General features: G+C 61.4%; 99 protein-coding genes and 1 pseudogene (1 of these 100 only partly in view). 53 read left to right on the forward strand and 47 right to left on the reverse strand.

What is annotated here, in order from left to right; genetic code table 11:
* Nucleotides 1–73: 73 nt before the first annotated feature.
* The 11 genes and pseudogenes from V3388_RS16380 to V3388_RS02945 form a co-directional block, all read left to right on the forward strand.
* Nucleotides 74–715 (forward strand): annotated as a pseudogene (locus V3388_RS16380) (Ig-like domain-containing protein); the annotation flags it as partial.
* A 6-nt stretch (nt 716–721) separates the two neighbouring features.
* Entirely contained in the window at nt 722–12,085 is an 11,364-nt protein-coding gene (locus tag V3388_RS02900; protein WP_336366013.1) for a fibronectin type III domain-containing protein, read from the forward strand.
* Nucleotides 12,042–16,937, forward strand: coding sequence for a polymorphic toxin-type HINT domain-containing protein (locus tag V3388_RS02905; protein WP_336366014.1), 4,896 nt, complete (start codon nt 12,042–12,044; stop codon nt 16,935–16,937). Before V3388_RS02900 ends, V3388_RS02905 begins: the two co-directional genes overlap by 44 nt.
* Before the next feature lies 1 nt (nt 16,938).
* On the forward strand, nt 16,939–17,472 hold the full coding sequence (locus tag V3388_RS02910) for a hypothetical protein (protein ID WP_336366015.1): 534 nt from the start codon (nt 16,939–16,941) through the stop codon (nt 17,470–17,472).
* Nucleotides 17,473–17,647: 175 nt separating this feature from the next.
* Nucleotides 17,648–24,400, forward strand: coding sequence for a putative Ig domain-containing protein (locus V3388_RS02915; protein WP_336366016.1), 6,753 nt, complete (start codon nt 17,648–17,650; stop codon nt 24,398–24,400).
* Nucleotides 24,401–24,516: 116 nt separating this feature from the next.
* On the forward strand, nt 24,517–25,488 hold the full coding sequence (locus V3388_RS02920; RefSeq protein WP_336366017.1) for a DnaJ C-terminal domain-containing protein: 972 nt from the start codon (nt 24,517–24,519) through the stop codon (nt 25,486–25,488).
* Nucleotides 25,489–25,501: 13 nt separating this feature from the next.
* Nucleotides 25,502–25,846 (forward strand): chaperone modulator CbpM, encoded by a 345-nt coding sequence (locus tag V3388_RS02925; RefSeq protein WP_336366018.1) that lies wholly within the window; start codon nt 25,502–25,504, stop codon nt 25,844–25,846.
* A 151-nt stretch (nt 25,847–25,997) separates the two neighbouring features.
* Complete coding sequence (locus V3388_RS02930; protein WP_336366019.1) at nt 25,998–27,938, forward strand: methyl-accepting chemotaxis protein; 1,941 nt, start codon at nt 25,998–26,000, stop codon at nt 27,936–27,938.
* Nucleotides 27,939–28,010: 72 nt separating this feature from the next.
* On the forward strand, nt 28,011–28,745 hold the full coding sequence (locus tag V3388_RS02935; protein ID WP_336366020.1) for a DsbA family protein: 735 nt from the start codon (nt 28,011–28,013) through the stop codon (nt 28,743–28,745).
* Between the two features lie 316 nt (nt 28,746–29,061).
* Nucleotides 29,062–30,075: an oxygen-dependent tRNA uridine(34) hydroxylase TrhO gene (gene trhO / locus V3388_RS02940; protein ID WP_336366021.1), complete on the forward strand. Its 1,014-nt coding sequence runs from the start codon at nt 29,062–29,064 to the stop codon at nt 30,073–30,075.
* A 25-nt stretch (nt 30,076–30,100) separates the two neighbouring features.
* Nucleotides 30,101–30,838 (forward strand): DUF481 domain-containing protein, encoded by a 738-nt coding sequence (locus tag V3388_RS02945; protein ID WP_336366022.1) that lies wholly within the window; start codon nt 30,101–30,103, stop codon nt 30,836–30,838.
* 1 nt (nt 30,839) lies between these two features.
* Here the strand turns inward: V3388_RS02945 and V3388_RS02950 are convergent, their stop codons facing one another.
* The 5 genes from V3388_RS02950 to V3388_RS02970 form a co-directional block, all read right to left on the reverse strand.
* Nucleotides 30,840–31,811, reverse strand: coding sequence for a YbgA family protein (locus tag V3388_RS02950; RefSeq protein ID WP_336366023.1), 972 nt, complete (start codon nt 31,809–31,811; stop codon nt 30,840–30,842).
* A gap of 78 nt (nt 31,812–31,889) precedes the next feature.
* Nucleotides 31,890–34,124 (reverse strand): glycosyltransferase, encoded by a 2,235-nt coding sequence (locus V3388_RS02955; RefSeq protein WP_336366024.1) that lies wholly within the window; start codon nt 34,122–34,124, stop codon nt 31,890–31,892.
* Nucleotides 34,121–35,194, reverse strand: coding sequence for a lysylphosphatidylglycerol synthase transmembrane domain-containing protein (locus V3388_RS02960; RefSeq protein WP_336366025.1), 1,074 nt, complete (start codon nt 35,192–35,194; stop codon nt 34,121–34,123). Before V3388_RS02960 ends, V3388_RS02955 begins: the two co-directional genes overlap by 4 nt.
* Nucleotides 35,195–35,259: 65 nt before the next feature.
* Nucleotides 35,260–36,294, reverse strand: a complete 1,035-nt coding sequence (locus V3388_RS02965) for a DUF6160 family protein (RefSeq protein ID WP_336366026.1) — start codon at nt 36,292–36,294, stop codon at nt 35,260–35,262.
* A 208-nt stretch (nt 36,295–36,502) separates the two neighbouring features.
* Nucleotides 36,503–37,156, reverse strand: a complete 654-nt coding sequence (locus V3388_RS02970; protein ID WP_336366027.1) for a GntR family transcriptional regulator — start codon at nt 37,154–37,156, stop codon at nt 36,503–36,505.
* A gap of 105 nt (nt 37,157–37,261) precedes the next feature.
* Between V3388_RS02970 and gloA the strand changes: the two genes are divergently transcribed.
* The gene (gloA, locus tag V3388_RS02975) at nt 37,262–37,810 is read left to right on the forward strand and encodes a lactoylglutathione lyase (RefSeq protein ID WP_336366028.1); all 549 of its coding nucleotides are present in this window, start codon (nt 37,262–37,264) and stop codon (nt 37,808–37,810) included.
* Nucleotides 37,811–37,878: 68 nt separating this feature from the next.
* On the opposite strand, the gene V3388_RS02980 is transcribed toward gloA, so the two are convergent.
* The 4 genes from V3388_RS02980 to V3388_RS02995 all read right to left on the reverse strand — a co-directional run bounded on the left by V3388_RS02980 (nt 37,879) and on the right by V3388_RS02995 (nt 42,933).
* Nucleotides 37,879–38,616 (reverse strand): DUF4340 domain-containing protein, encoded by a 738-nt coding sequence (locus V3388_RS02980; protein ID WP_336366029.1) that lies wholly within the window; start codon nt 38,614–38,616, stop codon nt 37,879–37,881.
* On the reverse strand, nt 38,616–41,513 hold the full coding sequence (locus V3388_RS02985) for a Gldg family protein (protein WP_336366030.1): 2,898 nt from the start codon (nt 41,511–41,513) through the stop codon (nt 38,616–38,618). Before V3388_RS02985 ends, V3388_RS02980 begins: the two co-directional genes overlap by 1 nt.
* Nucleotides 41,506–42,468 carry an ABC transporter ATP-binding protein gene (locus V3388_RS02990; RefSeq protein WP_336366031.1) on the reverse strand — a complete coding sequence of 321 codons (963 nt, stop codon included), beginning with the start codon at nt 42,466–42,468 and terminating at the stop codon, nt 41,506–41,508. Before V3388_RS02990 ends, V3388_RS02985 begins: the two co-directional genes overlap by 8 nt.
* 195 nt (nt 42,469–42,663) lie before the next feature.
* Nucleotides 42,664–42,933, reverse strand: a complete 270-nt coding sequence (locus tag V3388_RS02995) for a ComEA family DNA-binding protein (protein ID WP_336366032.1) — start codon at nt 42,931–42,933, stop codon at nt 42,664–42,666.
* 152 nt (nt 42,934–43,085) lie between these two features.
* On the opposite strand from V3388_RS02995, the gene V3388_RS03000 reads away from it, so the two are divergent.
* Nucleotides 43,086–43,223 carry a hypothetical protein gene (locus V3388_RS03000; protein WP_336366033.1) on the forward strand — a complete coding sequence of 46 codons (138 nt, stop codon included), beginning with the start codon at nt 43,086–43,088 and terminating at the stop codon, nt 43,221–43,223.
* Between the two features lie 162 nt (nt 43,224–43,385).
* Here the strand turns inward: V3388_RS03000 and V3388_RS03005 are convergent, their stop codons facing one another.
* The 3 genes from V3388_RS03005 to atzF all read right to left on the reverse strand — a co-directional run bounded on the left by V3388_RS03005 (nt 43,386) and on the right by atzF (nt 49,798).
* Nucleotides 43,386–44,069 carry a GntR family transcriptional regulator gene (locus tag V3388_RS03005; protein WP_336366034.1) on the reverse strand — a complete coding sequence of 228 codons (684 nt, stop codon included), beginning with the start codon at nt 44,067–44,069 and terminating at the stop codon, nt 43,386–43,388.
* 194 nt (nt 44,070–44,263) lie between these two features.
* The gene (gene uca / locus V3388_RS03010) at nt 44,264–47,896 is read right to left on the reverse strand and encodes an urea carboxylase (protein ID WP_336366035.1); all 3,633 of its coding nucleotides are present in this window, start codon (nt 47,894–47,896) and stop codon (nt 44,264–44,266) included.
* Between the two features lie 66 nt (nt 47,897–47,962).
* Complete coding sequence (gene atzF / locus V3388_RS03015) at nt 47,963–49,798, reverse strand: allophanate hydrolase (protein ID WP_336366036.1); 1,836 nt, start codon at nt 49,796–49,798, stop codon at nt 47,963–47,965.
* 361 nt (nt 49,799–50,159) lie between these two features.
* Between atzF and urtA the strand changes: the two genes are divergently transcribed.
* The 5 genes from urtA to urtE all read left to right on the forward strand — a co-directional run bounded on the left by urtA (nt 50,160) and on the right by urtE (nt 55,842).
* Nucleotides 50,160–51,464, forward strand: coding sequence for an urea ABC transporter substrate-binding protein (gene urtA / locus V3388_RS03020; protein WP_336366037.1), 1,305 nt, complete (start codon nt 50,160–50,162; stop codon nt 51,462–51,464).
* A gap of 78 nt (nt 51,465–51,542) precedes the next feature.
* Nucleotides 51,543–53,165, forward strand: coding sequence for an urea ABC transporter permease subunit UrtB (gene urtB / locus V3388_RS03025; RefSeq protein ID WP_336366038.1), 1,623 nt, complete (start codon nt 51,543–51,545; stop codon nt 53,163–53,165).
* Nucleotides 53,166–53,168: 3 nt separating this feature from the next.
* Nucleotides 53,169–54,323, forward strand: coding sequence for an urea ABC transporter permease subunit UrtC (urtC, locus tag V3388_RS03030; protein ID WP_336366039.1), 1,155 nt, complete (start codon nt 53,169–53,171; stop codon nt 54,321–54,323).
* Entirely contained in the window at nt 54,320–55,144 is an 825-nt protein-coding gene (urtD, locus tag V3388_RS03035) for an urea ABC transporter ATP-binding protein UrtD (protein ID WP_336366040.1), read from the forward strand. The genes urtC and urtD overlap by 4 nt, the downstream gene beginning before the upstream one ends.
* Nucleotides 55,144–55,842, forward strand: a complete 699-nt coding sequence (gene urtE, locus V3388_RS03040; RefSeq protein ID WP_336366041.1) for an urea ABC transporter ATP-binding subunit UrtE — start codon at nt 55,144–55,146, stop codon at nt 55,840–55,842. Before urtD ends, urtE begins: the two co-directional genes overlap by 1 nt.
* A gap of 144 nt (nt 55,843–55,986) precedes the next feature.
* On the opposite strand, the gene V3388_RS03045 is transcribed toward urtE, so the two are convergent.
* Both V3388_RS03045 and V3388_RS03050 read right to left on the reverse strand, forming a co-directional pair.
* A complete protein-coding gene (locus tag V3388_RS03045) occupies nt 55,987–56,484 on the reverse strand; it encodes a hypothetical protein (protein WP_336366042.1) in 498 nt (165 codons plus the stop codon).
* 1 nt (nt 56,485) lies between these two features.
* The gene (locus V3388_RS03050) at nt 56,486–56,806 is read right to left on the reverse strand and encodes a hypothetical protein (RefSeq protein WP_336366043.1); all 321 of its coding nucleotides are present in this window, start codon (nt 56,804–56,806) and stop codon (nt 56,486–56,488) included.
* A gap of 237 nt (nt 56,807–57,043) precedes the next feature.
* Here V3388_RS03050 and V3388_RS03055 point away from each other — a divergent pair, with 237 nt between their 5' ends.
* Entirely contained in the window at nt 57,044–57,397 is a 354-nt protein-coding gene (locus V3388_RS03055) for a DUF4174 domain-containing protein (RefSeq protein WP_336366044.1), read from the forward strand.
* 49 nt (nt 57,398–57,446) lie between these two features.
* On the opposite strand, the gene V3388_RS03060 is transcribed toward V3388_RS03055, so the two are convergent.
* Entirely contained in the window at nt 57,447–58,193 is a 747-nt protein-coding gene (locus V3388_RS03060) for an NYN domain-containing protein (RefSeq protein ID WP_336366045.1), read from the reverse strand.
* 115 nt (nt 58,194–58,308) lie between these two features.
* Here V3388_RS03060 and V3388_RS03065 point away from each other — a divergent pair, with 115 nt between their 5' ends.
* Nucleotides 58,309–59,115, forward strand: a complete 807-nt coding sequence (locus tag V3388_RS03065) for an HNH endonuclease (RefSeq protein WP_336366046.1) — start codon at nt 58,309–58,311, stop codon at nt 59,113–59,115.
* 125 nt (nt 59,116–59,240) lie between these two features.
* Nucleotides 59,241–59,696, forward strand: coding sequence for a metallophosphoesterase family protein (locus tag V3388_RS03070; RefSeq protein ID WP_336366047.1), 456 nt, complete (start codon nt 59,241–59,243; stop codon nt 59,694–59,696).
* A gap of 11 nt (nt 59,697–59,707) precedes the next feature.
* Here the strand turns inward: V3388_RS03070 and V3388_RS03075 are convergent, their stop codons facing one another.
* From V3388_RS03075 to V3388_RS03085, 3 genes are read right to left on the reverse strand one after another with little or no spacing between them, the layout of a single operon-like run.
* Nucleotides 59,708–60,337: a hypothetical protein gene (locus V3388_RS03075; RefSeq protein ID WP_336366048.1), complete on the reverse strand. Its 630-nt coding sequence runs from the start codon at nt 60,335–60,337 to the stop codon at nt 59,708–59,710.
* Nucleotides 60,338–60,361: 24 nt separating this feature from the next.
* A complete protein-coding gene (locus V3388_RS03080; protein WP_336366049.1) occupies nt 60,362–60,802 on the reverse strand; it encodes a DUF3010 family protein in 441 nt (146 codons plus the stop codon).
* 28 nt (nt 60,803–60,830) lie between these two features.
* Nucleotides 60,831–61,175 (reverse strand): PBPRA1643 family SWIM/SEC-C metal-binding motif protein, encoded by a 345-nt coding sequence (locus tag V3388_RS03085; RefSeq protein ID WP_336366050.1) that lies wholly within the window; start codon nt 61,173–61,175, stop codon nt 60,831–60,833.
* Nucleotides 61,176–61,327: 152 nt separating this feature from the next.
* Between V3388_RS03085 and V3388_RS03090 the strand changes: the two genes are divergently transcribed.
* A complete protein-coding gene (locus V3388_RS03090) occupies nt 61,328–61,969 on the forward strand; it encodes a cold shock and DUF1294 domain-containing protein (protein WP_336366051.1) in 642 nt (213 codons plus the stop codon).
* Here the strand turns inward: V3388_RS03090 and V3388_RS03095 are convergent.
* Nucleotides 61,959–62,471 carry an MOSC domain-containing protein gene (locus V3388_RS03095; protein ID WP_336366052.1) on the reverse strand — a complete coding sequence of 171 codons (513 nt, stop codon included), beginning with the start codon at nt 62,469–62,471 and terminating at the stop codon, nt 61,959–61,961. The genes V3388_RS03090 and V3388_RS03095 overlap by 11 nt on opposite strands.
* Before the next feature lie 170 nt (nt 62,472–62,641).
* On the opposite strand from V3388_RS03095, the gene V3388_RS03100 reads away from it, so the two are divergent.
* Together V3388_RS03100 and V3388_RS03105 are read left to right on the forward strand one after the other, a co-directional pair.
* Nucleotides 62,642–63,211 carry a DJ-1/PfpI family protein gene (locus V3388_RS03100; RefSeq protein ID WP_336366053.1) on the forward strand — a complete coding sequence of 190 codons (570 nt, stop codon included), beginning with the start codon at nt 62,642–62,644 and terminating at the stop codon, nt 63,209–63,211.
* A gap of 57 nt (nt 63,212–63,268) precedes the next feature.
* On the forward strand, nt 63,269–63,649 hold the full coding sequence (locus V3388_RS03105) for a ribbon-helix-helix domain-containing protein (RefSeq protein ID WP_336366054.1): 381 nt from the start codon (nt 63,269–63,271) through the stop codon (nt 63,647–63,649).
* A 34-nt stretch (nt 63,650–63,683) separates the two neighbouring features.
* On the opposite strand, the gene V3388_RS03110 is transcribed toward V3388_RS03105, so the two are convergent.
* Entirely contained in the window at nt 63,684–65,696 is a 2,013-nt protein-coding gene (locus V3388_RS03110) for an alkyl/aryl-sulfatase (protein WP_336366055.1), read from the reverse strand.
* Nucleotides 65,697–65,927: 231 nt separating this feature from the next.
* Between V3388_RS03110 and V3388_RS03115 the strand changes: the two genes are divergently transcribed.
* Nucleotides 65,928–66,497 (forward strand): GNAT family N-acetyltransferase, encoded by a 570-nt coding sequence (locus tag V3388_RS03115; protein ID WP_336366456.1) that lies wholly within the window; start codon nt 65,928–65,930, stop codon nt 66,495–66,497.
* Nucleotides 66,487–67,593 carry a histone deacetylase family protein gene (locus V3388_RS03120; protein WP_336366056.1) on the forward strand — a complete coding sequence of 369 codons (1,107 nt, stop codon included), beginning with the start codon at nt 66,487–66,489 and terminating at the stop codon, nt 67,591–67,593. The genes V3388_RS03115 and V3388_RS03120 overlap by 11 nt, the downstream gene beginning before the upstream one ends.
* Before the next feature lie 16 nt (nt 67,594–67,609).
* On the opposite strand, the gene V3388_RS03125 is transcribed toward V3388_RS03120, so the two are convergent.
* Complete coding sequence (locus V3388_RS03125) at nt 67,610–67,888, reverse strand: YebG family protein (RefSeq protein WP_336366057.1); 279 nt, start codon at nt 67,886–67,888, stop codon at nt 67,610–67,612.
* A gap of 322 nt (nt 67,889–68,210) precedes the next feature.
* On the opposite strand from V3388_RS03125, the gene V3388_RS03130 reads away from it, so the two are divergent.
* From V3388_RS03130 to V3388_RS03155, 6 genes are all read left to right on the forward strand, one after another.
* Complete coding sequence (locus V3388_RS03130) at nt 68,211–69,893, forward strand: AMP-binding protein (RefSeq protein WP_336366058.1); 1,683 nt, start codon at nt 68,211–68,213, stop codon at nt 69,891–69,893.
* 94 nt (nt 69,894–69,987) lie between these two features.
* Nucleotides 69,988–71,757, forward strand: coding sequence for a DEAD/DEAH box helicase (locus V3388_RS03135; RefSeq protein WP_336366059.1), 1,770 nt, complete (start codon nt 69,988–69,990; stop codon nt 71,755–71,757).
* A gap of 145 nt (nt 71,758–71,902) precedes the next feature.
* Entirely contained in the window at nt 71,903–72,790 is an 888-nt protein-coding gene (locus V3388_RS03140; RefSeq protein ID WP_336366060.1) for a fatty acid desaturase family protein, read from the forward strand.
* A 78-nt stretch (nt 72,791–72,868) separates the two neighbouring features.
* Entirely contained in the window at nt 72,869–73,528 is a 660-nt protein-coding gene (locus V3388_RS03145) for a nucleotidyltransferase domain-containing protein (RefSeq protein ID WP_336366061.1), read from the forward strand.
* Between the two features lie 52 nt (nt 73,529–73,580).
* Nucleotides 73,581–73,880 carry a hypothetical protein gene (locus tag V3388_RS03150; protein ID WP_336366062.1) on the forward strand — a complete coding sequence of 100 codons (300 nt, stop codon included), beginning with the start codon at nt 73,581–73,583 and terminating at the stop codon, nt 73,878–73,880.
* Nucleotides 73,881–74,019: 139 nt separating this feature from the next.
* Nucleotides 74,020–74,499 (forward strand): FKBP-type peptidyl-prolyl cis-trans isomerase, encoded by a 480-nt coding sequence (locus V3388_RS03155; protein WP_336366063.1) that lies wholly within the window; start codon nt 74,020–74,022, stop codon nt 74,497–74,499.
* A 9-nt stretch (nt 74,500–74,508) separates the two neighbouring features.
* On the opposite strand, the gene V3388_RS03160 is transcribed toward V3388_RS03155, so the two are convergent.
* Nucleotides 74,509–75,501, reverse strand: a complete 993-nt coding sequence (locus tag V3388_RS03160; RefSeq protein ID WP_336366064.1) for an MBL fold metallo-hydrolase — start codon at nt 75,499–75,501, stop codon at nt 74,509–74,511.
* Nucleotides 75,502–75,685: 184 nt separating this feature from the next.
* Here V3388_RS03160 and trxC point away from each other — a divergent pair, with 184 nt between their 5' ends.
* Entirely contained in the window at nt 75,686–76,126 is a 441-nt protein-coding gene (gene trxC / locus V3388_RS03165; RefSeq protein WP_336366065.1) for a thioredoxin TrxC, read from the forward strand.
* 12 nt (nt 76,127–76,138) lie between these two features.
* Here trxC and V3388_RS03170 read toward each other — a convergent pair whose 3' ends face one another.
* Nucleotides 76,139–76,885, reverse strand: a complete 747-nt coding sequence (locus V3388_RS03170) for a class I SAM-dependent DNA methyltransferase (protein WP_336366066.1) — start codon at nt 76,883–76,885, stop codon at nt 76,139–76,141.
* Nucleotides 76,886–77,029: 144 nt separating this feature from the next.
* Here V3388_RS03170 and V3388_RS03175 point away from each other — a divergent pair, with 144 nt between their 5' ends.
* From V3388_RS03175 to V3388_RS03185, 3 genes are all read left to right on the forward strand, one after another.
* Nucleotides 77,030–78,220, forward strand: coding sequence for an AMP-binding protein (locus V3388_RS03175; protein WP_336366067.1), 1,191 nt, complete (start codon nt 77,030–77,032; stop codon nt 78,218–78,220).
* 107 nt (nt 78,221–78,327) lie between these two features.
* Entirely contained in the window at nt 78,328–78,735 is a 408-nt protein-coding gene (pyp, locus tag V3388_RS03180; RefSeq protein ID WP_336366068.1) for a photoactive yellow protein, read from the forward strand.
* 132 nt (nt 78,736–78,867) lie between these two features.
* Entirely contained in the window at nt 78,868–79,026 is a 159-nt protein-coding gene (locus tag V3388_RS03185) for a hypothetical protein (protein ID WP_336366069.1), read from the forward strand.
* A gap of 135 nt (nt 79,027–79,161) precedes the next feature.
* Here the strand turns inward: V3388_RS03185 and V3388_RS03190 are convergent, their stop codons facing one another.
* A complete protein-coding gene (locus tag V3388_RS03190) occupies nt 79,162–79,368 on the reverse strand; it encodes a cold-shock protein (protein WP_048496035.1) in 207 nt (68 codons plus the stop codon).
* 291 nt (nt 79,369–79,659) lie between these two features.
* On the reverse strand, nt 79,660–79,836 hold the full coding sequence (locus V3388_RS03195) for a DUF1328 domain-containing protein (protein WP_336366070.1): 177 nt from the start codon (nt 79,834–79,836) through the stop codon (nt 79,660–79,662).
* 286 nt (nt 79,837–80,122) lie between these two features.
* Here V3388_RS03195 and V3388_RS03200 point away from each other — a divergent pair, with 286 nt between their 5' ends.
* From V3388_RS03200 to V3388_RS03210, 3 genes are all read left to right on the forward strand, one after another.
* The gene (locus V3388_RS03200; RefSeq protein WP_336366071.1) at nt 80,123–80,503 is read left to right on the forward strand and encodes a nuclear transport factor 2 family protein; all 381 of its coding nucleotides are present in this window, start codon (nt 80,123–80,125) and stop codon (nt 80,501–80,503) included.
* Between the two features lie 21 nt (nt 80,504–80,524).
* Nucleotides 80,525–81,667 (forward strand): iron-containing alcohol dehydrogenase, encoded by a 1,143-nt coding sequence (locus V3388_RS03205; protein ID WP_336366072.1) that lies wholly within the window; start codon nt 80,525–80,527, stop codon nt 81,665–81,667.
* A gap of 72 nt (nt 81,668–81,739) precedes the next feature.
* Nucleotides 81,740–82,969: a hypothetical protein gene (locus V3388_RS03210; protein ID WP_336366073.1), complete on the forward strand. Its 1,230-nt coding sequence runs from the start codon at nt 81,740–81,742 to the stop codon at nt 82,967–82,969.
* Here V3388_RS03210 and V3388_RS03215 read toward each other — a convergent pair.
* The gene (locus tag V3388_RS03215) at nt 82,935–83,891 is read right to left on the reverse strand and encodes a LysR substrate-binding domain-containing protein (protein ID WP_336366074.1); all 957 of its coding nucleotides are present in this window, start codon (nt 83,889–83,891) and stop codon (nt 82,935–82,937) included. The genes V3388_RS03210 and V3388_RS03215 overlap by 35 nt on opposite strands.
* Nucleotides 83,892–84,029: 138 nt before the next feature.
* Here V3388_RS03215 and ycaC point away from each other — a divergent pair, with 138 nt between their 5' ends.
* Nucleotides 84,030–84,650, forward strand: a complete 621-nt coding sequence (ycaC, locus tag V3388_RS03220) for an isochorismate family cysteine hydrolase YcaC (RefSeq protein WP_336366075.1) — start codon at nt 84,030–84,032, stop codon at nt 84,648–84,650.
* Nucleotides 84,651–84,668: 18 nt separating this feature from the next.
* Complete coding sequence (locus tag V3388_RS03225; protein ID WP_336366076.1) at nt 84,669–85,241, forward strand: NADPH-dependent FMN reductase; 573 nt, start codon at nt 84,669–84,671, stop codon at nt 85,239–85,241.
* A gap of 69 nt (nt 85,242–85,310) precedes the next feature.
* Here V3388_RS03225 and V3388_RS03230 read toward each other — a convergent pair whose 3' ends face one another.
* The gene (locus V3388_RS03230) at nt 85,311–86,435 is read right to left on the reverse strand and encodes a sterol desaturase family protein (protein WP_336366077.1); all 1,125 of its coding nucleotides are present in this window, start codon (nt 86,433–86,435) and stop codon (nt 85,311–85,313) included.
* A 69-nt stretch (nt 86,436–86,504) separates the two neighbouring features.
* On the reverse strand, nt 86,505–87,095 hold the full coding sequence (locus V3388_RS03235) for a DUF2845 domain-containing protein (protein WP_336366078.1): 591 nt from the start codon (nt 87,093–87,095) through the stop codon (nt 86,505–86,507).
* 124 nt (nt 87,096–87,219) lie between these two features.
* Between V3388_RS03235 and V3388_RS03240 the strand changes: the two genes are divergently transcribed.
* Both V3388_RS03240 and V3388_RS03245 read left to right on the forward strand, forming a co-directional pair.
* Nucleotides 87,220–87,675, forward strand: coding sequence for a GatB/YqeY domain-containing protein (locus V3388_RS03240; RefSeq protein ID WP_336366079.1), 456 nt, complete (start codon nt 87,220–87,222; stop codon nt 87,673–87,675).
* 54 nt (nt 87,676–87,729) lie between these two features.
* Nucleotides 87,730–88,104, forward strand: coding sequence for a DUF2750 domain-containing protein (locus V3388_RS03245; RefSeq protein ID WP_336366080.1), 375 nt, complete (start codon nt 87,730–87,732; stop codon nt 88,102–88,104).
* Here the strand turns inward: V3388_RS03245 and V3388_RS03250 are convergent.
* The 3 genes from V3388_RS03250 to V3388_RS03260 are packed head-to-tail and all read right to left on the reverse strand — an operon-like array spanning nt 88,058 to nt 90,580.
* On the reverse strand, nt 88,058–89,080 hold the full coding sequence (locus V3388_RS03250) for a ribonuclease Z (protein WP_336366081.1): 1,023 nt from the start codon (nt 89,078–89,080) through the stop codon (nt 88,058–88,060). The genes V3388_RS03245 and V3388_RS03250 overlap by 47 nt on opposite strands.
* Before the next feature lie 49 nt (nt 89,081–89,129).
* A complete protein-coding gene (locus tag V3388_RS03255; protein WP_336366082.1) occupies nt 89,130–89,789 on the reverse strand; it encodes a TetR family transcriptional regulator in 660 nt (219 codons plus the stop codon).
* A 29-nt stretch (nt 89,790–89,818) separates the two neighbouring features.
* Nucleotides 89,819–90,580: an SDR family NAD(P)-dependent oxidoreductase gene (locus tag V3388_RS03260; RefSeq protein ID WP_336366083.1), complete on the reverse strand. Its 762-nt coding sequence runs from the start codon at nt 90,578–90,580 to the stop codon at nt 89,819–89,821.
* A 148-nt stretch (nt 90,581–90,728) separates the two neighbouring features.
* Between V3388_RS03260 and V3388_RS03265 the strand changes: the two genes are divergently transcribed.
* Genes V3388_RS03265 through V3388_RS03275 form a run of 3 tightly spaced genes read left to right on the forward strand, consistent with a single transcriptional unit; the run spans nt 90,729 to nt 92,208 of the window.
* Nucleotides 90,729–91,055, forward strand: a complete 327-nt coding sequence (locus V3388_RS03265) for an antibiotic biosynthesis monooxygenase family protein (RefSeq protein WP_336366084.1) — start codon at nt 90,729–90,731, stop codon at nt 91,053–91,055.
* Nucleotides 91,052–91,699 (forward strand): DsbA family oxidoreductase, encoded by a 648-nt coding sequence (locus V3388_RS03270; protein ID WP_336366085.1) that lies wholly within the window; start codon nt 91,052–91,054, stop codon nt 91,697–91,699. The genes V3388_RS03265 and V3388_RS03270 overlap by 4 nt, the downstream gene beginning before the upstream one ends.
* 2 nt (nt 91,700–91,701) lie before the next feature.
* Entirely contained in the window at nt 91,702–92,208 is a 507-nt protein-coding gene (locus V3388_RS03275; protein ID WP_336366086.1) for a DUF4112 domain-containing protein, read from the forward strand.
* Here V3388_RS03275 and V3388_RS03280 read toward each other — a convergent pair.
* The 7 genes from V3388_RS03280 to V3388_RS03310 all read right to left on the reverse strand — a co-directional run bounded on the left by V3388_RS03280 (nt 92,198) and on the right by V3388_RS03310 (nt 97,090).
* Nucleotides 92,198–93,205 carry a zinc-dependent alcohol dehydrogenase family protein gene (locus V3388_RS03280; protein ID WP_336366087.1) on the reverse strand — a complete coding sequence of 336 codons (1,008 nt, stop codon included), beginning with the start codon at nt 93,203–93,205 and terminating at the stop codon, nt 92,198–92,200. The genes V3388_RS03275 and V3388_RS03280 overlap by 11 nt on opposite strands.
* Before the next feature lie 125 nt (nt 93,206–93,330).
* Nucleotides 93,331–93,744, reverse strand: coding sequence for an alternative ribosome rescue aminoacyl-tRNA hydrolase ArfB (gene arfB / locus V3388_RS03285; RefSeq protein ID WP_336366088.1), 414 nt, complete (start codon nt 93,742–93,744; stop codon nt 93,331–93,333).
* A complete protein-coding gene (locus V3388_RS03290; RefSeq protein ID WP_336366089.1) occupies nt 93,738–94,403 on the reverse strand; it encodes an alpha/beta hydrolase in 666 nt (221 codons plus the stop codon). The genes arfB and V3388_RS03290 overlap by 7 nt, the downstream gene beginning before the upstream one ends.
* A 57-nt stretch (nt 94,404–94,460) precedes the next feature.
* Nucleotides 94,461–95,228: a ParA family protein gene (locus tag V3388_RS03295; RefSeq protein WP_336366090.1), complete on the reverse strand. Its 768-nt coding sequence runs from the start codon at nt 95,226–95,228 to the stop codon at nt 94,461–94,463.
* Between the two features lie 112 nt (nt 95,229–95,340).
* Nucleotides 95,341–95,886: an RNA 2',3'-cyclic phosphodiesterase gene (gene thpR / locus V3388_RS03300; protein ID WP_336366091.1), complete on the reverse strand. Its 546-nt coding sequence runs from the start codon at nt 95,884–95,886 to the stop codon at nt 95,341–95,343.
* A 21-nt stretch (nt 95,887–95,907) separates the two neighbouring features.
* A complete protein-coding gene (locus tag V3388_RS03305) occupies nt 95,908–96,207 on the reverse strand; it encodes a SelT/SelW/SelH family protein (protein ID WP_336366092.1) in 300 nt (99 codons plus the stop codon).
* Nucleotides 96,208–96,325: 118 nt separating this feature from the next.
* Nucleotides 96,326–97,090: a GntR family transcriptional regulator gene (locus V3388_RS03310; RefSeq protein ID WP_336366093.1), complete on the reverse strand. Its 765-nt coding sequence runs from the start codon at nt 97,088–97,090 to the stop codon at nt 96,326–96,328.
* Nucleotides 97,091–97,342: 252 nt separating this feature from the next.
* On the opposite strand from V3388_RS03310, the gene V3388_RS03315 reads away from it, so the two are divergent.
* From V3388_RS03315 to nei, 4 genes are all read left to right on the forward strand, one after another.
* Nucleotides 97,343–98,182, forward strand: a complete 840-nt coding sequence (locus tag V3388_RS03315; RefSeq protein ID WP_336366094.1) for a (Fe-S)-binding protein — start codon at nt 97,343–97,345, stop codon at nt 98,180–98,182.
* Nucleotides 98,179–99,624 carry a LutB/LldF family L-lactate oxidation iron-sulfur protein gene (locus V3388_RS03320; RefSeq protein WP_336366095.1) on the forward strand — a complete coding sequence of 482 codons (1,446 nt, stop codon included), beginning with the start codon at nt 98,179–98,181 and terminating at the stop codon, nt 99,622–99,624. The genes V3388_RS03315 and V3388_RS03320 overlap by 4 nt, the downstream gene beginning before the upstream one ends.
* A complete protein-coding gene (locus tag V3388_RS03325) occupies nt 99,621–100,292 on the forward strand; it encodes a LutC/YkgG family protein (protein ID WP_336366096.1) in 672 nt (223 codons plus the stop codon). Before V3388_RS03320 ends, V3388_RS03325 begins: the two co-directional genes overlap by 4 nt.
* A gap of 73 nt (nt 100,293–100,365) precedes the next feature.
* Nucleotides 100,366–101,208: an endonuclease VIII gene (gene nei / locus V3388_RS03330; protein ID WP_336366097.1), complete on the forward strand. Its 843-nt coding sequence runs from the start codon at nt 100,366–100,368 to the stop codon at nt 101,206–101,208.
* A 6-nt stretch (nt 101,209–101,214) separates the two neighbouring features.
* On the opposite strand, the gene V3388_RS03335 is transcribed toward nei, so the two are convergent.
* Both V3388_RS03335 and pdxR read right to left on the reverse strand, forming a co-directional pair.
* A complete protein-coding gene (locus V3388_RS03335) occupies nt 101,215–101,547 on the reverse strand; it encodes a 4a-hydroxytetrahydrobiopterin dehydratase (RefSeq protein ID WP_336366098.1) in 333 nt (110 codons plus the stop codon).
* A 191-nt stretch (nt 101,548–101,738) separates the two neighbouring features.
* On the reverse strand, nt 101,739–103,238 hold the full coding sequence (gene pdxR, locus V3388_RS03340) for a MocR-like pyridoxine biosynthesis transcription factor PdxR (RefSeq protein WP_336366099.1): 1,500 nt from the start codon (nt 103,236–103,238) through the stop codon (nt 101,739–101,741).
* A 129-nt stretch (nt 103,239–103,367) separates the two neighbouring features.
* On the opposite strand from pdxR, the gene V3388_RS03345 reads away from it, so the two are divergent.
* A complete protein-coding gene (locus tag V3388_RS03345) occupies nt 103,368–103,958 on the forward strand; it encodes a pyridoxamine 5'-phosphate oxidase family protein (RefSeq protein ID WP_336366100.1) in 591 nt (196 codons plus the stop codon).
* Here V3388_RS03345 and V3388_RS03350 read toward each other — a convergent pair.
* Together V3388_RS03350 and V3388_RS03355 are read right to left on the reverse strand one after the other, a co-directional pair.
* Nucleotides 103,879–104,592 carry a hypothetical protein gene (locus V3388_RS03350; protein WP_336366101.1) on the reverse strand — a complete coding sequence of 238 codons (714 nt, stop codon included), beginning with the start codon at nt 104,590–104,592 and terminating at the stop codon, nt 103,879–103,881. The two genes, V3388_RS03345 and V3388_RS03350, sit on opposite strands and share 80 nt — an antisense overlap.
* A gap of 396 nt (nt 104,593–104,988) precedes the next feature.
* Nucleotides 104,989–105,873, reverse strand: coding sequence for a LysR family transcriptional regulator (locus V3388_RS03355; RefSeq protein ID WP_336366102.1), 885 nt, complete (start codon nt 105,871–105,873; stop codon nt 104,989–104,991).
* Nucleotides 105,874–105,973: 100 nt separating this feature from the next.
* Between V3388_RS03355 and V3388_RS03360 the strand changes: the two genes are divergently transcribed.
* Entirely contained in the window at nt 105,974–107,146 is a 1,173-nt protein-coding gene (locus V3388_RS03360) for an MFS transporter (RefSeq protein WP_336366103.1), read from the forward strand.
* A gap of 261 nt (nt 107,147–107,407) precedes the next feature.
* Here the strand turns inward: V3388_RS03360 and V3388_RS03365 are convergent, their stop codons facing one another.
* The 4 genes from V3388_RS03365 to V3388_RS03380 form a co-directional block, all read right to left on the reverse strand.
* A complete protein-coding gene (locus V3388_RS03365) occupies nt 107,408–107,719 on the reverse strand; it encodes a hypothetical protein (protein WP_336366104.1) in 312 nt (103 codons plus the stop codon).
* Nucleotides 107,720–107,822: 103 nt separating this feature from the next.
* Nucleotides 107,823–108,242, reverse strand: a complete 420-nt coding sequence (locus V3388_RS03370; RefSeq protein ID WP_336366105.1) for a hypothetical protein — start codon at nt 108,240–108,242, stop codon at nt 107,823–107,825.
* 110 nt (nt 108,243–108,352) lie between these two features.
* On the reverse strand, nt 108,353–109,642 hold the full coding sequence (locus V3388_RS03375) for a hypothetical protein (protein WP_336366106.1): 1,290 nt from the start codon (nt 109,640–109,642) through the stop codon (nt 108,353–108,355).
* Between the two features lie 455 nt (nt 109,643–110,097).
* Entirely contained in the window at nt 110,098–113,949 is a 3,852-nt protein-coding gene (locus tag V3388_RS03380) for a hypothetical protein (RefSeq protein WP_336366107.1), read from the reverse strand.
* A gap of 295 nt (nt 113,950–114,244) precedes the next feature.
* Here V3388_RS03380 and V3388_RS03385 point away from each other — a divergent pair, with 295 nt between their 5' ends.
* Nucleotides 114,245–114,979, forward strand: a complete 735-nt coding sequence (locus tag V3388_RS03385; RefSeq protein WP_336366108.1) for an SDR family oxidoreductase — start codon at nt 114,245–114,247, stop codon at nt 114,977–114,979.
* 24 nt (nt 114,980–115,003) lie between these two features.
* On the opposite strand, the gene V3388_RS03390 is transcribed toward V3388_RS03385, so the two are convergent.
* Nucleotides 115,004–115,343 carry the 3' end of a DUF72 domain-containing protein gene (locus V3388_RS03390; protein WP_336366109.1) on the reverse strand. It continues 551 nt past the right edge of the window, so 340 of the gene's 891 nt are visible here — the last part of the coding sequence; its start codon lies beyond the right edge, outside the window — the gene reads right to left on this strand; it ends in the stop codon at nt 115,004–115,006.

The raw sequence follows: 115,343 nt of genomic DNA on the forward strand, positions 1-115,343 counted from the left end.
CAGTTACGGCGGCCGTGGCGGAGCGTACGGAAATGCCTCTAGCGCAGAAGAGTTTGGCAGTTACACGGCGCCGGTGGATTACGGTCTCGGTGCGGACACTTTGCGGGGTGGCGGTGCCGTTCGGTTAACGGCCGATGAGCTGGTCCTTGACGGGAGCATCCAAGCTGACGGCTCTACTAATGGTAGCCACGGAGGTGGCGGAAGTGGGGGCTCAATCTGGCTTCGTATTGGCACGTTATCCGGCGCTGGTGAGATCCGCGCGAATGGGGGTAACGCACGATCGGGCTACAGCGGCAGCGGCGGTGGCGGAGGCCGCGTTGCGATTCAGTATCTTGATCGAAGCGGCTTTGATTCTACTAAGGTAACAGCGAACGGTGGCTTGGGAGGCGGTAGTTCGAGCTCAAACCCTGGCGCTGAAGGTAGTCTCTACTGGGGACAATCCCAGCTACCGACAAAAGTCATCGCGTCATCACCGGCTGCGGGCGACACGATCCGGTCCGAAGTCAGTGCCATCCAGATAGCGTTCCTAACAGCCATCGATCCTTCGAGTTTTTCACCACCGGATGTTCAGCTCGTCGGGCCGGCGGGCACCATTGCAGTCGACGGGATTCAGTCGTCCGATAACCGAATCTTTACCATCGCTCTGGCTGCACCCATTTCCCAAGAGGGAGCATATACCCTGACAGTAGGGCCTTCGGTGAAAGGCTCAACCGGCTTGCCGATGGATCAGAATGAAAATGGGGTTGGCGGAGAAAGCCTCGCCGATCAGTTTACGGTCGGCTTCCGGGTAGCCGTTGCTGATGTGATCGTAAAAGACGATCTCCTGATTTCCGAAGACGACCCCAGCTTTGAAGGCAAATTCATCGTTGTCGAATCAGGTACCGTCACTGTAGACGGGAGCTACGACTTTAAAGGTCTTCAGTTGAACTCGGGTGCCACGCTTACAGGAACCCGACCTGACGCTCCCTCGCACGCACCTATGCTTTGGACATTTGACTCTTTGGTGATTGAGGAGGGCGCTGTTCTTGATGTTTCAGGGCTCGGGCTGCCCCCCAGTGAGTTGGTTGGCCTTGAATCCGGTGGGTCCCACGGTGGTCTCGGAGCAAGCCCCACTGGCGGCAACGTGAACCCGGTTTTTGGCGACAGATTCGAGCCTGTCGAATATGGCGTCGGCGGCCGTGGAACCAACGATGATCTGATTTCTTACGGTGGCGGTGCGCTGAAGTTGGAGGCCCAGGAACTGGTGGTTAAGGGCACCATTCAGGCAAATGGCGGTTTCGCGAGGTTTGGCCGAAGTGGCGCGAGCGGCGGGTCACTGTGGATAGAAACAGACGCCCTCTCGGGCCAAGGGATGATCGTCGCAGATGGCAGTACGGGCGACATTGCCGGCGCCAATGGCGGCGGTGGCCGCATTTCGCTGACCTACCGACATATTGACGGTTTTGACCCTGGTCGCCAGTTACGTGCAAGAGGTGATGGGGCAGCGGGCGCGGGTTCGGTATACGTTCACCGCAGCCACTACACAACTCGGGTGAGAAATATTCATCTGAGCACAATTCATCCGGACCCGAGCGGCACGCTGACCATCGAATTCAGTGAACCCGTAGACATGTCGTCTTTTCAGGCGTCTGACGTGTATCTGTATCGCGATGGCGGTGTGATCGTTCCCGTTACCGATATTGTCCAGGTCAGTGATCATGTATACGAAATCAGGACTCAGGACGAACTGGCAAACGGTCAGTATCACCTGACCGTGGCCCCGAATATTGCGTCAACGAGCGGGTTTGGTATGGATCAGGATCAGGATGATCTGATCGGAGAGCCCGAAGACGACGCGTTTGTGTTTGATTTTGAGATATTCGCGGCGGACAAAGTCGTCAACCAAGATCTTACGATAGCTGCAAACGATCCGGATTTTACTGGCAAGCGAATCCTCGTGGACGGCGGAACCCTCAGGCTGCAAGGTACCTATAATCTTGAGAGTCTGAGAGTGTCCCACGGTGGCGAAGTGGTTGCTGCCGATGGTGGCAAAGATTCACCGACGCCGCTCAGCCTCATTCTGAGTAACGAACTGGTCGTGGATAAGGGTGCACGGATAGCGGCGAGCGGACTCGGATACGGACCCAGTGACAGCCAGCCGGATTTTGTCGGAGGCAGTCATGGCGGCGCCGGTGGTCCTTACAGCGGTGTCTTAGCTGGCGCAACTTATGGTGATCTCCTGCGCCCCCAAACGGCCGGGCGAGGTGGCAAATACTCCAGCGAAGCCAGATGGAGCCGCGGTGGCGGGGCGTTGCGGATTGCCGCCGCCAACATGCATATCAACGGCCGAATTGAGTCGAACGGTAGTCAGGGTAGTCACAGCTATTCGCCAGGTGGCGCTGGTGGCTCGGTCTGGCTGACCTCGACAAATCTGGTCATTGGCGACTCCGCACAGGTTACCGCGAATGGCGGTGACAGCACGTCTCGTGGCTCGGGCGGTGGCGGGCGAGTCGCCCTGTATTTTTCAACGTACCAAGGGCAGTCCCTGGCAACTGCCCTGAAAGCGCGAAGCGGCTCCGGTCCGGCTACCTCTGAGGGCAGTGCAGGCACGGTATTCTGGCAGGATGAGACGTCCGGGCACAGCGTTTTGCAGCTCGACAACGGCGGTGACCGGTCAGGTGCCTGGCTGGAGTTGACCCAGCTCCCAGAAGGTCTGGACGAACTCTATCTGATTGGCGGGCGAATGAAGCTGTCGGTTGCGTCCGTGCCGGATGTGTTGGTTGTGGACAACGCCGAGGTAGAGCTGACCGTTCCTCAAATTCCGTCGTTGGTCGTTCGAAACAGCAGCGCCATGGTTCTTGCCGCGGATCAGGTGACGGATCTCCGCGTGGAAGGAAGCTCAGTCAGCCAGGCATCGGCCATGGAAGTCAGTGAGCTTCGCCTGAGCGATAACAGCACCTGGCAGCAAGCCGGGTATGACCTGGCGGTGACCGGGCTGTATGACTTCCAGCAAAGCGACTTTGTTCAGGACGGGGTCTGGAGTCGGCCGGAAGGCAACGACTCGCTGACGGTCTCAGGCTATGAACTCACATTGTTCGGGGCGCATACGTTTGATCGACTGGAGATTGGCAACGGTGGTGCGATCACTACCCTTGGCTATAACGAGCAGATACCCGCGTCTGGCACTCTCCAGCTCACGGTAAACGAGCTGATTGTCGGCGAAGGCTCCCGGCTTTCTGCTACTGAGTCGGGTTACGGTCCGGTGGACGGGCAGCCAACTTATGTTGGTGGTAGTCACGGCGGCCTTGGCGGCGCCTACGGGAGTTCTGAACCGCTTCCGACCTATGGCGATGAGCGATCTCCGGTAACGCTGGGGCAGGGTGGCCGGTACTCGAGTGAGGTGTATTGGTCGAAAGGCGGCGGTGCGCTGAACATCCAGGCGGGCTCGGCGACAATTGCCGGCAACATTGAAGCAAACGGTGGGCGAGGCCAATCCGTGAACTCGCCGGGCGGAGCCGGTGGCTCCGTCTGGCTGCGCGCTCAAAGTCTGACTATCGGTGAATCTGGGCAGATCACGGCAAACGGTGGTTACAGCTCGAATCGTCCCAGTGGCGGCGGCGGACGTATTGCCGTTTATTATGAAAGCCTCTCTGGAAAAGCACTTGAGTCTGCGCTCAGTGCCCGGGATGGAAGCGGTTCAAGCATATACTCGGGTAGCGCCGGCACTGTCTTTTGGGAAGACACCGTTTCGGGCAACAGCGTGCTGTTGCTCGACAACGGCGGTGACCGGTCAGGTGCCTGGCTGGAGTTGACCCAGCTCCCAGAAGGTCTGGACGAACTCTATCTGATTGGCGGGCGAATGAAGCTGTCGGTTGCGTCCGTGCCGGATGTGTTGGTTGTGGACAACGCCGAGGTAGAGCTGACCGTTCCTCAAATTCCGTCGTTGGTCGTTCGAAACAGCAGCGCCATGGTTCTTGCCGCGGATCAGGTGACGGATCTCCGCGTGGAAGGAAGCTCAGTCAGCCAGGTATCGGCCATGGAAGTCAGTGAGCTTCGCCTGAGCGATAACAGCACTTGGCAGCAAGCCGGGTATGACCTGGCGGTGACCGGGCTGTATGACTTCCAGCAAAGCGACTTTGTTCAGGACGGGGTCTGGAGTCGGCCGGAAGGCAACGACTCGCTGACGGTCTCAGGCTATGAACTCACATTGTTCGGGGCGCATACGTTTGATCGACTGGAGATTGGCAACGGTGGTGCGATCACCACCCTTGGCTATAACGAGCAGATACCCGCGTCTGGCACTCTCCAGCTCACGGTAAACGAGCTGATTGTCGGCGAAGGCTCCCGGCTTTCTGCTACTGAGTCGGGTTACGGTCCGGTGGACGGGCAGCCAACTTATGCTGGTGGTAGCCACGGCGGCCTTGGCGGCGCCTACGGGAGTTCTGAACCGCTTCCGACCTATGGCGATGAGCGGTCTCCGGTAACGCTGGGGCAGGGTGGCCGGTACTCGAGTGAGGTGTATTGGTCGAAAGGCGGCGGTGCGCTGAACATCCAGGCCGGCTCGGCGACGATTGACGGCACCGTTGAGGCAAACGGCGGACGCGGTTCAAACGCGTATTCGCCGGGTGGCGCGGGGGGCTCGGTCTGGCTCCATGCTCAAAGCCTGAATGTTGGCGCAGGTGCTCAGATTTCTGCAAACGGAGGATACAGCCGTTACGCAGGAACCGGCGGTGGAGGACGAGTCGCGATTTTCTACGCCACCGCGCTCTCGGATTCGTTTGACTTGATGGTCAATGCCGCTGCGGGAACGGGCAGTTCACGCCGGGGCGAAGCGGGTAGCGTTGTCATCGAGCAACAGCAAACCCCGACAGCCGTTCGGAATGTGTCACTGAACACAATCAACAACCTCCAGGTCAGTAGCTTCGACGTCTGGTTCACCAACGCCATCGCGGCAGACTCTCTTTCCATAGAAGACATCACTCTCCAGGGTTCCAGCGGTGCTGTCGTCATCGCAAACGTCTCGGCCATTGACGCCGTTCAGTTCCATATTGAGCTGACCGCTCCACTGGCAGACGGAAACTATGCGCTGACGGTCGGGCCGAACGTCCAATCGCTTGACGGTTTCGGCATGGATCAAAATGGTAACGGCGTTGTTGATGAACCAGACGATGCTTTCAGTTTTAGCTTCGTCGTTGACACCTCTGCGCCAGAGCCGGTCATGCTGACATCACATCTGGCGGGCGGCGCGTACGACCTCGCTGAACGTCGGGTGTCTTTCTCAGGGGCCCGCACGGACACCGCTGCCATCTGGATCAATGGTAAGAGCTACGTGCCATCAGGTACCGGGCCATGGCAAGTGGACGATTTCCAGCTATCAGAAGGTGACAATACGGTTGTTTTCATCGCGATTGACGAAGCCGGCAACCACTCTGAGGTAAACACAGTCACCTTCAACGTTGACAGCATTGCCCCGGTAAAGACAGGGCAGTTCCCTACCTCCTATATCAACGCACCTCCGGGGCAAATTCGAGTAACGGGCAACGATGAAGGCAGCGGCTTGGCTCTGGAGGGGTCTCAGCTGTCAGTGCAGCGAGACGGCGTAAACATCGCGGGCACTGTAACCCTCAATGGCAACGACCTGGTTTTCTCCCCCGCAGGTTCTTTGCTCGAGGGGCACTACAATGTTCTTGGCCGCCTTGCCGACCAGCGCGGAAATGTCAGTGGGACTTACACCCAATCATTCACACTGGACGTGACCAAGCCGCTTCCGCCGGCGCTGGGCGAATACCCAGAAACAACCAGCCAGAGCAGCGTCCTCCTTGACGGCGGGAAGGAAGTTGGTGCCTCGTTGTTGCTTAACGGCGAAACAATTTCGAGCAACGAGGCCAGCGCCTCCTGGACGTTTGCCGCTGAGCTGCACTCGGGTGAGAACGTTCTCACGTTTACTCAAAGAGATCACGCAGGCAACGTGAGCGACCCTGCAGTCGCAACGATTAACTTTGATGACAGTGCCCCGGGGCCGGTCATCCCCCTCATCAATGCGGACGGTGACGGTAAAACCATTCGGCTCAACTGGTCTGCCTACGACGAAGTGGCCAATGGCAACGACATCCGCCACTACCGGGTGTATGTACAAGCACTGCCATTCAATGCCATCTCAGGTATCGCGCCCTATGCGTATCTGCCTGCTGGCCAGCAAAGCCTGACCGTGACAGAGCTCCAGCGGAATACCCCGGTTTACGTCGCCATAGTGGCTGAAGATAAAACCGGGCTGATGCTGGTAACAGTGCCGAGCGTTGAGGTGACGCCCGTTGACACCCAGCCACCGGAGGACCCGGCCAGCCTGTCCGTAACACCCTCTTCAACCTCTCTCCGTCTGGCATGGACGCCATCGACGAACACCGACGATGATCTGGCCGGCTACCGGGTCACGGTGGACAAAGGCAGCGACGGCGTTGAGCAATTCGACGTGAAAGAAGAGTCAGCGGAGGTGGTGGGTAACACCATTGTGTATACCGTGGACGCGCTGAGCCCGGCATCAACCTATCCGCTCACTGTGCAAGCCTATGATCAGGATGCGAACGTGTCCTCGGGTGTCAGTAATCCGGGCGTCACATTGCTTGCGAACCCGAGCAACCTTTCCTCAGAGGCATTCAGCGGCAAAGTTACGTTGAACTGGAGCCCAAGTAAGCCGGCTGCACTTGTTGCCGGATACAACGTTTACGTCAGTAACGCGATGTTCACAACAATCACCGGTATGCAGCCGAGGATCAGGGCAGATAAGGCCGCGGCGGCCGCAAGTGTTGCGGGACTTGAAAATGGCACCACCTACTACATGGCAGTGACGGCAGTGAACCTGTCAGGCGGTGAGGAACCGCAGGTTATTGCTATCCCAGTAGAGCCGGTTGAAGACGAGGACGGGCCAGAGATCACCCGCATCACGTACGTCGACGGTACCGGCGAAACGGACGTGACCGATGGCATGGCTATTCGGCACAACGGTCAGATTCGCGTGTATGCGAAAGACCCTTCTGGCCTTGCCCGGTTGGAATTGAAAACCAACGGTCAGACGCTGGGTAATGACTACAGCGCGAGTCCTGCCTTCGAAGTGCCCTGGAACCTGATTGGTATGGATGACGGGAGTTACCTGTTAACGGGTCATGTCTATGACACGCTGGATAACAGTACACCGTTCTCGGTGACGTTGGATGTCAATCTTGATCCGCCAGGCTCGCCCACTATCGCCTCGCCGGCATCAGGAACAACAACCAACCAGCCGGAGATTGAAGTCACCGGCCAGTCCGGCGTAAGCACAGTGGCGCGTCTCTCAGTAAATGGTGTGCCGCAAGCCGGTACCGTAACGGCAAGCGCGCTAGGTCGCTTCAAGGCGACCGTTCCGTTGACGGAAGGGGACAACCAGATTGTTGTCGACTCACGGTATGTCAACCGAACGGAATTCGGTGCGCCGAGTTCACCGATCACCGTAACGTTGGATCTCACCGCACCCGACGCGCCGGCTGGTCTGTCTGCAACCAGTAAACCTCTGGGGCAAATTGCTTTGAACTGGTCCGCAGTGGAAAACGCTGCGGGCTATTACGTTTTTCGTGCCCAGGCCCCGTTCGTTGATACCTCAGACGCATTGCGGCTGACCGGACAGCCCTTAGCTGCGACGTCGTATCAGGATCTTCCTGAAAACGATGGTACCTACTACTACCGGGTTGTTGCCGTAAATGACCTTGGCACGCCCAGCCCCGCATCCCCCCAAGCGTCCGCCGTGGCCGACAGTGAGGCCCCCTATGCAAAAGCGATTTACCTGACGCCCAAGGGGAGTCAGGACCCGACCACAGGACGAACCGGGCCAGGGCAGGTAGACGTTGAGATCGTCTTTAACGAACCCCTGAAAACAGAGCCTTACCTCGCTTATACCGTTAGCGGTGGGCTGCCGATGGTGGCAGAGCTTACTCGGGATTACAGTGATGAAACCCGATATCGTGGCAGCTTTTTGATAAAGGAAAGTTCCGTGTCGGGCACAGCCCTGGCGGTTCTTTCTGCACATGACAAAGTTGGTAATCGCGGAACAGAAGTAGAAGTCGGCGATACATTCCTGGTTGATACGAAGGGCCCGGAGGTTGCGAAGCTCCAGATTAATCCGGGCTCGCCGATCAAGAATGACCCGGACGAATCGGGCCAAGGGCGCGAAGTCGAGGTCATCATGACATTGGCCGACGACGTAAAACCCGGTGAACTGCCGGTTCTCATTCCCTTCATCGGCGACTCCGAGCGCAATGATGTCGTTCCTGGCCTTGAGGCGGGTATCGGCTTGTCGCTTGACGGTTCCTCGGTGCCGGGAATGCCTGTTTATGCCGGTCGTTTCCGGCTGCCCCTGTCTGCAGGGCAGGACGATACCGGCCAACCTACCTCTGAGCAGCTTGGCTTCCAGTATTCTGCCGCAGACGATCTCGGCAACGAGGTCAGGCAAATCGCCGGCGACCCGCGTTTTCAAGTCTACCAAGGCGACTTGCCTCCGGCAGAAGCGCCCTCAGGCCTTGTAGCTCGCGCGTTACCCGGCGGGAGAGTGGAACTTCGCTGGAACCCGGTCGATGACGCATCGGGATACGTCGTCTACCGGCAGGCGCCAGCAGAGGCCGAACTCAAAGAGCTCAAGAGCCTGACGCTACCCGAGACACCGAAATATGTGGATGGTGACAGCACCGCCCTGGCGGATGGTCATTATCAGTACGCGATCGCCAGCGTGCGCACCCAGAATGGCCAGACGGCAGAGAGCGGCCTCAGTAACGTGGTGTCTGTAAACGCCGACGGTACACCTCCGGATTCACCGCAAAACCTGTCTCTGGAACTTGGTGGTAGTGGTGTCATTGCACGCTGGCAACCACCAGCCTCTGAAGCACAGGACGGCCTTCTGCGGTACAACCTGTATCGAATCGATCTGGCGGAGGGAGCGAGTCTTACAACCGTCGAAGGTTACACGCCCATTCAGAACGCCATTCCGGACATCATAGCGCTGGACAGTCGTCCTTCCGCGACGGATCACCTTTACGTTGTCACGGCTGTTGATCCTGCGGGCAATGAGTCTGCTCCGTCAGCGTCCCAGTACCTGAACGTCGAGCTGCTTCCCGTGAGTGATCTGCACATCAGTCTTGCGGAAGATGGCCGGCCGGCACTCACCTGGGATCACGCCAAGGCATCATCGGTAGGTTTCGATGTGTTCGACATCACCTCCGGCCAACCCCGACAGCTGAACGCCGAACGATTGACCAGCGCAAGCTATGAAGACCTGGATTACAACGCCGGCAATGTGGCGAGCGGTGCACCCGCTGACAGGCTTTACCGGGTGGTGGCGGTGGATAGCAACGACGTGGCCAGCGTAGGTCACGACCTCCTGTTGCCAGCACTGAGCGTATCACTTGTCGATGATGGGACCGACGCCCAACTGAACCGAGGCATCATGAACCGAGTGATGTTCCGGGTTGCCAATTCGGGCCAGTCGACCGTCGTTCAGGCTCGCCTAAAGGTGAGCATTATGGACGACGGCGATGTTCGCGAACACGTCTCCGAGCGCTTTACCGTGGCGCCCGGCGGATACACGGACGTGCCCGTGGTCATTGGCGGCTACGACTCACTGCCTTCGCTCACGTCGATGGATGTCCAGATTGTTCTGGCGCCAAAGCCTGGTCAGCAGGTGGTCATAGCGCAGCAACAGGATATTCAGGTTGGGCAGTCCGGCCTTGTTGCATCGATCGAGACGGACGCCTTTGTCCGCGGGGGAACCGGCAACGCCCGGATCCTGCTTGAAAACCCGTCGGATGTGGAAACTGAAATTCTGACGGCGACGGGAAAGGGGCAGGACAGTTCAACCGAGGTCCGGCTGGTGCTCAAGGACCTGGATGGCAATGTCCTGAGCAGTCAGCCCGTTCAGCAGGTTACGGGTGACGTCGTCTCGCTGGGCAACGGCGAAACCGTCGCCCGCATTCCCCCGCACGGCACCTATCGCTCGCAGCCCTTCAGTGTCCCGGTCCCATCAACCGCACCGGATGATGTCCGGGTTCATCTCGAGATCGATCGTTTCCGGTACCAAAGCGGTCGAGATACGTTCGTTGCGATTGACGGCACGCAAGCCAGTGCGCCGGTGAACCTTGAGGAAACGCCGTACTATGGCGAAATCACGTCAATTAGCCCGGAAACCGGCTTTACTGGCGACCCCATCATCATCCGCGGGCGGGCGATTGATCGGCAGGCCAATTCCCCGCTGGCCAACGTCCCGTTGACGCTGGTGCTTTCCTCTCGTGGCTTTGAACGCACGTTCCCGGTCTTCAGTGGCGTTGATGGCAGTGTGGAATACCGGTTTACGCCGGGTGCTGCGGAGTCCGGAACGTATCGCGTATCCCTTCTGCACCCAAATATGGTAGAGCGGCCGGAGCAGGGTAGCTTTACCATTGAGGGCGCGGGTGTATCGCCTACCAGGGCCAGGCTCACCATTCCCCGGAACTACGGTTACGAGCTGAATATCAAAGTGTCGGCGGGTTACGCGACAGAGCTGAAGAACGTCCGTCTGGTTTACGCCGCGCCGGCAGATGCGCAGGGCCAACCGTTGCCCTCTCCTGAGGGGCTCACGTTTGACTTGGGCGCACCGACTAATGTGGCTGCCAATAAAACGGCGTATCTGAACCTGACACTGACAGGAGACGCCAGTGCCGCAGACCACGGTACGCTTCGCTTTGATGTGTGTGCAGACAACCGGGACGCGCCGCTGGACACGGTGTCCGTGGAGTATTTCCTGACGGAGGCCCGGCCGGTGCTGCTGCCGCAACCGTCGCTGATCAATACCGGCGTCGGGCTGGACCAATCCCAGCAGGAGAGTGTCCAGCTCGAGAATACCGGCCTTGAAGCTGCAAAAGACCTCAGGTTGACGCTTGTGGACGAGCAGGGGCAGCCTGCGCCCAGCTGGTTCACGCTGATGACCCCCGCGGCTTTGGGCGATCTTGATGTTGGGGCGACGGCCGATATCCAGGTCGCCGTGTCGCCGGACAGCGCTGTTTCGCCCGGCGACTATTACTTCAACGTTCAGGTCGATGGCGGTAACACCACGCCCCTGAAAATCCCGGTGTTGGTTGCCGTAACGAACTCGGGCACCGGAAGTGTGTTTATCCACAGCACCGATATCTACACGGCAACGCTGGATGAGAACATGCAGCCGATTCCCGGCCTCGGCAACGTCAAGGTTAAGCTGCAGAACACGGATGTCCTTTCCGAAGTGTTCAACCTGACCACCGATGCCAATGGTTACGGCGAACTCAGCGATATTCCGGCGGGCCAGTACAGCTATCGGGCGTCCGCGTTCGATCACGAGCCAGTATCCGGCACCCTCTGGGTGAAGCCTGGCGTTACCACCAATCAGCAGCTGTTCCTGATGAACAACCTGATTAATGTGGAGTTCTCTGTCACCGAGATCACGCTGGAAGACCGCTACGACGTCGTCCTGAATGCCACCTACGAAACCAACGTACCTGCGCCTGTCGTGCTGTTCGAACCGATGTCGGTCAACCTGCCGATGCTGGAAAAAGGTGAGGTCTATCAGGGCGAGTTCACGATCACCAACTATGGCCTGATTGAAGCGTTTGATGTGGCCGCAAACCTGCCAACCGGAGACGACTATGCCCGGTTTGACTACCTGACCGACATTCCCGACGTCATCAAGCCCGGCCAGGTCGTTCGTGTGCCTTACCGGATTGTTGCGCTCCAGGATTTCATGCCATCGGCCGAAGGTGAGGCGACGGGTGGCGGATGCGTCCGGCGCAATTACCGGGCCATATGCACGTACTCCGCCGAGTGTGCCGTCGGCAGCATCATCGATAACGCGGCCACCATGGTCTGGAACGCCATTGCTGGTTCGTCCTGCGGTGCCGGCGCTGGCTCCGTTGGCGGGAGCTTCTTTGGCGGCGGCTATTTCGGTAGCGGCGGTGGCGGTGGCACCAACTATTCTCCGGCGCCTCCCACGGCAATTGGCACCGCGGAGTCTTTCTGCCCGGGTGAGGACGGCAGCGATGAGAGTTGCGGCGGCCAGAGCGGTACAGAAGGTGGGGGTTAACGTGGAGACCTTCAGCCGCTGGCTCAAAGCACCGACGCGAATGAAACGTTTGGCTCCCGAGAGTGAGACGCCCAAAAAGGACAGAAAGAACAAGGACCACACAATGTTACTCGCCAGACCGGTTTTACGGGCGCTTCTCCTTTTATCGCTGATGGCTGTCTCGATGGCGGCATCCTCAACGCCGGGTGTCGTCCTGCTTGAGCAGCAGCCTTATCACACGGGCAAGTTTGTGCTCAGAGAGCTGGATCTGTGGGTTCAGGCCAAAGGCCTGCCGGTCCGCGTAACGCGTACCTACACGTCCGGCAAGGGGTGGCAATGGAACCGGCGATGGGAGAGCCTCCAACTCAAAAAGAATCAGACATTCTTGTCATCAGCCGGTGGTCAATCCGGCGGCACTGTTCAGTCCGGCACGGGAGACGCGCCTCCGCCCGCGCATTATGAACAGTGGGATTACCTCAAACGCGGTGATATCAAGTTTGAGCGAGTGCCCGACCAGCCGCGTTTCGGTTTTTTTGGCAGCCACATAGAGCCAACCCCTGAGGGGTTCACCTGGAAGGACCGCGAGGGTAACTGGATTCGTTACGACCAGAGCGGCCTCACCCTGAGTTATGGCGATTCCGAGGGGAATGAATACCGCCTAATCCGGGATGCAAAGGCTCGAATCAGTGCGGTTAAGGACAAGTACGAGCGGACACTGCTGACACTAACCTACGCCGGTTCTGATGCAACACAACCGGAAGCCGTTGTCGATTACTCCGGCCGTTCCGTGCACTACCACTACGATTCTGACGGACGCCTGAGCGGCGTGACGGATGTTCTGGGTAATCGCTGGGTCTATGAGTACGACGATCAGGAGCTGGTTCGCCGAATCGATCCAGAGAATCGTGCAACGACTTATAACTGGGAAGACGGGCGTGTTGACGAGATTGTAAAAGCCGATGGCTCCAGCATTGCCTATGCCTTTGATTACGACAAAAGCGGAGGCGGAGCCGGGTACTACCGGTTCACCATCAAGGGAGACGATGGCACCGTCTCCGAGCAGAAAATCTGGAACGCGGACGCCAAGCGTCTGATGATAAGGGCCAGCTACCCTGCCGCGGCGAACATCGAGAGCATAGCCAGCTTTACCTCTACGAGTGCGGACGAGAAAGAAGTGTTCTCTCACACCGTCAATGGTGAGCAGGTCACTAAAGTTGTCTACAACTGGAAAGACAAAATTCGTAAGACAACGGACCAACTGGGCCAGGTAACCGCCGTCGAGGAAGATCAGTGGGGCAATCCCCTTAAGACAACGTATCCGGACGGCTCCGTTGAAACCCAGACCTACGACGATCAGTACAACTACCCGACTAGCGTTACCAATAAGGCAGGCACGGAGTTTCGATACGCATACGACGCCGCCGGGCGCCTTACTAAAGTGTCTGAGGCCGTCAACACTCCCGCCGCACGGACTGTCAGCTTCAGCCATACCGAGTTTTCCACCATCGCCACGTTCAGTGGGCCCGGGGGAAACAGCTTCAGCCAATCGTCTTATTTTGACGACCGAGGCAATCTCGAACGCTGGATGGATGGTGAAGGCTACGAGACGACCTACGCCTACGACGTCATGGGCAACCTCACCTCACTCACAACGCCCAGGGGCACCACCTACACCTACACCTATGACGCGGCGGGCAACCTGCTGACAGAAACTGACCCGCTGGGCCGGACCATCAGCTACGCCTACGACAAAGTCGGCAACCTCGTTACTGAAACGGCCCCCAATCTGAGCAAAACCAAGTATGGCTACGATGCGCTGAACCAGTGGAACGAAGTCACCAACCAGCTCGGACAGAAAGCCAAGCGCACCTACGACGTGCAGTCCCGCACCATGAGCGCGATGTCCGCAGACACCACCCGGGTTACCGAGCGTTATAACGCGTACGGTCAACCGCTGGAGGTCTCGGATGCGCTGGGCAATGACATCCATTACACCTATGAAAACTTTCTGTTGAAGGAAGTCCAGTTCCCGACCTTCAAAAAGGTCTACGAGTACAACAATCAGCAGCTGGTCAGCTCCATTGCCACCCAGTTTGATGGCCAAAGCACGACACAGCAGTTCGAGTACGACGTTCTCGGCCAGTTGGTCAGAACCTTGAACGACGACAACCACGCGGCCCAGTACGAGTACGACGAACTGGGGCGCGTTACCCGGGTCGTCGATGCAGATATGGGCGTCACACGCCTGTACTGGGACCATCGCAACAACCTGGTTCGCGTTATTGACCCGGAAGATCGCGAGGTAAGGCTCGAATACGACACCAACGGTTACCTGACCGCTGAGGTCTTCCGGTCAGAGGGCAGCGACCGCCGCCGCGAATACCGCTATGACGGCAATGGCAACCTGACCCGGGTGATTTCTCCGGGCGGCGAGACGCTCGTTTACACATACGACAGCGCCGATCAAATGATCCGGCTGGATGTTTATGCGGGCCAGTCTGATGCAACCCCTGCCAAGACGGTCGACTACACCTACAATGATCTGGGGCTGCTCGCCTCCTACAACGACGGCCAGACAAGCGCTGCCTATACCTATACCGAGCTTGGCCAGCTCGACACGGTGACCACCGATTACGGGCCGTTCAGTAAATCCTTCCGCTACCAGTACAACGAAGACGGCGTGCTGAGCGCATACACCACCCCGGAAGGTGACACTTACCAGTACGGCTACAACGAGGCGGGGCGACCAAGCTCTGTGGTTATCCCTGGCATCGGCACCATTGGTATCAGTGATTACCAGTGGACCCAGCCCCGAACCATCACGCTGCCCGGCGGCTCACGCATTGAGCGAACCTTTAATGGCGTGATGCATATGACGGGAAACCGCCTGCTGGACCCCGCCCAGAACGCCGTCATGCAGGTGCTGTACGGGTACGACAACGTTGGCAACGTCGTGTCCCAATCCACTGAGCACGGTGATTACCAGTACGGTTATGACCAGCTATACCGGCTGATTAGCGCGGATTATCCCGATAAGCGCGAAGAATCCTTCAGTTATGATGGCGTCGGCAATCGAACTCAGCATTTTGAAGTCGCCGACAGCGGTACTTCCGAAGCGTTGAGCCTGGACTACAACGACGGTAACCAACTGGTTCGCCGCGGTGACACCTATTTTCACTACGATGCCAACGGAAACCTGTTGAGCAAGGGGCCCAATGCGGATGGCACCAACGCCGACCGGCGGTATGTCTACGATGCCGAGCAGCGACTTGCCCGGGTAGAGGACAGTAACGGTACCGTGATTGCCCGATACGGCTACAACCCGCTTGGGCATCGCCTCTGGAAAGAAGTGAACGGCGTTATCACTTACTTCCTGTACACCTCCAGCGGTCTGACGGCGGAATACGACGCCAGCGGCAACCTGCTCAAGGAGTATCAGTACCTGCCCAGCAGCCCCTGGATGACCAACCCGCTGATCATGCGCCAGGGCGGCGAAACCTTCTACTACCAGGTGGATCACTTCGGCCGTCCACTCACGCTGATTCGTGACAGCGGTGAGGTGGTGTGGGAAGGCCGCTACGAGGCGTTTGGTGCCGCCAGTGTGGTGGTCTCCAAAGTCGAAAACAATTTACGCCTAGCCGGCCAGTATTTCGATGCCGAAACGGGACTGCACCACAACTTCATGCGGGACTATGACCCCGCCCTGGGGCGTTACATTCAGGCGGACCCGGTAGGCTTCGCCGGCGGAGTGAATCGCTATGCCTATGCCCGGCTAAGTCCCTTGATGGCGATCGATCCTTATGGGATGGCTTGGTATGAATACATCGATTGGGTGTTCGATCTGATCGCGCCGAAAGATGAATATGGCATGCCCATCCCGATTCCGCAGGATATTGTTGATGGCGTAACGGGTTTTGGTGACGGGATGTCAGGTGGGTTCTCGAGGTGGACTCGAGAGCAGTTGGGTATTGGTGGTGGAGTTAACTACTGCTCTAGTGCCTACCGTTTCTCAAATCTGACTGGTCAATTTGCCACCCCTGGCGGCGGTTCGCTGCTGGCATTGAAGTCGCTGAAGCGAGTGACCGCGCTCGCGAAGGGACGAAAGTCGGCGGCCGCGACACGAAAATCGCTCGGAAACCCCTGCAAATGCTTCGTGGCGGGCACTCTGGTACAGACGGAATCCGGCCTGGTCCCGATCGAAAACATTCAGGTTGGCGACCGGGTGTGGGCAAAACAGGATGTGACCGGGGAGGTCAAACTGAAGCCGGTTCTGGCGCTTTACCAATCGGAGGCCAAACCGGTTGTAAAAGTGACGCTCAAAGACCGGGACGGAAACCTTGAGGAAATTGGAGCAACACCAGAGCATCCCTTCTGGCTGAGCGGGAAATCCTGGACGCGCTCCGAGAAGTTGAACCCCGGCGATCTTGTGACCTCACGAGGTGGTGAGACGTTGGCGGTGGTTTCAGTTGAGCATCAAGAGACGATGCAGCCAACGTTCAACTTTGAGGTGGCGGATTTCCATAGTTACTTCGTTGGGGTGGATGAGGTTTGGGTCCATAATGTTTGTAAGTTACCACCTAACTCGCGAGCAAAATCAAGAGCTAAACGTAAGGCAGCTCGAGAAGCTCAGCGGCAATTCGGAACGCCTACGTCAAGGCCAGGAAAAAATCATCAAAACTGGGAGCCCGGTAGCCCGAGGCATCAAACCAAGGAAGGGGCAGATGGAGCGCTCGATGGAATCGTTGACGGTAGTGGCGATAGGGTGGAGGGACATGGGCCCCATATGGAAGTTGGCAAGCTAAAATCACGTGAACCATTTACTAAACGAAATCAACCGAGATTAAGGTCTGGAAAAAGCAAGGTGGATTTTTGAAATGGCAAACAAAGAAATTTGTGTTAGGTCTTTAAGGAAAGAATTTTTGATATTCGAGCGCAAAAGAAAGTCGAGTCATCAAGCATTGCGTGAAGGGTTGGTGCAGATATGTGGGAGTCATGGTTTCCATTTTATTGACATGCCCACTATGCAAGCACTCAATGCACGAATCATCGAGTATGGTGTTGGTGGAGAAGCCCATTATAACTATAAAAAAATATGTGAGTTCGAGCTAGCGTTCGAAGGTAATGAAAGAGGTGTCGATATTGCTCGTTATCTTGAAGAAAAACGTTTTGGTTTTTTGTATGTTGTGCCATTTTCTTGGGTATATTTTGGTGGCTTTTTGATTGATGGGGGCATGTTTTTTTCCAATTTATATGAAATTTCGGGTTTTTTTGATGATGACTTCACTGTTTATGATGTGGGTTTTAATAACTCAGCATCATTTAGCTGTGTTACGCGGGAAAGTGGCCTGTTGGTGTTTGAAGTTAAATGTAGGGGTGCGGTTTTTGATTTTTTAAGGCGTTTTCAGTGAGGTATATAGCAAGTTAGTTGGCTTATTTTTTAATACTGATTTTTGCGTTTGAGTGCTTGAAGTCTAGCGGCAGGCAAAGTCGGGCAAGCAAGTAAGGCAAGGACAATGAATCATGAATTGGATGCGAGTAATAGGATATTGGTGTTTCGCATGGATAGCGTTATTCGCAGCCCACGTGAATGCCCAGGAATCGCTCTGTGCGGTCGTAAAAATAGAAATTTCCCAGGAACTTACCCTGGAGCGCCAAGCCTTCGAAGCCAACATGCGCATCACCAACAGTCTGGATTCCATGGCGTTGGAACAGGTGAAGATCGACATCCAGTTTGAGGACGCCGACGGCAATCCGGTGCTAGCGTCCTCGGATCCGAACAGCGAATCGGCCCGTTTTTTTATCAGCCTGGACGATCACACGGGGATTAACTCGTTGCAAACCGGCGCGAACGGCGCGCTGCGAGATGGAAAGATTGATCCGGCGGACGTCGCGGAATTGCGGTGGCTGATTGTGCCGACGGCCGGAGCCGGAGGTGACGACAGCGCTGGCCGGCTCTACTACGTGGGCGCCAAGCTGTCCTTCACCTATGGTGGCGAAACACAGGAGATGGATGCAGCGCCGGACACCATCGTGGTGAAACCCCAGCCCAGCCTGACTCTGGACTATTTCCTGCCGAACGAAGTGAACGGAGATAATCCGTTTACGTCGGAAATTGAAGCCATTGAGCCCTATAGCCTGGGTGTGCGCTTGTCTAACAATGGCAATGGCCCGGCCCGATCGGTAAAGATTGCGTCCGCACAGCCCAAGATCGTTGAGAACAAACACGGACTGCTGGTGGATTTTCGCATTACCGGCAGCTTTATCGACAATCAGCCTGCCAACAAGACCCTGCTGCTGGATTTTGGGGATATCGCGGCCCGCTCGGACCGAACCGGGCGCTGGGTCATGGAAACGTCCCTGACAGGCCGGTTTACCGAGTTTGATGCGACCTTCTCCCACACAGACGAGTATGGCGGGGCGCTGACGTCGCTGGTTGAGGCGGTGAACACCCACTTTCTTTTGCGGGATGTGATTGTCGCCCTACCAGGCCGGGATTCGGTTCGGGATTTTCTCGCGCAGGATGGCACAACGGTGAGGGTGTATGAATCCGAGCACACCGGCCTGGACCTGGCGGATTGTTCAGACTGCCTGCCAGTGGCGTCCATCAGCGGTGTGCTGGGCAGTGCTTCGTCCAGCGGCTCGGCAACCACCAGAACCCTCACGGTACCGGCCCAGGCGGGACCGGTGCACATTAAACTGACGGACCCCTACCAGGGCGGTGAAGCGCTGACGGACGTGGTTCGAAGCGATGGCTCAATGCTCAGCCCGGCCAATTACTGGCTTTCCAAAACCATTCAGGAAGACAAGATCCACTATGACTACTTCCTGAATGTGTTCGATACGCAGAGTGCCGGCCAGTACAACGTGACTTTTGGCGGCACCCCCACGGTGAACGAGGCGCCAACGATTCAATACATTGCCAACTACACCACCTACGAGACTGGCCAGGTGGGTTTTTTGGTGCAGGCCAGTGATCCGAACAAAACCATTCCGACCCTGGAAGCCAGTGGCCTGCCGGTTGGCGCAACGTTTGAGGACAAGGGCAACGGACAAGGTGTTTTCAGCTGGTTGCCGCAGGTTGGCCAGGCCGGCACCTATACTCCCCAGTTTACGGCGTCCGACGGGGAGCTTTCAGCGGTAAGGTCCGCCATGGTCGTGGTGTTCCCGGCCAGTGACCGGGACGGCGACGGGATGGACGACGACTGGGAGCGCGAATATTTCGGCGACCTGAGCCGGGACGGCACCGGTGATCTGGACGGCGACGGAATTCTGGACAAGGACGAGTTCGAACGCGACAGCGACCCGACCGTGGCCGAGGTTGCACCCGATGCGCCGCAGTTGGCCGTGCCGGCCTATGGCGAAGAGGTCGCAACACGAACGCCGACGCTGACCATCCGCAATGGCATTCACGATAACATTGGCGCCGTGACCTACACCTTCGAAGTGTACGAGAACGAAGGTATGACTCGCCAGGTAGGCCGCATTGAGGGCGTGCCCGAAGGTGAGAGTACAACCCAGGTAACCCTCAACAGTTCGGCGCTGTCCGCTGGTGCCTTGAACGACAACACCCGGTATTACTGGCGAGTGAACGCGCGTACCGCCGCCGGAGCCAGCGAGTGGGTGAACGGACGGTTTTTTGTGAACACGGCGAACGATGCGCCTGCACCGTTTGCGCCCAGCAAGCCGGCCGATCAGACGCTGGTCGATACGCTCACGCCAACGCTGATCACCAACAACAGTGGCGATCTTGATGGCGACACGCTCACCTATCAGTTTCAGGTTTTTGCCGAGGACGACGTCAATTTCTCGAACCCGGTGGCGCAAGTCAGCGGCCTGAGCCAGGGGCCGCAGGGCCAGACCGCCTGGCGCGTGCCGGTGTCTTTGACCAACGGGCAGCTGTATTTCTGGATTGCGGCCGCCACCGATGAGCATGGTGCGACCACGGTGTCGGAGCCGGCGAGTTTTATTGTGTCGACATCAAACCTGGCGCCTGAGGTGCCGGCCCTTGCGGCGCCCGCGATGGATGAAGTTGTTATGGGGGAAGGGGCAACCCTGATGGTGAATAACGCCTTTGATCCCGAGCGCCAGCCCTTGACGTACCACTTCGAGCTGGACGCGGTGAACACCTTTGACAGTCCGGCGCTGCAGAGGTCCGAGCCGGTCGCGGAAGGTATGGCAACGACATCCTGGGTAGCCGATGGTTTGTTGCCCGGGCAGACGTATTACTGGCGTGCGAAAGCGGACGACGGGCAGGCTCAAAGCCCTTGGATGACCGCCAGTTTCCGGATGTTCACGGACGCGCAGCCGCCGGAACCTGTCACCCTGAATAACCCGGCACCGAACGCCTGGGTAGAGGTTCTGGTTCCTACCCTATCGGTGCACCCGGCCACAGATCCAAACGGCGACGCGGTTCGCTACGAGTATGAACTCTACTCCGATGAGTGGATGGAAAGCCTGGTAGCGTCAACCACGACCGACAGCCTGGAGTGGCCGCTGAATACGCCTTTGGAGAACCATCATTATTACTTCTGGCGGGTCCGCGCGTTGGACCAAGGAGGCCTGGCGAGCAGCTGGTCTGAGAGTCAGCGTTTCTTTACCAACAAGGATGGTATCGACGACGCCCCAAGCCTGAATTTCGTTTTGCCGGATCAAGCGATTGAAACCTATGGCGGGAACGTGCCGATCCAGTGGGTCGACGCCGACCCCGACAGTAATGCCACCGTCAGCCTTTACTACAACGGTAACCATCTGATTGTTGCAGATCTGCCGGAAGATCCGGATGGTGAGTCGGACCACTACCTCTGGAATCTGGATGGGCTGCCTGCGGGAGAGTATCGGCTTTCGGCCCGGATTTCTGATGGTACGACCGATGTCTTGGCGGAGGCGTGTTGCGTGGTCCGGAAAGTGGATCGTCAGATCGCCGCGCAGGTGACTCCGTTGACAGAGCTGGCCACGGACGAGAGTGGTGTGTCTGTGGCGGAATTCAGTGTTGTTCTTGATGGCGCCCCGCGCGCGGGCACGACCGTGTTGCTGAACTTCGAGTTGTCGACGACAACCGAGGCAGAGATTTTCGGCGATACACATTATCTGGAGTTCACACCTGACAACTGGTCGCAACCACAGATTATTCGTGTGCGGGGCAAGGATGACTGTGTGGCTGATGGCGATCAGGCCTATCGGCTGCAGTTTTTGCCGGCGGTCAGCACGGATCCGAGCTTTGATGGCACGGTGACGCCGGCCGTTACACTGGTAAACCGGGATAACGAGGTGGCGGATGCGTTGCTGACAGTGTGTGGCTTCACACTGGTGGGACAACAGACCGTGGGCGACACCACCCAGTACGATTATTCCGCGCGACTGAACAATAGCGGCCTGGGTATCAGCGGCGCGACAGCGCACGCGACCTCGCTGGATCCGGATCTGATTGTCGTAGGTGCTGCCGATATCGGCTTTCCACCGGTAGCCGCCGGCGGGCAGGCGTTGAGTCCGGACATCCTCCGCGTGGCGTCTCCGAACGACCGGGCGCCGAACCTCGGCGCACTGGCCTGGAACATTGAAGCTCGTCGGCCAGTAATCGAGTCTACTGCACCGCCGACTGCGGAAGCGGGCAGCGCCTACACTTACAGTGTTGTCGCATCCGGGCAGGGTGATGAGGCGTTGACCTTCCAGGTTGTTGACGGTCCGGACGGGCTGACGATCGACGCATCGACCGGCATCGTAAACTGGACGCCAACCGCCACTCAGGAAGGCTTGCAAACGGTTGTCATTGAAGTGCGTGACGCGCTGGGCGGCGTGACCCGCCAGTCGTTCACGATTGACGTGGCGCCTGACCTCACCATGCCGCGTATTGTCACCGTTGATACCAATCCGGAGGCCGGAGCGGATTACACCAGCCTGGCGGCGGCGATTGCGAGCCTGAGCGGTCCGTTGGAGCGCCCCGTGGTTATCCATGCCCGGGCATCAGCAGACCAGCCAGACATCGGGCGAGTTGTGATACAGGGAGTGGTACCGTCCCAGGAAAAACCGTTGACCATCGTTCTCACCAAAGGCTACGTGCTGGATATTACGGCTTCAGAGAACGGCGCCCGGGCCGTGTCGATTCTTTCGCCATATGTGACGCTGCGCGGAGAAGGCGGCGGAGTGCAAATCCGCAATAATGGATTTGACGGTGTTGCCGGGATCGTGATCGATCAGCAGCCGGATGATTCCACGGTCATTGTGGAGGGCCTATCTGTTCTGGGCGACATCACGGGTACTCCGGGTGAGAGCGCAGGTATCGTCGCGCTTGATGATACCGCCGACCAAGTGATCCGAAATAATGAGGTGAGCGGTTTTACCGGCAGCGGCGAGGCGCAAGGCATCTTTGCCCAAGGCCAGTCGTACCTCTATAACAACACGGTCGTCGGAAACCGTTACGGTATTCGCGGGTCTGCCAACTCCATCGTCGCCTTCAATAACCTGGCCACTGGCAACGAGTGGGACTACTCCCCCGCCGCGGGGAATTGGGGAAGCTCTGGAAACAACATCAGTTCCGATGAATCGAGTCCGAATGTCTCATTCCGCACCCGCGATGTGGCGTTTGTGGATGCCGATTCAGGCAACTACGCACTGGCGCCCTGGGATGATGCCGCCGTGGGCCAGGGCCGTGACCTGAGCAACGCCGTTGCCTTTAGCTTCCACAATGACATTCGACAGAAAGAGCGAACGGCTCCGTGGGACATCGGCGCGAATACGGTTGGTGCCGTGAGCAACTGGCCGCCGTTCGTGGATTCAGAGCCTAAGGTTACCGCTGAGGAAAACGTTGCCTATAAATACGATGTTCAGGCCAGCGATAACGATGATGATCCGCTGACCTACCGCTTGACGATGGCGCCACAAGGCATGTCCATTGATGCCCAGACTGGCGTGGTTCAGTGGATGCCGTCGTCAGAACAGGTGGGTGATTTTGGGGTAGAGATCGAAGTCACCGACGGGCGTGGCGGTGTCGCTGTTCAAGCGTTTCGATTGGTGGTTTCGCCAGCAGGAAGTAACGGTGCCCGGTTGATTGTGGTCGATACCGACCCTCAATCGGGTGCGGATTATTCCACGCTTGCGGCCGCGATAGCCGGCGAGTCAGGCCAGGAACTGACCCAGCCATTGTTGATTCGGGCGAGAGCCACCACCGGCCTGCCGGACACACAGCCCGTCGTCATTGACGGCCTGGGCTCTACGGCAAAGACGCCCGTGACCGTTATCCTCGAACAGGGCTACAGCCTGATGATCGACGCTCTGATTGACGGGACAACGGCCGTCATGATTCGCGAGGGTGACGTTCGGCTGTTGAGTGAGGGGGGGGAGATTCTCGTTCGAAACAACGGCTACAATGACGTAACCGGCGTGCTCATACAACCTAAGGCTCCGGGTTCGGTCGTGACGGTCGATGGGGTGCGGGTCCGGGGTCTGATGACGGGCGAGCCGGATCGATCTGCGGGCATTTTAGCCCGCCAGCCGGACGCGACCTATGTTCTCCGCAACAACCTGGTCACCGGATTTGCCGGAACGTACACCAACAGCGGGCTGGATGTGCGGGGTCCGGCGTTTATCTACAACAACACGTTGGTTGGTAACCGCTTTGGGCTGCGCCTTGAGGCGGCACAGAGCGTTGTGCTCAACAACCTTTCCGTGGGCAATCTGGAAGATTATGTGTCCTGGGCCCAGGCCTGGGCCGTGACTGGCCACAATGTCAGCACCGACGATAGCAGCCCCGACGCCGACTTCCGACATCGCAGTGTTGGGTTTGTTGACGCACAAGCGGGCAACTATGGCCTGAAACCCTGGGACCAGGGCGCACGTGGCCAAGGGCTGGATCTGTCCACAACGGAGTTTTATCCCTTCACGACAGACGCGAATCAGAAAAGGCGCCAGACGCCCTGGGATGTTGGAGCCTTTGGTGTTGGTGAGGTAAGTAACTGGCCACCAGAGATCGTCTCCGAACCCGTTCTGGATGCCACTGAAGGCGAGGCCTATCGCTACACCGTAGGCGCCTCAGACCCTGATGGTGACCCGTTGGTATTTGAGTTGATCAATGGCCCCGACGGCATGCTGATGGATGCGAGCAGCGGCGAACTGAGCTGGACGCCGACGGCAAGCCAGGTGGGTGAGCATGAGGTTCGTGTTTCTGCGAGCGATAGGGGCGGAGAGAGCGCTTACCAGACCTATACCCTCACCGTTGCTGCGGCGCCCGATGAAGCGCCAACGGATCCGGTTCAGGACATTATTGACGCTATCACCGATTGGCTTAAAGATCTGATAGGTGGATGGAACCTTGGCAGCTGGCTGGGTTTGAAATGGTTCTGATCGGTAGTGAATTCCTGGCCACCGTCAAGTACAGCTAACTAATAGTGGCGTATCCTGAGAGTGCGCGTCGATAGGATCAGCCTCGGCGCGTCTCACCGGATCTGAAGAGGGCTGCTATGGACTTCAAGGACTACTACGCCGTCCTCGGCGTGAGCGAATCCGCGACCCCCGAGGACATCAAAAAGGCCTACCGCAAGCTGGCCCGAAAGTACCATCCGGACGTCTCCAAAGAGGAGAACGCGGACGAGCAGTTCAAGGAAGTGGGCGAAGCCTACGAGGTGCTCAAGGATCCGGAAAAGCGCGCCGAGTATGACCAGCTGCGCCGGTACGGCGCCCGGCCGGACGGGTCGTTTGAGCCGCCGCCCGGCTGGCAGAGCGCATCCGGGTTTGGCGGTGGCGGATACACCCAGGCGGACGCCCGGCAGTTCAGCGAGTTCTTCGAGGAAATCTTCGGCGGTGGCCAGCGGGGCGGTGGCTTCTCTGGCGGCTTCGGTGGCGGGTATCGCCAGACCGTGCGCCAGCGCGGGGAAGACATCCACGCCCGCCTCGCCCTGTTCCTTGAAGAAGCCTATCAGGGGTGTGAAAAGTCCCTGTCCATCACCGTGCACGAGCCGGACGATCACGGCCGGCTGCGAGCCCGGCAGAAGACCCTGAAGGTGAAAATTCCCGCGGGCATGCGCGAAGGCCAGCACATCCGTCTGAAAGGGCAGGGCTCGCCCGGCCTGGGCGGCGGCGACCCCGGCGACCTGTTTATCGAAGTGGAGCTGGCCCCGCACCCCCACTACACCGTGGAAGGTCACGACCTGCTGATTACCGTGCCGATTGCCCCCTGGGAGGCCGCCCTCGGCGCCACGGTAACCGTGCCCACGTTGAGCGGTAAGGTGAACGTCAAGGTGCCCAAGGGGGCGACCGCCGGCCAGAAGCTGCGCCTGAAAGGCAAGGGCTTGCCGGGCAAGCACCCCGGAGACCAGATAGTGGTGCTGCAGATTGCCGTGCCCGGCGAGCATTCTGCTGAGGCCCAGGCGCTTTACGAGCAGTTGGCCAAGGTGGAAAAACACTTCAACCCGCGCAGCAAACTGCACGTGTGAGGGAGGACGAACAATGAGCAATGGCGATCAGGTTCTGACGGTGGACGTTATGGAAAACGGCCGCCACACCTTCAGCCTGCGGGAGATCTGCGAGCGGGGGGAATGCCACGCGGAGTTTGTCATTACCCTGGTGGATTACGGCATCCTGGCCCCGCTGGACGAGGCCCAGGAGGCCCGTCGCTGGCAGTTCGACGTGTTGGCCTTGAGTCGCCTGCGCACGGCGCAGCGCTTGCAGCGGGATCTGGACCTGAACCTGCCGGGGCTGGCCATGTCCCTGGATCTGCTGGACGAAGTGCAGAGCCTGCGCCGGGAAGTTGCCCGGCTCAATCAGCGCCTGCGGCACCAACTGGGGGAATAGGGCCCCCGTCATCACTGGCCCGAATGTCGGCAGCGACAGCGCCGAGATCCCGAATTGGCCTGGGCTTTGCTATAACTGAGAGTAACCGTTCGGCAGGGGACGCTGGATGCCAACGGGCAGGACGCCGGATCACTCAGTTATCGGAGTCGTTATGGCGGTTCGTTTTCTCAAGCAACTGGTGGGCAGCCGCCTGCTGCGGCCTGTGTTCATAATCCTGATCGCGGTGGGCGTGGTGCAGGTGCTGCTCAGCCAGTGGCTCATCACCCATCAGGTGCAGGGGCTGGTTGCCACCGCAGGGAATGCACTGGAAGAGAGCGCCCGACGGGTGAGCGGCTCGTTTGAGGACACCCGGGCCGACGTCAAAAGCCGCCTGCAGGCCATGCGCGAACAGACGACGCAGGAACTGGCCGCCGAACTGACCCGCCAGCAGGAAGCCCAGCAGAAGCAGATGTCGGACAACGTCCGTAAAGCCGTGATGGCCGAAGCCCAGGGCCTGGCCAACGTGCTGGCGGCGGTGGCTGCGCCGATGATCTGGGATCGTAACATTCCCCGCCTGACCGAGCTGGTGGAGCTGGCGGACGCCCGGGATTCGGTGCTTTTTGCGGTCTATTACGACCAGTACGGCAAACGCATGACCCGCTACGTCGACCGAACCGACGAACGGGTCCGTGCCCTGATGGACAAGGGCGAAGGGCGGGGCGCCGCCAACAAAGTACTGGACGCCGCCAGCCGGGACCCGAACGTGGTCATCATCAGCGCGGACATCCAGCCCCAGGGCTCCAAGATCGGCGAGCTGAAAATCGGCCTGTCCCTGGAAGGCGTCAACCGGGATCTGGCCACGCTCCAGAGCGCCTTCAGCCAGACCATCAACAACAGCGTGAAGGCTCTGAAGACCACCCTGGAATCGGAAACGGACCAGGTAAACCAGCGCCTGCAGGGGCAACTGGCCAACGTGGACAAGGTCACCCGGGAGCGCATCACCCAGACCGTGGACGCCCTCAACGACGAAGCCGGCAGCATGGCCAGCAACCTCAGTTGGCTGGCCGTGGTCGCCGCCGTCATCCTGCTTGTTGCCGTGGCCGTCGTGCTCGGTGGCGGGCTCCTGCCCAAGGTGCTGCGCCTGAACTCGGCGATCTGGGGCATCGCTGACGGCGAGGCCGACCTGACCCAGCGGGTTACCCTCAAGGGCCGCGACGAACTCACCGACATGGCCCGGGGCATGAACCAGTTCATCGCCCGCATCCAGGCACTGGTGTCCGACGTCAAAGGCTCCGCCGAAAACGCGGTGGCCCAGGCGCGGGAACAGGGCGACATCAGCCGAGACGCCGTGGCGGCGGTCAACCGGCAGCAGCAGGCAGTGTCTGACGTCTCCGATACCATGGCCACCATGTCCCGCAGCATCGCGGACGTGGCCCGCCAGATTCAGGAAGTGGCCGGCTCCGTCCAGACCATCAGCGGGGAAAGCGAAGCCACCGCCGGCATCTCCCGGGACGTGCGCCACCGGCTCGATCGGGTGGTGCAGGACGTGGATGAAGCGGTCACCGCCGTCAACGACATGGACCGCCAGAGTACGCAGATTGCCACCGTGCTTTCGGTGATCGGCGAGATCGCCGAACAGACCAACCTTCTTGCCCTGAACGCCGCCATCGAAGCCGCCCGGGCCGGCGAATCCGGCCGGGGCTTCGCCGTCGTTGCCGACGAAGTGCGCACCCTGGCCAGCCGCACCCAGGAATCCACCACGGAAATCCGGGGCATCATCGAACGCCTGCAAGCCGGCAGCCAGCAGGCCGTCGCCAGAATCGGCAACGTGTCGGGCGGTGTGGCGGCGTCTTCCCAGGCGTTCCGGGAAGCCGACGAACACTTCGACAGCATCAACCGCCTGCTCGGCCAACTGCAGGAGCAGGCGCTGGCGATTGCCTCGGTGGCCGAAGCCGAAGGCCAGCATGCTGGCAGCGTCAGCGTCAGCGTGGACGACATCGCCGGCTCCGCCCGGGAAACCGTCGACGCCATCGAACGGTCCGACCAGGCCAGCCAGCGCATCGGCGAACGGCTTTCCGCCCTGCAGGCAAAGGCCTCCCAGTTCCAGGTGTAGCGGGGTGGTTTGAGCGGCGGGCAATATCCGGTATAACAGGCGAGCACCCACACCACACAAGGAGAAGCCTGGATGGGCGAAGCCAAACGTCGTCAGCAAACCGGAGCCCCCGCCCCCCGCCCGAACGCCAAGCGCGGCGGCGGCAGAGCCTGGATCATTGTCGGCATCACGGTTGTCATCCTCGGCATCGGCCTGGCGCTGCTCACGGCCCCGCCGTCGCCGACCTCGGACGAGCTCCCCGTTGCCAGCGAAGACACCCCGCCGTTCCCGGCCCAACTGGATGAATTCGGTATTTCCACCGGCCCTGCCGACGCCACCGTGGTGGTCCGCGAGTTCGCGGATTATCAATGCCCCGCCTGCGGCCGCTTCGCCGACGCCACCGAACGCCTGCGCAAGGAGTACGTCGACACCGGCAAAGTCCGCTTCGTGTACTTCGACCTGCCCCTGCAACAACACGCCAACGCCGTCCCCGCCGCCATGGCCGCCCGCTGCGCCGGCGACCAGGACGCTTACTGGCCCATGCACGAACGCCTGTTCGCCGAGCAATCCCAGTGGAGCGAAGCCGAGGAACCTCTGCCGCTGTTCACCGGCTACGCGAACGACCTCTCGCTCAACGCCCGGCGCTTCAACACCTGCATGACCACCGACCTGCACCAGGAAGCCATCGGCCAGAGCCGCCAGGCCGCTGTGAGCCTTCGGGTGACCAGCACGCCCACGGTGTATGTCAACAACATCCGTTTGACCAACGCCAGCTGGGCCCAGCTGTCTGCGGTGGTTGAGAGGGAACTGAAAGCGGCTTCTAACTAACGCCGGCCAGTTAATCGGCGAACAATCAACCGACGAACGAAAGAGTCAGCGGGCAAACCACCAAATCAGCCTTTGGGCGGGATGGCCCCGCCAGAATCGTGCGGAGCCAGGGATGGCGGAGCCGAGCCTACAGGGACGTATTCACGGCGTATTCTGGCGGGGCCATCCCGCCCGAAGGCGTCTTAACGGCACCGCCTGCGGCCACCCCCAACTTGCGCCAAAACCTCAGTTGGTTAAACTCTGTCCCGCACGCCCAACGCCGCGTGCCCCAAACAACCATGCTCCGGATTTACGATCCGGCCCGCAGGAGACCCCTATGAGCGACACCATCGTTGTCTGCGCGCTGTACAAATTCGCCGTCCTGAACGACTACAAAGCCCTCCGCCAACCCCTGCTCGACCTCATGCTCGAACGGGACGTCCACGGCACCCTGCTGCTCGCCCGCGAAGGCATCAACGGCACTATCGCTGGCCGCCGCGAAGGCATCGACGCCGTCAAAGCCTGGCTCGCCAGCGACGACCGCTTCGACGGCATCGACTACAAAGAATCCTACGTCGACATCCAGCCGTTCAAACGCACCAAAGTGAAACTCAAGAAAGAGATCGTCACCATGGGCGTCGACGGCATCGACCCGAAACGGATCGTCGGCACCTACGTGGACCCCAAGGCCTGGAACGACCTGATCTCCGATCCCGACGTGCTGCTGATCGACACCCGCAACCAGTACGAGGTGGAGATTGGCACCTTCCGCAACGCCGTCAACCCGGCCACGGACACCTTCCGGGAATTTCCCGAGTACGTGAAACAGAACCTCGACCCGGCGAAACACAAAAAAGTCGCCATGTTCTGTACCGGCGGCATCCGCTGCGAAAAGTCCACCGCCTATCTCAAGGAGCAGGGGTTCGACGAGGTGTACCACCTCAAAGGCGGCATCCTGAAGTACCTGGAAGAGGTTCCACAGGAGCAAAGCCTATGGCAGGGTGAATGCTTCGTATTCGATGACCGGGTCACCGTGAACCACCGCCTCGAGCGGGGCGAGTACGACCAGTGTCACGCCTGCCGCCGCCCGATTACCGAAGCCGACAAACAGCGGCCCGAGTACGAACAGGGCGTGAGCTGCCACCAGTGCATCGACTCGCTGAGTGAGGAACAGAAAGCGCGGTTCCAGGAACGGGAGCGGCAGATGCGCCTTGCCAAGGCCCGGGGCGAAGCCCACGTTGGCGGCGAGGCGGCTCGGGTGATCGCCGAGCGCAAAGCCCGAAAACAAGCCGAACGGGCACGGCAAGCGAAGAAAAGTCTGGAGGGAGAGACCAACCGTACAACCGGATAAGTCCCAGCAACCACAAGGAGTTTTCATGGGTTTCAGAACCACCGCCATCGTTTCGCTGTCGGCCATGGCCGTCGTCCCCCTCGCCCACGCGGCTGATGACGGCCCGTTCAAGGGCGAAGCCGAGCTGGGGGTGTTGATGACCTCCGGCAATACCGACGAAACCAACGTGAACGGCCGCCTGGCCCTGACCCATGAAGTGGAACGCTGGCGCAACAACGCCGAGCTGAGCACCAACTACTCCCAAACCGACAACACCACCACCGCCGAGCAGTACCAGGCGGCCCTGCAGACCGACTACAAGTTTGCCGAGCGCCAGTTCTGGTTCGTGCGGGGTGCCTGGGAGAAGGACCGGTTCTCCGGCTACGATTTTGAATCGTCCCTGACCACCGGTTACGGCAACCGGGTCTGGGAGCAGGGCGACCGAAGCTTCCTGGACCTCTCGGCCGGTGCCGGTTACCGGTACAACAAACTGGAAGAACCGGATGAGAACGGTGACGACACGGAGAAGGAAGCCATCGCCCGTCTGGCCGGCCAGTTTGATTACGCGCTGTCCGAGAACGCCCTCTTCCGACAGAAGTTGAGCACGGAGGTAGGCCTGGATGAGAACAACACCATCAGCAAGTCAGAAACCTCGCTTCAGGCCAACGTCGTGGGCAACCTGTCCATGAAAGTCGCCTATCGCGTGAAGCACGTCTCCGATCCCCCCGCGGGCTCCACCAGCACCGATACCGAAACCTCCCTGTCCCTGCTGTACGGGTTCTGAGTCAGACCCGGTTGCGCAGGCCCAGCTCGTCCGGATAGGGCGCGAGATACTGCTGGACGCGAAGATAGTCCACCGGTTCCCGCCGCTGGGCCATGCGCAGCAACGTCATCGGCACCACCAGCGGCACCTCGCCCCGGCGATAGGCTTCGATTTGCTCCAGCAGCACGGTTTTGTCCGCCTCCGGCATGGTGCCCTTCAGGTAGCCCAGCAGGTGCAGCATCGCGTTCATGTGGGCGCCCCGGCTGACCTGCCGGGCCATGGCCGCCATGAAGCCTTCCAGGTATCGCCCGGCGATGTCCGCCAGCGGGGCCGCCTTGAGATCGCTCAGCAGCGGCCCAAGCTGGCGGTAGTGCTTTTCCGAGTGGGCCAGCAACTGAAATTTGTGGCGAGTGTGAAAGGCGATCAGTGACCGGGCGCTGAGTTGGTCGCCGGCGACGTTCTGCCGCCAGTCGTCGTAGGCAAAGACCCGCTCGATGAAGTTCTCCCGCAGGCCGTCGTCGTTCAGGCGGCCCTCTTCCTCTACCGGCATCAGCGGGTAGGCCGCCATCAATGCCTCGGCAAACCGGCCCCGGCCATCCCGACGGACCACCTGGCCGTCCGCGTTGTGGACCTTGATGCGGTCCATCCCACAGCTCGGCGACTTGGCCATCAGGATATAGCCGCGCAGGTGCGCCAGCCCCGGCAGGGCCCGGGCGATGGCGGCGTCCATGGCGGCGGTGTGGTCGGCCTCGCCCCGGGTCTCGGTGACGTGCAGGTTGCCGTCCCGTTCCCGCAGATGGATGGCCGGGCGAGGCACACCAAGCCCGGCTTCCAGTTCCGGGCACAGGGGCTGGAAATCGAAATAGCGGGACAGCACGCCGGTGCAGTAGCGGGAATGCTTGTGGCCGCCGTCATGGCGGACCTCCCTGCCCAGGAGGCAGGCGCTGATGCCGACGGGAATGCCGCCGGCGCTTGGCGGTTGCTCTGCGGTCATAACGCGTTGCCCTGCGCGGTGTCGGGTTTTCTCGAAAAGTACGTCAGCCATACGTCAACAGTACGCTGGCGCGCGGCATCAGTTTATCCGGGCTTTCCTTTTTTTGGCCATCGCCAGGGTGGTCGCGTAGATGTAGCGAACGTCTCCGGCAAAATGTTCCACCGAGAAGTCGGCCGCGAACGCCAGCGCCTGTTCGGACAGCTCACGGCGTTCGTCGTCGTGCTCCAGCAGGTACTGCACCCGGGACAGCCACTGGTCCTGTCGCTCCGGGGTCTTGAAGCCGTTCATGCCCTGGCGAACCACGTCATCGATGCCGCTGGAGCGCACCGCCACCACCGGCAGGCCGGCGGCCATGGCCTCCAGGATCACCATGCCCTGGGTCTCCGATTTCGAGGCGAACACAAACAGGTCACCGAGCCGGTACCACACCGCCATCTGGTCCGGTGGCACTGGACCCACCAGGGTCACGCAGTCCGCCAGGCCCAGGCGTTCGATCTTCTCCTGCAACCGGTCCCGTTGGTGACCGTCGCCGATCATCAAGAACCGGAAGGGCGTGCGGGCACGTTTGCGCAGCGCGGCCAGGGCATCGATCATAAAGTCGATGTTCTTCTCGTTGGACAGCCGGGACACGCTGATCAGCACCTTCTCGTCCGTCAGCCCCAGCTCGTTCCTCAGCTCTGCGATCTGCTCCGGCGTGACCGCCTGGAACCGATCGTATTCAATGCCGGTGGGCTGAACAAAGGTGGGCGTCTTGACCCCCAGCATCCGCAGATATTCTTCCGTGGAGTAAGTCGGGACGATCACCGCGTCGCATTTGTTGGCAAAGCGCTTGATCAATGCGTGGGAGATCAGGTTGCGGAACAGCAGGCCGGGCAGGGGCACGAAGTGGGCGTAGTGCTCCAGCCGGGTGTGGTAGGTGTACACCACCGGCACCCGCAGCAGGCGCCGGCCCATGAACAGCCCCAGGCTGCCCAGCCAGAAGGGGTGATGCACGTGGATGAGGTCCGGCTTGAAGGCTTTTACCGCCCGGCGGATACGCCGGAGGAAAATGTTCGCCAAGCGGAACTCCCGGTTCTCGCCCATGGCCAAAAGTGACGGCACCCGCACCACGCCGGTTTCGTTGGCCGGCTGGCCCTTGTAGGCCGGAGCGACGACCAGCACCTCATCCTTCAGGAACCGCAGGCCCCGACGTAACCGCTCGATGGAAATGGGCACACCGCCGATAAACGGCAGGTAGTTGTTGGTGAACATGGCCACCCGTAGGTGCTGATCGAGCCAGGGCGTGGGGTCCAGGTCGTAGTCCGGGTAGTAGTCCTTGCCCACGAAGATCACCTGATACAGCTTCACGGTAATCGCGACGAACACCCCCAGCAGGATCAGGAAGTTCAGGTAGCCGCTGTAGATCAGCGAATAGACAAAGAACCAGAGGCTTTCCAGGGTTTTACCCACCGGATGCCGGCCGATGTTAAGGCGCTGCAGGGTGTGGGTCACTTCGCCGTCGGGGCTGACGGTGACGTCGACGTAGTGGTAGAAGCTGTTGTCGTTGTTCAGCACCAGCCCGCCGGCGCCGCCGGTGGTGATGAACTCGGTGCCGTCGATGGTCTGCTCTGAATACGTGGACACGTTGGTGGAGAACACCGCGTCAATGTCCCGCTTGCGGATCAGCGCCATCAGCGCATCGCGGAACTCCGGCGGCGCCAGGTAATCGTCCTTCTCATCGAACAGCGGGTTCTTCTCGGGCTCGAGGGGCGGGTTGGCGATGAACAGGATGCGGGCGTTGCTGGTGTCCTGGTTGAGCAGGTCGTTCAGCCAGCGAATCTGCCAGCGCCAGGGAGTTTTGCCCGTGCTGTCCATGAAAATGAGGCGAACGTTGCCGGTGCGGATGCTGTAGAAGTGCGGGCCGAAGTGGTCGTAGAACCGGAAACTGCCGAAATCCTCGTACTCGTGGGGGCCGAAGGTCAGCAGGTAGGGAATGTTCAGGTGGCCGAGGGAGCCATAGAGCGCCCGGTATTTGTCCTCGCCGCCACCGCTGACGGCGTTGCCGGCGGACACCATGAAGTCCGGATTGTCGGTGTTCAGTTCCGGAATGATCCGGTCCTCAAAGATGCCGATGGAATTGTTGATGTTGCCCACCACAGCAAACCGCACCGGCTCGCCGGGCTTCACCCGCTGGTAGATTTTCTCCACCTGGGCGGCGTGTACGCTGGTGAAATCCTGCATGAACAGGTTCAGGTAGGTCTTGTAGCCCACCAGCAGGATGACGATCAGCAGACTGAGGTAGAACAGCAGTTTGAGCGGTTGTCGGCGTATCACGTCCGTTTGCCCTTCGAAAGGTCCTTCTGGAGGATCAGCAGGCCGATCACCACCCCCAGGTAAATGGTCAGCAGGCGCCAGGTGACGGTCACCAGCACCAGGTGGTTACCCGAGAGAATGCCCTGGAAAAAGTGCCCGAACACGCCCTCGGAAATGCCCGACGCCCCCGGCGTGGGTGAAAAATACATGATAAACGTGGTGACCACGAGCAGGCCAACGGTCAGCGGATAATCCACCGGATAGCCAAGGGCGTGGATCAGCAACGCCGGGAAACTGAACAGGCTGAGCAGGAAGATGGCGGTGCACAGCACCGACAGCGCCACGAAGTGCCGGGGGCCGCGCAGGTATTCGCCAAAGGCGCCGGAGAACCGCAGCATCTCCCGACGGCAGCCGAACTGCCAGCGGTCGTGACGGCGGGCGCTGATCAGGTGGCCCCGTCGTAACAGCGCCAGCAAGCCGCTCAGGGGCCTGATCAGCCAGCGGGTTCGGAACAGCAGCACCAGGAAAAACCCCAGGTACAGCACGATGAACACCGCCAGCGCCTCGCCGACCCGGCCCACGATGGACTGGCCCTGCAGCGGCGCCAGGGTGAGCAGGCACACCGGCGTCAGCGAAAAGATGAACAGCACCGCCAGCACCGTTCGAATGGTAGTGGCCGTGGCCGCGCGCCCGGCCGGGATGCCGTGGCGGGTGAGGTACCAGATCTGGGCAAAGCCGCCGCCGGTGGCCATGGGGGTCACGTTGGAGAAAAACAGGTTGATGAACACCAGCTTGGTCAGCGGCCGGAACGGTAGCCGGTGCCCCAGGGCCCGCAGGGTGAAGTACAGCCGCAGACCGTCGGCCGTGAAGTACACCAGCAAAAGCGCGGCGATGGACAGCAAGGTGCCCGGTGCCAGCAGGCGGGTATCGAAGGTAAAACTGCGCTCGGCAAACTGGCTGTAGACGGTGTAGATACCGGCGGCGGTGAGCAGGACGAACAGCCCGCCGAAGAGGGCAAGCCGGCGCCAGGAGGTGCCAGAGGTGTCAGCGGTGGCGGTTTGGTGTGGGTGACTGCCGTCTTGGTCGGTCATGGGCTGCCCGTCAGATCAGGACGGGCAGTTTACCGGGAGAGGGGCGGGGCGTGTCCAGTGCCGCGTCAGTGGCCATACACCATCATGTTGGTGTTGGTGATGGCAAAATCCGTGAACTGGATGCTGCCGATGCTCTGGGGACCGATGCGGAACACGGGCATGTCGATGTCCGCGCGGAACTCCACGTCGTGGATGGACAGGCCATCCTTGCCGGAGGCCGCGCTGGTGCCCCGGGCCATGTTGGCGCGGGCGTAGGCCATACCGAAATGGCCCTCGGTGTCGTTGCCCCGGCGGTTGTGGATCTGCAGGCCCTCGATGCCAACGGCGGCAAAGTTGAAGATGAACAGCAGGTCCGAGTTGTCCCAGTTCAGCTGGCCGTTGGTGATTTCAAAGTGGGTTTCCAGCTGCAGCTCGGAGCCGGACACCGTGTTGCCGTTGCTCAGAGTCCGGGTGCTGGTGCCGCCGTTGCGGATCACCAGGTCCGTGGGGCCCACGTAGCCCTGCAGCAGCACATTGGAGAACAGCGTGGTACTGCCTTCGCTGCCGGTGGTCTCGATGCTGTCCACGCCCAGCTCGAAATCCACGGCGTGCAGGTAGTCGTCCAGGCTGGTGGGGTCACCGTAGTCGATGGCGCCCAGGTGCATCACCAGGTCGCCGTCCTGGAACTGCTTGCCGTAGCCGCCGGCCAGCTTGTAGCGGGCCAGGGCGTCCGCGATGTTCGGGTCGGAGGCGTCGAGCTGCCCGGCATCGGCCCGGCGGGCGATCTCGGAGAAGCCGTAGTCCAGCACTTCGTTGTCGCCGGCGATGTCCAGGGTGAGCTTCAGGTTGTCCAGGGTGGTGTCGTTCTGGCCGGACAGGCGGATGCCGTTGACGTTGATCGAGCCTTCGTCGGTCCAGGTCAGTCGATCCATGGAAAGCCGGGTTTCCAGCTCAATGGTGACGCCGGCCTGGCCGGTAACCTGGGACAGACGCTGGTCGTCCAGGGCGCGAAACTCGCCGTGAGCGGCGGTGGCCGTCAGCGACATCAGGCCCAGAAGCACGGCCTGAACCGGGCGCTGGCGGAGAACGAAAACGAGCGGCTGGCGCCGTTGTGGTGTCATGGTGGAAGCCCTGCAAGTCCTTGTTGTTCGGTTCAATCCGGGCAATCAGGCCCGGACCGCAGGGACACCTCAACCACTCTGCGGCGTGTTCGTTAACACGATGTAACAATACGGATGCGGACGTTTCCGGTCTGTGCGTCCCGTCACAAACCGGACGGGGCCAGACCACGCATCGGAGGCCAAACGCCCCCGGCCGGTGGGGTAAGCGTCAGTCGAGGGCCTGCCGTATGAGGGACTTCTGGTGGTCGGCAAAGCCGCGGATCAGGGCTTCGGCCCGTTGAGTATCCCGGGCCAGCACGGCCTCGGGCAGTTCGGTGAAAAACCGGCGGGTGACGGCGAGGCCGTCCCGGTAGGCATCGGCGCCCAGGTAGTAGGCGCGGCTCACGGCCGGGCGGAAGTTGGACAGGGCCTCTGACAGGTACGGGTTGTCCACCACCTGGCTGCAGGCGTCCATGACCTCAAAACTGGCGTCCACCACCGCCTTGATGTCATCGCTGGTGCGCATGCGCTCCGTCGCCCGGGCCACGGTCTCCAGCAGCCCCGGCCGATGCTCGTCGCGCCAGCGCTCACACAGCCGGACCGCCAGCATCACCAGCAGGTGCATATACACGTCGTAGAGTTCTTCGGCGTGGTCCGCGTCCAGGCGCGATGCGGAAGCGCCCCTGCGCGGGGTAATCTCCACCAGGTGCCAGCGCTCCAGGGTATACAGTGCTTCTTTGACCGAGGCCCGGCTGACGGTCAGCTCCTGGGCGAGCGTGGCCTCCTGAATGCGTTGCCCGGGGGCGATCTGCCCGGTCATGATGCGCTCGGCGAGGTAATCGGCGATCTGCTCGGCGAGGGTGTTCGGCACCTGAAAATCCATGGACAGCCCCAACAGGAACCGGCACCGGACGGCCCGGCCCCTTGAAATTCCAGTGTAAAGCAGCCAAGTATAACCGTTGAATTCTTCACCAAAAAGGGACAGACCATGCCCAAGCACTTTGAAGAGGCGCCCGGCCTTTACCACGAACCGGTGCCGGAAACCGAAGGCTACGTGTTCAACCAGACCATGATGCGTATCAAGGAGCCGGAGCGTTCGCTGGACTTTTACACCCGGGTGCTGGGTATGCGCCTGGTGCGCAAGCTGGACTTCCCGGAGATGAAGTTCACCCTGTATTTCCTGGGCTACCTGGACGATCGCCAGGCGCAGTTTGTGCCGGCGGACGACGCCCATCGCACCACCTACACCTTTGGCCGGGAGGCGATGCTGGAGCTGACCCACAACTGGGGTACCGAGGACGACCCGGACTTTTCCTACCACAACGGCAACGACCAGCCCCAGGGCTTTGGCCACATCGGCATCGCGGTGCCGGATGTGTACGCGGCGGCAGACCGGTTTGCCAAACTGGGCGTGGAGTTCGTCAAGAAGCCGGACGACGGCAAGATGAAAGGCCTGGCGTTCATCAAGGATCCCGACGGTTACTGGATTGAGATCCTGCAGCCGGACATGCTGGAGCAGCAGCGCAAGGACGACTGACGCGCCGCTGACGCGAAAAAAAAGCCCCGACGCGGTAGCGCGCCGGGGCTTTTTCGTTGCTGGCCGTGTTACTCCGTGGCCGTGGTTGCGTGACCGCCATCGCCGGCGGGCGCCGTTGCAGCGTCGTCGGCGCTCGCCTTGGCGTTCTGGCTGCCGGCGGTGTCCGCCTGATCCTTCTTGGCGGGCTTGGGCTTGGGGGGCGGCGGCTGCTTCCAGGCGTCCTCGGTCACCTGCACCTGATAGGCCGCGAGCTTGCCCCGGTAGATGGCGTTGTCTCCGCCTACCCGGACGTTGCTCTCACCCATGGAGGGCGAGGTCCCCAGATACAGGATGGCCAGGGTATCGTCGCCTTTCGCAAGCACAATCTTGCGCTTGAAGTCGTCCCTGGCGACCTTGAAGCGCTCCTGGGCATCGTCGGTTTTCGCCACCGGGAAGGTTTTCTTCAGGGCGGCCAGTTCGCCGATCAGCTTCTCCACCCGGTCCTTGGCGGCGGGCTGCGGCTCGCCGCTGGCCTGGGTATCCGCTGTCGCCTTGGCGGCGGCCTGGTCGTCACTGGCCGCCGCTTTGTCGCCCGTGTTGGTGTTACCGGCCTTGCTCAGGGTGAATTGCCAGCCGTCGCCCTGGCGTTTCAGCACCAGGGTGCCGTCCTCAGGATCGACAACGGTAATGGCGTCCGCGCTGTCCACCTGGGCCAGCAGCGGCGCGTTACTGACCGCCGGGCCAGCGGCCTGGTGGCTCCACACCAGGCCGGCCAGCACCAGCTGCGCGGCCAGAAGAACAGACAACAGGGTGATTTTCCGGTTCATCAGGCCACCTCCGCCAGGATTCTGCGATAACGACGTTGATCACTGGCCCGCACCTGCCGGCGCCAGAGCCAGATCAGCAGCAGCCCGAACAGGGCCATGCCGTAGTTGGCGTACTCCCAGCCCATGCGCTGTTGCCGGGTCAGCGGCACCAGGGTGCGGGCGTAGCGGGATTCGCCCCGCAGCGCCACCAGCGCCGGGTCTTCCAGGGACCAGTCCACCGCGTTCTGGATGAAGGAGACCGGCTGGGTGTAGACGGTGCCCAGGCTGCGGCTGACCAGGTTCAGCATGGTGTCCGAGGCGAACGAGCCGCTGCTGACCACCACCAGCCGGGCAGATTCCGGCGACTTGCGGATGACGGTGGAGGGCAGGCTTGAGGCATCGTCCTTGCCGGCGGCCTTCGCACCGGGCTTGCCGTTGGCCGCCTTGCTGCCGGCTTTGTCGTCGGCCTTGTCGGCAGCTTTGGCCAGCAGCGGCGAATCCCGGTCGGCAAACCAGGAGGTGAACTCGCCTTTGAGGGCCACGCCGATCAGCGCCGAGTGACGCACGTCGCCCGGGGCGAAGCCGCTGGAAGGATACGCCTCAAAGTCCGGCACCACGGACGGCTTGTCGGTGGTCCAGCTGCGGGGCGAGGTTTCCATCAGGCGGGTGACCTCGAGCTTGCCGGTCTTGCCGGAATCAATGGTCATCGGCGAGGGCCAGCTCACCACCATCTGGGACAGGTTGGCGGTGACCGGGTGGGACGGGTTCAACTGATCGTCCCGCAGGTCCGCGAAGAACGGGTAGGGCATCATGTTGATTTCCCGGAAGGTCATGCCGCCAACGGTCCGCTCCGTCGGTACCGGCAGCTCCGCGCTCATCGGGTCCAGCACCAGCGATGGCTTCAGGTCGATGCCGTTGTGGGCCAGCCAGTCCTTCAGGCCAGTGGCCTGCTTGCTGGCGCTGAGGGAGCGGGACAGGTTGATGTCGAACGGCGACGCCGCGAGGATCACCCGGCCGCCCCGCATCAGGAACTGGTCCATGGCGAACAGGGCCTTGTCGCTCAGCCCCCGGGGATTCATGACCAGCAGCAGGTCGGTGCCGGCGGGCACGGTGCCGTCGGACAGGTCGGTGTGCTCCACCCGGGCGTTTTCCTGCAGGCTCTGGGTGAGCTGTGTGTAGTCCGAGCGCTGGTACTGGTTGCCCGGCGGTGCCACCAGGGCCACGGTTTTCAGGGCGCCCGGCACCAGCCGTTTGAGGGCATCGTCAAAGGCCTTCTGCAGGCTGGCCTGATCCAGAGTGTCCGGCAGGGGCACCTGCACCTGGTGGCCGCCGCTTTCCAGCATCAGGTGGAACCAGAACGGTTGCGGGTTGATCAGGCTGGCCAGCAGGGGGCTGAAGCCGTACTCATCACTGAGCTTCTTGGCCAGTGCGCCGTCGCCCGCGTCCGGGTCTTGCAGGTTTACCGTCAACTGCCCCTTGGCCCGTGCCTTGAGGGCGTCAATGACCTTGCTCAGGTCGCCCCGGAACGCCTGCAGATCCGGTGGCAGTTTATCCTTCGGCGACACCCAGGCATCCAGGGTCACCGGCTGCTGGATGGCGGCAAAGGCGTCGCCGCCGGAGCGGTAGTTGCGGGCCAGCCGGGTGATGGCGCGGGTGATCTCATACTCCGGGTTCTTCAGGGCCACCTTCAGATCGCCTTCGCCCCGGGCCTTCACGTCGATCAGGTCCTTGAAGCCGAGCTTCTGGTAGTCATCCCCGTAGTTGATCACCACGTCGAAGTAGGAATCGACGATGGCGGACTCATAGCGGCTGGCGGTCTTGAACGGCACCGGCTGGATGCCGTAGCGCCGCGCTGCCTCTTCTTCGGCGGCCTTATCCTTGGTGGGGTCCACAAAGGTGACCTGTACGTTCTGGCCACCGCGCACGCCGTATTCCTCCAGCAGGCTCTTCAGCCGGGGCACCAGCGGCGCCAGCAGCGGGTGGGTCTTCTCGGAGAAATAGGCCCGGATGCGCAGCGGTTCCCGCAGGTTGGCCAGCTCCTGAGTGGTGGCGTTGGAAAGGGTGTACAGGTGGTGCTCGGTGAGGTCAGCCCGGGCCGAGGTCAGCGGTTGCAGCCACAGGTTACCGGCCACCAGGTTGGCCACCGCGAGGGCCGCCACGAATTTCCAGCGGCGATGGCGCCCGGACGTGGGATTGCCGGCCCAGCGCAGGCGCTCCAGGGTGTACACATTCAGCGCCAGGAACACGCCGGTCAGGGACAGGTAGTAGTAGATGTCCCGGATATCCAGCACACCCCGGGTAATGGACTCAAACCGGCTGCCGGTGCCGAGCAGGGACAAAAACTGGGCCAGGCCGCCGCCGGCCAGATTGGTGATGAACGTGGAGCCCACCAGGTAGAACAGCCCGCAGATCAGCACCGTGACCATCAGCGCGACAATCGGGTTGTCGGTGCGGCTGCTGGTGAACAGACCAATGGCGATGTAGGCTGCGCCCAGGAACAGGGTGGCCAGGTAGCCACCGACCACCGGGCCGGTGTCCATGGGGCCCAGCAGCCCAACGGTGATGGGCAGCGGCAGGGTCAGCAGCAGGGCAATGCAAAGCAGGCCGAGTGCGGCCAGGAACTTGCCGAGCACCAGTTGCCAGAGGCTGACCGGTGAGGTGAGCAGACTTTCCAGAGTGCCGGACCGTCGCTCTTCGGACCAGCTGCGCATGGTCAGGGCGGCAATCAGGAAAATCAGCAGCAGGGGCAGCCAGTGGAACAGGGGTTCCAGGTCCGCCACGTTGCGGGCGAAGAAGGCCTCGCCCCAGAAGAACACGAACAGGCAGGCCGCCACAAACAGCCCCATGAACAGGTAGGCCGCGGGTGAGGCGAAAAAGCCCCGGAATTCCTTGCGGGCGACGCTCAGCAGATCAGCCATGGACCACCTCCCCGGAGCCGGCGGCCTGGCCGTTCACCTCCGCAAATACGCGCTCGAGATCCTGCTGGTCCTGGGCCAGGGACAGAATGGGGACGTTCGCCGCCACCAACTGGCTGGCAATTTCCGGCACCAGGGACTCGTCCGCTAGCAGCCGGTACTCGAAACGCTGGCCGGCGCTCTGGCCCTGGCCGTTCCGTCCGGTTTCCGTTCGGATCGGCTCCACCACCGAGAGGTTGGCTACCTTCTCAAGTGCCGGGCGGGCGTCTGCGCCAGTCACCAGATGCACCCGGTCGCTGCCCTGCAGTTCTTCCAGGCGCTTGTCGATCACCAGTTGCCCGGCCCGGAGAATCAGCACCCGCTCACACACCGCCTGCACTTCCTGCAGGATGTGGGTGGAGACAATGACCGTGGCGGTCCGGGAGAGATCCTTGATCAGCGCGCGCATCTGGTGGATCTGGGTGGGGTCCAGGCCGTTGGTGGGCTCATCCAGAATCACGATGGCCGGTTCGTGCAGGATGGCCTGGGCCACGCCCACCCGCTGGCGATAACCCCGGGACAGGGTCTGGATTTCGGCGGTGGCCTTGGCTTTCAGGTCCGCCCGCTCAATGGCCCGGGCAATGGCGCGGTGACGATCCGGCTGGGGAATGTGGTGCAGCGCGGCCTGGTACTGGAGATAGTCCATCACCGTCATTTCCGGCCAGACCGGGCAGTTTTCCGGGAGATAGCCAATGCGGGTCTGGATGGTTCGGGTGTCCGGGCCAATGCTCAGGTTATCCACCTGAATGGCCCCGGAGGTCGGCTCGAGGTAACCGGTGAGCATTTTCATAATGGTGGTCTTGCCGGCGCCGTTGTGGCCCAGCAAACCCACCACCTCACCGCGGCCGATGGAAAACGACACGTTATCCACTGCGGTGACGTCGCCATAGCGGCGCGTCAGGTTATCCACCTGGATCATTTGGTCACTCCGTTCTGGGTTGGTGTTCTTCTTGGAAGTGGTATCCCTAGCGCAGGTTGAACGCCGGGAGCCGAACGAAGTGACCGTAACTAGCTGATTTGATTCCGTTAAAATTTGGAAAGCATTACAAGGGATTAAGGCTTTGGAAAGGTGGGTACGGTAGGCGGCCGCGAGGTGCGGCCGCCGGAGGGCGCGTTACTTGACCGTCAGCCGGTCCGCGTTGCGCTCAATGGTGCGCTCGCCAATGCCTTTGACCCGGGCCAGATCGGCCGGTGCGGTAAACGGGCCGTTGGCTTTCCGGTCCGCGACGATCGCCTGGGCCTTGCTCTCGCCAATGCCGTTGAGGGTGGCCAGAGTGGCAACGTCCGCGGTGTTCACGTTCACCGGGGCGCCGGCGGCGTGTGCAAAGCCGGTCATGAGGCTGAACAGCAGAACGAGGGTGGCAATGAGTGGGGTGCGTTTCATGGTGTCTCCCGAACGGTTAAGTGTCTGTGATGGGGTGTGCCTCGGGACAGCACACCGGTACAGACCGGGAGGTAAAGTGGCAAGCGTGCGTTTCGGGATTGGGTGGGGGTGACCCATAGTGGGGTGAAGTGCACGGAACCGGACCACTGTCCGTGTGGTACCGTATTCCGTGGCTGACCCCTGCCTGGTCCTTCAGGCGGCGCATCGTCCTGAGCGCGTCTTCCCTGTGGTCGTCCCTGTGGCCTGGTTCCCTGGCCGGCTCCCTGTCCCTGGAGCGTCTTCGTCCGTGAAGCATCTTCCCTGAACCAGCGATCCGTGCTGGCGTGTCATCCCTGACAATGTTCATTCTACAGGGCCCCGGTTTTCGTCCTAGGGGAGAACCGCTCTGCGAAACGTGAGAGATTTCTTACAGGGATGTAAGTCTTTTGGAAGTATTAACATTGAACCGAAGTTCAGCTGTTTGCAGGCGTCTCACGGGCCAGTCGGTGCGCTTCAGCGGCCTCCCGGATGCGTTCCATGGTGATGGCGCGGACGGCTTTCTGGCTGGCGCGGATGTGCTGGGTGAGGCGGTCGGCGGCGTCGCTGGCGAGGCCCTGGCGGAGTGCATCGAGGATGGCGGCGTGTTCGGTATAGGTGGCGTCGATGCGGTCGTCCCGGGTGAAGTCGAGACGGCGGATGATGCGCAGGCGGTCGGTGATTTCCCGATGGATGCGGGTCATCTCCCGGTTGCCGGCGGCGGCGACCAGATCGCAGTGGAAGCTTTCGTCCAGGGCCCGGACGGTGCTGCCGACGGCGCGCTCGGAGGGGTGGTCCGGGTTCCAGATGGCGGTAAGAGTGCGAATGGTCGGCGTCGCCTCGTCCAGCCCGCAGATCTTGTGCATGGCCGCCCGTTCGAGGGTAATGCGCAGGTCGTAGAGTTCTTCCACCTGCTGGAAATCAAACGGCTTCACCTGCCAGCCACTGCGGAACAGCACCTCCACGTAGCCTTCCCGCTGCAATCGGTACAGGGCCTCGCGAACCGGTGTGCGGCTGGCGTTCAGGCGGGTGGCGACGTCGCCCTCGCTGAACTTGTCCCCGGGAATCAGGCGGAACTCAAAGATGTCGTCCTTCAGGGCCTCGTAGACCCTGTCTGCCATGGACGCTTTTCGTTTGGTGTTTGTTGCCATGTTCTTTTGTTTGCCCTTCTTTGTGGGTTCGCGGGTGGTTTGCCCTCTGAGCATGGCGCTGGGCGCGACGATCGGGAAGGCTTTGCAAAAGCCGCCGCGAACCCATCCCTGGCCCCATCGGTGCCACACCAAAACATGCGGCAAGAGAAGGCCGACTCCAGCCCTCAAACCTTGATGCTCAACAAAGGCTCCCCGGGCGTCACAGCCTTGCCAGGCTCCACGTGCATGGCACTGATCTCCCCGGCGAGGGTCGCATTCACCTCGAATTCCATCTTCATAGCCTCCACGATCACCAGTGGATCACCCTCGGCCACGGTATCGCCGGGCTTCACCAGGCACTTCCAGATGTTGCCGGCAATCTCGGCGCTGACCAGTTCGCCGAACTTCTCCAGATCGGAGGCATCGGCTTTGGGGGGCGCCTTGGCCAGTTTATCGAGTTCCGCCGCTTCGCTGTCCTTCCACAGGGCCACCTCCTTAGCGTAGGCCGCCTGCTGCAGTTCGCGGAACTCGGCGATGCTGTCCGCGTTGGCGTCCAGGAAGGCCTGGTGGGATTTGAGGTCGAAGGTCTCCTCCTCGATGTTTATGGTCAACTGGCCGGCGCGGAACCGGTCGCGCAGCTCGTCCAGCTCGGCTTCGGTCACCGGGTAGTAGCACACCTGGTCGAAAAACCGCAGCAGCCAGGGCGCGCCGTCGGCAAACTGGGGGTTCTTCAGGTACTTGTTCCAGATCGGCAGGGTTCGGCCCACCAGCTGGTAGCCGCCGGGGGAGTCCATGCCGTAGATGCACATGTAGATGCCGCCGATGCCCACGGTGCCCTCGGCGGTGTAGGTACGGGCCGGGTTGTATTTGGACGTGAGCAGGCGGTGGCGTGGGTCCAGGGGTACGGCGCAGGGGGCGCCCAGGTAGACGTCCCCCAGACCCAGCACCAGGTAGCGGGCGGAGTAAAGCACGTCTCTGACCGCCTTCCGGTTGGGCAGGCCGTTGATGCGCTGCATGAAGTCCACATTGTTGGGCAGCCACGGCGCGGTGTCGCGGACGGACTGCCGATATTTGTCGACCGCCTCCAGGGTGGCGCTGTCTTCAAAGGCCATGGGCAGGTGAATCACCCGGCTGCGGACCTTGAGTTCATCCGTGGCGGGCAGCGTGGCTTCCAGGTCCAGCAGGTAGGTCATCAGGGACTGCTGGGACAAGCGGCGCGCGTCGTAGCGCAGCTGAAGGGAGCGCACGCCGGGGGAGAGTTCCAGCAGGCCGCCGGGCTGAACGTCGGCGATGGCTTCCATCAGCGCATGGATGCGCAGGCGGGCGCCCAGGTCCAGCACGTTGGCGCCGTATTCCAGCAGTATGTACTGGTCGCCGGCCTGGCGGTAAGTGACTTCCGGGCGACCGTCGGCGGCGTCCAGGTGGGCCAGCACGGTGGCGGACAGGCCGTTCAGCGGTGCCAGGTCCGGCGCGGTCAGGGTGATCGGTGGCGGCGCCATCAGGCTCTGGATGGCCAGCTCCTGGCGCTCGGCAAGCTGCACCGCCGTGTCGTTATCGATGGCCACAAACCGGATGGTGTCGCCGGGCTTCACCTGGCCCACTTTCCACAATTCGGCTTTGGCAATGGTCACCGGGCAGACAAAGCCGCCCAGGCTGGGCCCGTCCTTGGTAAGGATAACCGGCATGTCACCGGTGAAGTTGATGGAGCCGATGGCGTATTCGCAGTCGTGGATGTTGGACGGGTGCAGGCCCGCCTCGCCGCCATCGGCCCGGGTGAACTCGGGCTTGGGTCCGTTCAGGCGGATGCCCAGGCGGTTGGAGTTGTAGTGCACCTCCCAGTCCTGCTCGAAGAACTGCTTGATGGAGTCTTCCGTGAAGAAATCCGGGGCGCCGTGGGGGCCATAGAGCACCCCGATTTCCCAGTGGCTGGGGTAGTCGGGGATCAGGTCCGGGTCCGCCGGTGCGGGATCGTGCGTGGGTGCCGCGGTGGTGCAGGCGGGCAGGTCGATCTGGCTGATGCCGAGCATATCACCCGGTCGCAGCGGCCGGCCGCCGTGGCCGCCGAACTGGCCCAGGGCGAAGGTGGAGCGGCTGCCCAGGTACACCGGCACATCGAAGCCGCCGCGCACCGAGAGGTAGGTGCGGCAGCCTTTGATGGCCTTACCCACCGCCAGGACCTGGCCGGCTTTCACGGTGATGGGTTTCCAGAACGCCACCGGCTTGTCATCCAGAGTGGCTTCGGTGAGGGCGCCGGTCAGGGCGACGACGGAATCTTTGTGGAACCTCAGGCTGGGGCCGATCAGCGTGGCCTCCAGGCCGGCGGCCTCGGTGTGGTTGCCGACAATACGGTTGGCAATGCGGAAGGCGTAGTCGTCCATGGGGCCGCTGGGCGGCACGCCGATGTTCCAGTAGCCCACCCGGCCCGGGTAGTCCTGCACGGTGGTGTAGGTGCCGGGTTTGACCACTTCCGCCACGGAGGGCTTGAACGCGAAGCTCTCCAGCGCCCGGGTGGAGACCATGCCCTCGGCAAAGCTCTTCTGGGCCACCACCTGGCGCAGGTAGTCCAGGTTGGTGGCAATGCCCATCAGGCGGGTCTCGGCCAGGGCGGCCCTGAGTTTGGCCAGGGCGTCGGCTCGGTCGGTGCCGTGCACGATCAGCTTGGCAATCATCGGGTCGTAATGGGCAGACACCTCGCTGCCGTTTTCTACCCAGGTATCCACCCGCACGCCGTCTGCCGGCCAGTGCACGTCGGTGAGTTCGCCGGGGGAGGGTTGGAAATCCTTGAGCGGGTCTTCGGCGTAGATGCGCACTTCCATGGAGGCGCCGTTCAGCGCCGGCTCGAAACCGGCCAGATCCGGGCTTTCCCCGGCGGCGATCTTCAGCATCCATTCGATCAGGTCCAGGCCGGTGACGGACTCCGTCACCGGGTGCTCGACCTGTAAGCGGGTGTTCACTTCCAGGAAGTAGAACTCGTCCCGGTCGGCGTCGTAGATGTACTCCACCGTGCCGGCGGAGCGGTAGTTCACCGATTGGCCGAGGGCCACGGCGGCATCCAGCATGGCCTGGCGAGTGGCCGCCGGCAGGTTGGGTGCCGGGGTTTCCTCCACCACTTTCTGGTTTCGCCGCTGCAGGGAACAGTCCCGCTCGCCGAGGGCGACGACGTTGCCTTGGCCGTCCCCGAACATTTGCACTTCCACGTGGCGGGCCCGGGCAATAAACCGTTCCAGGAACACGCCGCTGTCGTTGAAAAAGCTCTGGCCCTGACGGCGCACGGTGTCGAAGGCCTCCCGCAGTTCCGCTTCGCTGTTGCAGCGGGTGAGGCCGATGCCCCCGCCGCCGGCGGTGCTTTTCAGCATCACCGGGTAGCCCAGGCGGCCGGCGGTTTGCAGGGCTTCCTCCAGGGTGTCCAGCAGGCCGCTGCCGGGGGCCAGGGGCACGCCGGCGGCCTCCGCCAGTTCCCGCGCCCGGTGCTTCAGGCCGAACTCGCGCATCTGCTCCGGGGTGGGGCCGATGAAGACGATGCCTTCCGCCTCGCAGGCTTCGGCAAACTCGGCGTTCTCCGAGAGAAACCCGTAACCCGGGATGATCGCTTCGGCGCCAGTCTGCCGGGCCGCCGCCAGAATCTGGGCCTTGTCGAGGTAGGTCTCGCTCGCGTTGTTGCCGGCCAGCGCCACCGCCTCGTCGGCCAGCGTCACGTGCTGGCTGTGGCGGTCCGGATGGGCGTACACCGCCACGCTGGCGATGCCCATGGCCTTGAGGGTGCGCAGGGTGCGCACCGCAATCTCGCCCCGGTTGGCGATCAGAACTTTTGAGAACATGGTCTGGTGTCTCCTTTTAATCCCTGAGTCCGGGGTCAGATGAACGCTTTCATCTGACCCCTGCTGTTATTCTTCTGCCCCTGCTTTCACAAAGGCCCGCCAGCCGCCGTATTCGGTGACATCCCTTGCCCCCGCAATCGCCAGCCCCTCGCAGATGAACCCGTTCACCCAGCGGCCGTCGGCCAGCTCGACGCTGCCGATGCCGAGCGGCGCCGGCACCAGATCAACGAAGCTGCCGAAGGCGGCGGCGGGCAGTTCCCACACTTCCAGAATCACGCTGGCGCCGTTCTGGGCGACTCTCTGCAGGCCCGGTTTCGGCGGGGTGGTGTTGGGCAGGGCGTACAGGCGGTAGGCCGGCGCGCTGGTGGTCTGTTCCAGCAGGCGGGCGCTGCGTTCGGTGAGCTGGTGGTTCAGGGGCATGCCCGAAAGGTGAGCGCCCACCACGGCTACCTGCACCATGGGCACGTCCGGCTTCGGGCTGGCCGCCTCGGACGGGCGCGGCCGGTCGGTGGCGCCCAGCGGCGCCGGATGGGCGTTCAGCCAGCGCCGGGCCAGGGCCTGAAGGGAGCGATCCTTCCAGGCGCCGCTGATCAGGGTGACGCCAAAGGGGAGGCCGTCGGCCCGGAACCCGGCAGGAATCGCCAGGGCCGACAGATCCGCCAGGTTGACGAAATTGGTGTAGGTACCCAGCTGGCTGTTGAGGGTGACCGGGTCCGCGTTTACCGCGGCAATCGTCGGTGCCGTGGGCGCGGTCGGCACCATCAACCCGTCAATGTCCGCCAGCAGAATGTCCATCTGGCGCACAATTTCCTCGCGCCGGTACTGGGCCAGGAAGGTGTCGGTGGCGGTAAAGCGGTCGGCGCCCGCAATGATCTGGCGCACGGTCGGGTCCATGGCCTCGGCGTGGCTGGCCAGGAACGGCGCCACCGCCGCGTGGCGCTCGGCCACCCAGGGGCCGTCGTACAGCAGCGAGGCCAGGGCCAGCAGCGGCTCAAAATCCATCGGGACCAGCTCCACGCCGTCCGGCGCGAGCGTCCGCCACTGGGCCAGTGCTGCGTTCCAGGCGCCTTCCGCCTGGGTATCCCCAAAGAACTCGGGGCGCTCGGGAATGGCCAGCCTGCGCAGCGGTCCCGGCCGGCGCAGCGCGGGCGCGTGAGCTGGCAGGGCCTCGGGGGCGGGCCGACAGAAAGCGTCCATGGGATCGTACTGGCCCAGCACCTCGGCAACGTCGGCGGCATCGTTCAGCGTGAGCGCAAACACCGATACACAGTCCAGGGACTGGCAGGCCGGCACCACGCCCCGCAGGCTGAACCAGCCTCGGGTCGGCTTCAGCCCCACCAGGTTGTTCAGCCCCGCCGGCACCCGGCCGGAGCCGGCGGTGTCCGTGCCCAGGGCAAACGGCACCAGCCCCCGGGCCACCACGGAGGCCGAGCCCGAGCTGGAGCCGCCGCTGACAACCTCGGGTTTGAATGCGTTGGGTACCGCACCATAAGGAGAGCGGGTACCCACCAGGCCGGTGGCGAACTGGTCCAGATTGGTCTTGCCGATCAGTACCGCGCCGGCGGCCCGGAGATGGGCGATCACGGTGGCGTCCCGGGTGGGCGTATAGGCAAACGCGGGGCAGCCGGCGGTGGTGTCAAAACCCGCAGCGTCGACGTTGTCCTTGGCCGCGAACGGCACGCCGAAGAGCGGCAGCCGGTCAAGGTCCCCCTCCACCGAGGCGAGTGCACGCTCCAGGCCGTCGAGTGCGGCGCTGAGCTGATCGTCGTCCAGCCGGGCAATCCAGGCCGGGTCATCGGCGGGCAGGGCGTCCAACAGTTCACCCAGCAGCGCCCGGGGCGAGGCGCCGTCTTTATAGGCCCGCTGCCAGTCGCTGAGCGTCCATCCAAGGGTTGAGTGCATGGGGTGGTCCTTCCGTTCTGGGAAACTTGTATACATGTGGCATCGCAATGGCCGTGCCATTCCCGGCACAAAACGGAAAAATGCCTATATAACAGTTAATTGCACGGATTCGTTGGCGCCGGCCCTGGCGACACCCTGCGCCATGGCGGTGCACGTGCACCAAAAACGCAGTGCAAAATCGGGGTTTTAGCGGGATTTTTGAGGCAGTTGTCGTGCGTTTAGTACTTGTATACTAGTTAAGTGGCTGTTTTTGATCGGTTAACGGAGAAGCTGGAACGGCAGATGCAACGGCGGCCCTGCGTGACGATACACCGCAGTACCCCAAAGCAGTTCGACATAACCGATGAAAAGGACGCACACAATGACCATGAAAAAACACGTGAAACAGGGACTGGCCGCGCTGGCACTGACGCTTTCCTTCAACGCCATGGCCGCGGACGAGGGCCCCATCAAGGTGGGCATTCTGCACTCGCTCTCCGGCACCATGGCGATCAGCGAGTCGGCCCTCAAAGACACCATGCTGATGCTCATCAAGGAGCAGAACGAGAAAGGCGGCGTACTCGGCCGCAAGCTCGAGCCGGTGGTGGTGGACCCCGCCTCCAACTGGCCGCTGTTCGCGGAAAAAGCCCGGGAGCTGTTGGAAAAGGACAAAGTGGACGTGATCTTCGGCAACTGGACCTCGGTGTCCCGCAAGTCCGTGCTGCCGGTGGTGGAAGAGCTGAACGGACTGCTGTTCTACCCGGTGCAGTACGAGGGTGAGGAATCCTCCGAGAACGTCTTCTACACCGGCGCCGCGCCCAACCAGCAGGCCATTCCCGCCGTGGATTACCTGATGAACCAGGTGGGCGTGAAGCGCTGGGTGCTGGCGGGCACGGACTACGTTTACCCGCGCACCACCAACAAGATCCTCGAGGCGTATCTGAAGGATCACGGCGTGTCCGAGAAGGACATCATGGTGAACTACACCCCGTTCGGGTACAGCAACTGGCAGTCCATCGTCTCGGACATCAAGAAGTTCGGCAGTGCCGGCAAGAAGACCGCCGTGGTGTCCACCATCAACGGCGACGCCAACGTGCCGTTCTATCGCGAGCTGGCCAACCAGGGCGTGGACGCTGCGGACATCCCGGTGATCGCCTTCTCCGTGGGTGAGCAGGAACTCTCCGGCATCGACACCGCCCCGCTGGTGGGCCACCTGGCCGCGTGGAACTACTTCATGAGCGTGGATAACGAAGCCAACTACGACTTCATCGACCACTGGACCGCCTTCACCGGCAAGGAAGACGCCGTCACCAACGATCCGATGGAAGCCCACTACATCGGCTTCAACATGTACATCGAAGCGGTCAAGAAAGCCGGCACCACCGATGTGGACGCGGTGAAAGACGCCATCATCGGCGTGAGCGTACCCAACCTCACCGGCGGTTACGCCACCATGATGCCCAACCACCACATCACCAAGCCGGTGCTGATCGGCGAGATCCAGGACAACGGGCAGTTCTCCGTGGTCTGGCAGACCCCGTCCACCGTCGCCGGCGACGCCTGGTCTGACTACCTGCCGGGCTCCAAGGACCTGATCAGCGACTGGCGCAAGCCCCTGCACTGCGGCAACTTCAACGTGGTCACCGGTACCTGCGGTGGCAAGGCCGACGTGGCCGCCAGCAACTAACCGGCACAGGCCGGGCCCGATCGTGGGCCCGGCCACTCTCGCACGCTTTTTCTCCCCACCACAGGACAGGAGTCCACCATGGGCACCATTGGACTGCTCCGGCGCCTTGTGTGTGCCGGCCTGCTGCTTGGCCTGATGACGGCCATGGCGCAAGCGGCGCCCGCCAGCGACAGCGAGCCCGCCGACGGGCAACAACTGCTCACCGAGCTGGCCGACGCCTCCTTCGCCGGCAAGGAAGCCGTCGTCAACCAGATCGCCGCTTCCGGCGAGCCCCGCGCCCGGGCCTGGCTGGAAGCCTTTGCCGACAACAAACTCGCCCGCGTGAAAAGCGACGGCACCTTCGTGATTGTGCTCAGCAACCGTGGCCGGGACTGGGCCGTGGCCGACGCGCTGACCGGCGACGCCCTGGGCGAACGCTCCCGGCGGGACCTGGATACCATCCGCGTCAACAACAGCCTGCGCACCGCGCTGCAGGGCATTCTCTCGGTGATCGACCTGAACAGCCCGGACACCGCCACCCGGCTGACCGCCGCCCGAGCGCTGCGGGGCGAGGTGGACGCTACCCTTGCCAAGGCCCTGCCTGAGCGCGTGGCCGATGAACCGGACGCGGACGTTCGCCAGGCCCTGACCGATGCCCTGGCCATCTATCGGGTGACGGAAGCGGGCGACGCACGCGCCGTGGCCGACCTGGCCGGCAGCCTGAACAGCGAGGCCCGGGCCGCCCTGCAAACCGCCGCCCGCGCTGACGACCCGGCCCTGGCCAGCGCCGCGGCCGCCGCGCTCCAGCAAATCGAACAGAAACTGAAGTGGAACCACGCCGCCGAGACCCTGTATTTCGGGCTGTCCCTGGGCTCCGTGCTGGTGTTGGCCGCCATTGGCCTGGCCATCACCTTCGGCGTGATGGGCGTGATCAACATGGCCCACGGCGAGCTGATCATGCTGGGCGCCTACACCACCTGGGGCATGCAGCAGCTGTTGCCCGGGCAGCCGGGCCTGGCCCTGGTGCTGTCCATTCCCGCCGGCTTCCTGGTAGCGGCGATGGCCGGCATCCTGATTGAACGCACCGTGATCCAGCACCTCAAGGGCCGCCCCCTGGAAACCCTGCTGGCCACCTTCGGCGTCAGCCTGATTCTGCAGCAGCTGGTGCGCACGGTGATCTCGCCCCTGAACCGCACCGTGGTGACCCCGGACTGGATGAGCGGCTCGGTGATGATCAACGAGGCCCTGTCCCTCACCCTCAACCGCCTGTACGTGATGGGCTTTGCCCTGGTGGTATTCGCCGGGCTGATGCTGATCATGCGCAAGACCCGCCTCGGCCTGGACGTGCGCGCCGTGACCCAGAACCGGGCCATGGCCCGCGCCATGGGCATCCGCGCCACCCGGGTGGACATCCTCACCTTTGGCCTCGGCTCCGGCGTGGCCGGGCTGGCGGGCGTGGCGCTCTCCCAGATCACCAACGTGGGCCCCAACCTGGGCCAGAGCTACATCATCGATTCGTTCATGGTGGTGGTGTTCGGCGGCGTGGGGAACCTGTGGGGCACCCTGCTGGCCGGCCTGTCCCTTGGCACCATCAACCAGTTGCTGGAGCCCTGGGCGGGCGCGGTGCTGGCCAAGATCCTGGTGCTGGTGTTCATCATCCTGTTCATCCAGAAACGGCCGAAGGGGTTGTTCCCCCAAAAAGGCCGAGCGGCGGAGGGCTGAGGCATGTCGTTATCACAGAACTGGCTGCTCCGTCCGTTTCAGGAGCGCTCTACGCAGACCTTCCTGGGCGTGCTGATCACCGCGCTGGCGGTGGTAACCGTGCTGCACCTGGCGCTGCCGGAAGGCAATCCGCTGCACGTCAGCGCCTACACCGTCACCCTGCTGGGCAAATACCTCTGCTACGCGCTGCTGGCGGTGGCGGTGGACCTGGTGTGGGGTTATCTGGGCATCCTCAGCCTGGGCCACGGCGCCTTTTTCGCCCTTGGCGGCTACGCCATGGGCATGTACCTGATGCGCCAGATCGGCGACCGGGGCGTGTACGGCGACCCGGTGCTGCCGGACTTCATGGTGTTCCTGAACTGGCACGAGCTGCCCTGGTACTGGCACGGATTTGATTCCGCCTGGCTGGCGTTTCCCATGGTAGTGCTGGTGCCCGGCGCGCTCGCCCTGGTGTTCGGCTGGCTGGCGTTCCGCTCCCGGGTGACCGGCGTGTACCTCTCCATCATCACCCAGGCGCTCACCTTTGCGCTGATGCTGGCGTTCTTCCGCAACGAAATGGGCTTTGGCGGCAACAACGGCCTGACCGACTTCAAGGACCTGCTCGGCTTTGACCTGCGCAGCGACGCCACCCGCCTGGGCCTGTTCCTGGCCGCCGGAGCGGCCCTCGCGGCCGGCTACCTGATCTGCCGGGGCATTGTCAGCAGCAAGCTCGGCCGCCTGAGCATCGCCTGCCGGGACGCGGAAGCCCGGGCCCGGTTCCTGGGCTACCGGGTGGAGCGGGTGCAGCTGTTCGTGTTCGTGGTATCCGCCATGCTCGCGGGCGTGGCCGGGGCGCTGTACGTGCCCCAGGTGGGCATCATTAACCCCGGCGAGTTCTCGCCCCTGTTCTCCATCGAGATCGTCGTGTGGGTGGCCCTCGGCGGCCGGGCCACGCTGTACGGCGCGGTGATCGGGGCCATCCTGGTGAACTACGCCAAAAGCGTGTTCACCGGCGTGATGCCGGACGCCTGGCTGTTCGCCCTCGGCGGCCTGTTCGTGCTGGTCACCGTGTTCCTGCCCAAAGGCATCGCCGGCCTGTTCAACGCCCGCCGCAAAACCCCGGCCGACCGGGAACCCGGCGCCGAATCCACCCGCGCCCTGCAGGAGAGCCACTCATGAGCCTGTTTGAACAACTCACCCAGCGGGACCGGGTGTTCGATTTCCTGGTGCCCGAACCGTCCCCGGTGGACGTCCGCCACGGCCCCATCCTTTACCTGGAGGACGTCACCGTCAGCTTCGACGGCTTCAAGGCCATCAACAACCTCAACCTCACCATCGACGACGGCGAGCTGCGCTGCATCATCGGGCCCAACGGCGCGGGCAAGACCACCATGATGGACATTATCACCGGCAAAACCCGCCCGGACACCGGCTCCGTGTGGTTCGGCAGCCGCCACAACCTGCTGCGCATGAACGAACCGGACATCGCCAGCCTCGGCATCGGCCGCAAGTTCCAGAAACCCACCGTGTTTGAAGCGCTCAGCGTGTTCGACAACCTGGAACTGGCCATGGCCACCGACAAACGGGTACTGCCGACCCTCAACGCCCGCCTGACCGCCGACGCCCGGGAACGCATTGACACGGTGCTGGAAACCATCGGCCTGGAAGCCCTGCGGGACAAGCCCGCTGGCATCCTCTCCCACGGCCAGAAGCAGTGGCTGGAAATCGGCATGCTGCTGATGCAGAAGCCCCGTCTGCTGCTGGTGGACGAGCCGGTGGCGGGCATGACCGAACAGGAAATGGAACGCACCGCCGACCTGCTCACCCGCCTGGCCGGCCAGCAGTCCGTAGTGGTGGTGGAGCACGACATGGGCTTCGTACGTTCCATTGCCCGCACCGTGACCGTGCTGCACCAGGGCAGCGTGCTGGCCGAAGGCACCATGGACCAGGTATCCAACCACCCGGACGTGATCCGCGTGTACCTCGGGGAGGAGGCGTAATGCTCACCGTACAGAACCTCAACCACTTCTACGGCGAAAGCCACACCCTCTGGGACCTGGCTCTGGACGTACCCCAGGGCCAGTGCACCTGCGTGATGGGCCGCAACGGCGTTGGCAAAACCACCCTGATGAAATGCATCCTCGGCGAGGAAACCACCCACAGCGGCGCCATCGAATTCGCCGACGCCGGCGACCTCACCCAAAAGACCCTCGAAGACCGCGCCCGCTTGGGCATCGGCTACGTACCCCAGGGCCGGCAGATTTTCCCGCTGCTCACCGTCGAGGAAAACCTGCGCACCGGCCTGGCGGTGAGGAAGGACGGCCGCAAAACCATACCCGAGCGGGTGTTCGAGCTGTTCCCGGTGCTGAAGGAAATGCGCCACCGCCGGGGCGGGGACCTGTCAGGCGGACAGCAACAGCAGTTGGCTATTGGCCGGGCGCTGGTGATTGAGCCGAGGCTGCTGATCCTGGATGAGCCGGGGGAGGGGATTCAGCCGAACATTGTGGCGCAGATTGGGGAGGTGATTCGCAAACTGATTGAAGAGGATGGGCTGACGGTGTTGCTGGTAGAGCAGAAGTTGCCGTTTGCGAGGAAGTATGCGGATCGGTTTGTGATTTTGGATCGGGGGCGGGGGGTGGCGGGTGATGGCATAGCCGCGTTGACCGATGAACTGATCCGAAAGCATCTGACCGTGTGATTCGTCCTGAAGGCGCCCCAACCACTCAAACGCGATCGTAATGGGCCACGGGCATTTCATGTTGTAGAAGTGCCCGCTGATCGCGGGCGCGTCCAATGGATACGTCGTTACGTCGCCTGCCCTGGAGCAGGCACCTGACCCGATTTAATCTAGGCCCAGAAGCTGGCGAAAGCCGGTACGGTCTAAAAAGTCTGACTCCAGTTTGATCAGATCGCCGCTGTCGGACTCGAAGAAGACAAACGAAGGCCGCTCTTCGGACGGGAAGTAGTAGTAAGCGTGGTCCGTGTTTTCCCATGTCTCGGCATTCGATTCCTTCACGAAGACTGCTCTGAACGAGGCGACGCTCGCCGGATTACAACCGTTATTGTTAGCGTCCGAGAGCGTTGCTTCAAAGAAATCGGATCCCGAGCAACCGCCCTTATCCATGGAGTTCTCTGTGCTGAAGCTGATGTACCGTTTGCCGGGAGCATTGGAGTATTTGACGAGCAAAATATCGTTTTTTTGGCCTAGCGAAGCGACCACCACAGGAGCATCTGGCACCTGAAACTTCATGCCGGAATAAGCTGCAGTTATTTCCCCAGCGGCGTGGGCGACGATAGAGTGGCAGGCCAGTATGGCTGCAACGAGAGCGAGCGTTTTCATATCACAGTCCTTGTTTTGCGAGTTCCATTTGTGTGCGAAAGTTTATGGCTACACGTTGTCGGCAAGTTTCATAGGTTTTGGTATCGCCGGAGGCGATTCGTTTTCCAATTTTCGCGACTTGCTTGATGATGTATTTGAACCCCGGACGCCCGGCTGCCGGGCGAGGAACGAGGTCCATAGCAGCGGAGCAGTTCTGAGCTTCTTCAAGTGCGTGGTACGCGACTGATGCCATGCTCTCGTTAACCGCCTGAGGCGAGGTTGTGCCTTCTCCCCAGAAATAATTGATAACTACAGAAAGGTGTTCACGCTGGTCGAGATCCATTGTTTCTCCTTGAAATCGAGGCTCATCCTGAGCTTGGGTTGCTACGTTACAACGATAAGCGTTTGGAATCACGTCCAAACTTTTTACCGCATACATGGTCAGTGATGTTCAGGCCCTCGTAAAATTTCGAAGAGGATTCGGGAGGCAAAATTGAGCCGTAATGTCGTCGCTACGAGCACGCAGGTCCTTTTAATGATGATGCTCGCACTCATCACGCTAACTGCCCACGGAACCGACATGAACAAGCTGAGCGACTACCAGTGGAAAAACCGACTGATCCTGGTTCAACCCGCAGATGAGCGCGCCGGCGAGGTTGAAACACTCAGGCGTGCCCAGGCGAAGATTGAGGATCGCGACATTGTCTGGTTTGTGAACATGGGGTCGACGGTGGTTTCAAATCAGTCGGCCGTTCCGAGCAGCCTGGCGCGAGACGTGAAGGCGCTACTTGAAGGGCTCGGCTCGGATGAGAGGGTCCTTTTGATTGGAAAAGACGGCGGTATCAAAAGCCGCGAATCCAGCCTCAATCTTGACGCCATTTTTGATCGTATCGACGCCATGCCGATGCGCCGACGCGAGATGCGCGCTGATTGAGGCGATACGCTCAACGTTCGCAACGCCCGTTCTGAATCGTTCGGAACCCCTATTTCTCAGGGCTTTTAATGTAAACGATGTTCTTGTCCCGCTGGGTCATCTCGAACAGCTCACTGGCCCTGATCAGATCACTCAGCTTCTTGTATCCGTAGTTCACGGGCGAGAAAGAGCTGTTGTTCGAGATGTACTGCCCCACCTTGCCCAGGTGCGCCCAGCCGTCGTCGTCCGCCGTTTGTTCCACCGCCGTGCGCAGGGTGCGCACCAGAACCGTATCGCCCCGAAGCTCATTGCGGGTGCGTTTTGCGGTGGCCGGTGGTTTTGGGGCGCCGTTGCTTTCATCCGTGTCGTGCTCTTCAGCGTCTTCCCGCAGGTTCTCGGTGTAGATGAACTGGGAGCAGGCGTTTACGAAGGGCATGGGGGTTTTGCGCTCGCCGAAGCCGAACACCGGCAGGCCCGCTTCCAGAATGCGCATGACCAGCGGGGTGAAGTCGGAGTCGCTGGTCATCAGGGCAAAGGCATCCACATTGCCGCTGTAGAGCAGGTCCATGGCATCAATGATCATGGAGGCGTCGGTGGCGTTCTTGCCCGTGGTGTAGGCGAACTGCTGGACCGGGCGAATGGCGTTGGCGTGCAGTTTTTCAATCCACCCGCCCAACTGCGGGCCGTTCCAGTTGCCATGGGCGTGGCGCACGTTTACCGCGCCATACTTGGCCAGTTCTTGAAGTACGCCTTCGATGGATTGGTGGCTGACGTTGTCGCAATCGATTAGTAGGGCAATTTTGTAGTTAGTGTTCATGGTTCGTGATCGGCCCTTGGTAATGAGAAGTTGACCCTTGCGATTTGAGGATGTGTCCGTTCGATTATTGTGGTTATAGTCTGATGACCGATTAACGCGGTGTGGTTGTTAAATAATGAATTCTATCTATTTTTATGTTTTGAAAGGTACCACAAGAGGCTCTATAGACAAGTTAGAACTTGAGTCCTGGCCAGCGTCTATCCAAGAGGAGTTCCTAAACACGGTTCGTATAGAGAAGGAAACGGATGGTGCTCTCCACTTTCGGGCGCTCCGGGGTGAAACGTTCGAAAAAGCCCTTAAGCGCCTTAAGGGCAAACTGCGTTCGAGAAACAGGGCAAAAAAAAGAGCTCAGCGATTGTGGATCGAATCTGAGGGAATTTATGAGCACGAGGATATAGAAGAGCTGTTCCAGGCCCAAGATGGCCGCTGCTACTACAGCGGTGCTGATTTAACTTGGTCGCCTAGAGACTTCTCAATCGATCATCTTGTCCCCGTCATGGATGGCGGAACGTCGTGGCCAGGCAATCTTGTCCTCTGCAAAGAGGCATTTAATACGGAAAAAGGAGTGCTCTCAAAGCAGAAGTTTTTTCGAATCTTAAAGGCTCGATTTGGCTCCGAATGGTATGAAGCACACAAGCCCTTTCTCAAGGAAGCTGACGCTCGACGCCGGCTGATCGATAAACGACGCCGGCGAGCAGTCCAGGTCCAGATTGATCGAATGGCAGATGATTTGCGATGTAGCTTTCCTGGCGCCGTCATCGATTTCAAGCTTCAGGAAGGAAAGCCAACTCTGCAAGTAGGCTATTACGAAATTCGATTCCCTTGCGGGTTTCTTCGACAAAAGCGCCGATTCAACTCGCTATGTCACCTCAAAAAGATCGTGGCGGCTGTAAGCACCGATCGCGATAATAAATCAGAATAATTGAGCGAGCTGGACAGTATGCAGCTTTTCACCTGAGACGGTCCGTGGCCATGACCTCGAACGTCACTGATGAGGCCACATGACTACATCTTCCTCATCGTGAATTTTTCAACAATTGGATACACATGCACATCGGCGTCATCTCCGACACCCACAGCAAAATCCGCCCCGAAGCCCTGGCGGCTCTGGCCGGCTCGGAGCTGATTCTTCATGCCGGGGACGTCGGGCGGGATGAGGTGTTGGATGCGCTGGAGGCGATCGCCCCGGTGATCGCAATTCGTGGCAACATCGACAAAGCCGGCCGCGCCGCCGCCCTGCCGGATGTTCAGGATCTGGCGTTCCTTGGCCACCGGTTTTACATGCTCCACGACGTCAAAACCCTCGCCTTCGATCCGCACGGCCGTTACCGCGTGGTGGTCGCCGGCCATTCCCACAAACCCCGGAATGAATGGGTGGGCGATGTGCTGTACTTCAATCCCGGCAGTGCCGGGCCAAGGCGGTTTACGCTGCCGATCTCGGTAGGGCGGCTGCAGGTGAGTGAGCGCGGCGTGGTGGGCGAGATTGTTGAGCTGCCGGTGTGATCCGGGCCAGCCTATCGGCTCATTTGCCCGGATTCCACTATGACCACACCCGGCTCCCCGGCGACTTCCCGCAGCAGTGTGGCCGCGATGGTCTCGGCGCTGACTGGGCGATAGCGCTTCGGGATCACCGGGGCCACCAGGCGGCTGGCGATCAGTCCGAGTTTTTCGGCGGGCCGGCTGTCCTGCCGCTCGGCGTCGATCAGCGAGGGTCTTGCCAGCACCACCCGCGTAAAGCCCAGGCGGGCGACGGCCGATTCCACCTCGCCTTTGGTTTTCAGGTAAAAGCTCCGGCTATTCTCGTTCGCCCCGAGCGAGGAGTTGAGCACAAACACGCTGGCCCCGGCGGCTCTGGCGCGTTCCGCGCATGCGATGACCAGGTCGTGGTCCACGCGGTAGAAGGCCTGCTTTGAGCCGGCCTGTTTGAGGGTGGTGCCCAGGCAGCAGATAACGACGTCGACTGGCCACCAGTCCGCCGGGGGCAACGGCAGATCAAACGGAATGACGGGGTTATGGACCTGCCCGGCATCCGCCAGGGGCCGGCGGGTGGGCGCCACGATGGCTTCAAACCGGCTGTCGTTCCGGGCCTGGTTGAGCACTTGGCTGCCGACGGCACCGGTGGCGCCAAGGATCATCAGTTTCATCGGGGCTCCTTTGAACTCATCCTGTCAGCGTGGCGGTGCCTGCAACTGGCCCACATAAGCCGTGACGAACGCCGCCTCCTGAAACGCCTTCAGCCCCGTATCTGCAAACGCGATGGGTAGCGGTTTGTCCGCCAGGGTCGATTTGATCAGCGCCGGGGGCAGCAGGGTAACGGTGAGCCCGTTGCCGGCGATGAGCTGAAGGGTCGCTTCCAGCTTAAAGCTGACGGCGCCGCCGGCAAACCGGCCCTTTGTCATCCGCTCTTTGATGGCGACGCGGGTAACGCCGTGCTCGGCCATCAACGCCGCAAAGTCGTCCTGGAACGCCTTAAGGTCGGCGCTGCTGTGGCTTTTCGGCAGTGACAGTTTCCGTGCTTTGCACTCCGGCAGGGTGAATTGCCCCCGGTCCATGCCCAGCAGACACACCACCGCATCGCTACCGGTCAGCTCCACTCCGCATACAATCATGGCCGTTTCCCCCGGGTTGCCGTTGCGATCAGGCGCAGCACTTTTTGAATTTTAGGCCGCTGCCACAGGGGCAGGCGTCGTTGCGGGCCGGCGCCTTCGCGGTGGTGACGGTGCCGCCTTTATTCAACAGCACGGTAAGCTCCTGGATAGATTCCACGGCGCCTTCCCGGGTATCCACGGTAATGGTCGCGTGCAGCTTTGCCTCGGCCACTTGCGCCTCAATGTCCTGCTTGCGCGCTTCGCTGGTTACCACCAGGGTCAGCGGAAACTTCTTGCTGCCGGGCTTCTGGCTGGCGTTGGTCTTGAAGCCGCCGTGGGCGGTGTGGTGCTGGCGGGCGTCCTGCCGGCCTTTGTAGAAAAATTTGTCTGACATGGGGTGTCCTGATGGAAAATACCCAACCCGGTGTTGGGCGGACTCTTTTAGCATGCTTGCGTTAGCCGGGATATAGGCAGATATCATTTTGTGTTTTCATCCGGCAGGTACCGTCATTTTGCCCGCTGTAAGGCAGCTCATGGAGGCATGGTTTGAAACAACAGGGAATTCTTAGCGCCTGGAACGACACGAAAGGCTTCGGCTTCATCACGCCCGAGGGCGGTGGGGAACGGGTGTTTGCCCACATCAGCAGCTACGCCGGCCGGGGTCGGCCGGTGGCCAATCGCAAGGTGAACTACAGCCTCAGCAAAGACGCTCAGGGCCGGCTGCGGGCGGGGCAGTTTCAGTACGCCGGTGCGGCTCGGGTGGGTGCCAGCGTGGCCCCGGGTTTCTGGCTGGCCGCGGTGGTGGTGCTGGGCTTTTTCGCCGCGCTGGCGGGGCTGTGGCAGCAGGGGTACCTGCCAATGGCCATTCCGGCGGCCTACGGTGGGGTGAGCCTGGTGCTGTTTTTCATGTACTGGGCGGACAAGCGGGCGGCGCAAAGCGGGAGCCGGCGCACGCCGGAGAATACGCTGCATCTGTTTGAATTGTGCGGTGGCTGGCCAGGGGCGTTGCTTGCCCAGCAGGCCTTTCGTCACAAAACCCGGAAGGGCAGCTATCAGTTCGTGTTCTGGCTGGCGGTATTGGCCAACCTCGGCGGCTTGGGCTGGTTGTTGGTGGCCCCGGAGGCGATGAGTCTTCGGCAGCAGCTGGGCTTTGACCTCTCCCGGTCAATTCGTCCGCTTATCTGGTAACGGTGACCATTTGCACCGCATCCCCCAGCGCCAGCTCTCCGCCTTCCACCACCCGTGTGGTGATGCCGCCGTGCCCGCGCATGGCGTTGTAGCCACCGGGGCCCAGGGCCGTTTCCATTTTGCTGCAGGGGTGGCAAAGGCCGGTGTACTCCAGCACCACGCCACCCACCCTGAACTGCTTGCCTTTCAGGGCCATCAGGTTGATGCCGGAAACAACGAGATTGCGGCGGAACACCTCCGGCCCGATGGCGCCCCGGTTCAGGCAGGACGCGATCACGTGCAGGTGCTCCTGCTGAATGATTGTGACCTGCCGTTTGCTGGTGTCCCGCCCTTTGAACCGATCGCCGGCCAGGCCATGGCCAGGCGCCACCTCGACGCGATCCAGCGTCTGCATGGGCTCGCCCCGGGCCGGGCGGATGCCGATCCATTCCACGCGGCCGGTTTGGGGCAGGGTGTCCAACAGGGTCTGCAGCGGGGTTTTCAGTGACGGGTGTTCACGCATCGTTGGGTCCTTAGGGTGTCGCCGGGTGCGAGCAGGGTAACAGTCTATACTGCCGTCGTGGGTGCCGGATCACTCCGGCGCCGGCCCGTGTAGTAACCCCTTAATACCCGCCCCATGAGCGCCGCTGCTACTGTTTCTTGACCCGGCACAACAATCACAAGGAGACAGCCATGAGCGGGAAGAAGATTCTGATGATCACCGGCGATTTCACCGAGGACTACGAGACCATGGTGCCCTTCCAGGCACTGCAGGCCGTTGGCCACACGGTGCACGCCGTCTGCCCGGACAAGAAAGCGGGCGATACGGTGGCCACCGCCATTCACGATTTTGAGGGCGACCAGACCTACACCGAAAAGCCCGGCCACCGGTTCGCCCTGAACGCCGATTTTGAGGGGCTGGACCCGGCCAAATACGATGCCCTGGTTGTGCCGGGCGGCCGTGCGCCGGAGTATCTGCGCCTGAACAAGGATGTGCAGAAGCTGGTGCGCCACTTCTTCGAGACCAACAAGCCGGTGGCGGCCATCTGCCACGGTGCCCAGTTACTGGCGGCGGCCGGCGTGCTGAAGGGCCGCAAGTGTTCCGCCTATCCGGCCTGCCAGCCGGAGGTGGAGCTGGCCGGCGGTACCTTCGCCAGCATCGCGGTTGATCAGGCGGTCACCGATGCTAATCTGGTCACAGCGCCCGCGTGGCCGGCCCATCCGGCCTGGTTGGCGCAGTTCTTCAAGCTGCTCGACAAGTAACGGCGCAGGAGCTGGCTCGCCAGCTCCTGGCGTTTTCAGACACGCGGGGAGGCCGCCATGTGCAAGCTCTTCATCAACGCCGATTCAGAGCTGTGGGTCAGCAAGACCCATTCCCTGCGTATCGATGGCATGGTCACCAGCGTGCGCATGGAAAACGCCTTCTGGCAGGTGCTTGCCGAGCTGGCCCAGCGCGATGGCATGAACCTGCCGCAGATGATCACCCGCCTCTACCACGAGTCCATCGACGCCGGCCACGACCTGGGTAATTTCACGTCTTTTCTCCGGGTCTGCGCCCTGCGTTACCTGGAGCTGCAACTGACCGGCGACGTGCCCCGGGATACCCGGGTGCCGATTGCCTCCCTGGACGCGGACCGGATCCTAGCGGGCGAATCCGGGAAGGCGGGAACCGCAGAGGTGGTGAGCAAGGCGCGGCATTGAAGCGGGTTGTCTGCGCCAGCCTGCACCCCACCCCTCAAGGCGTCACCACCGCAAACCGCCCCTCCGGCTTATCCAACATGCTGAACAAACGGATCAAATCCAGCCGGCTGCCGTCGAACCCCACATCGTCGCTGAACAGCAATTCCTTCAGGCCGGCCTTGCCGATCAGCAGGTCAACGAACAGCGGGCGCGTGACGTTGAGGGTGGCGTCCGCAGGCGTGCTTTCGTCGGTCCGGCGGTGGTGGAGCACGGCGTTTTCCAGCGTCAGCAGGTAGCTTTCCTTCAGGTCGGTGAAGGTGATCTTGACGGTCAGGGTTTCGCCTTCGGCATCGTCGGCGTTCAGGCGCACGGCCATGCTGTCGAAGAACAGCGCCACCGGAGTGTTCATCAGGATCTCCCGCATTACCGCGGGGTTGATGCCTTCATCCGGCCGGCCGTGGCGCAGTTCGTAGGCACCGGTCAGGTATTCGTCCCGCCAGGGCGCAGCCTCGGCCTGATACCCCAACTGGTCGTAGACCCTGGCCAGCAAATGCTTGGCGTCGTCGTTGTCCGGTTCTGCAAACACTACGTGGTTCAGCAGTTCGGCCAGCCAGCGGTAGGTTTTCCCGCCGTCTTCCGCGCCCATGTCCGCCGCTGCCTCGAACTCCTCCCGGGCCTTGTCCAGAACCTTGTCGGCGCCGCCCATCATGTCCACGTAACGGGTGGCCGATTCGGTTTCAGGCAGCGGGTTCAACTGCGCCGGGTTGCCGGTGTACCAGCCCAGGTAGTGCTGATATACCGCTTTGACGTTCTGGGCCACGGTGCCGTAGTAGCCCTGGTTATGGAACCCGGTGTTCAGGGCCGGTGGCAGATGCACCTGCTCGGCAATCTCCCGGGGCGTGGCCCCCCGGTTCATCAGGCGCACGGTCTGGTCGTGAATGTACTGGTAGGTATCCCGCTGTTGCGTCAGGAAGTCCTGAATCCGTTGCTGCCCCCAGATGGGCCAATGGTGGCTGCCGAAATAGACCTCGGCAGCCTGGAACCGGGTTTTGGCCTCATCAATAAAACCGCTCCAGACCCGCGCATCGCGCACCTTAGCACCCCGCAGGGTGTACAGGTTGTGCAGGTTGTGGCTGACCAGCTCCGCCCCGCAGAAGGCCTTTTTCTCTGGCAGGTAGAAGGTGTACTCCGCCGGTGCCTCGGAGCCGGACACCATCTGGAATTCCATGGGCACGCCGTCCACCGTGAGGGTGGTGCCGGTTGTTTTGATGAGCTCGGTGGGCTGGGCAAATCCGAAAGTACCGAAGGCGGGTTCCTTGCCCAGCCCGGTACCTACATGGCCCTGCTCGCCCCGGGGCAGGCGTTTGCCGTACATGTAAACGGCGCGGCGGGACATGGCGGGGCCGGCGATGACGTTCTCGCTGGTGGCCTCCTCGGAAAAGCCCTCGGGGGCGATGATCCGGAGGTACGCTTTCTCGTCGTCGGAGAGGTGCTGGAGAATGCCCAACACGCCGCCGAAGTGATCGATGTGGCTGTGGGTGAACAGGATCGCCCGCACCGGCTTGTTGCCGAGGTGCTGTTGGGCGAACTCGAACGCGCGGCCGGCGGTTTCCCGGGTGGTGAGCGGGTCCACCAGAATCCAGCCGGTGTTGCCTTCGATGATCGTCATGTTGGCCAGGTCGTAGCCGCGAAGCTGGTAGATCCCGTCCGTTACTTTGAACAGGCCGTGAATGTTGTTCAGCGCGGCCTGGCGCCAGAGGCTCGGGTTGACCGAGGCCGGGGCGTTTTGGCCATCTTTGTCGATAAAGCCGTAGGCTGGCATGTTCCAGATGTCCGGGCCATCAGCCTGGCCGACCACCAGATTCGGGTCCTGGGCGATCAGCCCGCGCCGGGCGTCTTCAAAATCCTGGCGGTTCTCGAACGGCCGCTGCGTGAGGACCTGCTCGTTGGCCTGTTCGGTGCTGGCGGAGGGGGCTCTCTCGTCTGGGACCGTGCCGGAACCACAGCCGGACAGAACCACGCCCACGCTGAGCAGTGCGACGGAAAGAGCCGTGAGGGATGCGCGCATACGTCTTGTCACCGGGTTGCTGGATAGGCTTGCTGGATGTTGCTGCAGCTTAGACGATTTCACGGATGTTTTTCGGGAACGGCCTCATATCAGGCGGCCCCAAGACCCTGAATTTTGTACGGGGAAGCGCCAACGACTACGCTTTGGGAAGTGGCTCTGACCGGCGCATTCCCAATAGGGGTGTTTCTCGCGTCGGTGCAGGGCGCCACGAGCATCGCGAGGGCGTTCCAGGTGGGCAGAAAGCCAACGGATAGCGGGTGTGTCATCAGAGAGGCCCGGGAAGAGGACCTGGACGAGATGGTGGGGTTCCTCGCCAAACTGGCGTTGCACGTGTCGGGCGCGCCCCCGCTTAATCTGAAGGAAAGCGAGCACAAGCGGCTGCTTCGGACACTGCACGCCGCGCTGGACGATCCCAACAAACGGCTGGTGGTGGCGCAGGGCCAGCGCGGGTCTTTGGTCGGCATGGGCTACGTCTACATCTGGCGCAGCCAGGGAATCTGGGAACAGTCTGAACCCACGGAGTTCCGCTCGGGGGTGATTGACGACATTTGGGTCGAACCGGACTTCAGGAATCGGGGTATCTTCAAAGCGGTGTTGCAGGATCTGGTCGCCTTTGCCGAACAGCATGAGGCCTCCGAGCTGATTCTGGAGTATTCGGCGTCGAACCGGGAGGCCAAAGCCGCGTGGACCAAACTCGGGTTCAAGACCACCGGCGTCCGCGCAGCAGCGCTCACCTCGGCCGTGAAGCAGGCGCTGGCAGGACCAAAAGAGCAATCAAAGGAAACGGAACATGATCGGTGATCGCCGCGTAAACGTGTTTTATGACGACGTGATGCTCGGACACAACCCGGAGGTGGATCTGCCATTCCTGCCCAGTCGCGTGGAAAAACGGGTCAGGTCGATCCTCCAGGGGCTGGATTTCAAATGGAGTTATCCGGAACACCCCGGCCGGCTGACGGCCATCAAGGCGTACCTTGATGAGCACCCGATCGACGGTGTGCATTTTTGCAGCGGCGCGGCCCCGGCGACGTATGAACAGCTGGCGCGGGTGCACACCACGTCTTACCTGGACCATATTTTTTCCCTGGCCGGCAAGCGTGCCTGGCTCGATAAGGACACGACGGCCGTATCGCCGCAAAGCATTGATGCCGCCACGGCGGCGGCCGGCAACGCCATTGCGGCCGTGGAGAGCGTGATACGGGGGGAGTGTGACAGCGCCTTCGCCCTGGTGCGACCGCCGGGGCACCACGCCGAGCCGGTGCGGGCTCGGGGGTTTTGCCTGCTGAACAACGTGTCGATCGCCGCCGCCCATGCCCGGGCCAAGCTGGGCTGCGAGCGGGTCCTGATCATTGATTGGGACGCCCACCACGGCAACGGCACCCAGGACATCTTCTGGGCCGACCCGGATGTGCTCTTCTTCGATACCCACTGCGCCGCACCGTTCTATCCCGGCTCCGGCCATCTCGAGGACGTCGGCGATGGCCTGGGGGAGGGATACACCATCAATGTACCGCTGCCGGAAACCGCCGGCGACGTGGCGTTTGAGAAGGTGTTCCGTGAGATTCTGGTGCCGGCGGCCAACTACTTCGAGCCAGACCTGATTCTGGTCTCAGCCGGTTTCGATCCGCACCGTAACGACATGGCGTTGAACCTGACCTACGACGGCTTCCGCGCCATTACCCGCATTGTTCAGGACATCGCTGACACCCATTGCAAGGGCCGGCTGGCCCTGGTTCTGGAGGGCGGCTACAACCTCACGTCGCTTTCACAAGGGGTGCACGCGGTGCTTGAGACCCTGGCCGGCGGCGATGTACCGGAGATCCGGGAGATGGGCGTCAAAGAAGTGGAGCACGCCGCGGAATTCCATCGCTCGGCCTTCAGTGATCTGGAGGAGTAGCCCCTCACCTCGTTGTTCAGTCGCCGGCGACGGTCTCGTTCAGCAGTTCCGGCTTCTTCAGGGCCCGGGTGAACAGGTCCTTTTCTTCCGCAATCGCCAGGGCACACTGCTCGGCCAGCTCCTCGGACAGCCCGCTGACCTTGCGTTGGAGGAAGGCGGCGACCTCTTCGGACAGCTCGAGAATCTTATCCCGGGCATCGGCTTCCGCTTTTGACGAAAACAGCATTTTGTCCGGGTTTTTCAGTGCCATGTCCAGTCCATCCCTCTCGGAATAATAAAGTGCTTTAACGCCCATGGTGTGCCATCGCCTCCGGGTCATGATGGTCGGCAAGACCGTTGATGTGGGGGGAGTCTACCATGACCATTGTATATTTATACAGTGGTCTGTGAGTGTCTGGGTTCAATCCAGGGTATACCCCGGCCGCCACGCCCTCACACTTTGCGGAGAAGGCTTTTTTTGTGGCCCCAGCGTGGGCCAGGTCACGCACTTCCCGAAAGTGGGTCTATGATGTCAGGACGATGGTTTGACTGCGTCAGCGCAAGAGCCCCGTGTCGCTGCACAACAAAAACAAGGTGGCGGATCTCCGGGCCGCCGACTGTGAGATGAGGAGAACGTGATGTCATCCGCCGAAGCCTTCAAAGCCGCCCGCCAGCAGTTGCTGGATCTGCGCGAAGATTACGACCGCGCCTACGAGACCTTCCAATGGCCAGAGCTGGACCAGTTCAACTGGGCGCTGGACTGGTTTGACGATTACGCGAGAGACAACGACAAAGTGGCGCTCTGGCTGGTGGATGCCGACGGCACCGATCAGCGTTACAGCTTCGAGCGGATGCGACAACGCTCCAACCAGGTGGCCAATTTCCTGCGCGGCAACGGGCTCGGTCGAGGCGATACGTTGCTGATCATGCTCGATAACGTCATCGAGCTCTGGGAGACCATGTTGGCCACCATCAAACTCGGTGCCCTGGTCATTCCTGCCAGCACGCTGCTGTCGCGGCAGGATCTTGGTGACCGTCTTGCGCGCGGCGGCGTCACCCACATCCTCTCCGCCGCCGAATATGTCCAGAAATTTGAGGGCGTGGCCGACGGCCTGACCCGAATCGTGGCCGGTGAGGCCAGCGGCGCCTGGATTGGCTACGATGCCTCGCATCAATCGCCCGTGACCTTTGAGCCGGACGGCGTGACCCTCGCGACGGACCCGCTGCTGCTGTATTTCACGTCGGGGACGACGTCAAAGCCCAAGCTCGTGCTGCACACCCACCAGAGCTATCCCGTGGGATCGTTGTCCACGATGTACTGGCTTGGCCTGCAGCCCGACGACATCCATTTCAACATCAGTTCTCCGGGCTGGGCCAAGCATGCCTGGTCGAACCTGTTCGCGCCGTGGGACGCCGGCTGCACGGTCTTTATCTATCGGCAGCCACGCTTTGATGCGGCCGCCACGCTGCAGGTGATCGCCGACAAAGGGGTGACCTCCCTGTGTGCGCCGCCTACGGTCTGGCGCATGCTGATTCAGGAAGACCTGCCCGCCTATGACGTCAAGCTCCGGAGCCTGGTCGGCGCGGGCGAGCCGCTCAACCCGGAAGTCATTGCACGGGTCGAGAAACACTGGGGACTGAGAATCCGGGACGGCTATGGCCAGACGGAGACCACGGCTCAGATCGGGAATCCGCCGGCCCAGAAGATGAAGTCCGGCTCGATGGGCCGGCCATTGCCCGGCTACCGGATCGCCCTGCTCGATGCCGACGACCGCGAGCAGAACGAAGGGGAGATTGCCATTGATGTGCGCCAGCAGCGTCCGCTTGGCCTGATGCAGGAATACCGCGACGATCCGGCACGCATGGCAAAGGCGTTGCACGACGGTTTTTATCGCACCGGCGACGTGGCCAGCCGTGACGAAGACGGCTATTACTGGTACGTCGGCCGCGCCGACGACGTGTTCAAGAGCTCGGACTATCGGGTCAGTCCGTTCGAACTGGAGTCCATCCTTATTGAACACGAATCGGTGGCCGAGGCTGCGGTCGTGCCCGCACCCGATGCGGTGCGACTGACTGTGCCCAAGGCCTACATCGTGTTGCGCCGCGGCTATGAGCCCGGTCCCGAGGCGGCAAAGGCCTTGTTCGCGTTCATTCGCGAACGCATGGCGCCGTACCTGCGCATTCGGGAACTGGAGTTCGCCGAGTTGCCCAAGACCATTTCCGGCAAGATCCGCCGCGTTGAACTGCGGGCGCACGCCGCGAGCGAGGACCGCGGAGAGTTTGCCTACAGCGAAACCGATTTCACGGATTTGAAAGGCTGATCCGCGCCGGAGGTAGGTGTGGCTCGCAGGCAACGGCAACGGCATTTGCTAGTATGGTCGCCTCGTCATTCCGATAGCGATCAGACCCTGCACCATGAACGCGCCCTTCACACTGCGCCCCTACCAACAGGAGGCGGTTGATGCCACGTTGAGGCATTTCCGCCGGTCCGACGCGTCGGCGGTGATCGTGCTGCCCACCGGCGCCGGCAAGAGCCTGGTGATTGCCGAGCTGGCGCGCCTGGCCCGGCGCCGGATTCTGGTGGTGACACACGTCAAAGAGCTGGTGGAGCAGAACCACGCCAAATACGAGAGCTACGGCCTGGCCGGCGGGGTCTTTTCCGCAGGGCTGAGCCGCAAGGACGACCATCATCAGGTGACCTTCGCCAGCGTGCAGTCGGTCACCGCTAACCTCGACCGATTCCGGGACGAGTATTCCCTGCTCATTATCGATGAATGCCACCGGGTCAGCGGTGAGGACACCAGCCAGTATCAGCAGATCATCGGCCAACTGCGCCGGCAGAACACCGCCTTGAAGGTTCTGGGCCTCACCGCGACGCCTTACCGGCTTGGTATGGGCTGGATCTACCGGTATCACTACCGGGGCTTTGTCCGAGGCGCGGACGACGGCCCGGAGAAACCCTTCGCGCACTGCATTTTTGAGCTGCCCCTGAGCTTCATGATCAGCCGCGGCTACCTGACGCCGCCCAAGCTGGTGGACGCGGCGGTGGCGCAATACGATTTCTCCGCGTTGCCCCGGGACCGGTTTGGCGAGTATGCCGAGCGGGACGTCAACCAGTTGCTGCGCAAGCATCCCCGGGTCACCCGGGCGATCACGGAGCAGGTGGTGGAGTTGGCCGCCGAGCGCCGGGGTGTGATGGTGTTTGCCGCCACGGTGGAGCACGCCCGGGAGATTGCCGGTTACCTGCCGGCGGACGATACCGCACTCATCACCGGAGAAACGGACCAGAAAGACCGGGCGCAGTTGATTGCGCGCTTCAAACAGCACCAATTGAAATACCTGGTGAACGTCTCGGTGCTGACCACAGGGTTTGATGCGCCCCACGTGGATTTTATCGCCATCCTTCGCCCCACGGAGTCGGTCAGCCTGTATCAGCAGATGGTGGGCCGGGGCCTCCGCCTGGATGAGGGCAAAATGGATTGTCTGGTCATGGATTACGCGGGCAACCGGGTGAATCTGCACCATCCCGAGGTGGGTGAGCCGAAGCCCCAGCCGGGCAGTGAGCCGGTGCAGGTGTTCTGCCCCGCCTGTGGCTTCGCCAACATTTTCTGGGGCAAAACCGACGGGGAGGGCCAGGTGATCGAGCACTTTGGCCGGCGCTGCCAGGGTTTGCTGGCGCAACCGGAGGAAACGGAGCGGAATACGCGCCTACCCCAGTGCGATTACCGCTTCCGGTTCAAGGAATGCCCGCACTGCGGCGGGGAAAACGACATCGCCGCCCGCCGTTGCCACCAGTGCCAAGGGGCGATTATCGATCCGGACGACCAGCTGCGGGACGCCCTGAAGCTCAAAGACGCGATGGTGATCCGCTGCGCCGGCGTGTCCTTGCGCGGCGAGGGCAGCAGGCTGAAAATCACCTACCACGGTGAAGACGGGGAAGAGCTGCACGAGTCCTTTGATTTCAGCCGGGCGCCCCAGCGGGCAGTGTTCAACCGACTGTTTGGCCGCCGTTTCGCCAACGGCCAGGCGCCGAGGACCTTTGCGGAACTGGACGACGTGCTGGCGGTGCACGCCCAGTTGCCGGCGCCGGATTTTGTGATCGCCCGCAGGCAGAAACACTACTGGCAGGTGCAGGAACGCGTGTTCGACTACCGGGGCGCCTATCGGCGTGCCAACGCGCTGTAGGCGGGTGTGCGCTGCACGCTTGTTAAGGGAGGCCATCAGACGGGGCGCGCGGCGTTTGCGGGATGGTTGCGCTATCTTGATGAAAGGCTCAGGGCGGCGTGCCGCCCGATTCGGCGATCAGAGGATGAGCGGAGAGAGATGTTCCATGTCCCAGGATCTGGCGGCTCTGGACAGGCAGGCTATCACAGCGGCGAAACAGCACATCGGCAGCGTGGCCTGGCCGACCGTGCTGTTGACGGCGCTGGTGCTGGTGGCGTTTGCGGTGAATCTGGCGGCGTTTTCGCTCGGGCTGACGCCGGCCTGGCTGTCCACCCTTCTACTCGCGGCGCTGACTTATATCGCCTACACGCCTCTTCACGAAGCGGTGCATGGGAATGTGCACGGGCGCCATCACGGGCTGAAGTGGCTGAACGACCTGTGCGGGTACCTCGCCGCGCCGCTGATCGCCGTGCCCTACCAGTCCCACCGAATCGAACACTTCACCCATCACCGGTACACCAACCAGCCCGACCGGGACCCGGATTTCATGGTCAGCGATATGGGCCGCGGCCCGCTGCAGGCGCTGGTCGCCGTTCTGAGGTTCATCGTGTTGCAGAATACGTTCTTCGCCCGAGCGTACTGGCACAAAGCGACCACCCGGGAGCGAGCCATCTACAGCGCTGAGGTGCTGGTGTCCCTGGGATGGCGAGCGGCCTTTTTGGTGGCGGTGGATCAGCCCGGGGCAGGGGTGGTGATTGTCGTGGGCTACCTGCTGGGCGGGTTTTTCACCGCTTACTGGTTCGCCTATCGCCCGCACGTGCCGTACAACCGGCCGGAACGCTACCGCAACACCAGCAGCCTGATCATGCCCCGCTGGATGAAGCCCCTGGAGTGGTTCTGGCTGGGCCAGAACCTGCACGCCATCCACCACCTGTTTCCGCGGGTGCCGTTTTACCGCTATCACACCCTGCACCGGGAGATCGAACCGGCGCTGAGGGCTCACGGCACGCCGATCATCGGGGTGTTCAGCCGGGAGCCGGTTGAGCGGGCCTAATGTGTTGTTCTAGCGTCAGAGAGGTGTTTTAATGCCCAATATGGGTAAAAAAATGCCCAAAATGGGTTTTGAGCGGTGATGGCAGATAACATGGTAGGTCGTACAAGTTTGGCGGATGCACTGTTTTCCGGAACCCGTCAGAAGGTGCTGGGCCTCTTCTTTGTACCCGGTTCGCGGGACTTCTCAATGAAAGAGCTCATTGATGAAGCGGAAGCAGGCTCTGGAGCTGTGCAACGCGAACTTGCACGTTTGGTGGACTGCGGCCTGGTTCAAATGACTCAGCAAGGCCGCCAGAAGCGTTACAAGGCCAACCAGGACGCCGCTATTTATCCCGAGTTGGTTGCCATCGTTTCCAAACTGCTTGGCCCGGAGCGCATCATCGAAGAAGCCCTTGAGCCGCTTCTTGACCGGGTTGATCTAGCCCTGATTTATGGCTCCGTCGCCAAGAGAACAGAACACTCCGAGAGTGACATTGATCTGATGCTGGTATCAGATAACCTGTCCCTGGCAGAGGTGTTTGAAGCGTTGGAATCCGCAGAACGTCGTCTCGCAAGGGCGGTCAACCCCACTCTGTACCGGTGGGAAGAGTTTGAGAAGCGCCTGACGAGTCACAATCCGTTTTTGAGAAAGGTCCTGGATGGACCATACATCCTGTTGAAAGGAATCATCGATGAATCGCGAAGCACTGGACAATCTCGTCAGAGTTCACAAACTGCACAACGAGCCCGGGACCGTTGACGAAGTTCACGGGCTGATTCGCGCTGGCCAAGTGCGATTGCAGGATGCACGAATGGAAGCGCTCAGCCTGGAGAGCCGCTTTGACCTTGCCTACAACGCCGCGCACTCTCTTTCTTTGGCGGCGCTTCGCCATGCGGGTTATCGATCTGACAGCCGTTACATTGTCTTTCAGTGCCTGCAGCACACCCTGGATCTTGCACCGGCAAAATGGCGGGTGCTGGATCACGCTCATCGAAAGCGTAATCTCGCGGAGTATGAAGGGAATATCGAGGTGGACGAGGCCTTGGTGACCAGCATTCTCGAAGTGGCGGAAGAAGTTCGTGAGACGTTGACTGTCTTTGTCGACGCCTGAGTATCGAACCCTTTGTCTGGGTAGTAGAGTGGGCCGAAGGCGGGCAGTCTGCAGTACTCAAACTTCATGCCGTTTCGCTGATGTGGACACCGGTTTGGGCGACTATAATCACCGCTTTTAAACCAGCGCAGAGAACCCTATGCCCATCGAAAAGAATCAGGTTGTTCTGTTCCACTACAGCGTCCGCGATGAAGACGGTACCGTGGTTGAAACCTCCCGGGGTGGACAGCCCAACGCTTACCTTCACGGCCACGACGGCATTATCCGCGGGCTGGAAGAAGCCCTGGAAGGGCGCGACGCGGGGGATACCTTCAGCGTGACCGTCACACCGGATAAAGGCTACGGCCCGCGTAAGCCCGACGCCGTTCAGCGCGTGCCCATCAAGCACCTTATGGGAGCCAAGCGCTGGAAGCCGGGCATGATCGCCCAGGTGCAAACCGAGCAGGGCCGCCGCCACGTGATGATCGTCAAGGTCGGCCACAAGTTTGCCGATGTGGACACCAACCACCCCATGGCTGGCCGCACGCTGACGTTTGATGTCGAGGTGATCGAAGTACGCGCCGCCGACCCCGACGAGCTGGCCCACGGCCATGCCCATGGGCCGGGTGGGCATCACTGACACGCCTGCTCACACAGGCAACCACACCTCACCGTGTTGCATCACCCGAAACTCTGCCTCGGGAACCCCCTGCCGCTCCAGTGCCATCCGCAGGCGTCGGGGAGGTTCGTCCATGGGTTCGTCGGTGAGCACAAAGGTGCCCCAGTGCATGGCCACGGACTGTTTCGCGCCGATGTCCTGGTGGATGCGCACGGACTCTTCCGGCGCCACGTGCACCGGGGCCATGAACCAGCGCGGATCGTAGGCGCCGATCGGAATCAGGGCCAGGTCAATCGGTGCGAACACCTCCCCGATGGTGCGAAACACCTGCCCGTAACCGGTATCGCCCGCGAAGTAGAACCGATACCCGTCGAGGTCCAGCAGCCAGCTGCACCAGAGCGAGGCGTTGGTGTCGGTGGGCGTTCGCCCGCTGAAGTGCTGGGCGGGCAGGCAGAACGCCTCCGTGTTGTCGGCCAGGGGCGCCGACTGCCACCAGTCCCGCTCGACCACGTTGTGAACGCCCCGCTTCTCGAACCAGGCCCGTAGGCCGGCCGGAACGCAGAATTGCAGGCCCGGGCCAAATCGCCGGTGTAACTGGCGCACCGTCGGCTCATCCAGGTGGTCGTAGTGGTTGTGGGAGATCAGCACCAGATGGATGGCCGGCATCTCCGCGACGGTCAGGGCCGCGGGGGTGTAGCGTTTGGGGCCGACAAACCGAAACGGGCTGGCGCGCTCGGACAGTACCGGATCGGTCAGCACGTTCAGGCCCTGGTACTGGAACAGAAAGGACGCGTGCCCCAGCCAGGTTAGCTGCGGCTCAGCGGGCGGTTCGTTCAGGCGATGCGCGTCCGGGCGAATCAGCGGGTAGCGTTTGCCCGGCGGAAAACGGCGCCCCGGTGCGAGTTGCCAGCGCAGGAAATCCCCCAGGCCATGCCGGGGCACGGGCTCCAGATTGCGGAACCGGCCCAGCTGGCCGTGGGGCTCGGCGGCTAGGCTGGCGAGGCGTTCGCGATCAATGGTCATGCGGTCGGCTCCCGTGGCGTGGGTCAGTGGCGCGGCGTATGCAGCAAACGAAACACTAGCATGATCATCGGGCGTGGTGATGACACGTTACGTTTAGCCCATCCTGGCCCATGCCGCCTGCGGTTGATTTCCCGCTCTGTGCCCTGATTATGCTCTCAACGTGTAACCCAGAGGCTGATTCGCCATGACCGACCCCCGACACCTTGTCTGCCCCCATTGCCACAAAGTGAACCGTGTACCGGCGGAAAAGTTGTCCGCCGGCGGGAACTGCGGCGCCTGCAAGCAGCCGCTCTGGCCTGACCACGTACTGGAACTCACAGAGCCGACCTTCCCGATTCACACCGGCCGCAGCGATGTGCCGGTACTGGTGGATTTCTGGGCCAGTTGGTGCGGCCCGTGCAAGATGATGGCGCCCCAGTTTGAGCAGGCGGCCAGGGCCTGGCGGGGCAAAGTGCGGTTCGCCAAGCTCAACACCGAGCAGGCCCAGGGGCCGGCCGCCCAGTTCGGCATTCGCAGCATTCCCACCCTGATTCTGTTCAGGAACGGCCGCGAAATAGCCCGCCAGAGCGGGGCCCTGAACCAGGCCCAGATCAGCCAGTGGCTGCAGGGGAACGGTGTGGGTTGAGATGGGCCCTGTCTACGCCTTTACACACACAAACAGGGCATTACCGGATTGGCCATCCCAGGGCGCAATCCGGCTGTAATCGTGTTCAAAGATGTGAACCTCAAACAGGGTTGCCAGCAACCGCGCGCACTCCTCGATGCCCAGCGCCACCATGGCGTGCTCGTCCTCCCAGACCTGCTCAACGCCCTGTGCTTCGCGCTGGATACGAAGCTTGAGTGATTGCCCCTCGCCGTGCCCGGCGTAGTGCCAGCCAGAGCGGAACGTGAACTCGCCGTCCGGCTGCGTTGCGGTGTGGCTGACAAACAGCCGGTTGTTGATGCGGTGCTTGTCCACCAGGTTGAAGCAGAACGTACCTCCGGTTGTCAAGGCGCGGTGGGCGCTGGCAAAGCAGGCCTGCAGGCGTTCGAGGGTCTGGCTGTAGTGCACGGAGTACAGGAAACAGGTGATCAGGTCCATCGGCTGCTCAACGCTAAAATCCCCCATGTCCCCCAGAATAAAGCCGGCTTCCGGACAACGCAGCTGAGCTTTATTTAGCATCGGCTGGTGGATGTCGAGCCCATCGCTGCGATAGCCCCAATCGAGGAAATACCGAAGGTGTGGGCCGGTGCCGCAGGCCAGATCCAGATGCCGGTGGCCGCCATTGCCGAACAGCTGGTGCAAGCGGTGCACCCCGTTACTTTGCGCACGGTAGTCGATATCGGCGCACATCAGGTCGTAATAACCGGACAGATCGGTGTACAGCTGGGTGGACGTTGGCATGGCGGCTCGCGAGCGGGGTGGAATGGGCGGCCACGACCGGCCGACCGCGGCGATTTTACAATCAGTTACTAACCGGACGCGACTCGCGAAGTCCATCCTGCGGGATTCTCGTACGTATCAGTTCACGACATAGCCTGAGAGTGCATGACGTCCATGTTATCCGTCGAACACGGCGTTGCCGTCCTTCAACACACGGTTGCCGCCGCTCTGGCCGGGAGCCGGCAGGTGCCGGTGAACGATGTGCTGTCGGATCTGGGTAGCGGCGCCGATGACCTGCGCAATGGTGGCGCCGCGCTCGATTCTCTGGATCAGCTCACCGTGGCCCGCGAGGTGGCGACGTTTTTTGAGCTGGAAAAAACCGGCGCAGAGGAGCTGTTGCTGCGCCGGCGCCGGCTGGATCAGTGGAGTGAGCTGATTGTTCAGGGCCTGGACGAAGGCATCGTGACGGACCTGTGGTTGCGTTCCGGCGGTACCACGGGCGAGCCGAAGCTGCTGCCGCACCCGGTGGCGCGGCTGAAGGCAGAGGTGAAAGACATCACCTGGGCGGTGGCGGGCACCCGGCGCATTGTGTCCCTGGTGCCGCTGCACCACATTTACGGGCTTATCTGGGGCCCTTTGCTGGCCAGCCGGCTCGCAGTGCCACTGATTCACGGCCCCACGGCGCTGAAAGCCGTTCATGAGGACCTGAGAGCCGGCGACCTTTTGATTGCGGTGCCGGAGCTATGGCGGTATCTCGCCGGCCGCCGCCAACCCTTCCCGGACGGTGTCCGAGGCGTCACCTCAACCGCCCCTTGCCCGCCGGGGCTGATCGCGCATCTCCGGGAGCAGGGGCTCGCCACCGTGTTGGAGATTTATGGCTCCAGCGAGACCGGTGGCATCGGCTGGCGGGAAGACCCCGGCGACGGTTACCGGCTGTTCGGGCACTGGCAGCGGCACGATGAGGATCATCTCATCTTCGGCGAGGCCGGCCCGGTTCTGCTGCCGGATCATGTCCGCTGGGATGCCAAGGGCAGGGTGACGCCGGTGCGGCGCCGGGACGGCGCCGTGCAGGTGGGCGGTGCCAACGTCTGGCCGGCGCGGGTTGCCGCCTTTATCGAGCGCCACTCGGCGGTCAAGGCGTGTGCGGTACGCCCGATGGAAGCCGCCGGCGGCGGACTCCGGCTGAAAGCCTTTGTGGTTCCCGAAGGGTCTGAGTCCGGCGTTGCACAGGCCGATCTGGCCGCGGAACTGCGTATCTGGCTGAGTGCCGAGCTGCCGGCCGCCGAGCGTCCCGTCCAGTTTACCGTTGGCGACGCGTTGCCCCGCAACGCGCTCGGCAAGCTGTGCGACTGGTAGTGCTGTCGCGGCCAGAGCCCAACCACCTGTTCGAGGATGAATGGGGCATCAACAAAGGGAGGTTCGTGTTTTAAAACCCCGTGCTCAACCATCCGGAGGAAGTATCCATGAAGCGCGTACGCTTTGATTCCGATGACATGCAGAACGCCCTGGCCAGCCTGAGCGACGACGAGATAGACAACTTGATGTTCGGCGCCATTGAGCTGGACGCCGACGGCACCATCCTGCGCTACAATCTGGCCGAGTCCGAGCTGACAGGCCGGCGGCCAGAGGACGTTATCGGCCGCAATTTTTTCAACGATGTGGCGCCCTGCACGCGAAGCAATGAGTTCTCCGGTCGGTTTTTCCGGGGGGTGGAAACCGGCGAATTCAACGCGGTCTTCGAGTACGTGTTTGACTATGAAATGGCGCCGACGAAGGTCCGGATCCTGATGATCAAGTCTGCGGTTGCGGACACCTATTGGCTGCTGATCAAACGCAAATTCCTGGAGACCACCGAGGGCGATGAGCCGTGAGGGTGCGGCCTCGCTGTTGTGGTCCCTGGCCGCTGGACAGTATTTGTCCGGTAAAGGGCGCTACTGGAGGCGAATTCAGATAGACTGGTGGTGACAGTTGGACACGAGACCAACGCTGGGATGGAGAACACCATGAGCAAGAAGCCCGAGAAAGCCACCTTAACCTCTGCAATGATTGAAGCGCAGACCGCTGCCTTTTTAAAATCCGGTGGATCGGTTGAATATATCAGCAAGGGAAAAAGCGGTCAGTTCGGACAAACCGCGTCGGCACCAAGCGGGATGAAGAAATAAACGGCTCAGCACTGCCTATGAAGACCAAATGAGAGATGTTATACGGCAGGGGTTTTCATATTTCGTTTATTTATTTATCCAATAAAAAAGGCAGCCATAAATGGCTGCCTTTTTTATAAGCGCGTTGGCGGCTGATTACAGGCCAATCACGTTCTCTGCCTGCGGACCTTTCTGGCCTTGCGTAACACTGAACTCAACTTCCTGGCCTTCCGCGAGCGTTTTGAAGCCGCTGCCCTGAATGGAGCTGTAGTGAACGAAAACGTCCGCACCGCCTTCACGAGTAATAAAGCCAAAACCTTTTGCTTCGTTGAAGAACTTAACGTTGCCGGTAATTGTAGACATAATAATTTATCCTGATTTGATCATAAAGTTGCCGTTTAAAATCGTTGTGATTTTTATCGGCGATAAGCAGGAAACAAAGAACATGCAGGATCAAAAACAGGACAAAAAGTGTGGCAGCACAAAAGGTCGTATTCGTGAAATGCTTTGCTAAATCTTTCCAACGAGAAAGACAGTACGCTAATTAATGGACGTTGCATAGGAAAGTTTTTTATTTCAGCAGCGCTGGGCCAGGCGGCGGTTTGGGAAACCGTTCCGTGGCCTGGCCCGGCGTCTGATTAACGGGGGTGGCCGTTAAACCTTTGGACCTCTACCCCGGATGGCGTTCGCCACCAGCGATATCACAAGCAGCACAATAAAGATGAAAAACAGAATTTTGGCAAAGCCTGCTGCGGCCCCGGCAATACCGCCGAATCCCAGAACGCCGGCAACAACCGCAATGATCAAACACACAATCGCCCAATAGAGCATGTCCTATCCTCCTTTTCGGGTGTTTCTTTACCGTGGCAGTTGGGTGTGGATTGTGCAAGGAACAGGCCGTGTCATGACCAGATAGTCACGTTATCGCCATCCTCCCGGTCCGCTTGCGAACGCCCATGGGCAAAAGGTGGCAATGGATTTTCCCCAGCGTCGGTTTATGCTGATGCGGAGTCCGGCGTTTCGCACGCGGGCGATCTGCCCGCAGTGTGCAGCGTGGCGATCCTCGCTGACGCCGGGCATGGTATTTTTGGCTGGCCTTGTAACGACAGGAGTGTGTATGACGCCAGAGGAGATTGTGGCCCGGTTTATTGCCGACGTTCGCGGCCAGCGGCTGGACGAGGCAAAAGACCTGCTCTCGGAGGAGGGCTTTGAGTACGTAGGGCCGAACATGCGCTTCCTGAGCCGGGACGACATGGTGGCCTACCAGTTCGGCATGGTCGCCATCCAGAAAGACCTGGTCCTGCGCCAGCTCAGCGCCGACGGTGAGCATGTGTTCGCGATTCTGGATTACCGTACCCATTTTGAGCCCATCGGCGATGTACGCCTGGCGGTCTGGTTCCGGGTGCGGGGTGGCAAGATCCAGAGCGTGGAAACCTTCTACAACGCCGCGGTGGTGGAAAACATGCTGGGCGGCAGCCTGCCCGCCGCTGACGGCTGAACGGAACAGACGGAGACGAATATGTCTGACGCCTTTGCCTTGCTTGCCCCGGCCGAGATCCAGTTCGGCCGGGGTAAAATCCAACAACTGAACGATCGCGTTGCCGCCCTGGGCCGGCGGGTGCTGATCGTGCATGGCCGAAGCCCGGAGCGAATTGCGCCGGTGCTTGCCACGCTCACCTCGGTGGACGTGGTCCAGACGCTGGCCATCGATAAAGAGCCGGACCTGCCGACATTGACCGAAGCGCTGGAACGCGGCCGGGCCCAGAGTATCGACGCGGTGGTTGGCATCGGCGGCGGTTCGGTGATGGATTCTGCCAAGGTGATGGCGGCGATGCTGCCCAGCCCGTCGAACCTGCTCAGCCACCTGGAGGTGGTTGGGCAGGGCCTGCCGCTGACCGCACAGCGGCTGCCTTTGATCCTGGTGCCAACCACCTCCGGCACCGGCGCTGAAGTCACCCGAAACGCCGTGATCGACGTACCCGAGGCCAGTCGCAAAGTCAGCCTCCGGGATCCGAAACTGCTGCCGGACCTTGCGTTGGTGGATCCGGCGCTGACCGATGGCTGCCCCCGGGCCGTGACCCTGCATTCCGGGCTGGATGCCATTACCCAGGTGATCGAACCGTATCTCTCGTCCCGGGCCACGCCGTTCACCGATCTGTTGTGTGTGGACGCGATCCCCCGGGGCCTCCGGGCCCTGAAACAGTTGATGGCCGCCGAATCCCCGGACGCCCGGGATGCCATGGCCCACGTCAGCCTGTTTGGCGGTCTGGCGCTGGCCAACGCTGGCCTGGGGGTTGTGCACGGCATCGCCGGGCCGCTGGGCGGGCTGTGTGGCGCGCCCCACGGGGCCATTTGCGGCGCCTTGTTGCCCGCTGGTATCGCCGCGAACCGGGCCTACGTGCGTGAACCGGAGCAGGCGGCCCGCATCGCCAGGGTGGAAAGTTGGATCGCCGAGGTGTTCGGCGCTGGAAGCGGTGATCCCCTGGACGATTTCCGGGCCTGGATCGTTGCCAGCGGGCTGCCTGGCCTGGCGTCCCTTGGCGTAACTGAGGATCAGATGGTGGCGACGGCGAAAGCGGCGTCCAGCTCGTCCTCCATGAAAGCCAACCCGGTGGCGCTGCCGGTGGATGTGGTGGAAGCGGTCATGCGGGATTCGTTCTGAGCAACCAGCCGGCGGCCGGGGATCGGCCGCCCTTTACCAGGCCTTAACGGCCCGGCCTGATGAGGCCCCAACATGACCACCAACGATTTCTCCTGGCTGGACGCCGTGCTGCTGGCGGTGTCGGTCAGTATGGCTTTTGTGATGCTCCGCCGGCGCGTCCGGGATGCGGTGTTCTGGCGGGCCACGGTCACGCCGCTGGCGTCGATTATCGGCAGCGGCTTTCTGGTGGTGGTCCCATTGCTGGCAACCGTCACCGGGTCCTTCTCGCTGGTGGCGATCCTTGCCGTTGTCCTGCTTTCTCTGTGGATCGGCGATGCCCTTCGGTACACCATGGTCCATGGCGACCCCGTTCCGGCCGTGCCCGGCAGCCGCAGCGCTCGCCTTGACCGCCTGTCGGACGTGACCCTGGCCTTTGCGTATGTGATCTCGATTACCTTTTACATCCGGCTGATGGGCGGTTTTGTGCTCACCGGCGTTGGCGCCTACTCGCCGTTCAACGCCAACGTGCTGGCCACGGCGGTTCTGGGCTTCATCGGCGTGTACGGCTGGCGGCGGGGATTGCACGGCCTTGAGCGGCTGGAAGAATATTCCGTCACCATCAAGCTCGCGATCATCGCTTCATTGCTTGTGGGGCTGGTCGTTCACGACAGCCGTTTGGGGTATGACCTCTCCGGCCTCGTGGCGCCTCCGGCGGGTCTCTGGGAAGCGCTCCGGCAACTGGCGGGCATGCTCCTGATCGTGCAGGGCTTCGAAACCTCCAAATACCTGGCATCAACTTACGACGCGCCCACGCGAGCCCGCTCCATGGTCTTTGCGCAGGTGCTGGCCGGGGTGATTTACGTGGTCTTCGTGGCGCTCTCGATGCCCCTGATGGCCCAGTTTGCCGGCAAGGAGCCGAGCGAAACGGCCATCATCGACCTGTCCCGGGACATCACCGTGCTCCTGCCCCTGATGCTGGTGGTCGCCGCTGCCATGAGCCAGTTCAGCGCCGCCATCGCCGACACCATTGGCGCCGGCGGCGTCGCCGAAACGGAATCCCGGGGACGGGTGTCTGCGCGGATGAGTTACCTGGTGATCGCGTCGCTCGCCATTGCCCTGATCTGGACCAGCAATATCTTTGAAGTGGTTGCGCTCGCATCCCGGGCCTTTGCCGGCTACTACCTGCTGCAGGCGATAACCGCCGCCGCGCTGGCCTCGCGTGTGGCCACAGGCCGGCGCCGAACCTGGTTGCTGGCCTCTTATGGTGCACTGGCGGTGGTGATGCTGCTTATTCTGGTGTTTGCGGTGCCGGTGGCGGGGTAGGTCTTAACGTCCTCGGCTCCGGAAAATCGACGTCATCCAGAGACTCGGACAGGAAATCCAGGAGCGCCCGGACCGCCGGCAGAAGCCCGCGACGTGAGGGGAACACGGCATGGAAGAGACCGCCCCGCGGTCGCCAGTCCGGCAGAACGCTGATCAGACGGCCCGCCAGCAGGTCCTTCCCTCCAACAATCAGAGGCATCTTGACGACGCCCAGGCCTGCCAGAGCCGCCTCTCGGAGGGTAAATACGTCATCCGTAACCAGCCTGGGCTGGTGACTGATTTGAGTGGATGCCCCTTCGGGACCATCCAGGCACCAAACGTGTTGTCCGTTCCACTGTTCAAAATCAATGCTGGGCAGATCCCCCAGCTGGTCGGGGCCGAGCGGCCGCGGGTAGCGATCAAACAGCGAAGGTGCCGCCATCAGGCACTGTGGGCTCTGTGACAGCACTTTCATGGTCAATCCACTGTCTTCGAGCGGTGGGAAGCGCACCCTCAGGGCAAGATCGTATCCCTCCTTGAGGACGTCCACGCGACGGCTCGTGGCGTCCAGTTCTATGCGGACTTCCGGATAGCGAGCCATGAACCGAACCACCAGAGGCGCCACCAGAAAGTAGATCAGCCCGGGAGGGCAGCTCATCCGGATGCTGCCCTTGGGCTCGGCATGGGAACCGTCGATCAGGGCCTGCGCCGCTTCCGCTTCCACCAGCATGGCCAGGCAGTGGCGATAATACTCAAGCCCCAGTTCAGTGACGGTAAAAACGCGGGTGGAACGGTGGATCAGCCGGGTGTCGAGGCGCGTTTCCAGGGCGGCGATCCGGCGGCTGAGTTTGGATTTGGGCAGCCCAAGGGCCCGTCCGGCGGGTGCGAACCCCCCGTGCTCGACCACTTTCACGAAATAATAAAGATCGTTCAGGTCCTGCATGGTCGATTGTCCTGTTTGTGGAACACTGAGTATACGTTTCAGTGGCTACTCATCCCAGTGTTCCGGATCTATCGTGGCATTCCGGGTGCGGAATGACGCCGCGCCCGGTATCCGCGCTACCGAAAAAGGAGATGACCCATGCCGTTCACTTACAATCGATTGAACAAAGACGATGTTGCGCTGTTGATGGTGGACCATCAGTCAGGACTGCTGTCGCTGGTCCGGGATTTCACGCCGGACGAGTTCAAGAACAATGTGTTGGCGCTGGCCGACATCGCCCGGTTTTTCGAGATTCCAACCATCCTGACCACCAGCTTTGAAACGGGGCCAAACGGCCCGATGGTGCCAGAAATCAAAGCGGCGTTCCCGAATGCTCCGTATTTTCCGCGCCCTGGTCAGATCAATGCCTGGGACAACGAAGACTTTGTGAAGGCCGTGAAGGCCACGGGTAAAAAGCAGTTGTTGATTGCCGGTGTGGTGACAGACGTGTGCGTTGCGTTTCCGACATTGTCTGCTATTGAAGAAGGGTACGAGGTGTTTGTGGTTACTGACGCTTCCGGCACCTTCAACCCGGTTACGCGGGACGCTGCCTGGCGCCGGATGGAAGCCGCTGGCGCGCAGCTGATGAACTGGTTCAGCGTCGCCTGCGAACTGCACCGCGACTGGCGCAACGATATCGAAGGCTTCGGCGGTATTCTCGCCAACCACTTGCCCCATTACGCCAACCTGATGCAGAGCTACGGCTCGCAACAGAACTGACCTTCCAAGGAGAACCCCATGCCCCTCAAGCTCCAGACCATCATTTGCAGTACACGCCCGGGGCGGGTTGGCCCGGCCCTGGCCCAGTGGTTCAACGAGTTTGCCAGGGGCAAAAGCCGCTTTGAGGCCGAGCTGGTCGATCTGGCCGAGTTTGCGCTGCCGGTCTACGATGAGCCGAATCACCCGCGCCTGCAGAAGTACCAGCACGACCACACCCGGGCCTGGTCTTCGAGCGTGGCCAGCGCAGACGCCTATGTGTTTGTGCTGCCGGAGTACAACTTTGGCCCGCCCCCGTCGTTTGTGAATGCCCTCGATTACCTTTACAACGAGTGGAACTACAAACCGTGTGGCTTTCTCAGCTACGGGGGCGTGTCCGGCGGTTTGCGGTCGGCCCAGCTGGCGAAACAGTGGGTCACCGCGGTGAAAATGATGCCCATGGCGGAGGGGGTGATGGTTCAGATGCCCTGGACGCTCATCGGGGAGGATGGCGCGTTCACGCCGGGCAAACCGCACCAGGAATCCGCCGAGGCCCTGCTGGCGGAACTGCACAAATGGGCGGAGGCACTCAAGCCCATGCGGGCGGATGGCTGACGGCGCCAAAAACGAAGGGGCGCCGTCCTCCAGGGTTTGGGCCCACGCCCTGAATTCAGGGCGTGGGCATCAGCGTTTCAACCAGCCGCGAAACGGATACCAGAACTGCCCCATCATGCCCTCGGGAATGTCGTTCGACACGGTGCCATATCGGCTTGCCAGGTGGCTGGGCAGATACACGGTACGGAACAGCACGTCATAGATGGGCAGAAATCCGGCGTAATTCTTGTCGATGGCCGCCGGCTCGGACGAATGGTGCCAGTGGTGGTACTCCGGCGTGGCGAGCAACCATCTCAGCACGGGGAAGCGCAGGCGCACGTTGGCGTGTATGAAAATGGCGTGGAAGGAAATGAACACCAGATACGCGTAGAGGGCGGACGGTGCAAAACCCAGGATGAAAATGGGCAGATAGCCCGCGAAGCGGTTAACGAGAATCTCCGCGAGATGCAGGCGAGACGATGCCAGCCAGTCCATCTCTTCGGTGGAATGATGGATGGCGTGGAATTTCCACAGGGCGGGGACTTCGTGCATGGCACGGTGGATCCAGTAGGTGCCGAAATCGACCACCACCAGAATCTCGATAAACTGGAGCCAGACCGGCTGGCTGGCCACCCAGAGCTGGAAATCCCAGGTGGTTACCCGATGCAGGAAGACCTGGATGGGAATGACGGTGAAAAAACTGATGAGCTGAACCCCGAGGTGGCTCAGCATGAAATATTTCAGGTCCGTGATCCAGCCTTTGCGCAGCACGCCCTGATGACGGTTTTTGGGGAACGCCCGTTCCAGGGGGATAAACACCAGCGCCAGAACCACCAGCGTCAGCAGGAAGTAGTCCAGTCCGACGTAAAGCCCACGACTGTTGATATCGGGGGCCTCAATGCGGCCTGAGGCGAGCAACGCCGCGGCTATGGCCATGCCCATTCCCGCCAGGCCGTAAGCGAGCGATTCATGCCGAATCATCGCGCACAGCCCAAAGCCCGTTCCCAGAACGATGCTTAGTTGAAGCCCGTAACGCAGGACATCGGTGTTATAGGCACCCCGGAGCTCGGGCATGGTGAGCAGGTCCGGCATCAGGAAACACAACGCGCCCAACAGCGATATGGCGCCAAAGAAAATCGAGACCGTGGCGCTGACCTTGCCGTGCCCGGGCGTGAGATCCACGCCTTCGAATTTTTCCCTCAAACCCCTGCTCATCGTCACGAATTCCTTGTGTCGTGGTTGCTGAACGGACTGTATTAAAAGTCGGGGGGATGGTCCAGAAGGTTATTTTGCCGGGCGGGACTCAATATCCACCACTTCGCCGTTCCGCAGCGTCACCACCTTGCGGAACTGGTTGCTGGCCAGGTCGTACAACCATTCCTGAATCAGCACAGGCAGGGCGGCCTGGGAGCCGTAATGCCCTGATTCGGTGGGGGCTACCTGCCATTCTGTGCGTTTGGATACCGGCGGCCCGCAGCGGGCCATCAGCTCGTATTCGTTGGTGGCGCTGCGCAGGGTGCCGAGATCGCACCGGGGGTTAACTGAGACGGTGAAGCCGTAGCCCAGGCTGTCTATTCGCACCAGCGACCCATTGCGGAACACCAGGCGGCGAATGAACCGTTGGGGGCCAGGGTTGTAGTACCAGTGCTCCTCGCTCTGTACCACGCCCAGCCCGGGCAAGGTCGCGGTGGGGTAGGTGGCCACGTAATCCGGCTTGCCGCAGCGTTCCTCCACCTCAACCGGCCAGTCGCCCTCGCTGACCAGGGAGGAACCGCAGCGCAACGCGGCCTGGCTGGTTGGCGTCACGGCCACCAGCACAAACAGTGTTATCAGTGGGACAACCAGACGAGCATGAGTCATAAATCGAGCGTGCATGGCCGTGTCAGTATGGTCAAGCATACGCCGAAGAATGCCCGGCGGACCCATGACACCCCCCACCTCACTGACTACAATGTGGCTCCTCTCTTGTTATTCACGTGTCACTCAAAGGAGCCCGATCATGGCGGCAACGACACTCAAAGAACAGCTCAGCAACGCGGTCAAGGACGCGATGCGCGCCAAGGATAAAGATCGTCTGGTGACGTTGCGAATGGCCCAGGCGGCGGTCAAACAGATTGAAGTGGACGAGCGCCGGGAACTGAGCGACGACGACGTGCTGAAGGTGCTGGACAAGATGCTCAAACAGCGCCGCGATGCCGCCGCCCAGTACGACGATGCCGGCCGCGGCGAGCTGGCCGATAAAGAGCGGGCGGAGATGGTGATCATCGAAGAATTCATGCCCGCCGCCCTCACCGAAGACGACCTGGATGCGCTCATTCGCCTGTCGATCAGCAACACCGGCGCCAACGGCATGCAGGACATGGGGAAGGTGATGAATGACCTGCGTCCGCAGGTGCTCGGCCGGGTGGACATGGGCCACCTGAGCCAGAAGGTGAAAGCGGCGCTGGCCGGCTGAGGTCAGACCGGTTAACCCGTATCCCCGGGCTCAAAACGTAAACAAGGACTCTCCATGAGCAACGATTCCCTGGACGCCATCCTCGCCCTTGATGGCGAAGCCCGATACGACTACTTCCTGGACCAGGTGTTCGAGGAACGGGAAGTGTGGATCCTGGTGAACGCCAGCAATCAGTTCCTGAAAATTGTGTCCGAAGACGAGGGCGCCGCCTACCTGCCGGTCTGGCCCAGCGAGGCGTTTGCCAAAGCCTATGGGGCGAAAGCCGGCGATCTGTCACCCAAGGCGATTTCGCTGCCGGACTTTTTCCGCAAATGGGTGCCCGGGCTGACGGGCGATGGCCTCGACGTCGGGGTGTTCCCGGGCGCCGACGGTGAGCTGTGGATCACCGAGCCGGAGGAGCTTCGGCGGGACCTTCAGGCGATGATGTAGGTTTCGGCTCGTCGTCCAGGTGCGTCAGCGTCAGGTCCTTCTGCAGCCGGTAAGTCTCCAGATCCCGGGCCAGGAACAGCGTGCCCTCGTAGTGCTGGCGGGCTTCGGCCGCCAGTTCCCGGATGTTGGGGGTGGCACCGGGCGCGGACTGATAGCGGGAACTGACGTGGGTGAGCACCAGCGAGGGCAGGCCGACCCGCTGTGCGAAACGCGCCACCTGCTCCGCGGAGCTGTGCTGGGGCCAGGGGCCAACCCGGTCAGAGACGGCCTGGGTGTAGGTGGCTTCATGCACCAGCGCGTGGGCGTCGGTGCAGGCCGCTTCCAGCAGGTCCGGGGTGTCGTTGTCGCCCGCGACCACCAGCCGGCGGGCGGTTCTCGGGATGCGGGTGTAGTCGTCACTTCGGATCAGCCGGCCGTCGTCAAACAGCACGTCCTTTCCCTGTTGTAACTCGCCCCAGGCCGGGCCGGGCGGCACGCCGTCGGCCTGCAGCCGGTCCTTGTCCAGTTGGCGTTCCAGGCGGGTTTCGGTAAACACAAACGCCCGGCACGGCACCCGGTGGGACAGCGCCACCGTGGTCACACGGGTGTGGTCGTCCTGCCATTCGAAATCCGCCGCTTCCGAATCGAGGAAATTCACCGGGTAGCTCAGGGTGGAGTCGCTGTTTTCCAGCACCGAGCGGACGAACCGGTGGACACCGGGCGGCGCGATCACGTCCAGCGGCTCGGTGCGCCCCATCATGGACGCGCTGGTCAGCAGTCCGGGTAGGCCGAAGGTGTGATCACCGTGCACGTGGGTAATGAACACGGCCCGCAGCTGGTGCACCGAATAGCGGGTGCGCATCAGTTGGTGCTGGGTGCCTTCGCCGCAGTCCACCAGGTACCAATGGCGGGGGCTGCCATGGCAAAGGGCCAAACCGGTAACGTTACGGGCCCGGGTCGGGGTACCGGCGGAGGTGCCGAGAAACGTGAACTCCATGGGGTGCGCTCCGTTGGGGGTGAATGCCAGGGCGGCCTGCCCTTGAGGCTCAGGGCGATGACGTCGTGAAGGCGTCGTAAAGCGCCTGAAGATGGGCCCGCAGCGTCGGCTCAAAGTCCATCCGGAAGGCGTCCAGGGGCGGGTGAGCCATGGCCCGGCGGGCCACCTCCGGCGGATGGCTCATGTGCCAGCAGCCAATCAGCGCCTGCTGGCACCGCATCAGGAAGGCAAAACAGGCCTCCGGCGGTTTGCCGCTGGCGGCCTGAATCAACGTAGCCAGCTCGGCCGACTGCGCCAGCAAAAAGCCCTTGAACGCTTTTGCCTCGTGGTCGTTGAGCCCCGTTTCCAGGGCCACGTGCAGAATCGCCGACAGGCTGCAGAACAGCGGGTGCGCCACCAACCGGCCCGCCAGATCGTCCGGGAGCCGCAGCGGGGCGCGCGCCTTTGCGTCAGCCACCAGCTCGGTAAACGCGCGCTGGTAGACCGCAATGAACAGCACTTCCTTGTTGCGAAAATAGCGATACAGCGCGGCCTTGGTGAGCCCGCTGGCGGCCGCCACGTCCGCCAGGGTCAGGTCGCTGTAGCGGCGGCGGGCAAACAGGCCGGCCGCCGCATCCAGGATCTGCTGCTCCCGGGCGAGTTTGTCCGCCTCGGAGCGGGCCCGTTGTTTGCCGCCCCGCAGGCGGCTTGTTATCGGGCAGGATGTCATTGTGCCTCAATCATGCGTTGTGTCGTCCGTTACGCCTGCAGCCAGCCGGCCAGGCGCCGGGTGATGCAGCGGGGAGAGAGTTTGCCGGACCATACCATTAACCGGTTGCGCAGTCCCGGAATCACGATGGCCTGCTGGCGGTGGGCCAGGGCGGCTTCCACCACCGCGACCGCGGACATGGTGCCGGAACGGAACAGTTTGGTATCCGTCATGTGGGCTTCGGCGGCGAACTCGGAATCGGTTGCGCCCGGGCACAGGGTGCTGACCGCCACGCCGTCACCACGCAGTTCCTCGTGCAGCGCCTCGGAGAAGGACAGCACGAACGCCTTGGTGGCGTAGTAGATGGCCATGTTGGGGCCGGCCTGGAAGGCGGCGGTGGAGGCGACGTTGATGATGAAACTGTCCGGCCGGGCCTTCAGGTTGGGCAGCAGGGACCAGGTGAGGGCCACGAGGGAGGTGACGTTCACCTGGATCATGTTGAGCTGTCGCTCCAGCGACAGCTCCAAGAAGCGGCCCCGGTCGCCGAAGCCGGCGTTATTGATCAGACCGCTCAGGGCCCAGCCGCCGTTGGCCACGGCCTGGGTGACGGTCTCCACCCCGCTCGGGCTGGCCAGGTCCGCCGCCAGCACCTCGGTAGTGATGCCGTGCTGTCCGCTCAGCTCCTGGGCCAGGGCGGTCAGCCGGTCTTCCCGGCGGGCAACGAGAATCAGGTTCTGTTTCCGGGCCGCCAGGGCCCGGGCAAACACTTCGCCGATGCCGGCGCTGGCGCCGGTGATGAGTACGTAGTCCATGGAGCGCTGCCTTTTAAGTGAACGATGGTTACTTAATATACGAGATGGCGTTGCTGTCTGTAAATAACCCCAGGTTATTTATTTTTGAGGCTTTTGGCCGGTGTGCCGGGAGAGCGTAAGATGGGGGCAGGAAACCAAAGGAGGCGGCATGAAGTACATCTTTGAAGTGTTGATCAAAGACGGCCACACCGCCGAGGACTACGCGGACGCCTGGGTACGCGCCAGCCAGCTGATCCAGCAGGCGCCGGGCGCGCGAGGCACCGAGCTGCACCGCATGATTGGCGATCCGAAACGGCTGATCGCCATCGCCCAGTGGGACAGCAAGGCCAGCCGCGACGCCATGGAACGGGAGCCGAACGAGGCCATCAAGGCCATCATCCAGAGCGCGGCGCCGTTTGTGGAGATTCGCCGGATCGGCGAGTTTGAAGATCCGGAGTGGGTTGTCACTCCGCCATCCCAACAGGAGACGTTATGACGTCCATGCACATTGATATCGTATCCGACATCGCCTGCCCCTGGTGCGCTATTGGCTACGCCCGTCTGGAACGGGCCATGTCGGAGCTGGCCCCGGAGCTGGGTTTTGACGTCCAGTGGCGGGCCTTTGAACTGAACCCGGATCACGCCGGCCAGGGCGAGCCGATCCTGCCGGCACTGGCCCGCAAATACGGCCGCAGCGAGGATGAGATGCGGTCCAATCAGACCCAGATGATGGCGGTGGCGAAGGATCTTGGCCTCAATTTCGAGCGCATGCAGGAGCGCTTTACCTGCAACACCTTTGACGCCCACCGGCTGGTGAAGTGGGCCGGCGAGCAGGGCCGCCAGACGGCGATGAAGCAGGCCCTGTTCGAGGCCTACTTCGGCCGGGCCGAGGATGTGTCCGACCGTTCCGTGCTACTGGCCTGCGCTGAAGCCGCTGGGCTGGACCGCCAGGCCGCCGAAGCGGTGCTGGACTCGGAGGACTACGCCGCCACCGTGCGGGAAGAAGAAGCGATGTATCAGCAGGCGGGCGTCACCGCCGTGCCGGCGTTCATCGTGAATGGTAAGTACCTGATCTCCGGCGCCCAGGAGCCAGAAACCCTGGTTCGGGCGTTCCGGGACATCGCGAGCGAGGTGGCCTGACCATGGACCGTCCGCGCACGGGCAGCGGGGCGAACCCGGGCAGCGTGCCGCCCAACCCAGTGGAGGCGCGCCAGCGGGCCACGCTGCGGCGCCTGGAGACCTTCAGCCGGCTGACCGACAGCAGCATTGGCCTGCCGTTTACCCGGTTCCGCATCGGGCTGGACGCGATCATCGGCCTGATACCAGTGGTCGGGGACGCGGCCGGTTTCGTGCTGTCCGCCTATGTGCTGGTGGAGGCCCACCAAGTGGGGGCCAGCCGGGCGGTCAAGCTGCGTATTCTGCGCAACATGGGCGTCGATTTTGTTGGCGGGCTTCTGCCGGTGGTGGGCGATGCGTTTGACGCCATCTATAAGGCCAACACCCGCAACACCCGCCTGCTGCGCCAGCATCTGGAAGAGCAACTGGCGGTGGAGCCGCCGCCACCGCCGTTTCCCTGGGCCACCCTGATCGGCCTGACCCTGGGCATTGCGGTGGTCACCGGCGGCGTTGCGCTGGCCATCAAATCGTAAGGCAGATCTTGCCGACGTGGGCGCCGGAGGCTTCGTAGCGGAAGGCGTCCGCAATCTCGGCCAGCGGAAACTGGCGATCGATCACCGGCTTGAGGCCGTTGGCCTCGATGGCCCGGACCATTGCCTGCTGGTGCGCCCGGCTGCCCACGATCAGCCCCTGCAGGCGCGCCTGCTTGGCCATCAGCCGGGCCGTGGGCACGTCGCCGGCCCGGCCGGTCAGTACGCCGATCAGTGAGATGTGCCCGCCGATGCTGACCGCCTCGATGGACTGGGGCAGGGTGCCCGGTCCACCCACTTCAATCACGTGGTCGGCGCCCCGGCCGTGGGTCAGCTCCTGCACCGCCTTGCCCCAGTCCGGGGTGCTCCGGTAGTTGATCACCTCGTCTGCCCCCAGGGTTTTCAGCCGCTCCAGCTTGGCATCGGAGGACGACGTCGAGATCACCCGCGCCCCCATCATCTTGGCCAGTTGCACCGCGTAGATGGACACGCCGCCGGTGCCCAGGGTGAGCACGGTGTCGCCGGCCTTGAGGCCGCCGTCCACCACCAGCGCCCGCCAGGCGGTCAGCCCCGCGGTTGTGATGGTGGCGGATTCGGCGTGGTTCAGGTTGGCCGGCGCGTGGGTGAACCCGTGGGCCGGCCCCACCACCACTTCCCGCGCATAGCCGTCCACACCGTCGCCGGGGGTGGTGGAAAAGTTGTCGATGGGGGCCGGGCCGTCCAGCCAGTGGGGGAAGAAGGTGGAGACCACGTGATCGCCGGCGTTGAATTCCTGGACGCCCTCGCCGACGGCTTCCACCACGCCTGCGCCGTCCGCCATGGGAATCCGGCCATTGGCGGTGGGAATCACGCCGGTCACGACGCCGTAGTCGTGGAAGTTCAGGGAGCTGGCATGAATGCGCACCCGGATCTGGCCGGGGCCGGGTTCGCCGGGGTCCGGGGCATCGGTGATGGACAGGTTGTCGAGGCCTCCGGGTGTTGAGAGCGAGGCAAGTTTCATGGCATCTCCTCCGGTTACACGCTGGTGTGAATGATGGGGGCCGACAGGGCGCCGGATCGGGTGCTCGTGTCAGGCCACTCTGTTCCAGATACTCAGGTCAGGGTACTCAGGTCAGGGTACTCAGGTCACGGTTCTACGTTGCCCCGCAGCGCTTTGGTTTGCCCGCGCCGGGTTTTCTTGTCCACCCGGCGCCGCTGGGAGGCTTTGGTGGGCCGGGTCGGGCGGCGGGCTTTCTGCACCTTGACGGCGTCCAGGATCAGCGCCTTCAGGCGCTCCAGGGCGTCTTCCCGGTTCTGTTCGTAGGTGCGGAAAGACTGCGCCTTAATCACCAGTACACCCTCTTTGCTGATGCGCTTGTCCGAGAGCGCCATCAGCCGCTCCTTGTAGAACGGCGGCAGGGTGGAGTGGGGGATATCGAAGCGCAGGTGCACCGCCGAGGCCACCTTGTTGACGTTCTGGCCGCCGGCGCCCTGGGCGCGGATCTGGGTGATCTGGATCTCCCAGTCCGCCAGGGTGACGGCGTTGGAGAGCGTTAACATGCGCTCAGGCGCTCGTTCAGGAACCGGTCCATGTCCCGCACCTCCTCCAGGCACAGGCTGTGCTCCATGCCATAGGTGTGGTAGCTCACCTCGTAGCCGAGTTCGGCGAGGTAGTCCGCCGCCCGTTTACCGAGGGCTTCGGGCACGATCGGATCGTAGGTGCCGTGGGCGACAAAGATGGGCAGGCCCTCGCTGGCCTCGTTCCGGGTGATGGAGTCCGCCGTGGCGAAATAGGTGGACAGGGCGAACAGCCCGCCCAGGCGTTTCGGGTAGGTCAGGGCCAGCTCATAGGCCACCGCGCCACCCTGGGAGAAGCCCCCCAGCACGATGCACTCCGGCGGCACGCCCCGCGCGATTTCCGCGTCAATCAGCTCGGCCACCCGGGCGGCGGAGACCCGAAGCTGCTCGGCGTCCACCTTGCGATCGATGTTCATGGCCAGGATGTCGTACCAGGCGGGCATCACCATGCCGCCGTTGATGGTCACCGGCATCTCTGGGGCGTGGGGAAAGATAAACCGAACCGGCCGCTCCCGCGCGAACGCGAATTCCGGCACCACCGGCTCAAAGTCGTGGCCGTTGGCGCCCAGGCCGTGCAGCCAGATCACGGTGTGTTTCGGGTCGGTTCCGGTGTCCAGGGTGAGGGTGTCCAGTAGGGGCATGGGGGCTCCGTATCAAAGGAATCAGCCCCTTACTCTACCACTTACCGGGGGTGCGCCTCATGGTTTGCGCCGGGGCTTGCGGTACCGCAGGTCTTTCTCGATGGCTTGCCAGAGCGCGCGATAGGCCGCCGCTGCCCGGCTGCGGGGCGCCAGGCTCTGCAACGGCTGGCCCTGCTCCCCCATTTTTTCCACCGCGCTGGCGTAGGGGATGGTCACCGGCAGTGCCTGGTCCAGCAGTTCAGACGCCCGCCCCAACAGATCCCGGTGCAGGGATTTGCGCCGGTCCGCCATGGAGAAAAACGGCCGCAGTTTCTTGTGCCCCAGTTTTTTGTCCTTGCAGAACGCCTGAAGCTGGGACCAGCTGTTCAGGCACAACCACGTGGGCACTACCGGCACGTACACCCGGTCCGCCACCGCCAGTACTTGCTCGGTCAGCCGCGACAACGTCGGCGGGCAATCCAGGATGACCAGCCCGGTGTCTTCCGAGAGCGGCGCCAGCAGCGTCTTGAGCACGTCCGGGTCGTCGGCCTGGTCCAGGCGCAGGTCAAAGTGGCGGAAGCTGCCGTGGGCCGGCAGGAAGGTCAGGTTGGGCTGGTCCGTTTCCCGGATGGCGCGGGCAATGGGCGTATCCTGGGCCATCAGTTTGGTGAGTTTGCGGCCCTTGGTTGGGGTGGCGCCGGCCAGGTAAAAGCTGGCAGCTCCCTGTGGGTCCAGGTCCCAGAGCAGGGTCTGGTTGCCGGCAGCACTGGCCAGGCAGGCGGTGTTGAAGGCGGCGGCGGTTTTGCCCACGCCGCCTTTTGGACTGTAAAACGCTATGATCCTCATGGAGGCAGCTCCAGACGGCCGATCATGAATCGGTCTAAAGCCTACCAAGCGGGGTCAGGCGCTTGATGAATCTTTTGTGACAGCGGGGTTCGTCGGTCGGGTAACGGGTGGCTCAGGCGTCTTCTCCGGCGAACGGAAAGCGCTCGAGCACGGAGTAGACCGAGCCCGGTGAGCTCAGGAACAGCGCCATACCCGAGACCGGCAATGCGCCAAATTCTGTGCCCGCATACTGCGACAGCAGGCCGGTGACCGGGCCGGCGGAGCGGCGAAACCGGCTGAGGGTGATGTGGGGCCGGTACGGGCGGTCTTCCAGCACAAGCCCCTGCTGTGCCAGGGCGTCCGCCAGCCGGCGGTGGAGTGCCGCCAGCGGCGCTTCCGGCGCCACGCCCGCCCACAGGATGCCCGGGCGCTCCGGATCGCCAAAGCAGCCCAACCCCTGTACTTGCACCGAAAACGGCTCGGCCCGCACCTGCCGGCCGGCCTCGACGGCGGTCGCCACGGCGCCCTCCGGCACCTCGCCAAGAAACGCCAGCGTCAGGTGCAGCTGGCTGTCCCGGTGCCAGCGGGCGCCGGCCAGGGCGGCCTGCGTCTGTTGTACCCGCAGCAACGCGTCGCGGGTGTCCGGAGGAATCTCAAGGCCGAAGAACAGTCGGGGCATAAGGCGCTACTGGGCCAGCCGTCAGGACGCGCTGCCGGCGTCGGCCGGCTTGCGGTCGGAGTGGCCCAGGTCCCGGTCCGGATCAATCTGGTCCCGCACGAGTTGTTTGAGCACCTTGATCTCGGGAAAGCCGCCGTCGTCCTTGCGGGACCAGATGCGGGTGTCGTTCACGTACACCTCGAAAATACCGCCGGTGCCGGGCTTGAGGGTCAACTCATCAATCTGGCCGTCGAACGTGGTCAGCAGCTCCTGGGCCATCCAGGCGGAGCGCAGCAGCCAGTTGCAGCCGGTGCAGTAGTGCAGGGTGATGCGGGTGGTCATGGTGGTCGTCCTGAACAAGTGCGTGCGATCGGGCGAAACGTCTTCGCAGAGCATACCGCGCACCGGCGGTGCCTGTCCCGCCGGGCGGGCGCGGATACTGGTCTGGCCGGCCTGGGGCCTAGCCGCCGGCCCGTTCCCGCCGCAGCGCCCGCTGCTTGCGGTGCTCGGTTTCCGTCTGTTCGGAGATGGCCTGCTGCACGTAGCTGATGTGTTCGCCGGCCAGGGCCCGGGCCTGCTCGGCCTGGCCGTCCAGAATGGCCCGGTAGAGCGCTTCATGCTGGCGGGCCAGGTGCTCCCGGGTGGGAGCCGGGCGGGCGTTCATGCCGCCGATGTTGGTGACGATGTTGCGCCGCAGCAGGCTGAACAGGTTACGCATGGTGTGCAACAGGATCAGGTTGTGGCTGGCCTCGGCGATGGCCATGTGGAAGGCGGCGTCGGCGGCGCCCTCGGCCTCGACGTGTTCCGGGCTGCCGGCGTAACAGGCGTCCAGTGCCTGCCAGGCGCTGGTCAGGCGCTGCCGATCCACCTCCGTGGCACGCTGGGCGGCGTAGTAGGCGCAGTCCGCTTCCAGGGTTTTGCGGAACTCCAGCAAGTCCCGGTGCGCGTCCGGCCGGGATTCGATCAGGGGAATCAGCGGATCGCTGAAGCTGGTGCCCAGTTGCTCACTCACGTAATGGCCGCCGCCTTGCCGGCTGGTCAGCAGCCCCCTCGCCGCCAGGCGCTGTACCGCTTCCCGGACGGACGGGCGGGACACGCCAAACTGCTCCGCCAGGGCCCGCTCCGGCGGCAGCCGCTGGCCGGCGGCCAGGGTGCCTTCCAGAATCAGGGTTTCCAGTTGTTCGACGATGGTGTCGGCCAGTCGCTTCGGGGTGATCGGTTTCATGGTGCCCTTTTCGTCACGGCGCATTGCGTCGCGGCCCGGTGGGAGCCGCTCAGAAATTGGTCTGACCAATTATCGTAACCAAGATGATCGCGCCTGAACAGGGGCCGGCGCCCAACTCAGACGAAGGTCTGACGAGGAATTTTTGACAGGTTTCTGTCCGGTCGAATACTGTACAACTCTAACAAATGGTAATTGGTATGACCAATTTCTGAAAGCGCCCGCCCCGCCTGTTCTCAATCGGAGGCCCCACGGATGAGTGAGCTGTTCTACGACGCTGCCCCCAACGCCACCCGGGTGGCGCCGCCGCGCCCGCAACCCCGCCAGTACCCGGATAAACCCGCGGAGGTGATCCTGTTCGGCACCTGCGTGGTGGATCTGTTCTTCCCGGAGGCGGGGCTGGACGCCATTCGCCTGCTGGAGCGGGAAGGCATTCGCGTCCAGTTTCCCCAGGCCCAGTCCTGCTGCGGCCAGCCGGCGTGGACCTCCGGCTACGTCGAGGAAGCCAAAGCAGTGGCCCGGGCCCAGCTTGAGTTGCTGGATACCGGCCTGCCGGTGGTGGTGCCGTCCGGTTCCTGCGCCGGCATGTTCCGACAGCATTACCGGGAGGTCTTCGCCGATGAACCCGACACCCTCCGCCGGGTGGATGACCTGGCCGAACGCACCTACGAGCTGACCGAGTTCCTGCTGCACGTGTGCAAGGTGCAGTGGGCGGACCAGGGCCAGCCCACCAAAGTGGCGCTGCACACCTCCTGCTCCGCGCGCCGGGAAATGAACACCCACCTGCACGCCCGCGAGTTGCTGGCCACCCTCAACAACGTGGAGCGGGTGGACCACGATCACGAGAGCGAATGCTGCGGCTTCGGCGGCACCTTCTCCGTGCGCATGCCGGAAGTCTCCGGCGCCATGGTGCTGGACAAGACCCGCTCACTGGCCGGGTCCGGCGCGGACGAAATGGTCACCGCCGACGGCGGCTGCCTGATGAACATCAACGGCTCCCTGGATAAGCAACGCACCCCGTTCCGGGGCCGACACCTGGCCAGCTTCCTGTGGGAGCGGGTGGCCGGCAGCGCATCAACGGAGGGCCGGCCATGAACCAGCGTATCCCCATCACCGAAATCACCGGCGGCTTCCGGGGCCGGGCCGAAGTGGCCCTGGCGGACAGTCAGCTGCGCACCAACTTCCGCACCGCCATGGACTCGCTTATGCAGAAGCGGGCGGACGCCTTCCCGGACGAGGAAGAGCGCGAAGGCCTGCGGGAGATGGGCAACCAGATCAAGGCCCGGGCCCTGTCCAAACTGCCGGACCTGCTGGAACAGCTGGAAGCCAGGCTCACCGCCAACGGCGTGAAGGTGCACTGGGCGGAGACCACGGAAGAGGCCAACCGGATCGTGCATTCGATCATCGAGGCCCGGCAGGGCAAGCTGGTGGTCAAGGGCAAATCGATGGTCAGCGAGGAAATGGAAATGAACGATTTCCTCACCGAGCGGGGCATCGAAAGCCTGGAATCGGACATGGGCGAGTACATCGTCCAGCTCGATCATGAAAAGCCGTCCCACATCATCATGCCTGCCATCCACAAGAACCGGTACCAAGTGGCCAAACTGTTCCACGACAAGCTGGGGGTGGAAGAAACCACCGACGTGGATGAGCTGATCCAGATTGGCCGGCGCACCCTGCGCAAAAAATTCCTGGAGGCGGATGTGGGCGTCTCCGGCGTCAACTTTGCCATCGCCGAAACCGGCACCCTGCTGCTGGTGGAGAACGAGGGCAACGGGCGCATGAGCACCACCGCGCCGCCGGTGCACATTGCCGTTACCGGCATTGAAAAAGTGGTGGAGAACCTGCGGGACGTGGTGCCGCTGCTGTCCCTGCTGACCCGCTCGGCCCTGGGCCAGCCGATCACCACCTACGTGAACATGATCTCCGGCCCCCGCAAGGCGGACGAGCTGGACGGCCCGGAAGAAGTGCACCTGGTGTTGCTGGACGCCGGCCGCAGCGGCGCGTTCGCCGACGCCCAGCTGCGCCAGACCCTCAACTGCATCCGCTGCGGCGCCTGCATGAACCACTGCCCGGTGTACACCCGGGTGGGCGGCCACACCTACGGCGAGGTGTACCCGGGCCCGATCGGCAAGATCGTCACACCCCACATGGTGGGCCTGAAAAAGGTGCCGGACCACCCCAGCGCGTCGTCCCTGTGCGGCGCCTGCGGCGAAGTCTGCCCGGTGAAAATCCCCATCCCGGAACTGCTGCAGCGGCTGCGGGAAGAGAACGTGAAATCCCCGGATGAGCACCCGGCGGTGCGGGACGGCGGCGCGAAATACTCGCCGAAGGAGCGGGCCATCTGGCGGGTGTGGCAAACCCTGAACACCAGGCCGGGCCTGTACCGCAGCTTCCTGTGGGCGGCCACCCGGTTCCGCGCCCTGGCGCCGAAAAACGTCGGCCCCTGGACCGAGAACCACACCGCGCCGGTGCCGGCAAAACGCTCGCTGCACGACCTGGCCCGCGACCACCTGAAGCGGGAGGGCCAGCAATGAGCGCCAGAGACACCATTCTGAACAAACTCCGCGCCGGCCTGGCCGGCACCTCGCCGCGCCCGGATGCCTTTGACGAAAACCTGGTGACCCGGCCCTGGCAGTACGCGCCGGAGGACCGGCTGCAACGGCTGCGCACGCTCATGGAGGCGGTGCGTACTGAGGTCCACGAGGTCACCGCGGCGGACTGGCCCGCCCAAGTGCAGGCCCTGCTGGATGCCCGTGGGCTGACCAACCTCCTGCACGCGCCGGGCACGGCCCATGGCCGGCAACTGGCGGACCACTGGCAGGCCGCCAGCGCCCGCCAGACCCTGCTGGCCTACGACCGGCCGATCGAGGAATGGAAAGACGAGCTGTTCTGGAACGTGGAGGCCAGCGTCACCGGCACCCTGGGTGCCATCGCCGCCACCGGATCGCTGATCCTGTGGCCGGATCGGCACGAGCCCCGTCTGATGAGCCTGCTGCCGCCGCTGCACATCGCCCTGCTCAAGGCCAGTAAGATCGAGGACAACCTGTACACGGTGATGCAGAAACACCGCTGGGCGGACGGCATGCCCACCAACGCGCTGCTGGTGTCCGGGCCGTCCAAGACCGCCGACATCGAGCAGGTGCTGGCCTACGGCGCCCACGGCCCCAAAGAGCTGGTGGTGCTGGTGCTGACGGACGCCTGAGGCCTCATCCGATGGCGTCATCTGATGACCGGGCCAGGCCGTATGCCCTCCAACAGCAACGGGGGAGCAGCCTATGCCAGAAGGTCCGGAAATCCGGCGCATGGTCGATGGAATTCGTGATGCCGTGGGCGGCGAGGTGGCCGAGCGGGTGTTCTTTGCGTTCGACCACCTGAAGCCGTTTGAAGGCCTGCTGGCCGGACGGCGGGTGGCGTCCGTGGACGCCCGGGGTAAAGCCGTGCTGGTGCACTTTGACGGCACCGACGACGACGGCCCCTGGTGCGTGTACAGCCACAATCAGCTGTACGGCAAGTGGCAGACCGGCCGGTCCGCCACCGAGCCGAGCACCAACCGGCAGCTCCGGTTTGCCATTATGGGGCCCAGCAAGGCGGCCCGCCTGTACAGCGCCTCGGACATCCGCCTGGTGCGGCCGGATGCCCTGCATGACATCGACTACATCGCCCGCCTCGGGCCGGACCCGGTGAACCAGCCGGTCACCGCCGACAACCTGCTCACCGTGTTTCAGGACAAACGCTTTCGCGGCCGCGCCCTGGGCGGGCTGCTGCTGGACCAGGGCTTTGTGGCCGGCGTGGGCAACTACCTGCGCTCGGAAATCCTGTTCGAGGCCCGGATTGCGCCGGGTGCCCGGCCGAAGGATCTGGATGACGACGCCCTGCGGCGGCTCGCTGACGCCACCCTGACGCTCATCGAACGCACCTACCGCCTCAAAGGCATCACCAACGACCCGGAGCGGGCCGAGCGCCTAAAGCGCGAAGGCTGGTCCTTTGCCCGCCGCCGGCACATGGTGTTCAGCCGCAGCGGCGAGCCGTGCCATGAATGCGGCACCGGCATTGTCAAAACCCAGGTGGCCAGCCGGCGCCTGTATTACTGCCCGGCCTGCCAGGCGGCGCCGGGCTGAGGCGGATCAGGCCAGCGCGTCGGTGCGCGCGGCCATGATCGCGTCGTTCCGATGCAGGCCGCCGATGGCGTGGGTCCACCAACGCACGGTGACCTTGCCCCAGGACACTTCCAGCGTGGGGTGGTGATCTTCCGCTTCCGCCAGCTCACCAATCCGGTTGGCCAGGGCCAGCGCGCCGGCAAAATCCTTGGTCCGGAACGTCTTGATAAACTGGTCTTCGCCGTCCTGCTGGGTCACCGACCAGTCCGTCATCGTGGCCAGAAGCGCCTGCTGTTCTTCCGGGGTCAGGATCGGGGTGCCTTTCGGGCAGGGTTTGAGGACTTCGTCTTTCAGATCCATGGGACATCTCCTCGTTCGCGGTTTGGCGTGGTTGCCTGGCCTGGAATGCCCGGCCTGATCAATTAACCAACGCGCAGCGCCAGGCGGCGCGGTTGCGCGCTTTACACGGGCTATTCTGGCCTTGCCAACAAGGTTATCCACAGTTTGTGTGGGTAACCGTGGGCGCCGTGATCGGTTTTCGGCAGCGTCCGTCAACGCGGCTCTGACACCCACCGTGCCATAGCCCGGGTCGCTTCGTCCATGTGGTGTTCATTGGCGCTGGCGAAGCCCATCACCAGCCCGGGCCGGTGTTCCGTGCCAAGAAAGTGCGCGCTCAACGGCGTGCTGCCAAGCCGGTGATGCCGCAACCACTGGTGCAGCGCCACGTCGTCCAGATCCGCCGTTGCCTCCAGAACCAGATGCATGCCCGCGCTTTCCGCCACCGGGGTGAAAGCCCCGTTCAGGTGCCGGTGTACCCGGTCCTGAAAGGCCTGCCACTTGTCCCGGTAGAGCTGGCGCATGCGCCGCAGGTGGCGCTGGAACTGGCCGCTGTCGATGAACTCGGCAATGGTGCTCTGGATCAGCAGCGGGGTTTCGCCACCGCTCACCTGTTTTGCCCACAGCACCGGTGCGACCACCGGCTCCGGCACCACCAGATAACCCACCCGCAAGGCCGGCAGCAGGGTCTTGCTGAAACTGCCCACGTACAGCACCGGCGCCTGATCCACCAGGCCCTGCACCGCCGCGAACGGCTTGTGGTGAAAGTGGAATTCGCTGTCGTAGTCGTCCTCGATGATCCAGGCGTCATGGCGCCGGGCCCAGTCCACCAGGGCCAGCCGCTGGGACAGATCGAGCACGCCACCCATCGGGTACTGGTGGGTGGGGGTGCAGGACAGCAGCCGCGCGGGGCCCAGGGCGGGCAGGGCGTCCACGTCCAGCGCCTGGTGTTTGAGGGGCGCCGGCACCAGCTCGTGGCCATGCCGGCCCAGGGCATAGCGGGCGCCGCGATACCCCGGGTTTTCGCAGAACACCCGGTCGCCGGGTCCCAGGAACACATCGGCAATCAGCGACAACGCCTGCTGCGCGCCCTGGGTGATGATCACCTGGTCTTCCGTGCAGCGCACGCCCCGGGAGGCCCGCAAGTAGCCCGCCACGGCCTGGCGCAGCGGCCGGTAGCCCTGAACATCGCCGTACCCCTGGAGGCTGCGGCGGCTCTCCTGGTGATGCAGCAGCCGGTTCCAGGCCCGGATGGGAAACGCCTCGAGATCCGGCAGCCCGGGCTGAAACGGCAGGCTGGCGTCCTGGCTGACCTTGAGGGCGCGCTTCTGGAACGCCGGCGGCATGGCTGGAACGGAGGGCAGGGCGGCCGGCCGGGGCCGGGCAAGGGGGCGCGTCTCACGATGGGTGGAGGCCGTGCCCGGCCGGGTGCCGGCGGACCAGGGTGGCATCCGGCGGTGCAGGTCCGGGTGCACAAAGATGCCCCGGCCGCCCTGGCCCTGGACAAAGCCTTCGGCTTTCAACTGGTCGTAAACCGCATTCACGGTGTTCCGGCTGACGCCGAGATCCGCCGCAAGCTGGCGGCTTGAGGGTAGGCGGCTGGCTGGCGTGTAGCGGCCATCGAGGATGCGCTCGCTGAGTTGCTGGTACAGCTGGCCCTGCAGGGGCGCGTCGCCCTCAAGGGTGACATCGTCGGTGACGTTGATCGTGGGCATGGTGGGTAACTGGTCCCATGGAATTTCAGAATCTGGATCTTTTGACGGTATCAGATTCCCGCTTCAATACCAGCAGATGGCGGGAGGATTCGCCGCCGTTCCATCACGATCAACACCAGGAGCCCCTCAATGCCGACCCCGGACCAGCCCACAGCCGCCCCCTTGAGCCAATGCCCCCGCAGCCAGGTTCGCCGTGCCGCCCACCGGGCCAGCGACGACCGCGCCCGGGCCTACGAGCTGATCGACGCGCTGAAAACCGCCCACGTTGGCTTTGTGGAAAACGGCGAGCCGAGAATTGTGCCGATGACCGCCTGGCGCCTGAACGACGACCTGTACCTGCACTGCCTGAACGGCGGTCGGCTGTCCCGGGTGCTGGCCTCCGGCGCGGAGCTGTGCGTGTCCCTGGCGGTGACCCGGGAGTGGGTGATGACCAAATCCGCGTATCACCACAGCGCCAATTACGCCTCGGTGTTGCTCTTTGGCCGGGCCGAACCGGTCACAGACGACACCGCGTTTGACGCCGCGTTCCGGGCCATCATCAACCAGCTTGAGCCCGGCCGCTGGGACCAGGTACGCGCCCCCAACGCCCGGGAGCGCAAGGCCACCGCCCTGTTCCGCCTGCCCATCCGGGAAGGCGCGTTCAAGAGCCGGACCGGTGGCCCCAACGAAGAGCCGGAAGACGAAGCCCTGCCGGTATGGCACGGAACGCTGCCCGCGTGATCCGGTGCCCGGCAAGCCGCTGGCGATAGCCGGCCAGCGCCTGCCTGCCCGCCACGGCGGCGGGCGCCAACGCGCTGGCGGCGCGATTCAGCTGGCGCTCCAACACAGCTGGCAGGGCCAACCCCAGGGGATTGGTCTCGGCCCATTCGGGATTGGCGACCACCCGGGTGCCCATCAGGTAGTCGAACCACGGGCGGGTAACGCACCAGTTGGCGTCCTGGTTGGTGTTCATGTGGTGGTCGTAGTGCCAGGGAATGGCCCTGCGGCCCCAGGCCGGATCCAGATGGGAACGCCGGTGCACGTAAAAGTACCGGGCGGCGGCGTAGTAGGTACCCAGGGTGAAGAACGGGGCCACCGGGAAAGCGAGGGACGTCACCGCCGTCAGCTTCAGCAGGGAAACCACCTCGCCCCGCGTGCGCCAGTTCGCCAGCCCCTCGGCGTAGCCGTCATCCCGGTAAGCCTCGGTTCGAACCACCTTGTGGTGCTCCCAGTGGCTCTTCATCAGCTGCGGCGACGGGCTGTAGCGAGTGCGGCCCGGAACCGGACGAGCGTAGGGCGTGCCGTGGAGCACGTACTTGTGGGCGTACCACTCCACACCGTTGGCAACGAACAGGGCGATGGGGAAGCCGATCATGGGGGACTCCTCTGCGGGCAACCATCGGAACCTCCACCCTGCCAGAGACCGGCGCTTTCACCCTTGCCAATTTGCGACATCGCACTGGCCGGCAGAGTCGGGTTTTGCCACCGCCCCGAGATATCCCCCGCTGGCAGCGCCCTGGTTAAAACCGCACCGCCTGCTGCCAGGCCCTGCGGTTGAGCGGTTTGCACGGGATGTCCTGCGATTGCCAACAAGGTTATCCACAGATTGTGTGGGTAAGTGGGGGCCGTTGGGGTAGGGTTTTTTGTGATTAGGGGACCACAGTCGCCGGTAATTGAGGTCGGAAGGTGACAGCAAAGGTCGCAAAGCGAACATTCGATGGCATGCCCCTGCGAAAGCGATTCGCGTCTACTTTGTCAGGTAAACAGTCCATCAAAGACTTCGCCAACGGTGAGTAAAGAAATCCAGGAACACTTGAATACGCGACGCCAGCGTTGTGTTTCGATAGTAGACCGCGCTGACCAGCTCTCTTGGGTTTGGTCGGGCAACGTAATCATCGAGCAATTCAACCAAGCGTCCCTTTACGACATCCTCGGCAATCATGAAACGTGAGAGATAGGCTATTCCATTGCCTTGCAGGCAAAGTTGTCGAACAGCTTCACCACTACTCGCTCGAATCGTCGGTCTCACCCTCATTCCCTCGCCCAGGTGCCAAATGTTCAACGACTCAGGTGCAGTAAAGCCAATGATGTCGTGCTCTTGCAGGTCGGCAGGCGAGGCACAACCACCACTAAGTTTCAGATACTCCGGTGATGCAACTACTGACAGTGGGGAGCGACCGAGCACTCGGGCGTGCAGAGTCGAGTCATCCAGAGAGCCGATCCGTATTGCGATGTCGATCCGGCGCTCTAGGAGATCTACGATCTGGTCGCTGGCCGTCAGCTCAAGCTCGATGTCCGGATAGGCTTCTCTGAATTCCCGCACGTGCGGAACGATCTGATGTAACAGGAACGGATTCGCGGCATCCACTCTTAACCGCCCGGCTGGCCGTTGCTTTCGAATAGCTAGCTGCTCCTCAGCTTCTTCCAGCGTGGCCAAACCACCCCGCACCTTCTCTACAAACAAATGCCCTTCCTCTGTCAGCGCCACCTTGCGGGTCGTTCGATTCAAAAGTGTGGTGTTCAAGGATGCCTCTAACCGTGTAACCGCTCGCGAAACCCGAGTCACAGACACTTCCAGTTGCTCCGCCGCACCACTGAAGCTGCCACTGTCCACCACTGAGAGCAGAAAAAAGAGATCGTCCGACCGGCTCTTCATTTTCATTTACCGCAAAAGTATTTTTCGAAAGGTGCCATTTATCGCAAAAGTATGTAAGACCACACTAGGCAGCGTCAATCAACTCCAATGGAGAACCGTTATGCCTATTGCATTATTTGCGCTGACATTAAGCGCCTTTGCAATCGGGACCACCGAATTCGTGATTGTCGGTCTGGTCCCCACCATCGCCCAGGATTTGGGCGTTACCCTGCCTTCAGCCGGCCTCTTGGTCAGCTTGTATGCTCTTGGTGTCGCCGTTGGCGCGCCTGTCCTTACTGCACTAACAGGACGCTGGAATCGAAAGTGGGTTCTGCTATCCCTGATGAGTCTTTTCATCATCGGTAATGTGCTTGCCTGGATGGCCCCAAATTACGCCTCGCTGATGACCGCTAGAATCCTGACGGGGCTCGCCCACGGTGTGTTCTTCTCAATTGGATCAACGATTGCGACCAGTCTTGTTTCAAAAGACAAAGAGGCCAGCGCAATAGCCATCATGTTTACCGGCCTGACGGTGGCACTGGTTACAGGCGTTCCTCTGGGCACGTTTATCGGGCAGACCTTTGGCTGGCGCGCTACGTTCCTGATCGTGGCTGTGCTTGGCGCAATCGCCTTAGTCGGCAGCGCCTTCCTTGTGCCCAAAAACCTAAAACAATCAGCTCCAGCTACTCTGCGCCAACAGCTTGAGGTCATTACTCATCCCAGACTGTTGCTCGTATACGCAATGACCGCAGTCGGCTATGGCGGCACCTTCACCGCATTCACCTACCTCACGCCCATTCTGGAAGATGTGACTGGGTTTGCTTCTGGCGTCGTCAGTATCTTGCTACTGATTTATGGCGTTTCCGTAGCGACCGGCAACATCTGGGGAGGAAAGCTGGCAGACCGTCTTGGGCCGACTTCAGCCCTGTACATCATCTTTGGCGGCCTCGCAGCGATCCTGTTTGCGTTCACATTTAGCGCCTACAACCCCATTGCAGCCGTCATCACGTTACTGGTTTGGGGCGCTTTTGCATTCGGCAACGTGCCCGGATTGCAGGTCTATGTGGTGCAGCTGGCCGAGCGATATACCCCGCACTCCGTCGATGTTGCATCGGGTTTGAATATCGCAGCTTTCAACGTCGGTATTGCAGGCGGCGCCTGGCTTGGCGGCCACGTAGTCGAAGGCATGGGGTTGATCAATACGCCCTGGATCGGCGGCGTTATCGTCCTGAGCGCGCTTCTGCTGACTCGGCTTTCAGCATCGCTGGACAACCGTCAAACAGCGACCGCATAAGACGTGAGTGGCCTCCCGAACGGGAGGCCCAGAGAGGTCTGTTGTGACTATTTCAAAGTTGAATTCAGAGCCATTGACCGTTGACCTTGAACTGCCCTTGGATAATGACTGAGTGAGAGAAGACCAACGCTTCCGAATGTTTGAGAGTTTTGGGCCCGAAGGTCGCAAAGCGGACATTCAAATGGTGCGATCAACGCTTGCAGTTTCGGTCAGTAAGGTGCTCAGAGCAATGCACATCTGACAACCGGCAACTGTTGAGTTCTATTCGTACCAGGAAGATGTGTCCACGTTTAGCTCTTCACCTACGACCGAAAATTCATCAGGGTTCGCTACATGAGCCTTCATCCTAAGTGAAAATGGATAACTAGCGCTGATGGTACACGAATCACCCTTATGGCCGTATTCTTGATCAACATGCACTGTGCCGGTTGCTGTCACATAAATGAACTCATGATCGATACCTGTGCATTCAATATCTTCGACCTCTGAGTAATCAACGAACACATGGGGCGCAAGCAAAGATAAGCTTTCGGGAATGGCGCTAACTGCGGTAGAAATTACTGAATCTTCCACTTTATCTTCCAGTGATTCAATTACAATTCGCTCTAGGTTACTAATTTGACTTAAGGAATCACTTGCAATTTTGATTACGGACCTAGCGTCGTCAAAGAATTTCTTAGGGCAGGCATTTAAAATGCTTTTCAGTTATGTGAGTATATTTATTAAAGAAATTGAACTCCTTCAAGAACTCAGAGATTAGATCACTTATATCTTCTTGGACATATTTATCAAAATACGCACCGGCAATATTTGACTGAGCACAGTACTTCAATTGCTGTCGCCTCGTTACTTCGTGTTGTTTGCTTTCACGTTCATACCAATTGGCAACCCTGACTTGCTTGGCTGGTGCTTTTCTCTCAATAACGTGCAATACCAGTTCTCTCATTGAAAAAGCAAAGTTATGGAAACGAAGTGGGTTCCCATGTGAGGCATAATTTCTTAAGCTCGCAACGAACAGCTTGTGCTCGAAATCGGTCTCCAGTAGAGATTGAAAACCTTGCATAAAATCAAGCGATAGCAGCTTATTTAATTTCATGCCTTCCCTTTAAACGTAACGCTTGCATAAACGGGAGCTTTTTACATGTTGAAGCGGAAAAAAGCCGTTCGGTGGAAGCTCCGCGGGCCGTAAAAAACTAATCCGACTTGCTACGAGCCTGGCTCGATCGGTTTGGCTTTAGCGAGCTTCCTTGGATCAATTTCAATTGATGAATCTCCGGCTTTCAGTTTAACACCAGAAGCGCTTCCCATTAACGCGGATGCCAACTGATCAGCAGGATGTTGAACCTGTTCCACCTTTTGACCTTCATTGACAAATAGATTTCTCGACAGGCTTTCCAACAATTCGGTAGGGATGGCAGTGCCTTTAGCATCCTTCCATTCCAAGCTCGTTTCTACAAGCCAGCTCGCTCTCTCCATATCAAGCTCAAATTGCTTCATATAAAACTCAGATTGTGAGTGCAACTCAAACCATCGATTCATCCACCGGATCAAAAACACAACTGAAGCAACCGCACCGCCTGTATATATAAACTGTTTGACGCTTGCGATTAAGATCTTGCTCATATCTGATGATCTGAGTATATCGTAGAATTCTAGAGCGGATACAGAACCCAAAAAAGTGAAGATTGCAATTAATGCAATCATCGCTACAGCGATTGGCTTTCGTAACTTATTTGTCCCTTCAGTCAAACTAAACTTGTCCTGTCTAGCCTTTATTTCTTTAAGTATATCTTTTCGAATTTCACGGCGTGCGTGAGTATTATTACTGTCATCAAGTTTTTTTCTCTCTTCGTCTAAAATCTTTTCCCTTACTTTGATCTTAGACTCTTGCTCCTCCATTTTTTCTTGAAGCTCTTTCTTTCGGTTTTCAAACTCGTCTTCCAGGTCCTTTAATCGTTGCTGTTGATCATTATCTAGTTTTAATCGGTATTCGTGAGTACTCTTAATCAGCTCTTCGTTTAGAAGTTCAAGCCGCTCAATATTAGAGTTATGAATCGCCTCAAAGTGGGCGTGCTCCTCACTCATAGTGCCAGAAGCGGATCTTTTGGGATCGAACGCTTTCAGCTTCTTGTTTATGGCCGAAATTACTTCAATCACCTCTTCGCTATCATGACTCCCTTGGTTCTGATTCTGCCGTATCACTACTTCATCATATATTCCAGACTTTTCCTGCGCCTGGTAATTACCCCCACGATAAAACGTGATAGGTAAACCCGGCCAGTTTAGTGAAATTGTCTCGATGATAGCGGAATTCTTTTTAAGAATTAAATCCAGAGAACTCGGAAACTCCTTGCTAAGATCTACTGAGCCTATGTTATTAAATCCTAGTGCACTTATACTTATCTGATTAACACCGGTAATCTTTGCGAGGTCCTTGAAGCAGGCAATTAGTATTTTATCCGAAGCTCTTGGAATTTTTATCCTCTGGTCTGACACAAATCCTCCTAATCTTGCCTGCTTGGAACAAATAACAGATTTTGGCAGCGCGCTTTATAATTGCTCAAATTTGAACGGATCATTTTTACTGGCTTTGAACCATCGATCGCACTACACGTGAATCAACAAACCAACAGCTTAGCCCAGTATGGCCATCCCTGCTACGTAATCATCGAGCACCTTCAATTTGCTCCGCCAATCGTAATGTATGAAATGACTGTGATCAGCATGGAGGCACTTGAGGAAAGCCCAGACTCAAATTTCCGCTTTTGTTTAAGGTATTTGAGGAGCGCTGCCTAGTCGCAAAGCGAACATTTAAATCGACCAAAGGCGGACCTTTTCTATGGCCGCGCGCCCCGTTAACTCCGCTTCCTATTCACTGGAAGTGCTTGCGCCTTGGGAGGGGTCTACCCCGTTACCGCGTATGTTCGAAGGAAGTCGACGTTTTCTTACAGTCACTCAAACCGTTGTTCTCGTTCGTCATCCTCCCGCTGTTCACGCTCTCTCTGGGATTCGATCAACTTATTCAGATCTGTAGCAAGTGATTTGGCAGCCTGGGAGATTTCTGGTCGCTCGTGTTCTACCAACCTGCTAATGGCATCCGCTCGAGGTTGCATTACATCCGCTCGGCTGCCGGACCAAGATGATGGGGTGACGCGCTCGGCGAACGCCTTAAGAATCGCCTCTGGTTCAGGGGAGGCCTCAAGCAGCCGAATAGCTGTCTCCGAAATGGTAGCGACGCCGCTTTGATCATCATTTGCTGACCAAAGAACGATACCAGCCGCAATTGATGCCCAAACATTGTGATCGTCTCTCGTTTTGCACCATCCAATCAGAGCATCAGCATTTATTTTGGATAGAGGAGACTGACGAATGCCTTCATCTTGAAGAAAGAACAGTCTTCGACTTTGTTCAGGTGCAGTGCCCTTAAAAATTTGACTTAGAAACGTCTCTGGCATCAATTCCACTGTCGTTGCGATGGCACTTTCGAATGCATGAACAAAGCCATGGTGCTCATCAATAACCGCAACGATAGAGTCCAACCACGCCAATTTTTCGGTGTCATTACCGTCAAAACACAACGCAGATCTGACGACGCGCTCCATGTTGCAATCAATGGATCCGCCAGCGTCACGGTGATCGCCTTTGAGCCTCTGAATCGCCGCTCTCAGCCCGATCTTTCTAAGGGACGGTCCGAGCGTGTCAGCCGCTTCTTCTTGGTCTGGCACCTTCATACTCAAGGCCTCCAAAACTACATCATCGCCGTTCGGTTGACACAGGAGTTGCTGAGCAAGATCAAGAACACGGCTTTCCGGCAAGTGAGCATACTCTTCCCGCCAAAGGATTGGTCCATACATCCGCGGGTGTATAACAGGATCATCGAGAAGCGCCATACAGCGAGCCAGATCTGTTTCTGTGAACTTCCGCCGGGGATGCAATCCGACCAATACATTTCGAAGCTGGCAATGCCGTGCGCATTGGTCAAGCAACTCTTGCGCTAATGCTGGTTCAACCGAGTGAACTTGTTCGATGAAACCGGCAAAAACCGCAAAGTCCTTGCCGCCTTCTGTCTGCCGCTCCAGCTGATTGATGAGTTGTTGCCAAATAGCTCGCAGGTCATGACACCCCTTCGCTAAACCCATCCCGAATGTGAAACGATAGGGCATCCCATCGGAGGAGAACAAATTGGGACCTAACTCCTCGAGCTCATGGTCTGATGCTGCGAAGTCTTCACCTAACTGGAGTGCCTTTGCTTCAAGTCGCTTCTCAGATTCGCGAAACTTGTTTTTGTCCTGATGATCAAAGTCCGCGTCCAGTGCCCAATAGTCGTGCCCCTTGCCGAGTACATATGCCATTATTGTCGGGACCAATTGATCGGGTTCTAGCTCTCTCTCCAATTCGGCGAGTCTATCTGGTAGCGGCTCGAAATCATCCTTGCCTTTGCGCTTGGTGTGGTCAAAATAGATCATCGATCGGACAGCTTTCCAACCCGTGATCCAGGGCTGATGGGAATTTAGCTTTTTAGCGGCGTCGACGAGTTTGTCTCTCATCGCTTTGTCGCGCCATATTCCTCGAAAAACATTGGCTAAGGTCTCCCTTGCGGGGCCTTCTAGATCAGAATCATCAGAGGTTCCCAGTTGTACCGCAATTTCGATAAAGGCACTGCGCCACTGCACAAGTTCATCGTGGTTCGGTTGGAAACCAAAGTCTCTCGGGCGTGCACCAAACTCGTTCGTTCCGTATCCCGTCCAAGGTGGCCCACTCAAGGCAGTCGAAAGCATTCGGAAGCCCAGCGACCTGCGTCCAACCTCGTCCGACGAAAGGCATTCGTTCATTACCGCTATGCGCTGATCCAGAGAGGAATGTGTACCAGACAGGTACGCTTGGAATAGCTGCGTGATCTTGTCCCGAACCGCGTCATAATTGTTGTTCTCATCTTCATAGTCCGCCACTCGGATAAGGAGCCGGGCGCAACGATCGAACGTGCTCGCTTCGTATGCCAGCAGCTGCAAAAGCCTGATAATGGTTGTCCGCTGAAGACCGCCCGGTTTCATACCCACGAAGTCAGGTGCGTTAAGCTCTGTTTCAATCCTATCGAGTAGTACTTCAGGCACAACCGGGCCGATATAGTCCAGCATTCGTGCTGCTATACCTTCTAGCTTTAATATCCTCCCCAGCAGCCCATCTGGCTGGAGCCAAGCCTCAACGATTTCTCGCGCTCGAGGATGATCGTGCAAAAGTCCCAGTCTGTGTGCAAAAGACATGAGTAAGCGTTGACGGCCAGAGACTTCAAAGGTCGCCCTAAGATGATCAACCGGGATACTCTCAAGCGCCGATGCAGCCAGCTTGTTTGCAATGGCATGGGGCAGAATGGCTCGCCAGTGCCCCCTCTTCTGCACAACATGGCGGTCCAACAGAATTTTGACCGATCGAAACAATTGAAGCTTGGAATGCCCTGAGATGGAACCCAGTACCTCTAACTCGTCGTAACCGTCCGCAAGGGTTGAGACCGAGAACGAATATACCAGTGACAGTATTTCAGCCTGTTCCCGAAGATTGTCGTCTGGATGATTACGCTGCTCAAACAAACGGTGAAACAACTGCGTGTCAGAAAGCTGAGCTAATCCCTCACCTTTCTCGACTCTCTCTGCGATTGCCAGGGATACCCTCGCATTTCCGTCAGCAAACTGCGCTATCCGGTGGGCGTTGATCTGACCGATATCGGGAAAGCGCCGGATCAGAAGTTGCTCTGCCACCTCCGGTCCGACTGCCTCAATGTGGATTACCTCTGTTGTTTGTGGCTTGTCCTCCCTGATGTCGTACTCAACGGTAATGAGGCTTACATTGCCAGTTGCGGCCGATACTTTGCTGGCCAGCGAAGAGTGCAATTCTGATGGGCAATTATCGAGAATGATGATGGCACGTCGGCCCTCAGTAAGTAGCCTGTCCAGAACAGCTGCCGCCGAAGGATTCGGATCAGCACCCGTATCGACATAGACGGCAATAGTTCTATCCAGAGCGTCTGAACCAACACTCTCATCGAAGAGTGCCTGCACAATCCTCGTCTTCCCGACCCCGGATAAGCCCGTGATACGAATGGCCTTCTTGGTAGATCGAATCAGGTCTCGCATCGGATCGATTGCGTCTTCAATACTTAACTTCTGGCCCTGTTCTGACGGTAATGTGACCGTCACACCGGGAGCACAAATCAGGTTGTCAACGACATCATGTGGTGGATTGCTCCAAGCGCCATAGGGCTGCCAACCGGAGTAACCCTGGCCGAGCTTTCCTTTTGCCCACAGCATGATAGAGGGATGCTGTCGCAACCATTGAAGCAGCTTTGATCGATCGTAAAAGTTCAGGTGAATATTGCCACTGTAGGGATCATCCTTAACGGCATCCCGCATAGCTTTTAGGCGATCTTTCAGCATGGGAGGGGAGCAATCATCACCCAAACTGACGATAATGTAGCTTCCGCCCTTCGTAGCTTGCTCGGAGATCGTCGGCGACAATACACCGTCGTCGACCATTTCCTTCATGATCTCGGCCTTTGGCATCGAATGCTTCTTGGCTTGCAGGATCGTGTCGGCCTTTTCAAGAAAACCTGTGTTTAGGGCACTGACCGGGACCTGAACGTGGATATCAATTCCTTCGTCAGGTGCATTGATTGAACCTGACCAGCCTACCCATGCGGGGCTATGGCCTTGCGCTGACACTTCGGCTTCGGCGAGGCGAGCAACTAACTCTTCGAGCTCAGTATCGGTCAGTCGAAGTAGATCATCTTTGTCTATATCGAAAATTGCCACGCACTCCCCTCAGCAGACTTTCCAGCGGTTTCTCCCAGAGATAACTATCAAATTCACCTAATCTGATGAAGTGTGCCCGTTGGAGTGCTTATTTGGACAGGTTTTGCTTTCAAACACGTTCGTGAACGCGTGTTGGTCGACTTGAATGTCCGCTTTTGTTCAAGAGCGGCCGCAATGTCTAGGGACTATGCCATCAGAACTCAACCGAACAACCTAAACCCCGCACCAACACCACCCCAACCACCTATGCTAAGGTAGCAAGCTTCCTATCACTCCGCGACAGAGGAGAACGACCATGGAACTGACCCCCCTTAAGGACAAAGTAGCTGTGATTACCGGTGCGTCCAGCGGCATTGGCCGGGCGGCGGCCCGGCAACTGGCGGCTGAAGGCGTGCATGTGGTGCTGGTGGCCCGCAGTGCCGATAAGCTGGCGGCGCTGGCCGAGGAGCTGGGCGACCGGGCGACGGTGCACGCGACGGATGTGGGCGATCGCATTGCGGTGCAGGATCTTTTTGAGTCCGTGAAGGCCCGGTTCGGTGGTCTGGATCTGCTGTTCAACAACGCGGGCGTGGGCTACAGCAACCCGTTTGAGAAAAGCACCCAGGACGAATGGAAGCAGACCATCGACGCCAATCTGTACGGCGTTCTGCACTGCACCCAGTTGGCCATTCCGCTGATGCGGGGCCGTGAGGGCGCGATGATCAGCAGTGTGTCCAGCGTGGGCGGCCGTTACGGGCTGGCGGGCTGGTCCGTTTACAACGCCACCAAGTTTGCGGTGGTGGGCTTCCACGATGCCCTGCGCAAGGAACTGGGGCCGGAGGGCATCCGGGTGTCGCTGATCGAGCCGGGCGCGGTCTACACCCAGTGGGGCTACAACGTGCCGGAAGAGAAGATGAAGGCGCGGCGGGATGACCTTGAGGCGCTGGAGGCGGAGGACATCGGCCGGGCGCTGGTGTACGCCTTTGCCCAGCCCCGCAATGTGAACGTTCAGGAAATGCTGATCATGCCCACCCGGCAGACCACGCCCTGAATCGGCGTTGGTATCCGGACGACGTCAGAACAGCCCCATCTGGGGCTGTTTTTCGTTCAGAGCCAGGGGCGGCTCGGCGGGCAGGCGGGCGTTCAGCTGCTCCGTCCAGAGTGCCGCCAGCGATACCGCATCGCCGTTGTCCGGCATGTGCATGAACACGTAGGGGCGCTGGCCCGCCTCAATCCACTCGGCAACCCGCGCCACCCAGGGCGCCAGGAAGCGCCGGTTTTCCTCAAGGTCCGGGTGGCCGATGTAGCGCACCACCGGCGGTGCGTCGCCGGGCAGCAGGTGCACGGGCACCCGGGGCTTCTTGCGCTGGGCGTCTCGGGTGCTGTCGGAATCCGGAGTGGCGGAAAACAGGGCC

The organism is Marinobacter sp. C2H3, assembly GCF_037080155.1.
Taxonomy (GTDB): Bacteria; Pseudomonadota; Gammaproteobacteria; order Pseudomonadales; family Oleiphilaceae; genus Marinobacter.

Excerpts from the sequence above, each read along its gene's own strand:
- V3388_RS02900 (WP_336366013.1), top strand. The coding sequence starts at position 722 with ATGGATCAGAATGAAAATGGGGTTGGCGGAGAAAGCCTCGCCGATCAG.
- V3388_RS02905 (WP_336366014.1), top strand. The coding sequence starts at position 12,042 with ATGAGAGTTGCGGCGGCCAGAGCGGTACAGAAGGTGGGGGTTAACGTG.
- V3388_RS02910 (WP_336366015.1), top strand. The coding sequence starts at position 16,939 with ATGGCAAACAAAGAAATTTGTGTTAGGTCTTTAAGGAAAGAATTTTTG.
- V3388_RS02920 (WP_336366017.1), top strand. The coding sequence starts at position 24,517 with ATGGACTTCAAGGACTACTACGCCGTCCTCGGCGTGAGCGAATCCGCG.
- V3388_RS02925 (WP_336366018.1), top strand. The coding sequence starts at position 25,502 with ATGAGCAATGGCGATCAGGTTCTGACGGTGGACGTTATGGAAAACGGC.
- V3388_RS02930 (WP_336366019.1), top strand. The coding sequence starts at position 25,998 with ATGGCGGTTCGTTTTCTCAAGCAACTGGTGGGCAGCCGCCTGCTGCGG.
- V3388_RS02935 (WP_336366020.1), top strand. The coding sequence starts at position 28,011 with ATGGGCGAAGCCAAACGTCGTCAGCAAACCGGAGCCCCCGCCCCCCGC.
- trhO (WP_336366021.1), top strand. The coding sequence starts at position 29,062 with ATGAGCGACACCATCGTTGTCTGCGCGCTGTACAAATTCGCCGTCCTG.
- V3388_RS02945 (WP_336366022.1), top strand. The coding sequence starts at position 30,101 with ATGGGTTTCAGAACCACCGCCATCGTTTCGCTGTCGGCCATGGCCGTC.
- V3388_RS02950 (WP_336366023.1), bottom strand. The coding sequence starts at position 31,811 with ATGACCGCAGAGCAACCGCCAAGCGCCGGCGGCATTCCCGTCGGCATC.
- V3388_RS02960 (WP_336366025.1), bottom strand. The coding sequence starts at position 35,194 with ATGACCGACCAAGACGGCAGTCACCCACACCAAACCGCCACCGCTGAC.
- V3388_RS02965 (WP_336366026.1), bottom strand. The coding sequence starts at position 36,294 with ATGACACCACAACGGCGCCAGCCGCTCGTTTTCGTTCTCCGCCAGCGC.
- V3388_RS02970 (WP_336366027.1), bottom strand. The coding sequence starts at position 37,156 with ATGGATTTTCAGGTGCCGAACACCCTCGCCGAGCAGATCGCCGATTAC.
- gloA (WP_336366028.1), top strand. The coding sequence starts at position 37,262 with ATGCCCAAGCACTTTGAAGAGGCGCCCGGCCTTTACCACGAACCGGTG.
- V3388_RS02980 (WP_336366029.1), bottom strand. The coding sequence starts at position 38,616 with ATGAACCGGAAAATCACCCTGTTGTCTGTTCTTCTGGCCGCGCAGCTG.
- V3388_RS02985 (WP_336366030.1), bottom strand. The coding sequence starts at position 41,513 with ATGGCTGATCTGCTGAGCGTCGCCCGCAAGGAATTCCGGGGCTTTTTC.
- V3388_RS02990 (WP_336366031.1), bottom strand. The coding sequence starts at position 42,468 with ATGATCCAGGTGGATAACCTGACGCGCCGCTATGGCGACGTCACCGCA.
- V3388_RS02995 (WP_336366032.1), bottom strand. The coding sequence starts at position 42,933 with ATGAAACGCACCCCACTCATTGCCACCCTCGTTCTGCTGTTCAGCCTC.
- V3388_RS03005 (WP_336366034.1), bottom strand. The coding sequence starts at position 44,069 with ATGGCAGACAGGGTCTACGAGGCCCTGAAGGACGACATCTTTGAGTTC.
- uca (WP_336366035.1), bottom strand. The coding sequence starts at position 47,896 with ATGTTCTCAAAAGTTCTGATCGCCAACCGGGGCGAGATTGCGGTGCGC.
- atzF (WP_336366036.1), bottom strand. The coding sequence starts at position 49,798 with ATGCACTCAACCCTTGGATGGACGCTCAGCGACTGGCAGCGGGCCTAT.
- urtA (WP_336366037.1), top strand. The coding sequence starts at position 50,160 with ATGACCATGAAAAAACACGTGAAACAGGGACTGGCCGCGCTGGCACTG.
- urtB (WP_336366038.1), top strand. The coding sequence starts at position 51,543 with ATGGGCACCATTGGACTGCTCCGGCGCCTTGTGTGTGCCGGCCTGCTG.
- urtC (WP_336366039.1), top strand. The coding sequence starts at position 53,169 with ATGTCGTTATCACAGAACTGGCTGCTCCGTCCGTTTCAGGAGCGCTCT.
- urtD (WP_336366040.1), top strand. The coding sequence starts at position 54,320 with ATGAGCCTGTTTGAACAACTCACCCAGCGGGACCGGGTGTTCGATTTC.
- urtE (WP_336366041.1), top strand. The coding sequence starts at position 55,144 with ATGCTCACCGTACAGAACCTCAACCACTTCTACGGCGAAAGCCACACC.
- V3388_RS03045 (WP_336366042.1), bottom strand. The coding sequence starts at position 56,484 with ATGAAAACGCTCGCTCTCGTTGCAGCCATACTGGCCTGCCACTCTATC.
- V3388_RS03050 (WP_336366043.1), bottom strand. The coding sequence starts at position 56,806 with ATGGATCTCGACCAGCGTGAACACCTTTCTGTAGTTATCAATTATTTC.
- V3388_RS03055 (WP_336366044.1), top strand. The coding sequence starts at position 57,044 with ATGAACAAGCTGAGCGACTACCAGTGGAAAAACCGACTGATCCTGGTT.
- V3388_RS03060 (WP_336366045.1), bottom strand. The coding sequence starts at position 58,193 with ATGAACACTAACTACAAAATTGCCCTACTAATCGATTGCGACAACGTC.
- V3388_RS03065 (WP_336366046.1), top strand. The coding sequence starts at position 58,309 with ATGAATTCTATCTATTTTTATGTTTTGAAAGGTACCACAAGAGGCTCT.
- V3388_RS03070 (WP_336366047.1), top strand. The coding sequence starts at position 59,241 with ATGCACATCGGCGTCATCTCCGACACCCACAGCAAAATCCGCCCCGAA.
- V3388_RS03075 (WP_336366048.1), bottom strand. The coding sequence starts at position 60,337 with ATGAAACTGATGATCCTTGGCGCCACCGGTGCCGTCGGCAGCCAAGTG.
- V3388_RS03080 (WP_336366049.1), bottom strand. The coding sequence starts at position 60,802 with ATGATTGTATGCGGAGTGGAGCTGACCGGTAGCGATGCGGTGGTGTGT.
- V3388_RS03085 (WP_336366050.1), bottom strand. The coding sequence starts at position 61,175 with ATGTCAGACAAATTTTTCTACAAAGGCCGGCAGGACGCCCGCCAGCAC.
- V3388_RS03095 (WP_336366052.1), bottom strand. The coding sequence starts at position 62,471 with ATGCGTGAACACCCGTCACTGAAAACCCCGCTGCAGACCCTGTTGGAC.
- V3388_RS03100 (WP_336366053.1), top strand. The coding sequence starts at position 62,642 with ATGAGCGGGAAGAAGATTCTGATGATCACCGGCGATTTCACCGAGGAC.
- V3388_RS03105 (WP_336366054.1), top strand. The coding sequence starts at position 63,269 with ATGTGCAAGCTCTTCATCAACGCCGATTCAGAGCTGTGGGTCAGCAAG.
- V3388_RS03110 (WP_336366055.1), bottom strand. The coding sequence starts at position 65,696 with ATGCGCGCATCCCTCACGGCTCTTTCCGTCGCACTGCTCAGCGTGGGC.
- V3388_RS03120 (WP_336366056.1), top strand. The coding sequence starts at position 66,487 with ATGATCGGTGATCGCCGCGTAAACGTGTTTTATGACGACGTGATGCTC.
- V3388_RS03125 (WP_336366057.1), bottom strand. The coding sequence starts at position 67,888 with ATGGGCGTTAAAGCACTTTATTATTCCGAGAGGGATGGACTGGACATG.
- V3388_RS03130 (WP_336366058.1), top strand. The coding sequence starts at position 68,211 with ATGTCATCCGCCGAAGCCTTCAAAGCCGCCCGCCAGCAGTTGCTGGAT.
- V3388_RS03135 (WP_336366059.1), top strand. The coding sequence starts at position 69,988 with ATGAACGCGCCCTTCACACTGCGCCCCTACCAACAGGAGGCGGTTGAT.
- V3388_RS03140 (WP_336366060.1), top strand. The coding sequence starts at position 71,903 with ATGTCCCAGGATCTGGCGGCTCTGGACAGGCAGGCTATCACAGCGGCG.
- V3388_RS03145 (WP_336366061.1), top strand. The coding sequence starts at position 72,869 with ATGGCAGATAACATGGTAGGTCGTACAAGTTTGGCGGATGCACTGTTT.
- V3388_RS03150 (WP_336366062.1), top strand. The coding sequence starts at position 73,581 with ATGGAAGCGCTCAGCCTGGAGAGCCGCTTTGACCTTGCCTACAACGCC.
- V3388_RS03155 (WP_336366063.1), top strand. The coding sequence starts at position 74,020 with ATGCCCATCGAAAAGAATCAGGTTGTTCTGTTCCACTACAGCGTCCGC.
- V3388_RS03160 (WP_336366064.1), bottom strand. The coding sequence starts at position 75,501 with ATGACCATTGATCGCGAACGCCTCGCCAGCCTAGCCGCCGAGCCCCAC.
- trxC (WP_336366065.1), top strand. The coding sequence starts at position 75,686 with ATGACCGACCCCCGACACCTTGTCTGCCCCCATTGCCACAAAGTGAAC.
- V3388_RS03170 (WP_336366066.1), bottom strand. The coding sequence starts at position 76,885 with ATGCCAACGTCCACCCAGCTGTACACCGATCTGTCCGGTTATTACGAC.
- V3388_RS03175 (WP_336366067.1), top strand. The coding sequence starts at position 77,030 with ATGACGTCCATGTTATCCGTCGAACACGGCGTTGCCGTCCTTCAACAC.
- pyp (WP_336366068.1), top strand. The coding sequence starts at position 78,328 with ATGAAGCGCGTACGCTTTGATTCCGATGACATGCAGAACGCCCTGGCC.
- V3388_RS03185 (WP_336366069.1), top strand. The coding sequence starts at position 78,868 with ATGAGCAAGAAGCCCGAGAAAGCCACCTTAACCTCTGCAATGATTGAA.
- V3388_RS03190 (WP_048496035.1), bottom strand. The coding sequence starts at position 79,368 with ATGTCTACAATTACCGGCAACGTTAAGTTCTTCAACGAAGCAAAAGGT.
- V3388_RS03195 (WP_336366070.1), bottom strand. The coding sequence starts at position 79,836 with ATGCTCTATTGGGCGATTGTGTGTTTGATCATTGCGGTTGTTGCCGGC.
- V3388_RS03200 (WP_336366071.1), top strand. The coding sequence starts at position 80,123 with ATGACGCCAGAGGAGATTGTGGCCCGGTTTATTGCCGACGTTCGCGGC.
- V3388_RS03205 (WP_336366072.1), top strand. The coding sequence starts at position 80,525 with ATGTCTGACGCCTTTGCCTTGCTTGCCCCGGCCGAGATCCAGTTCGGC.
- V3388_RS03210 (WP_336366073.1), top strand. The coding sequence starts at position 81,740 with ATGACCACCAACGATTTCTCCTGGCTGGACGCCGTGCTGCTGGCGGTG.
- V3388_RS03215 (WP_336366074.1), bottom strand. The coding sequence starts at position 83,891 with ATGCAGGACCTGAACGATCTTTATTATTTCGTGAAAGTGGTCGAGCAC.
- ycaC (WP_336366075.1), top strand. The coding sequence starts at position 84,030 with ATGCCGTTCACTTACAATCGATTGAACAAAGACGATGTTGCGCTGTTG.
- V3388_RS03225 (WP_336366076.1), top strand. The coding sequence starts at position 84,669 with ATGCCCCTCAAGCTCCAGACCATCATTTGCAGTACACGCCCGGGGCGG.
- V3388_RS03230 (WP_336366077.1), bottom strand. The coding sequence starts at position 86,435 with ATGAGCAGGGGTTTGAGGGAAAAATTCGAAGGCGTGGATCTCACGCCC.
- V3388_RS03235 (WP_336366078.1), bottom strand. The coding sequence starts at position 87,095 with ATGCACGCTCGATTTATGACTCATGCTCGTCTGGTTGTCCCACTGATA.
- V3388_RS03240 (WP_336366079.1), top strand. The coding sequence starts at position 87,220 with ATGGCGGCAACGACACTCAAAGAACAGCTCAGCAACGCGGTCAAGGAC.
- V3388_RS03245 (WP_336366080.1), top strand. The coding sequence starts at position 87,730 with ATGAGCAACGATTCCCTGGACGCCATCCTCGCCCTTGATGGCGAAGCC.
- V3388_RS03250 (WP_336366081.1), bottom strand. The coding sequence starts at position 89,080 with ATGGAGTTCACGTTTCTCGGCACCTCCGCCGGTACCCCGACCCGGGCC.
- V3388_RS03255 (WP_336366082.1), bottom strand. The coding sequence starts at position 89,789 with ATGACATCCTGCCCGATAACAAGCCGCCTGCGGGGCGGCAAACAACGG.
- V3388_RS03260 (WP_336366083.1), bottom strand. The coding sequence starts at position 90,580 with ATGGACTACGTACTCATCACCGGCGCCAGCGCCGGCATCGGCGAAGTG.
- V3388_RS03265 (WP_336366084.1), top strand. The coding sequence starts at position 90,729 with ATGAAGTACATCTTTGAAGTGTTGATCAAAGACGGCCACACCGCCGAG.
- V3388_RS03270 (WP_336366085.1), top strand. The coding sequence starts at position 91,052 with ATGACGTCCATGCACATTGATATCGTATCCGACATCGCCTGCCCCTGG.
- V3388_RS03275 (WP_336366086.1), top strand. The coding sequence starts at position 91,702 with ATGGACCGTCCGCGCACGGGCAGCGGGGCGAACCCGGGCAGCGTGCCG.
- V3388_RS03280 (WP_336366087.1), bottom strand. The coding sequence starts at position 93,205 with ATGAAACTTGCCTCGCTCTCAACACCCGGAGGCCTCGACAACCTGTCC.
- arfB (WP_336366088.1), bottom strand. The coding sequence starts at position 93,744 with ATGTTAACGCTCTCCAACGCCGTCACCCTGGCGGACTGGGAGATCCAG.
- V3388_RS03290 (WP_336366089.1), bottom strand. The coding sequence starts at position 94,403 with ATGCCCCTACTGGACACCCTCACCCTGGACACCGGAACCGACCCGAAA.
- V3388_RS03295 (WP_336366090.1), bottom strand. The coding sequence starts at position 95,228 with ATGAGGATCATAGCGTTTTACAGTCCAAAAGGCGGCGTGGGCAAAACC.
- thpR (WP_336366091.1), bottom strand. The coding sequence starts at position 95,886 with ATGCCCCGACTGTTCTTCGGCCTTGAGATTCCTCCGGACACCCGCGAC.
- V3388_RS03305 (WP_336366092.1), bottom strand. The coding sequence starts at position 96,207 with ATGACCACCCGCATCACCCTGCACTACTGCACCGGCTGCAACTGGCTG.
- V3388_RS03310 (WP_336366093.1), bottom strand. The coding sequence starts at position 97,090 with ATGAAACCGATCACCCCGAAGCGACTGGCCGACACCATCGTCGAACAA.
- V3388_RS03315 (WP_336366094.1), top strand. The coding sequence starts at position 97,343 with ATGAGTGAGCTGTTCTACGACGCTGCCCCCAACGCCACCCGGGTGGCG.
- V3388_RS03320 (WP_336366095.1), top strand. The coding sequence starts at position 98,179 with ATGAACCAGCGTATCCCCATCACCGAAATCACCGGCGGCTTCCGGGGC.
- V3388_RS03325 (WP_336366096.1), top strand. The coding sequence starts at position 99,621 with ATGAGCGCCAGAGACACCATTCTGAACAAACTCCGCGCCGGCCTGGCC.
- nei (WP_336366097.1), top strand. The coding sequence starts at position 100,366 with ATGCCAGAAGGTCCGGAAATCCGGCGCATGGTCGATGGAATTCGTGAT.
- V3388_RS03335 (WP_336366098.1), bottom strand. The coding sequence starts at position 101,547 with ATGGATCTGAAAGACGAAGTCCTCAAACCCTGCCCGAAAGGCACCCCG.
- pdxR (WP_336366099.1), bottom strand. The coding sequence starts at position 103,238 with ATGCCCACGATCAACGTCACCGACGATGTCACCCTTGAGGGCGACGCG.
- V3388_RS03345 (WP_336366100.1), top strand. The coding sequence starts at position 103,368 with ATGCCGACCCCGGACCAGCCCACAGCCGCCCCCTTGAGCCAATGCCCC.
- V3388_RS03350 (WP_336366101.1), bottom strand. The coding sequence starts at position 104,592 with ATGATCGGCTTCCCCATCGCCCTGTTCGTTGCCAACGGTGTGGAGTGG.
- V3388_RS03355 (WP_336366102.1), bottom strand. The coding sequence starts at position 105,873 with ATGAAGAGCCGGTCGGACGATCTCTTTTTTCTGCTCTCAGTGGTGGAC.
- V3388_RS03360 (WP_336366103.1), top strand. The coding sequence starts at position 105,974 with ATGCCTATTGCATTATTTGCGCTGACATTAAGCGCCTTTGCAATCGGG.
- V3388_RS03370 (WP_336366105.1), bottom strand. The coding sequence starts at position 108,242 with ATGAAATTAAATAAGCTGCTATCGCTTGATTTTATGCAAGGTTTTCAA.
- V3388_RS03385 (WP_336366108.1), top strand. The coding sequence starts at position 114,245 with ATGGAACTGACCCCCCTTAAGGACAAAGTAGCTGTGATTACCGGTGCG.